The 110,598-nt window shown below is 58.1% G+C and carries 112 protein-coding genes, 3 tRNA genes and 1 other RNA gene (2 of these 116 cut by a window edge); 48 read left to right on the top strand and 68 right to left on the bottom strand.

Going from position 1 to position 110,598, the window contains the following annotated elements; all coding sequences use genetic code 11:
- The 4 genes from ACR0KW_RS01105 to ACR0KW_RS01120 form a co-directional block, all read left to right on the top strand.
- Positions 1–1,030, top strand: partial view of an AMP-dependent synthetase/ligase gene (locus tag ACR0KW_RS01105; protein WP_480803365.1) — the 3' portion only. It extends 857 nt beyond the left edge of the window; 1,030 of the gene's 1,887 nt are visible here — the last part of the coding sequence; the start codon falls outside the window, past its left edge; it ends in the stop codon at positions 1,028–1,030.
- A gap of 26 nt (positions 1,031–1,056) precedes the next feature.
- Positions 1,057–2,217 (top strand): ABC transporter substrate-binding protein, encoded by a 1,161-nt coding sequence (locus ACR0KW_RS01110; protein ID WP_480803366.1) that lies wholly within the window; start codon positions 1,057–1,059, stop codon positions 2,215–2,217.
- A 287-nt stretch (positions 2,218–2,504) separates the two neighbouring features.
- On the top strand, positions 2,505–3,215 hold the full coding sequence (locus ACR0KW_RS01115; RefSeq protein WP_480803367.1) for a hypothetical protein: 711 nt from the start codon (positions 2,505–2,507) through the stop codon (positions 3,213–3,215).
- Positions 3,216–3,568: 353 nt separating this feature from the next.
- Positions 3,569–4,402, top strand: coding sequence for a heparin lyase I family protein (locus ACR0KW_RS01120; protein WP_480803368.1), 834 nt, complete (start codon positions 3,569–3,571; stop codon positions 4,400–4,402).
- Positions 4,403–4,624: 222 nt separating this feature from the next.
- On the opposite strand, the gene rpsI is transcribed toward ACR0KW_RS01120, so the two are convergent.
- The 3 genes from rpsI to ACR0KW_RS01135 all read right to left on the bottom strand — a co-directional run bounded on the left by rpsI (position 4,625) and on the right by ACR0KW_RS01135 (position 7,142).
- Positions 4,625–5,110: a 30S ribosomal protein S9 gene (gene rpsI / locus ACR0KW_RS01125; RefSeq protein WP_039535473.1), complete on the bottom strand. Its 486-nt coding sequence runs from the start codon at positions 5,108–5,110 to the stop codon at positions 4,625–4,627.
- A gap of 6 nt (positions 5,111–5,116) precedes the next feature.
- Complete coding sequence (gene rplM / locus ACR0KW_RS01130) at positions 5,117–5,575, bottom strand: 50S ribosomal protein L13 (protein WP_170324880.1); 459 nt, start codon at positions 5,573–5,575, stop codon at positions 5,117–5,119.
- 163 nt (positions 5,576–5,738) lie between these two features.
- Positions 5,739–7,142, bottom strand: coding sequence for an aminotransferase-like domain-containing protein (locus tag ACR0KW_RS01135; RefSeq protein WP_480803369.1), 1,404 nt, complete (start codon positions 7,140–7,142; stop codon positions 5,739–5,741).
- Positions 7,143–7,241: 99 nt separating this feature from the next.
- On the opposite strand from ACR0KW_RS01135, the gene ACR0KW_RS01140 reads away from it, so the two are divergent.
- A complete protein-coding gene (locus ACR0KW_RS01140) occupies positions 7,242–7,469 on the top strand; it encodes a DUF1127 domain-containing protein (protein WP_170324878.1) in 228 nt (75 codons plus the stop codon).
- Between the two features lie 56 nt (positions 7,470–7,525).
- On the opposite strand, the gene ACR0KW_RS01145 is transcribed toward ACR0KW_RS01140, so the two are convergent.
- Positions 7,526–7,969 carry a PaaI family thioesterase gene (locus tag ACR0KW_RS01145; RefSeq protein WP_480803370.1) on the bottom strand — a complete coding sequence of 148 codons (444 nt, stop codon included), beginning with the start codon at positions 7,967–7,969 and terminating at the stop codon, positions 7,526–7,528.
- A gap of 58 nt (positions 7,970–8,027) precedes the next feature.
- On the opposite strand from ACR0KW_RS01145, the gene ACR0KW_RS01150 reads away from it, so the two are divergent.
- The 4 genes from ACR0KW_RS01150 to gluQRS all read left to right on the top strand — a co-directional run bounded on the left by ACR0KW_RS01150 (position 8,028) and on the right by gluQRS (position 11,946).
- Complete coding sequence (locus tag ACR0KW_RS01150; protein ID WP_480803371.1) at positions 8,028–8,813, top strand: enoyl-CoA hydratase; 786 nt, start codon at positions 8,028–8,030, stop codon at positions 8,811–8,813.
- A 251-nt stretch (positions 8,814–9,064) separates the two neighbouring features.
- Positions 9,065–10,405: a methylenetetrahydrofolate--tRNA-(uracil(54)-C(5))-methyltransferase (FADH(2)-oxidizing) TrmFO gene (gene trmFO, locus ACR0KW_RS01155; RefSeq protein WP_480803372.1), complete on the top strand. Its 1,341-nt coding sequence runs from the start codon at positions 9,065–9,067 to the stop codon at positions 10,403–10,405.
- A 36-nt stretch (positions 10,406–10,441) separates the two neighbouring features.
- Entirely contained in the window at positions 10,442–11,056 is a 615-nt protein-coding gene (locus ACR0KW_RS01160) for a class I SAM-dependent DNA methyltransferase (protein WP_480803373.1), read from the top strand.
- A complete protein-coding gene (gluQRS, locus tag ACR0KW_RS01165) occupies positions 11,053–11,946 on the top strand; it encodes a tRNA glutamyl-Q(34) synthetase GluQRS (RefSeq protein ID WP_480803374.1) in 894 nt (297 codons plus the stop codon). Before ACR0KW_RS01160 ends, gluQRS begins: the two co-directional genes overlap by 4 nt.
- A gap of 5 nt (positions 11,947–11,951) precedes the next feature.
- Here the strand turns inward: gluQRS and hisI are convergent, their stop codons facing one another.
- Positions 11,952–12,341, bottom strand: coding sequence for a phosphoribosyl-AMP cyclohydrolase (hisI, locus tag ACR0KW_RS01170; RefSeq protein ID WP_480803375.1), 390 nt, complete (start codon positions 12,339–12,341; stop codon positions 11,952–11,954).
- Between the two features lie 48 nt (positions 12,342–12,389).
- On the opposite strand from hisI, the gene ACR0KW_RS01175 reads away from it, so the two are divergent.
- On the top strand, positions 12,390–12,842 hold the full coding sequence (locus ACR0KW_RS01175) for an iron-sulfur cluster assembly scaffold protein (RefSeq protein ID WP_480803376.1): 453 nt from the start codon (positions 12,390–12,392) through the stop codon (positions 12,840–12,842).
- A gap of 58 nt (positions 12,843–12,900) precedes the next feature.
- The gene (locus ACR0KW_RS01180; protein WP_480803377.1) at positions 12,901–13,539 is read left to right on the top strand and encodes a MarC family protein; all 639 of its coding nucleotides are present in this window, start codon (positions 12,901–12,903) and stop codon (positions 13,537–13,539) included.
- Between the two features lie 183 nt (positions 13,540–13,722).
- On the opposite strand, the gene ACR0KW_RS01185 is transcribed toward ACR0KW_RS01180, so the two are convergent.
- The 5 genes from ACR0KW_RS01185 to sciP all read right to left on the bottom strand — a co-directional run bounded on the left by ACR0KW_RS01185 (position 13,723) and on the right by sciP (position 19,383).
- Positions 13,723–13,845, bottom strand: a complete 123-nt coding sequence (locus ACR0KW_RS01185; protein ID WP_302478167.1) for a hypothetical protein — start codon at positions 13,843–13,845, stop codon at positions 13,723–13,725.
- Positions 13,846–13,956: 111 nt separating this feature from the next.
- Positions 13,957–16,047 (bottom strand): ATP-dependent DNA helicase RecG, encoded by a 2,091-nt coding sequence (gene recG / locus ACR0KW_RS01190; protein ID WP_480803378.1) that lies wholly within the window; start codon positions 16,045–16,047, stop codon positions 13,957–13,959.
- Complete coding sequence (ligA, locus tag ACR0KW_RS01195) at positions 16,044–18,170, bottom strand: NAD-dependent DNA ligase LigA (protein WP_480803379.1); 2,127 nt, start codon at positions 18,168–18,170, stop codon at positions 16,044–16,046. Before ligA ends, recG begins: the two co-directional genes overlap by 4 nt.
- 119 nt (positions 18,171–18,289) lie before the next feature.
- A complete protein-coding gene (gene ctrA, locus ACR0KW_RS01200) occupies positions 18,290–19,006 on the bottom strand; it encodes a response regulator transcription factor CtrA (RefSeq protein WP_170324867.1) in 717 nt (238 codons plus the stop codon).
- A gap of 83 nt (positions 19,007–19,089) precedes the next feature.
- Entirely contained in the window at positions 19,090–19,383 is a 294-nt protein-coding gene (gene sciP / locus ACR0KW_RS01205; RefSeq protein ID WP_480803380.1) for a CtrA inhibitor SciP, read from the bottom strand.
- Positions 19,384–19,512: 129 nt separating this feature from the next.
- Between sciP and mnmA the strand changes: the two genes are divergently transcribed.
- Entirely contained in the window at positions 19,513–20,658 is a 1,146-nt protein-coding gene (gene mnmA, locus ACR0KW_RS01210) for a tRNA 2-thiouridine(34) synthase MnmA (RefSeq protein WP_480803381.1), read from the top strand.
- Here the strand turns inward: mnmA and ACR0KW_RS01215 are convergent.
- From ACR0KW_RS01215 to ACR0KW_RS01300, 18 genes are all read right to left on the bottom strand, one after another.
- On the bottom strand, positions 20,655–21,239 hold the full coding sequence (locus ACR0KW_RS01215; RefSeq protein WP_480803382.1) for a cadmium resistance transporter: 585 nt from the start codon (positions 21,237–21,239) through the stop codon (positions 20,655–20,657). The genes mnmA and ACR0KW_RS01215 overlap by 4 nt on opposite strands.
- Positions 21,236–22,393 carry a lipid-A-disaccharide synthase gene (lpxB, locus tag ACR0KW_RS01220; RefSeq protein WP_480803383.1) on the bottom strand — a complete coding sequence of 386 codons (1,158 nt, stop codon included), beginning with the start codon at positions 22,391–22,393 and terminating at the stop codon, positions 21,236–21,238. The genes ACR0KW_RS01215 and lpxB overlap by 4 nt, the downstream gene beginning before the upstream one ends.
- The gene (locus tag ACR0KW_RS01225; protein ID WP_480803384.1) at positions 22,393–23,187 is read right to left on the bottom strand and encodes an LpxI family protein; all 795 of its coding nucleotides are present in this window, start codon (positions 23,185–23,187) and stop codon (positions 22,393–22,395) included. Before ACR0KW_RS01225 ends, lpxB begins: the two co-directional genes overlap by 1 nt.
- A gap of 4 nt (positions 23,188–23,191) precedes the next feature.
- Positions 23,192–23,977 carry an acyl-ACP--UDP-N-acetylglucosamine O-acyltransferase gene (gene lpxA, locus ACR0KW_RS01230; protein WP_480803385.1) on the bottom strand — a complete coding sequence of 262 codons (786 nt, stop codon included), beginning with the start codon at positions 23,975–23,977 and terminating at the stop codon, positions 23,192–23,194.
- Positions 23,974–24,447, bottom strand: a complete 474-nt coding sequence (fabZ, locus tag ACR0KW_RS01235) for a 3-hydroxyacyl-ACP dehydratase FabZ (protein ID WP_170324861.1) — start codon at positions 24,445–24,447, stop codon at positions 23,974–23,976. Before fabZ ends, lpxA begins: the two co-directional genes overlap by 4 nt.
- Positions 24,448–24,518: 71 nt before the next feature.
- Positions 24,519–25,103, bottom strand: a complete 585-nt coding sequence (locus ACR0KW_RS01240; RefSeq protein WP_480803386.1) for an OmpH/Skp family outer membrane protein — start codon at positions 25,101–25,103, stop codon at positions 24,519–24,521.
- Between the two features lie 6 nt (positions 25,104–25,109).
- A complete protein-coding gene (gene bamA / locus ACR0KW_RS01245) occupies positions 25,110–27,470 on the bottom strand; it encodes an outer membrane protein assembly factor BamA (RefSeq protein WP_480803387.1) in 2,361 nt (786 codons plus the stop codon).
- A 128-nt stretch (positions 27,471–27,598) separates the two neighbouring features.
- Positions 27,599–27,727 carry a hypothetical protein gene (locus tag ACR0KW_RS01250; RefSeq protein WP_480803388.1) on the bottom strand — a complete coding sequence of 43 codons (129 nt, stop codon included), beginning with the start codon at positions 27,725–27,727 and terminating at the stop codon, positions 27,599–27,601.
- A 90-nt stretch (positions 27,728–27,817) separates the two neighbouring features.
- Positions 27,818–29,170, bottom strand: coding sequence for an RIP metalloprotease RseP (gene rseP, locus ACR0KW_RS01255; RefSeq protein WP_480803389.1), 1,353 nt, complete (start codon positions 29,168–29,170; stop codon positions 27,818–27,820).
- Positions 29,171–29,174: 4 nt separating this feature from the next.
- The gene (gene dxr / locus ACR0KW_RS01260) at positions 29,175–30,347 is read right to left on the bottom strand and encodes a 1-deoxy-D-xylulose-5-phosphate reductoisomerase (RefSeq protein WP_480803390.1); all 1,173 of its coding nucleotides are present in this window, start codon (positions 30,345–30,347) and stop codon (positions 29,175–29,177) included.
- Positions 30,347–31,129: a phosphatidate cytidylyltransferase gene (locus tag ACR0KW_RS01265; protein ID WP_480803391.1), complete on the bottom strand. Its 783-nt coding sequence runs from the start codon at positions 31,127–31,129 to the stop codon at positions 30,347–30,349. The genes dxr and ACR0KW_RS01265 overlap by 1 nt, the downstream gene beginning before the upstream one ends.
- The gene (locus tag ACR0KW_RS01270) at positions 31,126–31,857 is read right to left on the bottom strand and encodes an isoprenyl transferase (RefSeq protein WP_480803392.1); all 732 of its coding nucleotides are present in this window, start codon (positions 31,855–31,857) and stop codon (positions 31,126–31,128) included. Before ACR0KW_RS01270 ends, ACR0KW_RS01265 begins: the two co-directional genes overlap by 4 nt.
- Positions 31,858–31,866: 9 nt before the next feature.
- On the bottom strand, positions 31,867–32,430 hold the full coding sequence (gene frr / locus ACR0KW_RS01275) for a ribosome recycling factor (RefSeq protein ID WP_480803393.1): 564 nt from the start codon (positions 32,428–32,430) through the stop codon (positions 31,867–31,869).
- A 186-nt stretch (positions 32,431–32,616) separates the two neighbouring features.
- Entirely contained in the window at positions 32,617–33,612 is a 996-nt protein-coding gene (acuI, locus tag ACR0KW_RS01280) for an acryloyl-CoA reductase (RefSeq protein WP_480803394.1), read from the bottom strand.
- A gap of 83 nt (positions 33,613–33,695) precedes the next feature.
- Entirely contained in the window at positions 33,696–34,799 is a 1,104-nt protein-coding gene (locus ACR0KW_RS01285) for a dimethylsulfoniopropionate demethylase (protein ID WP_480803395.1), read from the bottom strand.
- Positions 34,800–35,309 (bottom strand): DinB family protein, encoded by a 510-nt coding sequence (locus ACR0KW_RS01290; RefSeq protein ID WP_480803396.1) that lies wholly within the window; start codon positions 35,307–35,309, stop codon positions 34,800–34,802.
- Positions 35,306–36,010 (bottom strand): DUF1326 domain-containing protein, encoded by a 705-nt coding sequence (locus ACR0KW_RS01295; protein ID WP_170324851.1) that lies wholly within the window; start codon positions 36,008–36,010, stop codon positions 35,306–35,308. The genes ACR0KW_RS01290 and ACR0KW_RS01295 overlap by 4 nt, the downstream gene beginning before the upstream one ends.
- Positions 36,011–36,014: 4 nt before the next feature.
- Positions 36,015–36,806: a DUF2182 domain-containing protein gene (locus ACR0KW_RS01300; RefSeq protein ID WP_480803397.1), complete on the bottom strand. Its 792-nt coding sequence runs from the start codon at positions 36,804–36,806 to the stop codon at positions 36,015–36,017.
- Positions 36,807–36,893: 87 nt separating this feature from the next.
- Here ACR0KW_RS01300 and ACR0KW_RS01305 point away from each other — a divergent pair, with 87 nt between their 5' ends.
- From ACR0KW_RS01305 to ACR0KW_RS01335, 7 genes are all read left to right on the top strand, one after another.
- Entirely contained in the window at positions 36,894–37,625 is a 732-nt protein-coding gene (locus tag ACR0KW_RS01305; protein WP_480803398.1) for a FadR/GntR family transcriptional regulator, read from the top strand.
- A gap of 10 nt (positions 37,626–37,635) precedes the next feature.
- A complete protein-coding gene (locus ACR0KW_RS01310) occupies positions 37,636–37,998 on the top strand; it encodes a DUF4345 family protein (protein ID WP_480803399.1) in 363 nt (120 codons plus the stop codon).
- Between the two features lie 36 nt (positions 37,999–38,034).
- Positions 38,035–38,382: a transfer-messenger RNA gene (ssrA, locus tag ACR0KW_RS01315) on the top strand.
- 99 nt (positions 38,383–38,481) lie between these two features.
- Positions 38,482–38,913 carry an ester cyclase gene (locus tag ACR0KW_RS01320; RefSeq protein ID WP_480556112.1) on the top strand — a complete coding sequence of 144 codons (432 nt, stop codon included), beginning with the start codon at positions 38,482–38,484 and terminating at the stop codon, positions 38,911–38,913.
- A gap of 128 nt (positions 38,914–39,041) precedes the next feature.
- On the top strand, positions 39,042–39,857 hold the full coding sequence (locus tag ACR0KW_RS01325) for a chromate resistance protein ChrB domain-containing protein (RefSeq protein ID WP_480803400.1): 816 nt from the start codon (positions 39,042–39,044) through the stop codon (positions 39,855–39,857).
- Positions 39,854–41,107: a chromate efflux transporter gene (gene chrA / locus ACR0KW_RS01330; protein WP_480803401.1), complete on the top strand. Its 1,254-nt coding sequence runs from the start codon at positions 39,854–39,856 to the stop codon at positions 41,105–41,107. Before ACR0KW_RS01325 ends, chrA begins: the two co-directional genes overlap by 4 nt.
- A gap of 76 nt (positions 41,108–41,183) precedes the next feature.
- Positions 41,184–41,642 carry an SspB family protein gene (locus tag ACR0KW_RS01335; RefSeq protein WP_480803402.1) on the top strand — a complete coding sequence of 153 codons (459 nt, stop codon included), beginning with the start codon at positions 41,184–41,186 and terminating at the stop codon, positions 41,640–41,642.
- Positions 41,643–41,655: 13 nt separating this feature from the next.
- Here ACR0KW_RS01335 and ACR0KW_RS01340 read toward each other — a convergent pair whose 3' ends face one another.
- Positions 41,656–42,186, bottom strand: a complete 531-nt coding sequence (locus ACR0KW_RS01340; protein ID WP_480804184.1) for a hypothetical protein — start codon at positions 42,184–42,186, stop codon at positions 41,656–41,658.
- A gap of 228 nt (positions 42,187–42,414) precedes the next feature.
- Here ACR0KW_RS01340 and fumC point away from each other — a divergent pair, with 228 nt between their 5' ends.
- The 4 genes from fumC to ACR0KW_RS01360 are packed head-to-tail and all read left to right on the top strand — an operon-like array spanning position 42,415 to position 44,858.
- Positions 42,415–43,809, top strand: a complete 1,395-nt coding sequence (fumC, locus tag ACR0KW_RS01345; protein WP_480803403.1) for a class II fumarate hydratase — start codon at positions 42,415–42,417, stop codon at positions 43,807–43,809.
- Positions 43,809–43,985, top strand: a complete 177-nt coding sequence (locus ACR0KW_RS01350) for a DUF4169 family protein (protein WP_480803404.1) — start codon at positions 43,809–43,811, stop codon at positions 43,983–43,985. Before fumC ends, ACR0KW_RS01350 begins: the two co-directional genes overlap by 1 nt.
- Positions 43,982–44,197: a ribbon-helix-helix domain-containing protein gene (locus tag ACR0KW_RS01355; RefSeq protein WP_480803405.1), complete on the top strand. Its 216-nt coding sequence runs from the start codon at positions 43,982–43,984 to the stop codon at positions 44,195–44,197. The genes ACR0KW_RS01350 and ACR0KW_RS01355 overlap by 4 nt, the downstream gene beginning before the upstream one ends.
- A 58-nt stretch (positions 44,198–44,255) precedes the next feature.
- Positions 44,256–44,858, top strand: coding sequence for a DNA-3-methyladenine glycosylase I (locus ACR0KW_RS01360; protein ID WP_480803406.1), 603 nt, complete (start codon positions 44,256–44,258; stop codon positions 44,856–44,858).
- A gap of 6 nt (positions 44,859–44,864) precedes the next feature.
- Here ACR0KW_RS01360 and ACR0KW_RS01365 read toward each other — a convergent pair whose 3' ends face one another.
- The 4 genes from ACR0KW_RS01365 to ACR0KW_RS01380 form a co-directional block, all read right to left on the bottom strand.
- Entirely contained in the window at positions 44,865–45,746 is an 882-nt protein-coding gene (locus tag ACR0KW_RS01365) for a fructose bisphosphate aldolase (protein ID WP_480803407.1), read from the bottom strand.
- 73 nt (positions 45,747–45,819) lie between these two features.
- Positions 45,820–47,169 carry a cytochrome P450 gene (locus tag ACR0KW_RS01370; RefSeq protein WP_480803408.1) on the bottom strand — a complete coding sequence of 450 codons (1,350 nt, stop codon included), beginning with the start codon at positions 47,167–47,169 and terminating at the stop codon, positions 45,820–45,822.
- The gene (locus tag ACR0KW_RS01375; protein WP_480803409.1) at positions 47,166–48,374 is read right to left on the bottom strand and encodes a hypothetical protein; all 1,209 of its coding nucleotides are present in this window, start codon (positions 48,372–48,374) and stop codon (positions 47,166–47,168) included. Before ACR0KW_RS01375 ends, ACR0KW_RS01370 begins: the two co-directional genes overlap by 4 nt.
- Before the next feature lie 63 nt (positions 48,375–48,437).
- Complete coding sequence (locus ACR0KW_RS01380; RefSeq protein ID WP_170398641.1) at positions 48,438–49,190, bottom strand: cytochrome c biogenesis CcdA family protein; 753 nt, start codon at positions 49,188–49,190, stop codon at positions 48,438–48,440.
- 105 nt (positions 49,191–49,295) lie between these two features.
- Here ACR0KW_RS01380 and ACR0KW_RS01385 point away from each other — a divergent pair, with 105 nt between their 5' ends.
- Positions 49,296–49,529, top strand: a complete 234-nt coding sequence (locus tag ACR0KW_RS01385) for a sulfurtransferase TusA family protein (RefSeq protein WP_480803410.1) — start codon at positions 49,296–49,298, stop codon at positions 49,527–49,529.
- Positions 49,530–49,576: 47 nt separating this feature from the next.
- On the opposite strand, the gene ACR0KW_RS01390 is transcribed toward ACR0KW_RS01385, so the two are convergent.
- The 9 genes from ACR0KW_RS01390 to purC form a co-directional block, all read right to left on the bottom strand.
- On the bottom strand, positions 49,577–50,005 hold the full coding sequence (locus ACR0KW_RS01390) for a hypothetical protein (protein WP_480803411.1): 429 nt from the start codon (positions 50,003–50,005) through the stop codon (positions 49,577–49,579).
- A gap of 130 nt (positions 50,006–50,135) precedes the next feature.
- Positions 50,136–53,027: an Rne/Rng family ribonuclease gene (locus tag ACR0KW_RS01395; protein ID WP_480803412.1), complete on the bottom strand. Its 2,892-nt coding sequence runs from the start codon at positions 53,025–53,027 to the stop codon at positions 50,136–50,138.
- Between the two features lie 504 nt (positions 53,028–53,531).
- A complete protein-coding gene (locus tag ACR0KW_RS01400; protein ID WP_170324832.1) occupies positions 53,532–54,866 on the bottom strand; it encodes a sigma-54-dependent transcriptional regulator in 1,335 nt (444 codons plus the stop codon).
- Between the two features lie 13 nt (positions 54,867–54,879).
- Positions 54,880–56,646, bottom strand: coding sequence for a sensor histidine kinase (locus ACR0KW_RS01405; RefSeq protein ID WP_480803413.1), 1,767 nt, complete (start codon positions 56,644–56,646; stop codon positions 54,880–54,882).
- Positions 56,647–56,682: 36 nt separating this feature from the next.
- Entirely contained in the window at positions 56,683–57,351 is a 669-nt protein-coding gene (gene purQ / locus ACR0KW_RS01410) for a phosphoribosylformylglycinamidine synthase subunit PurQ (protein ID WP_170324830.1), read from the bottom strand.
- 11 nt (positions 57,352–57,362) lie between these two features.
- The gene (locus ACR0KW_RS01415; protein WP_480803414.1) at positions 57,363–58,406 is read right to left on the bottom strand and encodes a zinc-dependent alcohol dehydrogenase family protein; all 1,044 of its coding nucleotides are present in this window, start codon (positions 58,404–58,406) and stop codon (positions 57,363–57,365) included.
- A gap of 4 nt (positions 58,407–58,410) precedes the next feature.
- The gene (purS, locus tag ACR0KW_RS01420) at positions 58,411–58,641 is read right to left on the bottom strand and encodes a phosphoribosylformylglycinamidine synthase subunit PurS (protein ID WP_109311572.1); all 231 of its coding nucleotides are present in this window, start codon (positions 58,639–58,641) and stop codon (positions 58,411–58,413) included.
- A gap of 116 nt (positions 58,642–58,757) precedes the next feature.
- Positions 58,758–59,420, bottom strand: a complete 663-nt coding sequence (locus tag ACR0KW_RS01425) for a MarC family protein (RefSeq protein WP_480803415.1) — start codon at positions 59,418–59,420, stop codon at positions 58,758–58,760.
- A gap of 132 nt (positions 59,421–59,552) precedes the next feature.
- On the bottom strand, positions 59,553–60,308 hold the full coding sequence (gene purC / locus ACR0KW_RS01430) for a phosphoribosylaminoimidazolesuccinocarboxamide synthase (protein WP_170324827.1): 756 nt from the start codon (positions 60,306–60,308) through the stop codon (positions 59,553–59,555).
- A gap of 187 nt (positions 60,309–60,495) precedes the next feature.
- Between purC and ACR0KW_RS01435 the strand changes: the two genes are divergently transcribed.
- Positions 60,496–60,816 (top strand): DUF1476 domain-containing protein, encoded by a 321-nt coding sequence (locus ACR0KW_RS01435; protein WP_480803416.1) that lies wholly within the window; start codon positions 60,496–60,498, stop codon positions 60,814–60,816.
- Positions 60,817–60,939: 123 nt separating this feature from the next.
- Positions 60,940–61,953 carry a betaine--homocysteine S-methyltransferase gene (gene bmt, locus ACR0KW_RS01440; protein WP_480803417.1) on the top strand — a complete coding sequence of 338 codons (1,014 nt, stop codon included), beginning with the start codon at positions 60,940–60,942 and terminating at the stop codon, positions 61,951–61,953.
- Between the two features lie 3 nt (positions 61,954–61,956).
- Here bmt and ACR0KW_RS01445 read toward each other — a convergent pair whose 3' ends face one another.
- From ACR0KW_RS01445 to ACR0KW_RS01490, 10 genes are all read right to left on the bottom strand, one after another.
- Positions 61,957–62,733 (bottom strand): enoyl-CoA hydratase-related protein, encoded by a 777-nt coding sequence (locus tag ACR0KW_RS01445; RefSeq protein WP_480803418.1) that lies wholly within the window; start codon positions 62,731–62,733, stop codon positions 61,957–61,959.
- Between the two features lie 74 nt (positions 62,734–62,807).
- Positions 62,808–63,263 carry a cytochrome c-type biogenesis protein gene (locus ACR0KW_RS01450; protein ID WP_480803419.1) on the bottom strand — a complete coding sequence of 152 codons (456 nt, stop codon included), beginning with the start codon at positions 63,261–63,263 and terminating at the stop codon, positions 62,808–62,810.
- On the bottom strand, positions 63,260–65,224 hold the full coding sequence (locus ACR0KW_RS01455) for a heme lyase CcmF/NrfE family subunit (protein ID WP_170324822.1): 1,965 nt from the start codon (positions 65,222–65,224) through the stop codon (positions 63,260–63,262). The genes ACR0KW_RS01450 and ACR0KW_RS01455 overlap by 4 nt, the downstream gene beginning before the upstream one ends.
- Positions 65,225–65,299: 75 nt before the next feature.
- On the bottom strand, positions 65,300–65,878 hold the full coding sequence (locus tag ACR0KW_RS01460; protein WP_480803420.1) for a holin family protein: 579 nt from the start codon (positions 65,876–65,878) through the stop codon (positions 65,300–65,302).
- Positions 65,869–66,480: a holin-associated N-acetylmuramidase gene (locus tag ACR0KW_RS01465; protein WP_480803421.1), complete on the bottom strand. Its 612-nt coding sequence runs from the start codon at positions 66,478–66,480 to the stop codon at positions 65,869–65,871. The genes ACR0KW_RS01460 and ACR0KW_RS01465 overlap by 10 nt, the downstream gene beginning before the upstream one ends.
- Positions 66,481–66,627: 147 nt before the next feature.
- A complete protein-coding gene (gene ccmE / locus ACR0KW_RS01470) occupies positions 66,628–67,074 on the bottom strand; it encodes a cytochrome c maturation protein CcmE (protein ID WP_170324819.1) in 447 nt (148 codons plus the stop codon).
- A gap of 7 nt (positions 67,075–67,081) precedes the next feature.
- Positions 67,082–68,110: an N-acetyl-gamma-glutamyl-phosphate reductase gene (argC, locus tag ACR0KW_RS01475; protein WP_480803422.1), complete on the bottom strand. Its 1,029-nt coding sequence runs from the start codon at positions 68,108–68,110 to the stop codon at positions 67,082–67,084.
- A 94-nt stretch (positions 68,111–68,204) separates the two neighbouring features.
- Positions 68,205–69,014 (bottom strand): glutamate racemase, encoded by an 810-nt coding sequence (locus ACR0KW_RS01480; RefSeq protein WP_480803423.1) that lies wholly within the window; start codon positions 69,012–69,014, stop codon positions 68,205–68,207.
- An 8-nt stretch (positions 69,015–69,022) separates the two neighbouring features.
- Positions 69,023–69,901 (bottom strand): lysophospholipid acyltransferase family protein, encoded by an 879-nt coding sequence (locus tag ACR0KW_RS01485; protein ID WP_480803424.1) that lies wholly within the window; start codon positions 69,899–69,901, stop codon positions 69,023–69,025.
- An 86-nt stretch (positions 69,902–69,987) separates the two neighbouring features.
- Positions 69,988–73,407 (bottom strand): indolepyruvate ferredoxin oxidoreductase family protein, encoded by a 3,420-nt coding sequence (locus ACR0KW_RS01490; RefSeq protein ID WP_480803425.1) that lies wholly within the window; start codon positions 73,405–73,407, stop codon positions 69,988–69,990.
- 169 nt (positions 73,408–73,576) lie between these two features.
- Here ACR0KW_RS01490 and ACR0KW_RS01495 point away from each other — a divergent pair, with 169 nt between their 5' ends.
- From ACR0KW_RS01495 to grxD, 7 genes are all read left to right on the top strand, one after another.
- The gene (locus ACR0KW_RS01495) at positions 73,577–74,485 is read left to right on the top strand and encodes a LysR family transcriptional regulator (protein ID WP_170324814.1); all 909 of its coding nucleotides are present in this window, start codon (positions 73,577–73,579) and stop codon (positions 74,483–74,485) included.
- A 278-nt stretch (positions 74,486–74,763) separates the two neighbouring features.
- Complete coding sequence (locus tag ACR0KW_RS01500; RefSeq protein WP_480803426.1) at positions 74,764–77,049, top strand: mechanosensitive ion channel family protein; 2,286 nt, start codon at positions 74,764–74,766, stop codon at positions 77,047–77,049.
- Between the two features lie 170 nt (positions 77,050–77,219).
- Positions 77,220–79,379 (top strand): phosphoribosylformylglycinamidine synthase subunit PurL, encoded by a 2,160-nt coding sequence (gene purL / locus ACR0KW_RS01505; protein ID WP_480803427.1) that lies wholly within the window; start codon positions 77,220–77,222, stop codon positions 79,377–79,379.
- 136 nt (positions 79,380–79,515) lie between these two features.
- Positions 79,516–79,752, top strand: a complete 237-nt coding sequence (locus ACR0KW_RS01510; protein ID WP_170398586.1) for a BolA/IbaG family iron-sulfur metabolism protein — start codon at positions 79,516–79,518, stop codon at positions 79,750–79,752.
- Complete coding sequence (locus tag ACR0KW_RS01515; protein WP_480803428.1) at positions 79,752–79,988, top strand: hypothetical protein; 237 nt, start codon at positions 79,752–79,754, stop codon at positions 79,986–79,988. Before ACR0KW_RS01510 ends, ACR0KW_RS01515 begins: the two co-directional genes overlap by 1 nt.
- Positions 79,985–80,275, top strand: coding sequence for a hypothetical protein (locus tag ACR0KW_RS01520; protein ID WP_480803429.1), 291 nt, complete (start codon positions 79,985–79,987; stop codon positions 80,273–80,275). Before ACR0KW_RS01515 ends, ACR0KW_RS01520 begins: the two co-directional genes overlap by 4 nt.
- A complete protein-coding gene (grxD, locus tag ACR0KW_RS01525) occupies positions 80,262–80,624 on the top strand; it encodes a Grx4 family monothiol glutaredoxin (protein WP_170324809.1) in 363 nt (120 codons plus the stop codon). The genes ACR0KW_RS01520 and grxD overlap by 14 nt, the downstream gene beginning before the upstream one ends.
- Here grxD and ACR0KW_RS01530 read toward each other — a convergent pair whose 3' ends face one another.
- The 3 genes from ACR0KW_RS01530 to ACR0KW_RS01540 are packed head-to-tail and all read right to left on the bottom strand — an operon-like array spanning position 80,625 to position 82,167.
- Positions 80,625–80,978 (bottom strand): MliC family protein, encoded by a 354-nt coding sequence (locus ACR0KW_RS01530; RefSeq protein ID WP_480803430.1) that lies wholly within the window; start codon positions 80,976–80,978, stop codon positions 80,625–80,627. It abuts the gene before it with no gap.
- A complete protein-coding gene (locus ACR0KW_RS01535; protein ID WP_480803431.1) occupies positions 80,975–81,370 on the bottom strand; it encodes a cell division protein ZapA in 396 nt (131 codons plus the stop codon). Before ACR0KW_RS01535 ends, ACR0KW_RS01530 begins: the two co-directional genes overlap by 4 nt.
- Complete coding sequence (locus ACR0KW_RS01540) at positions 81,370–82,167, bottom strand: hypothetical protein (RefSeq protein ID WP_480803432.1); 798 nt, start codon at positions 82,165–82,167, stop codon at positions 81,370–81,372. The genes ACR0KW_RS01535 and ACR0KW_RS01540 overlap by 1 nt, the downstream gene beginning before the upstream one ends.
- Positions 82,168–82,401: 234 nt before the next feature.
- Here ACR0KW_RS01540 and tkt point away from each other — a divergent pair, with 234 nt between their 5' ends.
- Entirely contained in the window at positions 82,402–84,426 is a 2,025-nt protein-coding gene (tkt, locus tag ACR0KW_RS01545) for a transketolase (RefSeq protein WP_480803433.1), read from the top strand.
- 45 nt (positions 84,427–84,471) lie between these two features.
- Here tkt and ACR0KW_RS01550 read toward each other — a convergent pair whose 3' ends face one another.
- Both ACR0KW_RS01550 and ACR0KW_RS01555 read right to left on the bottom strand, forming a co-directional pair.
- The gene (locus tag ACR0KW_RS01550; RefSeq protein WP_480803434.1) at positions 84,472–84,867 is read right to left on the bottom strand and encodes a hypothetical protein; all 396 of its coding nucleotides are present in this window, start codon (positions 84,865–84,867) and stop codon (positions 84,472–84,474) included.
- Positions 84,868–84,871: 4 nt separating this feature from the next.
- Positions 84,872–85,831 carry a DUF808 domain-containing protein gene (locus ACR0KW_RS01555; RefSeq protein WP_480803435.1) on the bottom strand — a complete coding sequence of 320 codons (960 nt, stop codon included), beginning with the start codon at positions 85,829–85,831 and terminating at the stop codon, positions 84,872–84,874.
- Between the two features lie 182 nt (positions 85,832–86,013).
- Here ACR0KW_RS01555 and gap (ACR0KW_RS01560) point away from each other — a divergent pair, with 182 nt between their 5' ends.
- The 3 genes from gap (ACR0KW_RS01560) to gap (ACR0KW_RS01570) all read left to right on the top strand — a co-directional run bounded on the left by gap (ACR0KW_RS01560) (position 86,014) and on the right by gap (ACR0KW_RS01570) (position 88,316).
- Positions 86,014–87,015 (top strand): type I glyceraldehyde-3-phosphate dehydrogenase, encoded by a 1,002-nt coding sequence (gene gap, locus ACR0KW_RS01560; protein ID WP_170324802.1) that lies wholly within the window; start codon positions 86,014–86,016, stop codon positions 87,013–87,015.
- A 71-nt stretch (positions 87,016–87,086) separates the two neighbouring features.
- A complete protein-coding gene (locus ACR0KW_RS01565) occupies positions 87,087–87,230 on the top strand; it encodes a hypothetical protein (protein WP_170324801.1) in 144 nt (47 codons plus the stop codon).
- 81 nt (positions 87,231–87,311) lie between these two features.
- Positions 87,312–88,316: a type I glyceraldehyde-3-phosphate dehydrogenase gene (gene gap, locus ACR0KW_RS01570; protein ID WP_480803436.1), complete on the top strand. Its 1,005-nt coding sequence runs from the start codon at positions 87,312–87,314 to the stop codon at positions 88,314–88,316.
- Here gap (ACR0KW_RS01570) and coaD read toward each other — a convergent pair.
- The 3 genes from coaD to ACR0KW_RS01585 form a co-directional block, all read right to left on the bottom strand.
- Positions 88,308–88,799, bottom strand: a complete 492-nt coding sequence (gene coaD / locus ACR0KW_RS01575) for a pantetheine-phosphate adenylyltransferase (RefSeq protein ID WP_480803437.1) — start codon at positions 88,797–88,799, stop codon at positions 88,308–88,310. The genes gap (ACR0KW_RS01570) and coaD overlap by 9 nt on opposite strands.
- Before the next feature lie 85 nt (positions 88,800–88,884).
- Entirely contained in the window at positions 88,885–89,322 is a 438-nt protein-coding gene (locus ACR0KW_RS01580) for a CBS domain-containing protein (protein WP_480803438.1), read from the bottom strand.
- Between the two features lie 59 nt (positions 89,323–89,381).
- Positions 89,382–90,284: a LysR family transcriptional regulator gene (locus tag ACR0KW_RS01585; protein ID WP_480803439.1), complete on the bottom strand. Its 903-nt coding sequence runs from the start codon at positions 90,282–90,284 to the stop codon at positions 89,382–89,384.
- A 103-nt stretch (positions 90,285–90,387) separates the two neighbouring features.
- Between ACR0KW_RS01585 and ACR0KW_RS01590 the strand changes: the two genes are divergently transcribed.
- The gene (locus ACR0KW_RS01590; RefSeq protein ID WP_480803440.1) at positions 90,388–91,887 is read left to right on the top strand and encodes a CoA-acylating methylmalonate-semialdehyde dehydrogenase; all 1,500 of its coding nucleotides are present in this window, start codon (positions 90,388–90,390) and stop codon (positions 91,885–91,887) included.
- A gap of 197 nt (positions 91,888–92,084) precedes the next feature.
- Entirely contained in the window at positions 92,085–92,669 is a 585-nt protein-coding gene (locus ACR0KW_RS01595) for a L,D-transpeptidase (protein WP_170325516.1), read from the top strand.
- Positions 92,670–92,731: 62 nt separating this feature from the next.
- Here ACR0KW_RS01595 and ACR0KW_RS01600 read toward each other — a convergent pair whose 3' ends face one another.
- The gene (locus tag ACR0KW_RS01600) at positions 92,732–93,208 is read right to left on the bottom strand and encodes a fasciclin domain-containing protein (protein WP_480803441.1); all 477 of its coding nucleotides are present in this window, start codon (positions 93,206–93,208) and stop codon (positions 92,732–92,734) included.
- Between the two features lie 60 nt (positions 93,209–93,268).
- Positions 93,269–94,120, bottom strand: coding sequence for a class I SAM-dependent methyltransferase (locus ACR0KW_RS01605; RefSeq protein ID WP_480803442.1), 852 nt, complete (start codon positions 94,118–94,120; stop codon positions 93,269–93,271).
- A 131-nt stretch (positions 94,121–94,251) separates the two neighbouring features.
- Between ACR0KW_RS01605 and ACR0KW_RS01610 the strand changes: the two genes are divergently transcribed.
- From ACR0KW_RS01610 to ACR0KW_RS01630, 5 genes are all read left to right on the top strand, one after another.
- Entirely contained in the window at positions 94,252–95,367 is a 1,116-nt protein-coding gene (locus tag ACR0KW_RS01610; RefSeq protein WP_480803443.1) for a carboxylate-amine ligase, read from the top strand.
- Between the two features lie 105 nt (positions 95,368–95,472).
- Positions 95,473–96,615, top strand: coding sequence for an acyl-CoA dehydrogenase family protein (locus ACR0KW_RS01615; protein WP_480803444.1), 1,143 nt, complete (start codon positions 95,473–95,475; stop codon positions 96,613–96,615).
- A 7-nt stretch (positions 96,616–96,622) separates the two neighbouring features.
- A complete protein-coding gene (locus ACR0KW_RS01620; protein WP_480803445.1) occupies positions 96,623–97,663 on the top strand; it encodes an enoyl-CoA hydratase/isomerase family protein in 1,041 nt (346 codons plus the stop codon).
- A gap of 3 nt (positions 97,664–97,666) precedes the next feature.
- Positions 97,667–98,539, top strand: a complete 873-nt coding sequence (gene mmsB / locus ACR0KW_RS01625; protein ID WP_480803446.1) for a 3-hydroxyisobutyrate dehydrogenase — start codon at positions 97,667–97,669, stop codon at positions 98,537–98,539.
- A 99-nt stretch (positions 98,540–98,638) separates the two neighbouring features.
- Positions 98,639–98,968, top strand: a complete 330-nt coding sequence (locus ACR0KW_RS01630; protein ID WP_480803447.1) for a hypothetical protein — start codon at positions 98,639–98,641, stop codon at positions 98,966–98,968.
- 11 nt (positions 98,969–98,979) lie between these two features.
- Here ACR0KW_RS01630 and uvrA read toward each other — a convergent pair whose 3' ends face one another.
- The 3 genes from uvrA to ACR0KW_RS01645 all read right to left on the bottom strand — a co-directional run bounded on the left by uvrA (position 98,980) and on the right by ACR0KW_RS01645 (position 102,211).
- Positions 98,980–101,838, bottom strand: a complete 2,859-nt coding sequence (uvrA, locus tag ACR0KW_RS01635) for an excinuclease ABC subunit UvrA (protein ID WP_480803448.1) — start codon at positions 101,836–101,838, stop codon at positions 98,980–98,982.
- Between the two features lie 175 nt (positions 101,839–102,013).
- Positions 102,014–102,090: transfer RNA gene (locus ACR0KW_RS01640), tRNA-Asp, on the bottom strand.
- 44 nt (positions 102,091–102,134) lie between these two features.
- Positions 102,135–102,211: transfer RNA gene (locus ACR0KW_RS01645), tRNA-Asp, on the bottom strand.
- A 181-nt stretch (positions 102,212–102,392) separates the two neighbouring features.
- On the opposite strand from ACR0KW_RS01645, the gene ACR0KW_RS01650 reads away from it, so the two are divergent.
- Together ACR0KW_RS01650 and ACR0KW_RS01655 are read left to right on the top strand one after the other, a co-directional pair.
- A tRNA-Val gene (locus ACR0KW_RS01650) sits at positions 102,393–102,467 on the top strand.
- A gap of 111 nt (positions 102,468–102,578) precedes the next feature.
- Positions 102,579–104,165, top strand: a complete 1,587-nt coding sequence (locus ACR0KW_RS01655; protein WP_480803449.1) for an APC family permease — start codon at positions 102,579–102,581, stop codon at positions 104,163–104,165.
- A 51-nt stretch (positions 104,166–104,216) separates the two neighbouring features.
- On the opposite strand, the gene lon is transcribed toward ACR0KW_RS01655, so the two are convergent.
- Positions 104,217–106,625, bottom strand: coding sequence for an endopeptidase La (gene lon / locus ACR0KW_RS01660; RefSeq protein WP_480803450.1), 2,409 nt, complete (start codon positions 106,623–106,625; stop codon positions 104,217–104,219).
- A gap of 340 nt (positions 106,626–106,965) precedes the next feature.
- On the opposite strand from lon, the gene ACR0KW_RS01665 reads away from it, so the two are divergent.
- The gene (locus ACR0KW_RS01665) at positions 106,966–107,832 is read left to right on the top strand and encodes a hypothetical protein (RefSeq protein WP_480803451.1); all 867 of its coding nucleotides are present in this window, start codon (positions 106,966–106,968) and stop codon (positions 107,830–107,832) included.
- Here ACR0KW_RS01665 and tgt read toward each other — a convergent pair.
- Together tgt and ACR0KW_RS01675 are read right to left on the bottom strand one after the other, a co-directional pair.
- Positions 107,829–108,959 carry a tRNA guanosine(34) transglycosylase Tgt gene (tgt, locus tag ACR0KW_RS01670; protein WP_480803452.1) on the bottom strand — a complete coding sequence of 377 codons (1,131 nt, stop codon included), beginning with the start codon at positions 108,957–108,959 and terminating at the stop codon, positions 107,829–107,831. The genes ACR0KW_RS01665 and tgt overlap by 4 nt on opposite strands.
- Before the next feature lie 64 nt (positions 108,960–109,023).
- Positions 109,024–109,935, bottom strand: a complete 912-nt coding sequence (locus ACR0KW_RS01675) for a nucleoside hydrolase (protein ID WP_480803453.1) — start codon at positions 109,933–109,935, stop codon at positions 109,024–109,026.
- Positions 109,936–110,119: 184 nt separating this feature from the next.
- Between ACR0KW_RS01675 and ACR0KW_RS01680 the strand changes: the two genes are divergently transcribed.
- On the top strand, positions 110,120–110,598 hold the 5' portion of the coding sequence (locus ACR0KW_RS01680; RefSeq protein ID WP_170325515.1) for an SPFH domain-containing protein. It continues 412 nt past the right edge of the window; 479 of the gene's 891 nt are visible here — the first part of the coding sequence; it begins with the start codon at positions 110,120–110,122; the stop codon falls past the right edge of the window.

Raw genomic sequence — 110,598 nt, forward strand, 5'->3', positions numbered from 1 at the left:
GGTTTTCGCTAACCTGCAAGAGGTCTCTCCCACCACCTTCGTCGCCGTGCCACGTGTATGGGAGAAGATTTATTCTCATGTCCAGATCATGACGCAGGACGCTACCCCGACGGGCCGGGCTGCGTTTCGGATGGCACTGAAGGCCGGGATTGCTCGGGCCGAGTATATATGTGCAGGCCAGCCTGTACCGGCCAGTGTTTCAGCTCGGTTCTGGCTGTGGGATCGTCTGGTGTTGCGCAACCTGCGGCGGATGTTGGGAATGGACAAATTGCGCCGCGGTGGCAGCGGGGCGGCGCCAATCTCGCCCGAATTGTTGCGATGGTATTGGGCCATCGGTGTGCCGCTGGTCGAGGGGTTCGGGATGACCGAAACCTCGGGGTTGGCGACCCTAAACAGCGTTGAGGCCAACAAGATCGGCACCGTTGGTCAGGCCATCGCCAGCAATGATATTCGCATTTCCGACGAAGGTGAAATCCAACTGAAAGGCCTGAACATCTTTCAGGGCTATTGGCGCAACAATGCCAAAACGGCGGAAAGCTTCACTGCTGATGGCTGGCTGAGGACCGGTGATCTGGGCCACATCGATGATGAGGGGTTTGTCACCATCACCGGACGGCTGAAGGACATCATCATCACCGCAGGTGGCAAGAACATCACCCCAGCCGAGATCGAAAGCCGGTTGAAGTTCAGCCCTTATATCTCGGACGCAGTGATCATAGGAGATGCGCGGAAATACCTGACCGCCCTGATCATGATTGATCAGGAAAACGTCGAGAAATACGCGCAGGATCAGAAAATCCCGTTTTCGAACTTCGCCTCGCTCTGCGCGGCACCCGAAGTCAGGGATCAGATTGGGTTCGAAGTCGCCGCGGTTAATGAGGAGTTCGCACGCGTGGAGCAGATCAAGGATTTTCGTCTGATCGACGTGTTGCTGACCGCTGATGACGACGAACTGACCGCGACAATGAAGCTGAAACGCAGCTTTGTGGAACAGAAACACGCGCATCTTATCGAAGACATGTACAAATAAGGGAATTTGAACAGGGAGGAGAAGCTATGAACAAGGAGATCAAAGGCCTGGCCACAGCAGCCGCTTTGACAGTGTCCGCGACCTTGGCCTCGGCGCAGACGCAAGGCGTCACTGATGACGAGGTTGTCATCGGCTCGGTCAACGACCTGAGCGGTATTTTCGCTGCCGTTGGCGTTCCGGCCACAAAGGGTGCGAACGTGGTGTTTGATCGGGTTAACGCGGCAGGTGGCGTGCATGGCCGAACCATCCGCTACGTGGTCGAAGACAACGGCTATCAGATGCCGCGCGCGATGCAGGGCTATAACAAGCTGCTGAACCGCGACAAGGTGTTTGCCATGCTGCAATCGCTGGGCACCCCTATGAACTTGGCCGGGTTCAAGCTGCTGGATCCCAAGGGCATTCCAAACGTTGCCCCACTGACGGCATCAACCCAGATGTTGCAGGAGCCGATTGAGAACAAGTTCACCTCCTTCTCCACCTATTTTGACCAAAGCCGTATCGGCGTGAAATATCTGGCAGACCAATTCGGGTCGCAGAACGTTTGCACCATGTATTTGCCCACAGACTTCGGCGAAGAGATTCTGGAAGGCAGTAAGGCTGGTGCTGAAGAGGCTGGTATCGCCTTCGTCGCAGAGACGACGCACAAGCCGGATGAAACCGACTTTGTTGGCTCACTCAGCAAGCTCAAGGAAGAAGGCTGCGATATCGTCACAATTGCCCTAGGTGTGCGTCAGGCGATCACGGTTGTGGGCACGGCCAAAAAGATGGGCCTGACCGATATGAAGTTCCTGGGCACCGCGGCAAGTTTTCTGACCGTTGTTGCGCAGGTTCCGGGCGGAGTGACGGATGGGTTCTACGCCGCCGCCTCATGGCAGGATCTGTGGGCGCGCGCCGATGACCCTGCCCCCGCCGCGTTTATCGAGGAATACAAGGCCGCAACCGGCGAAGACCCCGTCGGGTTCTCAATGCTGGGTTATTCCGCCGCCGAAATGATGGTCAAAGCGTTGGAGGCCGCGGGCCCCGACTTGACTCATGAAAACTTTATCGCGGCCATGGAAAGTCTGGACTATCAAGACGATCTGGTTGGAAACCGTCTGACCTATGGACCGGACGATCATCAGGGCGCCGATACTGTCTTTGTCAATGTTGTCGAGAACGGGGCTTGGAAATTGGTTTACGAGGAATAGTAAGCGCGCGCTGTGGGCCCATTCCGGTAAAAACGCCCAGCTCAGACAGGATTGCTCGTGTGTTCAAGATGTCTGGGCAGGTTCCAGCTTGCAGCGCCGAATACGCTTCTAAAGAAGGCCCTGCCCGACGATTTATCGGTTCAGAATAGAATGACGGTGGATTGCCCGCCAAACAGGCAAACGACAATAAAGACTGTACCGGTTGAGTTTTCGACAAACGGTTGAACTCAAGACGTTGCGAAGCATACCCTGACGGATACGATAACAATTCAAGAGATTACAAACAGATGACAGACCCTAAATTGCAATCGATGGAGTTGTCGGAACGTGCCCATGAGGCCTGCGATAATCTGGATTTCCCTGAGAACTTTGAGGCGGCAGAACTGTTGTTCAAACAAGCTTTCGAACTGGATCTGTTACAGCCGCTCGATGAGTTGCATGTCAAGCGCGCGAGTGACTATGCATGGGTGCTCACTGAACAATCAAAATTTGATGAAGCAAGAAGCGTACTAAATCGGACCCTGAGCAGAATTTCACGCTCTTCAGATGTTAAAAAACTTATGGTTGTCGAATTGCTGGCAGTGCTCTCTAGCTTGGAAATGCAAGAAGGCAATCTGGAAGAGGCGGAAGCCAATCTGAATGAAGCTGTTACACTCCGGCGCCAGATCGGCACCACGCTTAAGACGGTGGACCAAACCAGAGAGAAAAATCTGGCGGAGGTTAGAGCTCTGTTGGGGCGCCCGAAAGATCTGGAAGCACAACTGCAACGCAAATTAGAATCGTATCGCGCCAATCCCCTGGAAGCACCAGGTGGCTACAACACCGTGCTGGAAGAACTTTCTGCCATATTGATCTCCCAACACAGATACGATGAAGCAAGACAGCTGATCGGAGAGGGACGCGAGCTTCGTATCAAATGTCGGCAATCGATCTTGGCACCAGATCAATGGAACCGAATGGAAGAGACTATTAGGTCTCGAACCAGCCGCAGCTATTAGGCTGAGGAACGTTGCCAACCAAACTCCCCGCAAGGCTTTGCAGCTCTGCGATATTTGAGATCTCCGGGCTGCAAAGCCTTGCTCCCGTCGGACCCTGTGGTGACTTTCCTGCTTTGCAGATCAGATGACATTTCTACTTGGTTGCAACACTCGTCAACGGCTTCTTGGGCATGCGCTTAGTGCGAATGTTGCAGTTTTGTACGGAATCGAACGCCTCAACTTGTTCCGCAACATTGCGGAAGGTCGTTGTTTCACGGTTAACTCCCGCCGATCTTCGGCCGTATTTTCAACTAACCGGTTTTCCGTATCAGATTTCTCAGCTAGCTTAAGTTTACACAATATCAGGTTGTTACATGTATATTCGAGCAATTCTCTTTTCTGCCGCCCTTGTCTTCTCCAACCCAATTCCTGTCATCGCAGACGTAGACTTCGACGGCTTCAAGCAGATACACATAAATCTGCCCAAATCATACAAAAAACTCAAAAAGGTCGAAGGTATCGACGCAAAGTACGTGCACTCGTTTTCGATTTATGGCGGCGAGTGCAAGTCCAAAAAGTACTCAGATAATAGCGGTAAGGGTGATTGCGACTATGGCAGCGTGAGAAGCGAGCTTAGGGAAAAGAAAAATGGAAAATCGTTTACCAGCGCTTTTCCTCAACCCAGCCCAGTCTGGTACGGCTTTGATATTTTGATTCCTCAAAGTTACCCAACGCAGGGACAACAGAAACCAGCGTGGAATATCTTTGCACAATGGAAATCTGAACGCTGCCCACATGCCGCAGTGGGGCACTGGACGCGCCCTGGCCATGGAAACGCCCTGTATCTTGTTACATTCAAGAATGTCGGCGCGTTGGAAGACCACGAATGTGATGGGGTCGCGGTTAAGAAAATCGTTGAAATGCCGACTATTAAAGGTAAATGGACCCGAGTCGAAATGTTTGTGAACTGGAGCGAAGGCGGGAATGGTGTTTTTGACATATATATCAATGGCACCAAAAAACTGAGCCATCGCGGCCCAAACTTAGACCGAAATAATATAAACCATAACGGTAAGAAATCTAACAAAAACTACTTCAGCTTTGGCACATACCTATCCCAAAGCAGAGGGCCCGGCGCAATACGCTCAGGTACTGTGTACTACGCGAATATTCACAGGTCGAAAAAACGGGATGACCTGTTTCGATAGAAAATGATGGTAGAAAGATCGGTTGTTGCGCTGATGTATCGTTGGACTCGCTACAGGAAGCATTGAAGCGCCCTGTTCTTTTCTGCAATGCCTAAAGCGCTGAAAATAAGCTGAAATCACGAAGCCAAGACCTCAGCGCCAGCAGCGTGATGCCAATGATCTGCCTACAAAAAAACGGCCGCAATTTCTTGCGACCGTTTGAAATTCGTAATTCCGCAGCGATTAACGCTTCGAGAACTGGAACGAACGACGCGCTTTGCGCTTACCGTATTTCTTACGTTCCACAACGCGGCTGTCGCGGGTCAGGAAGCCAGCAGCTTTCAGAGCGCCACGCAGCGACGGATCGTACAGCTGCAGCGCTTTCGAGATGCCGTGCTTGACCGCACCAGCCTGACCGGTCAGGCCGCCGCCTTTGACGGTTGCGACAACGTCGAACTCGCCTTCAACACCAGCAACCTGGAACGGCTGGCGCAGGATCAGCTGCAGAACCGGACGAGCGAAGTACTTGTCCTGGTCTTTGCCGTTTACGGTGACCTTGCCGGAACCCGGCTTGATCCAAACGCGGGCAACAGCGTCTTTACGCTTGCCGGTGGCGTAGGAACGGCCCAGCTCGTCACGTACGGGTTCACGCACGATGACTTCTTCGGCCACGGTTTCAACGCCTGCGACGGCGCTCAGCTCTTCGAGAGTATTGATCTGATCAGCCATCGGTCATTAGCTCCGGGTGTTTTTCTTGTTCATGGACTTGACGTCCAGAACTTCGGGGGCCTGGGCTTCGTGCGGGTGCTCGGCACCGGCGTAAACGCGCAGGTTGGTCATTTGCTGACGCGACAAACGGTTGCCCGGCAGCATACGCTTGACCGCTTGGGTCACGACGCGCTCGGGGTGTGCACCCTCGAGGATCTGCTGCTTGGTGCGCGACTTGATGCCGCCCGGGTGGCCAGTGTGCCAGTAGAAGTTCTCTTCGCGCTTCTTGCCGGTCATCTGGATTTTGTCAGCGTTGATCACGATGACGTTGTCGCCCATGTCCATGTTCGGGGTGAACGACGCTTTGTGCTTGCCACGCAGGCGCATGGCGACGATCGAGGCAAGACGGCCCAGAACAACGCCCTCGGCGTCGATCAGGATCCATTTCTTGTCGATGTCTGCAGGTGTTGCAGAAAAGGTTTTCATGGCAGGATAGTCCTGTTTGATGTGAAAGACCGCCCCAAGACAGAGCGGCCCGAATTCGATGGAGCGTATTTAGAGGGGAGTGTTGCGCAGGTCAACAACAGCAATCGCTTTTAAATTGCGTAATTTCAATAAGTTAAAAAATAGGTATTATTTTACCCCATGATTAGACGCTGATTTGCTCGGGTGGATTGTCCAACAGCCTGCGCAACCGTTGCATCGCGTCCTCAAACCGCTCCAGCGACACATGTCCATTCATCGCAATGCGCACCGCATTTGGAGCCCGCCCGTCGCGCAAGGCAAATTCATCGGCGGACCGCAGTTGTATCCCTTCCCGCTCGGCCGCGCGCGTGAAGGAACCGGCACGCCAGCCAGACGGCAGGTTGAGCCAGACAAACGGAACATCCGGCGCCCAATTGAGGTCAAATCCACCCAGCGCGTTCACTGCCACACGAACATAGTCGCCCATCCGAACGCGCACATCCTTGGCGATCTGACGGGTCCGGGGGTCGGACAGCAACAACCGGGTCAGCTCTGCCAAAGGCTGGGCCAAACCGAAATACCCGTACTCCGCAGACCGCCGCAGATCGACGCTCCTTTCACGGGGGGCAATGGCAAACCCCACTCGCAGCGATGGCGTCAGGATTTTCGAGATCGAGGACACATGCCACCCCCGTTCGGGGGCCAAGGCCCGATAGCTGGGTTCGCGCGCGTCGCCCATGCGATAGCAATCGTCCTCGATGATCTGCAGATCATAACGCCGGGCGACCTCAACAACTTCTTTCCTACGTTCCAGCGGCGTGTGTGAGCCGGTCGGGTTCTGAACTTCGGGTGAAACGCAGACAGCCTGGGCCGCAGTTTGACGCAGCACATGTTCCATCGCCGTGGGATCGACCCCCCATTGGTCCATCTTCACGCCGACCACATCGGCACGCATCAGCTCTCCGGCACGGCGGAACCCGGCATAGGACAGGTCCTCAACCAGAACCACAGGTTTCGGTCCGCGCAGAATTGTCTGAAACACCAGGCACAGGCCATTCTGACCCCCATGTGTCAGTACAATGTCATCATGAGTCACCGCACCCAGCGGCAGATCCGACAGCCACTCGACCACCGCCTGCCGCATGGGTTGATAAGCGTCTCGGGTCGGATAGTTCAAAAACAGCCCCGGATCGGCTTGCGAAACTTTCTGCAGACACTCACGGATCAGAGACACCTGCCCCATATCCGCCAATCGCGGGCTGAACAGGCTGACATTGGCGTTGTATTTGTCATCTCTCAGATGCAGTTGCCTGGCCCAAACATCGTCCAGAATGGGTGATTTTGGAGGGGCCACGAATGTACCACGCCCGACCTCCGCTTGTAACAATCCCTCATCGGTCAGAATCGTATAAGCCCGCGCCACAGTTCCTGGAGTGATTTGTAACCGATACGCAAGTTCTCGCACAGGAGGCAGCTTGGTTCCGACTTCCAGTAATTTGTTATCAATAGCTTTTCGGATTGTTTCTGCGACCAAAGTGTACTTCGGCCCCTTGGATTTCGGTAGTGACTCTGGCCAAATTGTATCCATTACAATTCTTCCTTTGATTTTGACACAATCCTGAATGTATCAATCGATCATACCGAACATACATGCTTTGTGTCAATACAATTTGAAAGGATACCCACTATGACACGCGCAATGCACAACCCCGCCCTCATGCTGCTGAACGACAGTCCCCGGCTGCCGCTGATCGCCGCGCTGGCCGTGCGGTTTGCGGCAACTGTCACACAGTGGGAACGCCAACGCCGTAGCCGAGTCAATTTGTCCAATCTGGACGACAGGCTTCTGAAAGATGTCGGCCTGACCAGATTTCAGGCCCGCAATGAATACACCCGCTACTTCTGGCAGGATTAAAAGTTCCCCAGTCCCTTGACGGGACCTCTTCCTGGCCGGGCTCTGCCCGGCCTTTTTTATCCGAATGCCGCGGCAGCGGACCCCTCAGGCGGCAGTGAGTAAGTCATTGTAGCTCGGGCAACGGGTTTGTCGGACCCTTCCGAGAACATCAGAACATCGCCAACCGCCAGATTGCGCCCCAGTTTCAGCAAGCGGCACCGCGCGATCATGTCCGTTCCACCCTCGGGTTTGCGCAGAAAATCCAAGGAACTGTTGGTGGTCACCGCCAGTGACTGACGCCCTTTGCGGGCCAGAATCAACGCATAGACGCACACGTCCGCCAAGCCGAACATCGACGGCCCTGAAACGGTCCCACCGGGGCGCAGATGCCTGTCTTCGACCACCAGCCGCATGACAATCGAGTCTTCGTCCAATTCCTCGACGACAAAATCCCGGTGCACCTGCGGAAAGATCTGCTTCATGTATTCCATCAGATCTTCTCGGCCCATTTCCAACGCCATACTTCCCCTCCTCGATTTGCCGACCTAGAGTTGGCCCGACATCAGATCGGAGGGCAAGATGGCAATTCTGGAACGTAACGACACAGGCGCAATAGCATCCCTAAAAATGAACGCGCCCAAGAGCCTGAATGCCCTGAGCGATGAGATGCTGGCCGCCCTGCAATCCGAGTTTGATGCCCTGCGGGAGGACAGCTCGATTCGCGCCGTGATCCTTTCTGGCGAAGGTAAGGCGTTTTGTGCTGGCCATGACCTGAAGCAGATGACCGCCGGGCGTCAGTCCGAAGATGGTGGCAAGGCCTATTTCCAGGACCTGTTCGCCAGATGCGCGCAGATGATGCTGTCGATCCAAGCCCTGCCCCAGCCCGTCATCGCACAGGTTCACGGAATTGCCACTGCGGCGGGGTGCCAACTGGTCGCCACCTGCGATCTGGCCGTCGCCGCCGAAGGAACCCGGTTTGGTGTCAATGGCGTGAATATCGGCCTGTTCTGCTCGACGCCGATGGTTGCGCTCAGCCGGAACATCCCGCGCAAACGCGCGTTCGAGATGCTGACGACCGGGGATTTCATCTCGGCCGAAAAAGCGGTCGAGCTTGGGTTGGTCAACCGCGTGGTGCCCGAAATGTTGCTGCAACACGAGACGGCAACCCTTGCAGAACAGCTTGCGGACAAGCTGGGATCAGCCGTGAAGATCGGCAAACAGGCCTTCTACAAGCAGTTGGATATGTCGATTGAAGAGGCCTACGCCTATACCGGCGAGGTAATGGCACAGAATATGTTGCACCGGGACACCGAAGAAGGGATATCCGCATTTATCGAAAAAAGACCGCCAAATTGGCATCAATAAGACGATTGTTGCGAACATTTTTAAGGACTGTCCACATTTTTGCACTTTTCAAAAAGGCGACACTGTGGCAAAGCTGGGTCAGAGCGTATGCTCTGGAGACACTTTTGGGTCGCCGTGGGCGGAAGGTCCCTCCAAGCTGGTTTCTCTCACCAGCGTCGACATTCCCGCAGCGGTGACCCCAAAATCCCCCCAATTCATAAACGATGCGCCTTATGTTGCGTTGCGCGGTGCTGTGCCCTATGTGGCAGCGCATGACACAGAAATTGCATATCGTGGGCGGCGGCATGGCCGGGTCCGAGGCCGCGTGGCAGGCGGCGGAAATGGGCGTGGATGTTGTGATCCACGAAATGCGGCCCAAAGTGGGCACCTTTGCGCACCAGACCGGCAACCTGGCCGAGATGGTGTGTTCGAACTCGTTCCGGTCAGACGATGACGAACAAAACGCGGTGGGTCTGCTGCATTGGGAAATGCGCCAGGCCAACGGGCTGATCATGACAACTGCGGACGCACACCGACTGCCCGCCGGTGGCGCGCTGGCCGTGGACCGCGATCCCTTTGCCGAAGCGGTCACCGAAAAACTGCGCGCCCATCCGCGGGTTGAGGTCACCGGCGAAGAGGTTACCTCTCTACCCGACGACGGCCACTGGATCTTTGCCACCGGTCCCCTGACCTCGGCCGCGCTGGGTGAGGCCATTCGGACCGAAACCGGCGCCGAGTCGCTGGCGTTCTTCGACGCCATCGCCCCGATCGTCTACGCCGACAGCATCGACATGAGCAAAGCGTGGATGCAGTCGCGCTATGACAAGGGCGAGACCGAGGAAGAACGTACCGCCTATCTGAACTGTCCGATGGACCGTGATCAGTATGAGGCGTTCATCGATGCCCTACTGTCCGCCGATAAGACCGAGTTCCACGAAGGCGAAACAGCGGGTTACTTCGACGGATGCCTGCCGATTGAGGTGATGTCGGAACGTGGCCGCGAAACCTTGCGTCACGGCCCGATGAAACCGGTTGGTCTGACCAACCCGCATCAGCCGGACGTGAAACCTCATGCGGTGGTGCAGCTGCGCCGAGACAATGCCTTGGGCACTCTGTTCAACATCGTGGGCTTTCAGACCAAGATGAAATACGGCGCACAAACCGAGGTGTTTCGCATGATCCCGGGCCTTGAAAACGCAAGTTTCGCGCGTCTGGGCGGTATTCATCGCAATACGTTCATCAACTCGCCCACACTGCTGGATGCGCAGATGCGGCTGAAATCCAAGCCGAATATCCGTTTCGCCGGGCAGATCACCGGGGTCGAGGGGTATGTAGAAAGCGCAGCCATGGGGCTGCTGGCTGGCCGTCTGGCCGCGGCCGAAATTCTGGGCCATTCGTTGCCCGAAGTGCCGCAAGACAGCGCCATGGGTGCGATGATCCACCACATCACCGGCGGGGCCGAGGCCAAGACCTTCCAACCAATGAACGTCAATTTCGGCCTGTTCCGCCCTGTGGACGGTCTGAAGGGAGGGCGCCGAGGCCGCAAGGATCGTTACAAGGCCTATACGGATCGCGCCAAAGCCGAATGGACAAACTGGCTCGCGCATTGCTGACTGGACGCACCCCGACCTGCGTCCTAACATCAGTGTATGAGCAACAATAAAATAAAAGAAAGCTACGGCTTGGAAACGCCCGAGGCCTCACGGGCGCACTATCAGAAATGGGCTTCTTCTTATGACGCCGAAGTCGGCGCACATGGTTACGCGACACCCGCTCGCGTGGCCGAGGCGCTATGGTCTAAAATGCCTGAACCCCAGACACCTGTTCTGGACTATGGATGTGGCACCGGCCTGTCAGGTGAGGCCTTGCACGCCGCTGGTTTTCAGGTGATTGACGGTATCGATCCGACCCCCAAAATGCTTGAAGGGGCCATGGCAAAGGGTGTCTACCGTAAACTCTCCACTTTTGAGATCACGGACCCGCACCCGTTGGAGGAAGGTGCCTACAAGGCCATCGCCGCCATCGGTGTAATCAGTGTGGGTACAGCGCCGCCCGAGGTATTTGATATTCTAATGCGCGCCCTGCCCCAAAACGGCCTGCTGGCTTTTTCCTTTAACGATCATACGCTTGCGGATAAATCTTACACTGTTCGGCTGAATGATTGGCTGGATATGGGGGCTGCGCGGCTTTTGTTCCGGGAATATGGCCCGCATCTGCCGGGTATGGACTTGAAATCTGACGTATATATTGTTGAAAAAGCGTGATATTTAAGACCCGTTTCGCACCGTCGCCCACTGGCCCTTTGCACTTGGGCCACGCCTTTTCGGCGATGCTGGCCCATGATCTTGCTGCAGTTGAGGACGGTCAGTTCCTGCTGAGGATTGAGGATATCGACCGCTCGCGGTCGCGGTCCCATTGGGAGGATCAAATCTATGACGATCTGCGGTGGCTGGGCCTTCACTGGCCCGACCCCGTGATGCGACAGTCTGATCGCTTGGCCGCCTATGACAAGGCGCTGGATGATCTATGGGCGCGCGGGTTGCTGTACCCCTGCACATGCAACCGCAAGGATATCGCTGCCGCCGCCAGTGCGCCGCAGGAAGGCGCGCCATTGCATGGGCCGGACGGGATCATTTATCCCGGAACGTGCCGAGCGAAATGGCAACCGAGTTCAGCAATTGGTCCACGCCCTAAGGACGTGCCACTGCGGCTGGATATGACCGCTGCTGGCAGGTTGCTTTTGAACGCCACGCAAACCGACACCTCCGTTGGATCGTTTCAGGAAGACGGTGCTGGACCCGATGGCGAGACGGGCACCATCACGTTCACTCTGGATGACCTGACGAAAACCATTGGCGACGTCGTGTTGTCCCGGCGCGATATGGGCACGTCCTACCACCTGTCAGTGGTTTTGGATGACGCCGCGCAAGGCATCACCCATGTCATCCGCGGTCAGGATCTGTTCGAAGCCACACGCATACACGTGGTACTGCAGGGTCTGCTTGGCTTACCGAAACCGCAATATCTCCATCACCGGCTGATCCGGGATGAGGCAGGTAAACGCCTGGCAAAACGCGACGACGCGCGGGCAATCTCGAAATACCGGGCCGACGGGGTCTCAGCTGCGGAAATCCGGGCAATGGTTGGTCTGTGACCGGATCACTCCATCGGTGACATCAGTTCGACTTCGGCCCCATCACGAACGGCAGTGTAGAAGCAGGTGCGGCGGTTCGTATGACACGCGGCACCGGTCTGGCGCACCAGAACCAGCAGACAATCGCGGTCGCAATCAAAGCGGAAATCCACCAATTCCTGCACATGCCCCGAGGTTTCGCCCTTGATCCAGAACGACTGACGAGATCGCGACCAATAGGTCACGCGCCCGGTTTCCAATGTTTTCTCAACGGCTTGGACATTCATCCAGGCCATCATCAACACCTCGCCGGAGCTTTCGTCCTGAGCAATTGCCGGGATCAGACCGGCCTCGTTATATTTTAGTTCGGTCGGGTCAAATGTGACTGTAACGGACATGAGAAAAACCTTTTGCATCCCGGTGGATGCTCACTATGTATGGGGAACAGACAACGAGGGAAAGCCATGTCCGGCGATAACGATCTGATAAAGCTCTATTCCGGCCGCATTCTGGCGCTGGCCGCGGATATTCCGCATCTGGACCGGCTTGAAAATCCCGATGCCACGGTGAAGAAACGCTCGCCCCTGTGCGGGTCGACCGTGACCGTGGATGTGAAGATGCAGGATGGCAAGGTCTCGGATTACGGGCAGGACGTGAAAGCCTGCGCGCTGGGTCAGGCCTCGGCCGCGGTTGTTGGCGGTGCCATTGTCGGCGCAACACGGGCTCAGGTTGAAACCGCGCGTGATCAGCTGTCCGCCATGCTGAAAAAAAACGGACCGGCGCCCGATGCGCCCTTTGACGGGCTCGAAGTGCTGATGCCTGCGCGGGATTACAAGAACCGCCACGCGTCGATCCTGCTGGCGTTAGAGGCCGCATCCGAGGCCATGGAGCAGGCCGAACAGGCCAATTGCGCCTGAACGTGGCTTTCTGCCGCAAACCCGTCTAACCTCGGCCAAAATTTGGGGAGTGACTGGTTTGAACAATCTGCTTGAGCATTTCGTTACCCTTTGGGTCGTTATCGATCCCATTGGCACGATCCCCGTTTTCATCGCTGTCACCGCCACCCTGACCGCCTCGGCCCGTCGTAAAACGGCCCTTCTTGCCGCCCTGGTCAGCGCCGGGGTTCTGCTGTTCTTTCTGGTGTTTGGCCAGTTGCTGATCGAAGCACTGGATATCGGCCTGAACTCGTTTCAGGTCGCGGGCGGGATCATTCTGTTTCTTTTCGCGCTGACGATGATCTTTGGGGAAAGCAAACAGGTCGTCGAACAACACGAGGCCGAGGAAGAGTTGGAAAGGCCGACGCACCGTCCCAACCCGGCGATCTTTCCTCTGGCAGTTCCCTCACTTGCATCCCCAGGGGCGATGCTGGCCATTGTGATCCTGACCGACAACCATCGCTACAGTGCCGCAGATCAGGGCATTACGGCGTTGGTGATGCTGTCGGTCATTCTGATTTCGTTTGTTTTGATGCTGCTGGCCGATCCGATCATCCGACTAATACGCTATTCGGGCGCCGCTATCATCAGCCGTGTGATGGGGATGATCCTGGCCTCGGTCGCAGTGAATTCCGTGTTGTCGGCCATGCTTGAAATCATCAAAACTGGTGAGCTTTAAGAAAAAACCGCCGCGCCTTCCGGGCGGAAAGGGCGGCGGTAGGTTGTGCGTCTCTCGTGTGGGGTCCGGATAGCCGCGCAGGGCCGAGGCAGGCCCTTCAAGGGAAATGGGACAGGCAGGTCCCTTGACTGAAATGGGGATGACAGCACGGTATGATCGGCACGAGATCGCAGGCAGAAAGGGTCAGAACGTTCCGGGCAGGTGAAGGGCCACCATCAGCATGACCACCAGAGACACGGCCCCCACAGCATCCTGCAACAAAGTCGATTGCGAACGGCTAATTGCGGTCTTGATCTGGGTCAGCATGGTCTCACCTCCGGTCGAGATTTAATCCTTTGTTGACCTTTTGTTCTCATATTTCGCCGAGTCGGTAAAGAACTTTTTAAGAACATTTGTGAACTTACGAGAACACAATCCCTAACCCACTGAAATCAAACGGATAGCCTGATCCTGTTTCATCAACCACAAAAGAACGCGTGCCGCCTGCCCTCGGTCCGATTTCAGTTGTGGGTCTGCCGCTAGCAGCGCCCGGGCGTCTGTTTGGGCTGTGGCCATCAATCCGGCCTGCCGTTCAAGGTCCGCGATCCGGAACTTCGGCAGACCGGACTGTGCCGTGCCGATCAGGTCACCAGCGCCACGCATTTGCAGATCAGTTTCCGAGATTCTGAACCCGTCCTCGGTTTCGCGCAGAACCTCAAGCCGTTTCCGCCCACCTTCGCTGAGTGGAGGTTGATACATCAGCAGACAGGTCGAGTCAGCTTCACCGCGCCCAACACGGCCACGGAGCTGGTGCAGTTGCGCCAGCCCGAAAATCTCGGCCCGTTCGATCACCATGATCGAGGCATTGGGAACGTTGACGCCGACCTCGATCACGGTTGTGGCGACCAGAACCTTTGTCTGCCCCTCCTGAAACGCCTTCATCGCGGTATCTTTGTCAGACGGGGGCATCTGACCGTGCACCAACCCGACCGTTCCCTCGCCCAGAATTGCGCGCAGGCGTTTGAACCTTTCCTCAGCCGCCGTCAGGTCCGAAACCTCAGACTCATCGACCAGAGGACAGACCCAATAGCACTGGCGCCCTTCGGCGATGGCGCGGCGCAAATGGGACACGACCTCTTCCATACGTTCGGTGCTGACAATGGCCGTTTTGATCGGCTTCCGACCCGGGGGCTTTTCATCCAGCACCGAGACATCCATATCGCCATACTGCGCCAGCGCCAGGCTGCGCGGGATCGGCGTGGCCGTCATGACCAGAACATCCGCGCCCCGCCCCTTTTCGGACAATTCCATCCTCTGCCGGACGCCAAACCGGTGCTGTTCATCAACGATGGCAAGGCGAAGCGCCCTGAACTCAACGTCGTTTTGGAAAACGGCGTGTGTGCCGACCAGTATGTGAATATCGCCGTTCTTCAATGCCGCCAGTTTGGCGCGTCGCTCGGCTCCCTTGTCGCGGCCTGTGAGGATGTCCAGAACAACGCCGGCGTCCTCGGCCAAGGGCCGCAACCCTTCCTGATGTTGCCGGGCCAAAATCTCGGTCGGAGCCATCATGACACCCTGCCCGCCTGCTTCGACCGCGACAAGCAGCGCCATGAACGCCACCAGAGTTTTTCCCGCGCCCACGTCACCCTGCAGCAACCGGTTCATCCGCGCATCCGAGGCCATGTCGGCCGCTATGTCATCAATCGCCCGCATCTGCGCGCCGGTGGGTTTATACGGAAGGCTGGCCAGAACCTTGGCCTGCAAAGCTCCGGTCCCGACGCTGACAATGCCCCGCGCCTTCCGTTCACGCTGCCGCGCCAGAGCCAACGTCAGTTGATGCGCAAAAAGTTCATCGTAAGCCAGCCGCTCGCGCGTGGGCGCATGAGCAGCAACATCATCCGCCCCTTGCGGATTATGCGCAGCCGCAATTGCAGCCAACCAACCTGACCACCCCTGTTTCGAGACCAGAGCCGGGTCAATCCACTCCTTCAGGTCCGGAGCACGCGCCAGGGCACTGCGCGCGGCCTTGTAGGCTGTTTTCTGCGTGATCCCCTGCGTCAGATGATACACCGGTTCAAAATCAGGAATGTCCTGCGCCTCTTCCACCGGCAGCATGTGATCCGGGTGAACCATCTGCGCCATGCCGTCGAACAGCTCAAGCTTGCCCGAGATTACACGACAAGAACCCTGCGGCAGAACCCGTTTCAAATAGTCGCCGCGCGCATGAAAGAACACCAGTTGGAAATCCGCTTGGCTATCCTCGACATGTATCCTGTACGCGCCGCCCTTGTTGCGCGGCGGCCTGTGTGCGCCAACGGTCACCTCAACCGTCAGTGTAGTCGGTAGATCAGCACCCTGAATGGTGACGCGACGCCTGCGATCGATTACGGCATAAGGCAGGCTGAACAAAATATCACGCGGCGAGTCAGTGCCCGCCTGGGTCAGAACCTGCGCCGTCTTCGGCCCCACGCCATCCAGCGTTTCAAGACCCGCGAACAAAGGGAATAACTGTTCCGGACGTCCGCTCATGCGGTTCCGATCAGCTGCAGCCAGCCATCCTCATCCAGCGTTTCAATCCCCAATTCAGCAGCTTTTTTCGCTTTGGACCCCGCCCCGGGGCCCGCCACTAGAATATCGGTCTTTTTGCTGACCGAGCCCGAGACTTTGGCGCCCAACGCCTCGGCTCGAGCCTTGGCTTCGGCGCGGGTCATCTTTTCCAATGTGCCTGTGAAAACAACAGTCTTTCCTGCGACCGGGCTGCCGGTTGTATCCGGGCGTTTTGCCTCTTGCACGTCCAGTTGCGCAACAAGCGCGTCGATACTGGCGCGTTCAGCTTCTTGCGCAAAGGCGGACACGAGGGCGCGGGCCATGATTTCGCCAACGCCGTCGACGCTCAGCAGATCGTCCCACTCGGGGCCTTCGAAATTGGCCGCGGCCGTTACGGCACTTTCGAAGTCGGACCATGCGCCATAATGGGTGGCGATAAGGTTCGAGGCTGCCTCACCCATGTGCCGGATCCCCAGCGCGAAAAGTAGACGCCCAAAGGGTATGTTGCGTTTTTCGTCAATCGCGGCCCACAAGTTACCGGCACTTTGCGCGCCCCACCCTTTGCGGTTGGCCAGCTTGTTCAGGTTCGCGGCATCGCGCACCTGCAAGGTGAAGATATCGACCGGCGCTCTGACCGGAAGGTCGGGATCGTCATAGAACATCTCGATCTGTTTGGAGCCCAACCCTTCGATGTCGAAAGCCTTGCGTGAGACAAAATGTTTCAGCTTTTCAACGGCCTGCGCCGGGCAGATCACACCTCCGGTACAACGCCGAACGGCATCGCCTTCCTCACGCACAGCGTCGCTGTTGCATTCAGGGCAGGTCGTTGGAAAGTCGAATGGCTCGGCGCCCTCGGGGCGTTTTGAGATGTCTACATCGGCCAGTTTGGGGATCACGTCACCAGCACGATAGACCTGCACCCAGTCGCCAACACGAATGTCCTTGCCGTCGCGGATCGTACCACCTTTGGCATCCCGGCCTGCAATATAGTCCTCGTTGTGCAGTGTAGCGTTTGAGACTACCACGCCGCCCACGGTCACCGGATGTAGCCGGGCAACCGGGCTGAGCGCGCCGGTCCGCCCCACCTGAATGTCGATGGCTTCAAGCCGGGTCCAGGCCAGCTCGGCCGGGAACTTATGAGCGATCGCCCACCGAGGGGTCGTGGACCGGAACCCTAGTCGCCCCTGCAGGGAAAGATCGTTCACCTTGTAAACGACACCGTCAATATCATAGCCCAGCGTAGACCTCTGAGCCTCGATATCCCGATAGTGGTCTAGCATCTGACCAGTCGTTTCGCATAGTCGGGTTAGCGGGTTGGTTGCAAATCCTAAGGCATGCAATCGGTCAATCGCGCCCATCTGTGTATCCGACAATGGCTCGGACAATTCACCCCACGCATAGGCGAAGAACCGCAGCGGCCGTGACCGCGTAACGGCCGAATCCAGCTGCCGCAAAGACCCCGCGGCCGCGTTTCGAGGGTTGGCAAAGGGCTTTTCTCCGGCCTCTTCCTGCCGGGCGTTCAGCTTTTCGAAGTCGTCATGCGACATGTAGACTTCACCACGCACCTCCAGCACTGCTGGCGCATCCGCTATGGCTTGCGGAATGTCCGAAATAGTACGGGCATTCGCAGTGACGTTTTCTCCGACCTCGCCATCACCGCGGGTAGCGGCCTGAATTAGTTTTCCATTTTCATATCGCAATGAAAGCGACAAACCGTCGATCTTGGGTTCGGCGGTGAAGGCCAACGGCTCTGCACCGTCCAACCCAAGGTATTTCCGGATCGAGCGATCAAAGTCCTGGACGTCTTCGTCATCGAAGGCATTACCCAGCGACATCATACGCACGGCGTGGGTGATTTTGGAGAACCCGTCAGCTGGGCGTGCGCCCACCTGATCCGAGGGGCTGTCAGCCCGTTTCAGATGAGGGAATCGTGCTTCGATTTCGGCATTGCGGAGTTTGAGCGCATCGTAGTCGGCATCGGAAATCTCTGGCGCGTCTTCTGCGTGATACAGCGTATTTGCCCGCGCAAGCTGTTCCGCAAGCTGCGCCAATTCTGTCCGCGCGGCGTCCTCTGTGAGGTCAGATACCGGAATCAATTTGCTCATGGCCTCGCCCTGTCACGTATTCTTGGACCTCAGTGATAGGGCGAGGCCATGGCTAGGTCCAGTCGTGCTGTTCAGTGAGTGAGAAAGGTCGCCCCGGACCACAGGCGACCATGTCCAAATCAGGCGCCGACGGCCATCCGCGTTTCGTCGACACTGTTGCTTTGCGGATCGCGCAGGACATAGCCCCTGCCCCAAACGGTTTCGATGTAGTTGTCGCCACCGGTCGCATTGCTGAGTTTTTTGCGCAGTTTGCAGATGAACACATCGATGATCTTCAGCTCGGGCTCGTCCATTCCGCCATAGAGGTGGTTGAGGAACATTTCCTTGGTCAGCGTAGTGCCCTTGCGCAGGCTCAACAGTTCCAGCATCTGGTATTCCTTGCCGGTCAGATGCACGGCCTTGCCTTCCACCTCGACCGTTTTGGCATCCAGGTTCACCGCGACCTGGCCCGTACGAATAATGGATTGCGAATGCCCTTTCGACCGGCGGATGATGGCGTGGATACGGGCCACCAGTTCCTCGCGATGGAACGGTTTGGTCATGTAGTCATCGGCGCCGAAACCGAAACCCTTGATCTTGCTTTCCGTATCATCTGCGCCCGAAAGGATCAGGATCGGCGTTTCCACCCGCGCAATGCGTAGCTGTCGCAGCACTTCGTGCCCGTTCATGTCCGGCAAATTTAAGTCCAGAAGGATCAGATCGTAATCATAGAGCTTCGCCAGATCGATACCTTCCTCGCCGAGGTCCGTTGCATAGACGTTGAGGTTGGCGTGCGTCAGCATTAGTTCGATGCTTTTCGACGTGGTCGGATCATCCTCGACAAGAAGTATACGCATTTACTGCTCCAATTCGGGTCAATTTACCAATTTCAAATTGAGCCTGCTCAAAAATGGTTAATCTGACGTTACCGTTGAATCATTTATTCACTTTCGCCTATAGGTTGTCGATATTTTTTTAGCGCGGTGACTTTCAGAGCGTCCGTTCCATGTTCCGCAACCGCCGAAACCCACGCATTGAACTCCTCATCACTCAGCCCATAACGCTTTTTGGCATCCGAAAGCGTGATCAGGCCGTAAATCACGCCCCGAACGACAATCGCCTTGCGCGAGGCGACCCAGCGGGTCGTGTCCTTGGGCGGCAAGTCTGCGCGCGATAAAACCGTTCCATCCGGCAGGGTTACCGACCTTGGTCCTTCTACTTTGTGCAAATACATCTCTCGGTCCTCTTCGTGCTGCGACAAAGCTGACACCAGCCTACTTAATGCAGAGTGAAACCGCCCCTTGAGAGTGTGTAGAATTTTCCTATATTCTGCCGGTCTTTCTTAACCCGCACTGGAATCGTCATGGCACTCGATACCGAGACACCGCTGAACTCGCTTGGCTTTGCCAAACCCCCGTCGGAAACGAGGGTGGTTGTGGCCATGTCCGGTGGCGTTGACAGTTCTGTTGTCGCTGCCCATCTGGCCGATGAAGGCTATGACGTGGTAGGCGTGACGCTGCAGCTGTACGATCACGGTGCGGCACTGGCCAAGAAAGGTGCCTGCTGCGCTGGGATCGACATTCACGACGCGCGTCGCGTGGCCGAGGAACGCGGGTTCCCGCACTACGTTCTGGACTATGAGAACATCTTCAAGGACGCGGTGATCGACGAGTTTGCCGACAGCTATCTGGCGGGTGCGACCCCGGTTCCCTGCATTCGCTGTAACGAACGGGTGAAATTCAAGGACCTACTGGAGACCGCCAAGGATCTCGAGGCCGACTGCATGGCCACCGGTCACTATATCCAGCGCAAGATGGGTCCCAATGGCCCGGAACTGCACAGCGCCGAGGATGCGAACCGGGATCAGTCCTATTTCCTGTTCTCGACCACTCCTGAACAGCTGGACTTCCTGCGTTTCCCTCTGGGGCACCTGCCCTCGAAGGACGCAACCCGCGAGATGGCGGCGCAGTATGGGCTAGCCGTGGCGGACAAGCCGGACAGTCAGGACATCTGTTTCGTTCCCGACGGCAACTATGCCAGCGTGATCGAGAAGCTGCGCCCCGGAGCCGCTGAACCGGGTGAGATCGTGCACTCCGATGGCCGCGTACTGGCGCAGCACAACGGCGTCATCCACTACACGATTGGACAGCGACGCGGTCTGGGCATCGGCGGACTGAGTGAGCCGCTTTATGTGGTCAAGCTGGACGTAGACAATAAGCAGGTGGTCGTCGGTCCAAAGGAGATGCTGGCCACCCGCACCATTCCCGTGCGCGAGATCAACTGGTTGGGCGATGAACCGTTTACGTCTCAAAAGGAATGGCACGTCTCGGTCAAAGTCCGCTCAACCCGACCGCCGCGCGAGGCGATCATTCGCCCTCTGTCCGACACCACTGCCGAGGTCGAACTGCTGACGCCCGAGGAAGGCGTTTCCCCGGGTCAGGCCTGCGTGTTCTATGCCTCGGAAGCCAGTCGCATCTTTGGCGGTGGCTGGATCTGGCGCGGTTACTAAACCGCGTCGGTCCACGAGTTGCTGAGGATGTAAAGCCCGGCGCAGATCATCACATAAGGCACCAAACGCTCCAACCGCCACGCCAAAGCGCCGCTCATGAACGGCGCTTTTGATCCCATCAAAGCGACCGTAGCCAAGCTGGCCGCAGCAAGTGCTGCACCGATTACGCCAGCGGTTCGGAAACTGGGGGCCGAATCCGCCAAAAGCGGCGCCAGAACCGCGAACGTGTCCATCGACAGACTGATGAACAGCAGCGTGACCATGATGACCGACGCGCCGGTTTCCAGATTGGGATTTGACCTGGCATCTTTTCCGCTTTTCCTCCGGATCAGAGCCAGAATGCCAAGGCTCAGCGGGATCACCCCCAGATAGCCGGCCCAGTGCGGCACCACATCTTCGACCCCCAACGCCAACAACAGCGCCGCACCGATCACGATCGCCTGCGCCATCAGAAAGCCAAAGATCGAACGCTTTGCCCCCGAAACCAGCGTCAGCGCCAGCAGCGCCGCAAGATTGTCCAGATTGGTCAGGATCTGGGCCAAAAAGGCGGACAGACCAAAAAGCGCTAAGTCAAGCATCATGCGTCCATCCGGGACAGAACTGCCTTGGCGGCTCTCAAGCCGGGTGCTTCGCCACCACGTCCAAGCCGCTCCATCGTTGTTAACATGGCTTCGCGTTGCACATCCGGCGCGTCCGAAACCTGTTTCAACGCGGCTGCAATATTCTCGGGCTGGCAATCATCCAGAAGGCATTCAGGAACTGTTCGAGTTTCCGACACGAGATTGACCAGCGTTACGGTATCCAGATTGACCATGCGCTTAGCGATCAGGGTCGTCAGCCAGTTGAGGTTATAGGCAATCACCATCGGCGTCGCCTGCGCGGCCAGTTCCAGCGAAACAGTACCCGAAGCCGCCAGCGCCAGTTCAGATGCTGCAAAGGCGGCCCGCTTCCGAGCGACCGCCTGATCTGAGGGCATATTGCGTGGATCGACAACCACCGGATCTCCGGACCAGCTTTGCACGTGCTGCGCAACGGTATCCACCATATGCGCCACAGCCGGCACCACAACCCGCACGTCCGGCCGATCTAGCAGGTAGAGTTTCAACGCCTCACCAAAAACCGGGGCCAAACGCTCGATTTCTCCTCCGCGCGATCCCGGCAGCGCCAGCAGGATCGGCGCGTCGCCGAGGCCATATGCGGCTCGGAATTCCCGGATATCGTCGTCATTCGCCACCGGCTCGCTGGCTACCGGATGGCCAACGAAGTCGCATTCCATGCCCACGCGCTCCATATAGGGTGGCTCGAAGGGCAGCAGCGCCAGAACGTGATCAATCACCTTGGCCATCTTGTCCGCCCGGCCGGGGCGCCACGCCCAAACACTGGGGGCGACGTAATGGACAGTCCGGATATCGCTCTGGGCCTTGACGATCTTGGCTACACGCAGCGAGAAATCGGGGCTGTCGATGGTGATCAACACATCGGGCTGCGTGTCCAGAACCGCCTGTGCAGTCTCGGCAATCCGGCGTTTGAGATGGAAGAACTTGGGCAGAACCTCGACTAGCCCCATCACCGAAAGCTCGGCCATCGGGAAGCGGCTTTCCAGGCCCTGCGCCTGCATCAAGGGGCCGCCAACGCCGTCGAACTGTACGTCGGGGACCAGACTGCGCAGCCCCTCCATCAGCGCACCGCCCAAACGGTCGCCCGAAGGTTCTCCGGCGACCACAAACACCCGCATTAGCTGGCCCGCTCGCGCACGTAGAGGAACAGGCCAAGGCGGTTGCACTCGTCGATGACACGGTCCTGCTGCAGGACGATCACACCACCCTTTTCGATGACGATCCCGGTCAGTCCTGCCGCAACGGCAGAAGACACCGTGCCCGGACCAATCGTTGGCAAATCGGCGCGACGATCCTGATCGGGTTTCGGGGCTTTGAACAGAACTCCGCCTCCCGCATCGGGTCGTTGGGTCAAAGACTGCAACATCCAGTCTGTGCCAAAGATGCTTTCGACCGCCAGTGCCTGCCCTTTGGACACAGCGCAGGCCTGCCCGATATCCGCCGCCCCCATGGCCCGAAGGATACCCGCAGCCCGATCGGCATCGGCCAGATCAGACTCCGAAGGTTGAACTTCGGTCAGACACCCAAGCTGCGGCAGCAATGTGGGTGCAATCTCATGCGCCGCACGAACGGTCAGCCCGGATTCTTCGAAAATGCCGATCACAGCGCGCAGGGCGCTGTCATCGCCGGACATGAGCGCCTTTTGCAGCACCGGCACCAGCGGCATCGTCGCCGCGTCGATGCGGGATGGATCAATAGGCGGGCGCCGAACGGCACCTGCCATGCAGATCTCGGTGACGTCACGCGCCTTCAGATCCGCGATGAAACTGCCAAGCTGTTCCAGCGGAAACACGATTTCCGCAGTCAGGGTGTCGGGTGTGAACCCCTCCATCGCACAGATCACCGGACGATCTGAAAGATGCTCTACGACTTCGCCTGGCAACGCGCCCGTTCCAGCAATCAGCGCCAGCATCGGTTTACTTCCTCGGTGTCAGGAAAGAGCGATCCGATTGTCCGGTCACGAAATCCACGATCCGCTGAACGTATTCGCTCTCGTTGTCGGTGCCGACACGGTGAGCCCGCTCCATGAACGTACCATCGCCTTCGGACAGTTCCCGGAACGCCGCGCGCAAAGCCGAAATATCCTCGCGGGAAACGCCCTTGCGTTTCAGACCAACCAGGTTCAGACCATCCAATTCGCCACGCGGAGCCTGCACCAGGCCATAAGGGATCACGTCATTCGGAACCATGGTCAGCGCACCGATGATTGCGCCGCGACCCACACGAACCCATTGGTGCAGGCCCGAAATACCACCGACGATCACGTCGTCTTCAATGACGCAATGCCCTGCGGCACCGGCATGGTTCACCATGATGACCCGATTGCCGATCTGCACATCATGCGCCACATGAACACCGGCCATCAGCAGACAATCGTCGCCGATCCGGGTGACACCACCACCACCTTCGGTGCCGGTATTGACTGTCACATGCTCGCGAATGCGGTTGCGCTTGCCGATCTCCAGCCGCGTATCTTCACCGCCGAATTTCAGGTCCTGCGGAATCTCTCCGATCACCGAGAAATTGAAGATCACGGTTTCGTCGCCGATCGCCGTGTCTCCGGTCACTACAACGTGGGATTTCAGCTCAACCCGGTCGCCCAGCTTGACTTGCGCGCCGACGTAGCAAAACGGCCCGACGATACAACCCTCACCGATCTGCGCGCCGTCTTCGATAATTGCGCTTGGGTGGATGCCGCTCATGTTGTTTTTTCCATGTCCCAATCGACATAGGCCGAGAATTCGGCCTCGGCCGCAACCTCGCCTTCAACGGTCGCTTTGCCGCTGAACTTGAAGATCTTGCCACCTTTCTTGCCGCGCACGGTTTCCACGTGCATCTCAAGCACGTCACCCGGGATCACTTTGCGGCGGAATTTGCACTTGTCGATATTCATGAAGTAGATCAGCAACTCGCTGTCGATTACATCCATGCCCACACCCAGCATCACGCCCGCAGTTTGCGCCATCGCCTCGACAATGGTCACGCCCGGCATGATCGGAGTGCCCGGGAAATGGCCCTGAAAATGGGGTTCGTTCATGGTGACGTTCTTGATACCAACGGCCGATTGATAGCCCGAGATATCAACCACCTTGTCGACCAGCAGAAACGGATAGCGATGCGGCAATATCCGCTGAATCAGCTGAATGTCGGCGCTTTTGGTTTCCGTGCTCATAGTGTCGTTGTCCCGTTCTGGATATCTGTTTGCGGCGTGGTAGCAATACCGCGCCGTAAGGGCAAGCAAACCTATTCGCTGGCCTCGTTTTCAAGGGTGCTGCCATCGCCGATCACCGCGTCGATCCGTGCAATCGCCGCTTCGGTGATGTCGGTGCGGTCCGAACTGAGGAAGACACTGGATCGTTCAATAATGATCGACGCCCCGGATTCGCGCAGCAGATCTATCAGAACCGGTTGCACCAGCTCAAAGAACCTCTGCCGGGCCTCTTCGCTGCGGCGCGCCAATGCGTCCAGCTTGGCGCGCTGTCCTTCGCGGTGGGATTGGACCTTTTCATCAAACGCGTCGGCCAGCGGGCGGAATTCATCCGCTGTCATGGTCGTGCGCTGTTCTGTCAAAAGCTTTTCTTCCCGGCTCAGTTCGGCCACGATCCGTTCGTTTTCCTCGCCCAGCAGGATACCTTCGGCCTCGATCTCACGCAGGATACGCTGACCAAAGGCCGAGTCAGAAAACAACCGCTCGCTGGACAGGGTAACAACGCTGCTCTGGGGTACGCCCAGTTGCTGCGCCACGGCCGGGGCTACGCAGGCAAAGGTCAGAAAAACACACAGGGCCCGTAAAGGGCCCTGCAGTTTGATGAACACACGTATCAACATGCAGGATCAGAACCGAGCCTGAACCGTCAGGTCAAAATTCTGTTCCTTGTCGAAATCCTCTTTCTTCAACGCCTGCGAGAAGTTGAAACGCAGCGGGCCGAATGGCGTTTCCCACAGAACCGAGACACCGATCACGTGACGGATCGAACCATCTGCGCCAACAATACTCGCGCCGGTCGTGTTGACATCGTCGATATTGTAGAGGTTGCCGAAATCATAGAACACGCCGCCGCGCAGACCCAGTTCCTCGGGAAGCCCAAGCGGGAAGTCTGATTCCAGGCGCGCAACCCAATAATAGTTGCCCCCGATTGCGTCATCCTGACCGTTCGACAGGTCACGTGGGCCGATACCGGCCGGTTCGAACCCGCGGAAGGTGCTCGGGCCAAGGACAAAGCGATCCAGGGTACGGCTGAAGTCATTGCCGCGCCAGTGCAGAGCTCCCACTTCGACGGATGCGCGCAGAACGACCTCTTCGTTCCAAACACGGGTTTGGGCGATACCACGGGCGGTGGTTTTGTAGAACTCATTGTCCCCGCCAAGTCCGGCCGCATCAATACCGGCTTCGAACAGAACACCCGCGTTCGGGTTCAGGCCGCCCAGACGGCTGTCGTACACATAGGACACGCCCAACGAGCTGGTCGTACGCTCGCCTTGAGCGATTTCCGACGAAATGACTGCGCCGTTGATCTCGTCATCCTGCTGGGTCATCTCGCTGTTTTCCCAGCCATAGCGCAACCGCAGCGAGGACAGCTCACCAATGGCGTAGCTCAGCTGAGGACGGAAGAACAAAGTCTCGGTGTCATAGCTGGCAAAGCTCGAGTTGGTCGACGAAAGGCCCAGCCCCAGATCGAAGCGCAATTTGCGTCCCAGAAGATAGGGTTCCGTGAAGTCCAGCGTGTACTGTTCGGCATCCTGTGCGGTCGACAAGGTCAGACCAACCGTTTGCCCACGTCCCAGGAAGTTGGTTTCCCGCAGACCGATCGCGATCCCGAAACCATCAGAGACCGAGTAGCTACCACCCAGGCTCAGCGAGCCAGTCGGTTGCTCTTCGACGTCAACGTCCACGATTACCTGGCTGGGTGAGGACCCTTCACGCGGCTCGACATCGGCCACTGCGAAGAACCCCAGCGCACGAATGCGCTCGGCAGCCTGGCGAATCTCACGCGGATTGAAGGGGTCGCCTTCAACCGTATCGAACTGACGACGGATCACTCGGTCCAGCGTCGTTGTGTTGCCTTCGATATCGATCCGCTCAACAAAGATACGCGGTCCGCGAGTGAGGACGAACTGAACATCAAGCGTCAGATCACGCGCGTTCCGGGTCACGCGGGGTTCCACCCGCAGGAAATCGACACCCTGCCGGATCCCCAAACGCTCCATCCGGGCAATCGAGTTTTCGACCAAAGACGGCGTATAGGTCACACCCGGCTTGATCTTGAGTGCAGCCTGATACGGAGCCGGGTCCACACCCGGAATCTCGCTGACCGTGCTGATTTGTCCGAACGAGAATTTCTGACCTTCGGTGATGTTCATCACCAGGAAAAAGGCGTCCCGTTCACGGGTAAATTCAACATTCGCGCTGTTGATACGGAAGTCTACATAGCCCCGGGACAGGTAGAAATCCCGAATGACCTGTTTATCGAACTCGATCCGGTCGGCGATAAAGGTATCTCCGCTCAGGAAAGTCCGAAGAACCGTCGCCTGCTTGGTTTCCAGAACCCGGCGCAGCCGGCGATCGGAAAAGGCGCGGTTGCCGACAAAGCTGACGCGTTCAACTTCGATCGTGGTGCCTTCGGCGACTTCGAAAACCAGGTCGACCCGGTTGTCGCTGCGGCGAATGATGCGCGGAATGACCGTGGCGGATACACGCCCCTGGGCCGAGTAGATCTCGGCAATCAGATCCGCATCGGATTCCGCAACCTGAGGTGTGAAGACGCGACGCGGCTGCGAGGTGATCGCCTCGAGCAAAACATCGTCTTTGACCCGCTGGTTGCCCTCGATGCTGATCTGGTTGATCGTCGGATATTCCTCAACTTCGATCACTAGCGTGCTACCGCGCGGTGTTAGTTCGACCGTCTCAAAAACACCACTGTCAAGCAAACGCTGATAGGCATCGTTTAATTCACCGGCGGTCACAGACTGGCCCGGTTCAATGCCCGTGCGCGCGATGATGGTCGAGGTTTCGATGCGCCGGTTGCCCTCGACATCGAACGAATTGATGACAAAGTTCTGCGCCCATGCGGCCTTCGGAAACGGCCCAAAACCCATCAATGTTATAAGGAAAATAACCGCTAGGGACCGCCACAAAATCTTGTTTTCTGGCTTTTGCCCCCCGCAGGATGTGCCCACGCGTCGCCAATCAGTCATACTTTCACTACCCGATTTTTTTTGGACTTTATAGCTGAGTAGCGAGATTATTAATTCTTGTCAAAAGACCAAAAAAGAAAGCGGCCGCTTGGGCCGCCTCGTGTGGTTTTCACAACAGGTTCCGAGAATCACATCGTGATCAGATAGGCCCATCCGCCCATCGCTACAGCGGTGGCACCGAAAAACAGCAGCATGTCCCAGTTCAACACGAACAGGTACCCAACACTTTCAGCGGATTTAAGCAGAGCCTTTGACATCACAACCTCTGACACGGTTTCTATTTCGTCAGAAAGCTTACGCCTGAATTGGGGCTTAATTGCGGCATTTCCATGTAGTGTGCGCCACAATCAGCAGAACAGATCGTTCGTTACTGAAAAGATCATCAATCCAAGGATCAGGGATACCCCGACCCCCATCAGAACCCGCAGAACGCCATCGCTGGGCGGTTTGCCTGCAACGGCCTCGTAGGCGTAGAAAACCAGGTGGCCGCCATCCAGCGCGGGTATCGGAAACAGGTTCAGCAATCCCACCGCGGTCGACAGAACCGCGATAAAGAATATGAAGTTCTGCGCCCCCTGGCTGGCCATTGCACCCGAGGTTTCGGCAATTCCGATGGGGCCGGACATGTTGCAGGTGCTGATCGCACCGGTGATCATGTGCCAGACGCCCGAAAGCGACCCGTCGATGATGCGCCAGGTTTGCTGCACACCTCCGGACAGCGATGCCAAAAGACCTGCCGGTTCCGTCGCAGGCTCCAGAGCCATGCCGCCGACAATTCCGATACGCCAATGGGTCACAAATCCGCCTTCGGGTTGCGGCTCGTCAGTGCGACGTGGGGCCAGCGCGAATTCAAGTTCAGCCCCATCGCGCCAGACATTCAGCAGTAGAACTTTTCCGTCCGAACCTTCCACATGTTCCTTGAGCTGCTCGAACGCAAAGACCGACTCTCCGTTGATCGCCGTGATGACGTCGCCGGATTTCAGGTCGATATCCATGGCGGCACTGCGCGGGGCAACCTGCTGAATAAGTGGCGGGAACAGCCAGGGGCCGGACACATCCATCGTCTGCCCGTCGCGGATCACCGTGTAATCCAGTGCGGGCTCAACCGGCAGAGCATCGGTGAAATCGGACCAGGCCCCCTGCTCATCGAAATCCGGCACCGGAACGCCTGCAATGGCGACGATTTCATCACCATCCTGCAATTGTTGTTCCGTCCCCGGCAGAGGGTACAGCTTGCCAACGGTCAAAGGTTCCCGGGTCACACCCTGAGAAAAGAAGATCAGGCCAAACACCAGGATGGACATCACAAAGTTGAAAGCCGGACCAGCAGCAACCGTAGCCGCCCGCGCCCATAACGGCGCGCCATGCATGGTGCGGCGCAGCTCTTCAGGGCTTTGCTCGGTGATCTCCTGCATCGCCTCTTCGTCCTTGCCGGAAGCGGCGTTTGAATCACCCAAAAACTTCACATATCCGCCAAATGGCAGCGCGGCGATCTGCCAGCGAGTGCCGCGCTTGTCGACACGGCTCCACAACACCGGACCGAAACCGATCGAAAACACCTCGGCATGGATACCGGACCACCGACCGACGATATAATGGCCGTATTCATGCACCGCGACGATGACGGACAGCGCGATGACAAAGGCAAAGATGGTATACAGCAGGTTGCCGAATTGAGGGATCAGAGAGAGTAGGTCCAAGTTTTTATCCTGCTGACTGGATGGCGGCCTCATCGGCCCACTTACGTGCCAGATGGTCCGTTTCCAGCACGTTATCAAGGTCTAATGCGGCATCAAGAAGGCCGTCTGCAGCCTCGAATCTGTTCAGAACGGTTTCAACAATATCAGCCATCTCAAGAAAGCCGACACGACGCGCGATAAAGTGATCCAGCGCGCGTTCCTTGGCGGCGTTGAAAACCGCACCGGACAGGCCGCCCCGTTGCATCACGTTTCGGGCAAGGCGCAAGGCCGGATAACGCGCCTCATCCGGTTCCTGAAAGCGCAACTGTCCCAGTTTGGCGAGGTTCAGACGTTCAACCGGAAGATCGCGCCGTTCAGGCCAATGCAAGGCATAACCGATCGCGTGGCGCATGTCGGGCGCGCCCATATGGGCCATGACTGCCCCGTCGTTGAACCCGACCAGCGAATGTACGATGGATTCAGGATGAACAAGCACTTCGATCTGATTGGGCGTGACTCCAAAGAATTCTTTGGTTTCAATCAACTCCAGCGCCTTGTTGAACATCGACGCGCTGTCGATGGTGATGCGCTGCCCCATATTCCAATTCGGATGGTTCGAAGCCTGTTCGACCGTGGCGCTGGCCAGATCGCTCAGCGGCCAGTCGCGGAATGCGCCACCGCTGGCGGTGATGATGATCCGCTCGACGGCGTCCATGTCCTCACCGACCAGAGCCTGAAACACCGCCGAATGTTCACTGTCCACCGGCAAAAGGCGCGCATTGTGCGTTTTCGCGGTTTCCAGCACCAGCGCCCCGGCGCAGACCAGCGTTTCCTTGTTGGCCAGCGCCAGCGTCGCGCCTTGTTTCAAAGCCTCAAGCCCCGGAGGCAAGCCGGCTGCCCCAACAATGGCGGACATGACCCAATCGACCGGCCGCGCCGCGGCCTCGGTCAAGGCCTCCTGCCCCGCCGCAGCCTCGACACCGCTGCCGGACAATGCGACGCGCAAATCCTCGAGCCGATCCTCATGCGCGGTCACGGCCACATCGGCCTTCAGTCGGCGCGCATCTTCGGCCAGCTTTTCGATATTCGCCCCACCGGTCAGCGTCACAACATCATAGGCTGATGGGTTCCGGTCGATCAGATCAATGGTGTTCTGCCCGATTGAGCCGGTCGCGCCAAAAATCGAGACTTTCCGCATCACATGCCCCCGGGGGAATAAATCAGGCCTGCAATCAGAACAAACAGGGCCGCGCCCATCATGCCATCGAAACGGTCCAAAAAGCCCCCATGGCCCGGGATCAGATTCGAGCTGTCCTTCACGCCAAACTTCCGCTTGGTCGCGCTTTCGACGATGTCCCCGGCCTGACTGGCCATCGACGCCAGTACCGAGATCACGACAAACATGAAACCGAACCCGGCATGGATGGCGAAAATACCACCAACGATAGCCGCTGCTGTCCAACCACCCGCAGTGCCAGACCATGTTTTCTTGGGGCTGACCTTGGGCCAGAATTTCGGTCCACCAATTGTTTTACCGACGAAATACCCGGCCACATCCGTTGCAACCACGACCGAGATCAGCCAGACCATCCAGCCGAACCCCATATTCTCGCGGATCGAGATGAAGCCTAGCCCGGATGCTGCAATCCAGATGGCAAACAGCGCATAAGTTGTCTTGGACTTACTGATCTGCCCTGCCCCAACCAAGGCCGGAGCAATCAGAACCGGCAGTTTGTAAAGCGGTGGCAGATGATAGCTGAGCAGAACCGCAACCCCGGTCAGAATGCCAAGCTGCACGGCTGTCCCGGTTTTGTCCGGATCGATCATCCGCACCAGTTCCCAGGTCATCAGACCACAGGCAATACCGATGAAGGCTTCAAACCACAGACCGCCAAGCCAGACCTCGATCGAGCCGACAAGGACCAGCACAGCGGCCGAAAGAACCCGCGCGGTCAGGTCAGACCATCGGCCGTCACTCATGCCGGAACTGCCCCGAAACGACGTTCTCGGGACCCAAAGTTGCGGCACAGCCGCTCCAACTCGGCAGCTGTGAAATCGGGCCACAGCGTGTCGATGAATTCATATTCGGAATAGGCCGACTGCCACAGCAGAAAGTTTGAAATCCGCGCCTCTCCACTGGTTCGGATGACCAGATCCGGATCGGGAAGAACGCGCGTATCCAGATACTTGGGCAGGGTTTCCTCATCCACATCTTCCGGGCGCAGACGCCCCTCGGCCACATCCCGCGCCAGACGTTTGGTGGCGCGTGCGACCTCATCTCGCCCGCCATAGTTCAGGGCAACCGTCAGATGAACCAGATCGTTGTTCTTGGTTTCCTCTTCCAGCGTATCCATCAATTCGGTCAGCTTCTTATCGAGCCGCACTCGGTCCCCGATAAAGCGGACCCGAATCCCGTTTTTCTTCAGGGTTCGGGTCTCTTTGATGATGTAGCGCCGGAACAGGCTCATCAGCCCGGCCACCTCGGCCTGCGTGCGCTTCCAGTTCTCGGTCGAAAAGGCAAAGACCGTCAGGTATTTGATCCCAAGCCCCGGGCAGGCCTCGACCACTTCGCGCACCCGCCGTGCCCCGGCGTGGTGCCCGAACAGCCGTGGCCGACCACGCGCCTGCGCCCAGCGACCGTTTCCGTCCATGATAATAGCGACATGGCGCGGCCCGTGCGCGGGCTCAGTATGTGGGGCGTTGAGCATATCCCGGTCTCAGACCTGCATGATCTCGGCCTGCTTGGTCTCAAGCGCGGCATCAACAGATTTGATCATCTCGTCGGTCAGATCCTGCACTTCGGCTTCCCAGAACTTTTGATCGTCCTCGGACATGCCGTCCGCCTTGGCCTTCTTGATTTGATCCATCCCATCGCGGCGGACGTTGCGGATCGAAACCCGGGCGTGCTCGGCGTATTGACCGGCGACCTTGCCCAGCTCGCGGCGGCGTTCTTCGTTCAGCTCCGGAATCGGCAGCATGATGATGGTGCCGTTTAGCTGAGGGTTGATCCCCAAGCCACTTTCTCGAATGGCTTTTTCGACCTTGCCGACCAAACCTTTGTCCCAGACGTTGACGGTAACCATGCGCGGCTCGGGCACGTTGACCGTTCCCACCTGATTGATCGGCGTCATCGAGCCATAGGCATCGACCATGACCGGTTCCAGCATCGAGGCCGAAGCCCGCCCGGTCCGAAGTGACGCGAATTCGGTTCTGAGGTTGGACATGGCGCCTTCCATGCGCCGTTTCAGATCATCGGTATCCAGTACAAAATCGTCAGACATGCTGCTCACTCCCCGTCTTCAGGTGCTGTTTGCATGGCTCATAAGCCATCGCAGGTGGGATGTATAGCAATGATGATGTGGAAATGCGCCAATGACCAGAGGTGTTTCCGGCATTTTTGGGGAGTTTCAAAGACAAAAAGACCGATCGGCACGCGGGTCGACCGGTCTTGATGTTAGTCTTGCCGATCAGGCGTTTACGTCTACGACGACGCGACCCTGGACCTGACCTTTCAGGATATCTGCGCCCAATTGCGGCAGATCGCCCAAGGTTGCGGGGTGCACCATCGCTTCCAGCTTGTCCATGGGCAGGTCCGTTGCAACGCGCTGCCAGGCACGCACACGGTTTTCATAGGGCTGCATCACGCTGTCGATACCCAACAGATTGACCCCGCGCAGCAGGAACGGAATCACCGTTGCTGGCAAAGCAGCGCCGCCAGCCAAACCGACTGCGGCGACCGAGGCACCATATTTCATCTGACCCAGCACGCGCGCCAGCATCTCGCCGCCGACCGCATCGACACAACCGGCCCAGGTCTCGCTTTCCAGCGGGCGTTTGGTGGTCTCGTTCAGCTCCTCACGCGGAACAATGGTGGTCGCGCCCAAAGATTTCAGGTAATCGCTGGTTTCTGGGCGCCCGGTGACGGCTGCAACGTCGAAACCCAGATTGGCCAGAATGGCTGTTGCCACCGAGCCCACTCCGCCTGCGGCTCCGGTCACCAGAACCGGGCCGTGGCCGGTTTTCATGCCATGATCTTCCAGCGCCATCACCGCCAGCATCGCCGTAAAACCGGCCGTGCCCACGGCCATTGCCTGCCGCGCATCCAAACCTTCCGGCAAAGGCACCAGCCAATCCGCCAGAGCGTTTGCTTTTTGTGAATAACCGCCCCAGTGGGCCTCACCCACCCGCCAGCCGGTCAGAACCACCTTGTCGCCGGGCTTATAGCGGTCGTCCGAAGATGCCTCGACAGTACCGGCATAGTCGACCCCCGGCACATGCGGGTAAGAACGTACCAATCCGCCGCCTTTGGGCGACGTGCACAAACCATCCTTGTAATTCACTGTCGAGTACTCGACGGCGACCGTGACCTCACCATTAGGCAGGTCATCCATCGAAAGCTGTTTCACCGACGGGCTGGCCAGTCCGCTTTCCTCGTCCTTTTCCATGACCAATGCGTTGAACATCTTATTTCCTTTCGTTTTTCCTAGGCCAGATCGCAATCTTCACCTGACCCAAAATACCTCGGCGGCAGCGCCCCCTGCCGCCGTCAAATCCAGAACTTCTCCTGCACTGTTGCCCGACGCATACCGTCGGGTGTTTCGACCTCGACAACTGTCCCGGCGTCCCAATGGCTCAGCCGCAACATTCCAATCGATACAATGGTCGAAAAGTCCGGAGACCACGCGGCCGACGTCACCTGACCGACCCGTTTTCCATCTGCAAAAATGGACCACGGACGATCACAGGGCGGCACGGCGTCGCCCTCGATGGCAATCGGGCGAATCTGTTGTACCGGGCCTTCCTTGGCCACGCGCAGCAAGGCGTCGCGACCGATACACCCGATAGCTGTATGCGTGTTGCAGAACTTGCCCAGACCACATTCATGCGGCGTGTTGTCGTCGGTCATGTCATTGCCATAAGACAGCAACCCGCCCTCGATCCGTTCGATCAGGTTGGGGCAGCCTGCGCGCACCTGCAGGTCTTCGCCAGCGGCAAACAGAGCGTTCCACAGTGGCATCCCGATATCCGAGCCCTCGACGTAAATCTCGAACCCGCCCTGCTTGGAATAGCCTGACCGCGCCACCGCCAGATCGCGGCCCTGGAACTCGAACATGTCGAACTTAAAGAACCGGATGTCGCGCACGCGATCACCAAAGACCCGTGCCATCAGTTCATCCGCCTTTGGCCCCTGTACGGCCAGCGGCGACACGTCCGGCTCATCCACCAGAACATCCAGCCGGTACCCGTTGGCGATGCCCTTGACCCACAGCAACAAGTCACTGTCCGCAATGGAAATCCACCAACGATCATCGGAGAGTTTCACCGCCACCGGATCGTTCAACATCCCACCGGTTTCATCGACGATGGGCACATAAAAACACTGCCCCGGAAGCATTCCCCGCAGATCGCGCGGTGTCAGCATCTGCATTAGCCTGGCAGCATCCGGGCCGCGCAATTCGACCTGCCGCTCGCACGAGACATCCCACACCTGAACATGGGATTTCAGGTGGCGATAATCCGCTTCGACGCTTTCGAAAACCGTGGGCAACAACATACGGTTGTAGACCGTGTATCCCTTGACGCCGGCGGCCTCGACCCCATCGGAAAACGGGGTGCGCCGCAACCGGCGAGATATGGAAATCTGCGGCATTCAAGCCTCCTTGGGCATAAAGACCAGATCACTGACAGGCGCGACCGATCCGGTTTCGGTCAGCATCTGGTGCAACTGTCCACGATGATGGGTCTGGTGATTGAACATGTGGATGACACACTGCGCGTAAGGCAATGTAACATCAGCTTCTTTTGCGGCCGAGAACCAGGTGAAGTCACCGGTTAGTGGCACATCGCCCAGCGATCCCGCCCATTCAGCAATTCGCGCATCGACTGTTTCACAAAAGGGCAGCCATTCGGCCAGATCGGCGCATAACGAAACACTCTCGGGGATACCGCCCCCCGGTCCTTCGCCCTTGTCAAAGCGAGAGATCCAAATCCAATTGCCCCACAGCAGATGGTTCGCCGTTCCCATGATGGACCCAAAGAACGCCCCCCGTTCTTTGGTCAGATCATCAAGAGTCAGCGCTTGCAGAAAGCCGGATAACTGGCTGTTTTGCCACCGGTTATATCGCGCCATCTCTTGCGCATAGGCGCCGGTGATCATCATTTCGGACCATGCCAGTCAATCGGGCAAATCTCGGCCGACTTGCCACCGAAATCCCAGACACGGCCATAGTCCCGCACCTTGGATTTGGTGCCGCGCGCCACGATGATGTCTGGCCCCATCCAGTATTTCGAGTTCGAAACCATCACCGGATGCTCGGGGTCTTTGCCCGCCAGCATCTCGATCTCGCCCTGAATCTTGCGACCGATCACGATGCGACGTTTGTTGCCGTCGCGCTCGATCTGGACCGGAGCGCGTTCGGCCCCGATGATCTCGCTCACCAACATGGTGAACAGACCAGTGGTGCCGCCAGCCTGACCGCTGAAGATTTGCAGCAGCCCGTTATAGGCTTTACCGCTGGCGCGCTCGTCTACGTAGGCCGCGACTTTCCATTGGCCCTCTCCCATGCGGCCGGGAATATCGACCAGCAGGCCTACGTTCAGACCGGACAGGTCTTCGCCCTCGTAATGGCCTTCGTCGATGATGACACCCATCCACGCGTGGCAATGCCCTTCGGTCGGAGGATGCGCGCCCAGAGACACCACGCACGGGCAGAACACATCGCACGAGCAGTTCAGGATCAGCTCGCCCTTGATCGCCCAGTCCGTCGGGCTCATCTCGCGCCGTTTGGGGTTGGGCATACGGCTGTCGATGCGTTGGCTGATCGGCAGCCTGTCAGCCTCGGGTTTTCGGTTTTTAGCCATATACTTATCCTCCGTAAGCAAAGGGATAGATCAGCAGGACAATCCCCCCTGCGATCAGTGCAAACCCCATCGGCCGCGTTATCGCGTGGCCAATCTGAGGCAATTTTTCAAGAACCATGAACAGTGTCGCCAGGCCCATCCACAGCAGGCTCATGACGCCACCAACAAACCCAAGCGCCATGAAGCCCCAGCAGCATCCGACGCAGAACGCGCCAAGGCCCAGCCCCATACGCAGGCCACCTGAAAAACCGGTTTTCCAGTGGCCCAGGAAATAGGTCATGGGGGCGTGGCATACGCCGTGGCAGACCTCTTTCGCACGGGTGAACTGGAACGCGCCGACCGCGATCATCAGGCCGCCGGCAAACCAGCCGGATTTGGCAATGCCCAGCATGTCGACGACGCCGCCGTACAACAGAGCCAGCTGAACGCCGGTGATCAGCGCAGCAAAACCGACCCAGACGATGAAATACCCGGCCAAAACGCCGATCCACCCCGCACGCGTGCCATTGGCGCTGCGGATCAGGTCCTCGTAACTGCGCAGGGTTGGCACCAGCGTCGGCAGCATCATGGCGGCCATCATGATCGCCCACATCCAGAACAGCGGCCCGAATTCGGCCATGGGCATATACATGTCCATACGGGGATCCATTGCGGCCATCGCTTGCCCCATCGGGCCAGGCCGACCGATCCAGTCCAGATCCATGTCGCGGCTCATTGTGAACATCATCCACCACGCCCACAGGATCAGAATATAAAATCCCAGCCACAATCCGCTGCGTAGAACTGCGCGACTCACGTGTCCCTCCCGACTCAGCCCTTGCTTTTCAAATGTCAGACTTTTAAATGTCAGACAAATAAAAATTTCACCGACGGGCTCCGGAAAATGAAAATCGAACCTCAGAAACCTTCTGATTTATCCGCCCAAATCGCTCAGGCCATACGCGATGCTATCATTTCGGGCGAGTTGATCGTGGACGAACGATTGCCGTCCGAGGCGGAATTGTCCGAACAGTTTCAGGTGTCACGCCCGACCGTACGCGAGGCGCTCAAACGGTTGGCGGCGCAATCACTGATCCGAACCCAGCGCGGTGCCAGTGGCGGCGCTTTCGTGAACCGGATCAGCTTTGAGGACGCCTATTCGCAGCAAGTCACCACTTCGACCCTGCTGCTATCGATGAACGCGATTAGTTTCGACACTGCGTGCGAGGCCCGTTTTGCTCTGGAGCGCGCCTGCGCCCCCCTATCGGCGCAACGCCGCACGGCTGATCAACTGGCCACCATGCGGGCCGAGATTTTCCGTCAGTCGCAACCCGGCCTGACGGATGAAGCGTTTTGTTCTTCGGATGTCTCCTTTCACCGCGCTCTGGTGGATGGGGCTGGAAATCCGGTTCTGTCATACCAACTGGCCGGGGCCGTTGAGGCGATGCAGCCCTTGATGAACATGATCACCTTTACCGCCCGATCCCGCGAAGAGATCATCGGCCTGCACAACCGCATCGCCGACGCGCTGGAGGCCCGTGACGAAGCAAAAGTTGACGCAGCGCTGGTTGAACTTGAAAACTACACGCGCAAACTGGCGCAGGACGTGGCCCAGAAACACCGCAAGCCCGCGTGACGGAGGAATGATGGTAACAGCGCTGAATGTAATCGCCGCACTATTGACGATTGGCTTTGGCCTGTTCGGATTTCTGGCTCCGGCGTTCACCGCCGCATCGCTAGATTTGGCACCGACCGACAGCAACATGGGGCTTAGCGAGATGCGCGCCTCGGTCGGCGGGCTGTTCGTAGTAACTGGTGTGGCGGTGCTGTGGCTGAACAACCCGATGGCCTATGCCATGCTTGGGGTCGTCTACGCCGGGGCAGCGCTGGGTCGGTTCGTCTCGGTCATTCTGGACAATCCCCCCTTGGTCAAAGCGGTGACATTCGGTGGAATCGAACTGGTCCTGGCGCTGTGGCTGATCCTGGCGAACTTCAACAGGCCCGCCTAAGCGTTTGTTTTTACTTCTACCGTTCTTCGCAATTCCCGGTTTGCATCCGAACGTCCGCTCACCTATATAGGGTATGTCCTTCGGGACTATGGACATAAACGCGCTCGTAATAAGCGGATCGGACCCGGGGGCGGTACCCGGCGGCTCCACCAACCATCCTTCGTTTGAGGATTTTGGGGCCGAAACAGGATCGACGAACGTCTAAAGGGGTTAGCTTTGTCTCGGCTGTCTGCCACCGTTATCGGCGAAAATAGTACAATTGCAAACGACAATCGTGCTCCGGTTGCAGTTGCTGCGTAAGCAGTAACAAGACCGAAACTTAAGTCCTTGCGCCTAGCCGCGTAAGGCGGGGTTCGCAGGTACCTGGCAACAGAAACCTGCATTTCCCCTTAATGTCTGCGGTTTATCCCTGATCTTGTTCACGTTCAGGGTTTCTTCACCCTTACGTTTCATTCTCAGCCCAACAGGAAAAGGAGAGCTGGGATGTCACACGCCGATATACTCAGAAACTGGTATGCCGAGGTTTGGGAAAACGGAAACGTTGATGCCATCGACCAGTTCTTTGCCCCCGATACCATGGCCGAGGGGCTGATCCCCGAAATGCAGGTCGGCGCGGATGACTTCCGCGATCTGGTCATGGCCTTTCGGCATGTGCTGGGGGATATCAAGGTCGATCTTCCGAAGATCATCGAAGACGGTGATTGGGTGTCCGGAATTCTCCACGTCAGCACCACACGGGCAGATAACGGGGCGCCGTTACAGGCTACCGGCAGCGTCATCGCGCGCTTCAAAGATGGCCGGATGGTCGAGGCGTATAACCAGTTCGACTTTATCTCTCTGTTCGAACAGCTCGGCCAATTTCCGCAAGACACCCTGCCCGTCTGCATGACCGGACAAAGGTTGGATTGGGCCTGACGCAAGCAACGCAATCTTGACCCCTTTGGCGCTTGATCGTAAGCAAGGGTCATGGGGTAAGATTGCGAACGCCCCGTGAGGCGCCAGCCCAAGTTTCGCATGTATCCGTTTGCATCAGGAGACATGCCATGCCCGCGCCCAACGCGATCACACCGAAACAGTTGCTACGCCTGATCGGAACTCCGCAGGCGCCGGTCTTGATCGACATTTGCCTTGACCCGGATTTTGAGGCCGATCCCTTTCTGATCCCCGGTTCCGTTCGCCGTCCCGCCATGGATATCGACGGCATTGCCGACAGAGTTGGTGATAGGAACGCCGTCATCATTTGCCAAAAGGGCAAGAAGCTCAGCCAAGGGGTTGTGTCCTGGTTGCGTAGTAAGGGATTTGAGGCCGAATTTCTGGAAGGCGGGATGTATGGCTGGCGCGATTTGGCGGATGCGCCCCGGGTTCCGGCCTCGGCCCTACCCACGCGCGAGGATGGCCGATCGGTCTGGGTCACACGCCACCGGCCCAAGATCGACCGGATCGCTTGCCCGTGGCTGATCCGTCGTTTCGTGGACCCCGTTGCGCAATTCTTGTTAGTGGCCCCGTCCGAGGTTGAAGCCACAGCCAAAGCCTTCGACGCGACGCCATTCGATATCGAGGATACGTTCTGGTCCCACCGAGGTGACCGCTGCACCTTTGATACGATGCTGGACGAGTTTCAGTTGCACACCCCTGCCCTTGACCGGCTTGCCACTGTGATCCGCGCTGCGGATACCAACCGTCACGATCTTTCGCCAGAGGCCGCCGGTCTGCTGGCGATATCGGTAGGCCTGTCGCGGCAATACCGGGACGACCATCAGAACCTTGAGGCAGGTCTGCACCTGTATGACGCTCTGTATCGCTGGGCCAGAGACGGGTTTGACGAACACCACGATTGGCCGACGGATCGTAGATCATGACCCCATCTATTGCGGAGCTTGTCCGCGTGTTCGGCCGCATCGGCCTGCTGTCCTTCGGCGGCCCGGCGGCTCAGATTTCGCTGATGCATCAGGAACTAGTCGAAAACCGCCCCTGGCTGGATGAGCAGACCTATCTGCGGGCCTTGTCGCTGTGCATGTTGTTGCCCGGCCCCGAGGCGATGCAGTTGGCAACTTATGCCGGCTGGCGTCTGCGCGGAGTGACCGGCGGTTTGATCGCCGGAGCCTTGTTCGTGCTGCCCGGAGCCTGTGTTATCGCAATTCTGGTCGGGCTGTACGCCGCCTTTGGTGATCTGCCGGTGGTTCAGGCCGGGTTTCTGGGGGTGAAGGCGACGGTCATCGTGATCGTATTGCAGGCGCTTCGGAACCTGTCGCGCAAGGCGCTGACCGATACACAGCACCGCGCCATCGCAGGGCTTGGATTCCTCGCCATCTTTGCGCTTAACCTACCCTTTCCGCTGATCATTCTGGCCGCGGCGATATGGGGATACGTTACCTTTGACGGTCAAGCGCGGGCCGACGACATTCCCATTGCGCCCAAAGTTACCGGTACGTTTCGCACCGCCGCTTTTTGGCTGGCAATGTGGCTTGGGCCGCTGCTAGCACTGACCCTTACGGGGCAAAAACTGCTGAGTGATCTGGGCTGGTTTTTCGCCCGCCTCGCCGTTGTCACCTTTGGCGGAGCCTATGCCGTGCTCGCCTATATGACCCAGACCGTCGTGGACAAATACCACTGGGTCAGCACGGATCAGATGATCGACGCACTGGGATTGGCCGAAACAACTCCAGGGCCATTGATTCTGGTGACCCAATTCGTCGCCATGCTGACCGGCCAGATGACAGGTGGCGCCTCTCTGGCGATCGCGGCCGGCGCGGTTGCTCTTTGGGCCACGTTCGTTCCCTGTTTTCTCTGGATTTTTCTTGCGGCGCCCTATCTGGATCAACTGGCGGCACGTCCTAGATTATCGGCTGCACTTCATAGCATCACCGCCGCAGTCGTGGGTGTGATTCTCAACCTGTCCCTATGGTTCAGTCTGAACGTTCTGTTTCAGAAAATCCCCGAAGTATCATGGGGACCTGTGACACTGCCCTGGCCCGAGCTGACCAGCCTCAACCCAGCCGCGCTGATCCTAACAATGCTCGCTGGACTGTTGATTTTTAAGTTTAAATTTGGAATGGCGACCACATTGGTAATCATGGCCGCAATCGGAACCGGACTGCATTACGTTTAAACAATCCTCACACAGGCGGTCTTTCGTTTCCGATGAAATCCCCTATGCTGAGGGTAACCACTTTTGAGGATGACACATGTCGCAAGACATCGACTATGGGAACCTGATGCACACCGCCATGCGCGGGCTCATCAAAACCGTTCTGACCAGCGTTTCCGACAATGGCCTGCCCGGGGCACATCATTTCTTCATCACCTTCGACACCCGCCAGGACGGCGTCGAACTGGCGGATTGGCTGCGCGAGCGGTACCCGGAGGAAATGACCATCGTCATGCAGCACTGGTTCGAAAACCTTGAGGTCGGCGACGACGGGTTTGCGATCACGCTGAATTTTGGCGATGCGCCGGAACCTCTGTATATCCCTTATTCTTCGATCAAGACGTTCGTTGACCCCTCGGTCGAATTTGGGCTGCGCTTTGAGAGCCCCGAGGACGAGGATGAGATTGAGCATCACATCGAAGAATCGATTGAGGTTGAAGAAGACGACAACCACCACGACGCCGAGGTCGTCTCACTCGACAGTTTCCGTAAGTAAGCGCCCGGCGTTCCTATTGCTTTTTCAGGAACGTATTGACCGAGCGTGATTTCACCCCGTTGCGAAATCGTGAAAACGACAGGTCCAGACCGCCCTCTGCCAGAGTGCGGTCGAACTGCTGCAACTCATAATCTCCGGTCTCGCCGATGAACAGCGAGAACACGGTCAGCGTGTCGCCTTCGATGCGCCCCCAGACAAACGGTTCGCCCTGCATCGGGTCCAGTGGGACCTCATGCCCGAATACGTTGCGCTTCATGGCAGCGGAATACACGTCAGATCGGTCGGACTGCTTGAAATCTATCGAAAATTTCTGATCTTTGACCCGACCATCCGCCTTGTAGGTAATGGTCGTCCAACTGACATTGAAACCATCTTTCAATTCTTGAATCGACACGCTCATGTCACGTGGCGTTTCACTGCCATCTTCATCTACAAGATTGGCAGATCCGACGTAGCTACCGACGAACGGAGCAATATCCCCCGCATGAGCCTGTAGCCCGGTAATTGCGGACCAAATGAGTACACCCAATGAAAAGGCAATAATTTTCAGGGGATAAGTTCGAACCAATATGCTCACCTTAGCCTCCAACTAGTTGATCCACCTATTGTAGCCGACCCGATAGCGCGCACAATGCGTTTCAGTGCGATTTTCCCGATCCCTTCCGGCTATACCTCTGGCGCCCCTGGGTTTATGGTGCGCGCAACTGGCCGATTGCACGATGACAGAGTTACGGGTAAACGGCATACGACTGCATACACGACGGAGTGACCGATGTCTCAGACCCGCACCGAATCCGACAGCTTTGGCCCGTTGGAAGTCCCTGCTGACAAATATTGGGGTGCCCAAACGCAGCGTTCGATCATAAACTTCCCTATTGGCTGGGAAAAGCAGCCCGTCGCCATCGTGCGCGCGCTGGGTGTGATCAAGAAAGCCTGCGCGATGGAAAACAAAGCCATCGGTAAGCTGGACGCAACGATTGCGGACGCCGTCATTCAGGCCGCCGGTGAGGTGATTGAGGGCAAGTTTGACGACAACTTCCCACTGGTCGTTTGGCAGACTGGGTCGGGCACCCAGTCGAACATGAACTCGAACGAGGTGATCGCCAACCGCGCGATTGAGATTCTGGGCGGCGTGATCGGTTCGAAAGACCCGGTGCACCCGAATGACCACTGCAACATGGGTCAATCCTCGAACGACACTTTCCCGACTGCAATGCACATCGCCACGGCGATGAGCGTGCGTGACGTGCTGCTGCCGGGTCTTGAGAAATTCGCTTCAGCGCTGGAAACCAAAGCGAAAGAGTTCACGGGCATCATCAAGATCGGCCGGACTCACACGCAGGATGCAACGCCGCTGACGCTGGAGCAGGAGTTCGGTGGCTACGCGCACCAAATCCGTCAGGGTATTGCCCGCGTCCATGCCTCAATGCCCGGAATTTACGAGCTGGCCCAAGGCGGTACGGCCGTTGGCACCGGTCTGAACACCCACAACGGCTGGGATGAGGCCGTGGCCAGGAACATGGCAGACATCACCGGCCTGCCCTTCGTAACCGCGCCGAACAAGTTCGAGGCCCTGGCAGCCCATGACGCCATGGTCTTCCTGTCGGGCGCCTTGGCGACCATCGCGGGCTCTTGCTACAAGATCGCGAACGACATCCGTCTGTTGGGCTCTGGCCCCCGCTCGGGCCTGGGTGAACTGATCCTGCCGGAAAACGAGCCCGGCTCGTCGATCATGCCCGGTAAGGTGAACCCGACTCAGGCCGAGGCGCTGACACAGGTCGCCGCGCATGTGATGGGCAACGACGCAGCGATGAAGTTCGCCGGCTCGCAGGGGCATTTCCAACTGAACGTCTACAACCCGATGATGTCTTACAACCTGCTGCAGTCGATCCAACTGCTGGGCGACGCCACCGACAGCTTTACCGAGCGAATGCTGTTGGGCATCAAGGCCAATGAACCGCGTATCGACAAGCTGATGAAGGAATCGCTGATGCTGGTGACCGCGCTGGCGCCGACCATCGGATATGACAATGCCACCACCGTCGCCAAGACGGCGCACAAGAACGGCACGACCCTCAAGGAAGAAGCCATCGCATTGGGCTTTGTCGATGAAGAGACTTTCGACGCCGTTGTTCGCCCCGAACATATGATTGGTCCGAAAGACTGATGGGTAAGCCGGTCAATCTGAACCGGTATCGAAAAGAAAAAGCGCGGGCCGAGAAAAAGGCCCGCGCGGATCAGAACGCTGTCAAATTCGGCCGCAGCAAGGTCGAAAAGATCGAAGCCAAGTTCGAGCAGAACAAGCAGCGCCGCGACATCGACAATCACGAGTTGGATGAATGAGCGGGCGTCCAGTCAAACGATCACTGACCCTGAAAGGGCATCGCACTTCGGTGTCTCTGGAAGACGAATTCTGGCAGGCCTTTCGCGACATTGCCAAAGAAAAAGATATGCCAATCAACGCACTGGCCGCTGAAATTGATGTAAATCGCGACCCCGAGATTGGTCTGGCCTCTGCCATCCGTGTTTTTATCCTGCATTGGTATCGCTACTGACCCTTGCGTCCATTACGGCGATGCGCTTAGAGTGATCGAGAACAAAAAGGGTACATTTATGAGCCAGACTGTCCTCGGCCCGGATGGCCAGCCACGCTGCGCTTGGTGTCAGGCAGCACCGGAGTTTTTTGAATACCACGACAATGAATGGGGCTACCCGGTGGCTGACGACCTGCGTCTGTTCGAAAAGTTGTGTCTCGAGAGTTTTCAATCGGGCCTAAGTTGGCGCACAATCCTGGCCAAACGTGAAAACTTCCGCAAGGCGTTTAATCAATTCGATTTCAACGCGGTAGCCAAGTTTGATGAAGCGTATGTCGAACGCCTGCTAGAGGACGCAGGCATTATCCGCCATCGCGGCAAGATCGAAGCCGTCATCAACAACGCCCGCCGCGCGCAAGAGCTGGTGGCAGCAGAAGGGTCTATCGCCGCATATGTCTGGCGGTACGAGGCCGACAACCCACCCGAACCCCAAACAGCGTCGACCTCACCCGAGTCCATCGCAATGTCGAAGGACTTGAAGAAACGTGGCTGGAAGTTCGTCGGGCCGACCACGGTTTTTGCATTCATGCAGGCAATGGGGTTGGTGAACGACCACGCCATTGGGTGTTCCATGCGTGAAAAAGCGGCGCAAATGCGCCGCGAATTCACCAAACCGGAATAGAGCCTCTTAGACCGAGGCGCGGAAGATCTTGTCGATATTGCCACCCAATGCGGCGTTGAACTCGGTATCCGATTGCTGCTTCGACAGCCCCTCGGTCAGTGCGCGCGAGAACGAAGCGATCATCTTGCCGTTCTGATCCAGCAGATCACAGGCCTGCTCGGTCGAATAGCCGCCCGACAGTGCCACAACGCGCACAACGCGCGGATGATCGGCCAGTTCGTCATACAGGTTCGCCTGGCTGGGGATGGTCAGCTTCAGCATGATGTCTTGACCGTCGGCCAGTTGGTCGAGGTTTTTCAGGATTTCGGCCTTCAGGATATCCTCGGCCTCGGCTTTGGTGGCGGAATTGATATTCACCTCGGGTTCGACAATCGGGACCATGCCGGCGGCAACAACTTCGCGGGCCACATCAAACTGCTGTGCTACAACGGCAGCGATGCCTTCGGCGTTAGCTTCGTGGATCACCGAACGCTCCTTGGTGCCAAAGACGCCATTTGCCTTGGCCAGAGTTTCAGCCAGGCCCGGGATCGGTTTCATCATCTGAACGCCGTTGGCCTGGTCCTCCAGACCCTTGTCGATTTTCAGGAACGGAACGATACCCTTCTGCGACCACAGATAGTCTGCAACCTTACGGCCTTCGATCTCTTCGCCCAGAGTGCGTTCGAACAGGATGGCACCGATCACTTTGTCCTTGGTGAAGTCCTCGGCCAGAATGATCCGCGCGCGCATTTTCTGGATCTCGCCGAACATCTCTTCGTCCGAACTGTATTCCGAGGCATCAACCCCATAAAGCGCCAGCGCCTTGGGCGTCGAGCCGCCACTTTGATCCAGGGCTGCAATGAAGCCCGCGCCGTTAGACATCTGCTCGCGCTGTTCTGCTTTGGACATAAGACTTTCCCGTTCAATGATGATTCCGCGTTTTTCCATCGCATACAGCAAGGCGCAGGGCGATGGTAGTTTGTTAGCGCTCAACCACGCGCAACCAAATCCCTTCTTTGGACCGAACTGTCAGATGTGCTTCGGGAACGGGCGTGTGCCCTTCCACCAACTCAAACCGGAAGTGCCGCAGCAACATCGACAATAACAATGGCCCCTCGACCATGGCGAATCCTGCCCCGGTGCAGACGCGCGGACCTGCTGAAAACGGGATGAAGGCCTGCCGCTGACAGGTCTTGCCGTTTTCCGTGTGCCAGCGAGTGGGATCAAACTCATCGGGGCGGTCCCACAGGCGTTCCTGCCGGTGAAGGTGCCAAGGACTGATGACGATCTGCGATCCTTTGGCGACCTCTCGGCCCCGGAAATCTTCCGGACAGGTCGCCTCACGCACCATCATCGGCACAGGCGGGTACAGGCGCAGCGACTCGCGGAAAACATCCCGGCTGCGGCGTAGTTTTGACACGGTGGCAAAGCTGGGGTCATCCAGAACGCTTGCCTCGACGCTCAGCTTTTCCTGCCATTCGGGGTAAAGCGCCATCAGGTACAGAGTCCAGGCTAGCGCCGAAGCGCTGGTTTCATGCCCCGCTAGAAAGAAAATGGCGACCTGATCGACCATCTCTTGCGTATCAAAGCAGCGCCCGGTTTCGGGGTCGTGCGTCGTCATGATCTTGGTGGCAAGATCGTCGGGCGCCTGCCCTGCAGCGATCAGCTTGGCCCGCTCGGTCGTCAGACGCTTGATCAATGCGCGGATGGCCTTGGCGTTCCGGCGCGTGTTTCGCGCGTGAAACCGCGGCACCCAGCGCGGCACCGGAATAAACGCCGCCAGGTTCAACAACGGTTGCTGCCGCTGATAAGCCCGGAACTTATCAAACACCTGCGCGGCCACTTCATGTTCGATCGGGACCGAAAACAAGGTTCGAAAGATCACATCCGCCGCGGCATGGCTGGTGAGCTCCTCACATTCGATCACCTCACCCGCCTGCCCCTTGAGCCGCGCAACGCAGGCTTCGGCGGCCTGCAGCATCGCCGGAAAGGTGTCCTTTAGCCGTCCGCCCTCAAAGGCCGGATCGATGATCCGTCGCTGCCGTTTCCAGGTCTCTCCGTTTGTCAGAAAGACCGAGTCCCCCAGCAGCGGGCGCAACCCCTCGCTGATGCGACCGGATTTCGGGAAGTCATCGGGGCGTTTTTTTAAGACCGTATCAACAAGTTCTGGCTGATTGATCATGTAAGATCGAAAGAACGGCGTGCGAAACTCGGCCATCCACGCACGGTACAGACGATGCGGCTGCGCCGACAGCAGATCCTTTCGGAACAGTTTCAGGTAGCGCCACAACGAGACCTTGTCCGGACGGGGCATTGGCTTTGGTGGCTTCATGTTCGTACTGACCTGTATTTTGAAACCGATTGTTCGATCCGTGACTGCGACGGCGCACGCCCCTCGAACCGTTGACCCAGGGTCAAAGGGCCAGCGGTGATACGGAAGTAATCATAATCTCTGGGGCGATCAAACGCGCAGAGATACTGGAAATGCAGCCGAAAAAAGCGCCAGCGCAGCTCTTGCCAGCGATCCGGTGACAGCGTTTGCGTGAAGGCCGCCGACAGGACCAGTGGCCAGCGTTTCCGGTCGGTGGCTACACCGCTGACACCTACCGGGTCACACAGAGCAAACGCACACCCGTCGCCCGGCGCGGACACGTCAACCCAAGTGAGGTCTGATTGCTCGGACAGGAATTGCAAATCGGTGCGCAACTCCTTGGCCTTGGGCAGAAACGAAACCATCGGCACCACCTGCCCCAATGTCAGGAAGGACAGCTTTGATCCGGTTTTTGCCTCCGAACGGATCAGATCAGCCAGCACTGTCACCGCCAGATGCGCGCCCGAAGAATGGCCGACCACCAGAACCTCATCCACATCCTGCGTCAGCGCTTCCCGGATCAAAGCGGTAAACTCGGTCAGACGCGCGCGTAGCTCTGCCGGGGTGGCCCCCATCAAGGCAGCGGAATAGGCGTAGTCGTGCATCAGATAATATACAAACAGGCGGTTGTCGATTTTGCGGAACCAATGCAGCAAAGCAAACCCGGCACCAATCGCTGGCACCAAAGACAGCCGCCCGGCGATGGGCCAAAGCAGCGCGGCCACGGCCCATGCCACCGAAAGCGCTGCAACCAACTGCACGATCAGCATCCCAACGGGATAGAGCGCGGCGATTACCGGCCCCTTGCGCAGCCGCATCAGGCGCCACAGTGCTCCTGACCCTATGTATATCCACGCCGTCCGTACAAGCTGCAGATAAGTCGCAGGAATCGAGTTGGACATGCTGTCGCGAACGATATCCGACCAGACCAGAACGTCGAAATCCGCCTCGATGTCGGTGCCGTCCTGATGCGAACGGACGTGCCAGCCATAAGGACCGTCCCCCGTTTTCGGTGAAATCGAGATGTCATATCCGGATATATCGGCCTGCGCCCGGCTTTCCTTGCGGTACAGCTCGCGGTATCGGCGCGGGTGAATCGGGTCATAGCCGGGAATATAAAACACCCGACGCCTGCGCACCCAACGCTGATTTGTGTGACTGCTCATGCCCTTACCTTCTGCGGCGCAGGTTAGCGCAGCCTTACCGCCAAGGTAAGTCGGATCGGCGCGTCACCCGAAATTGGCCAGTGCCGGGAAGGTCTCCAGCAGCCACCAGCTGAACTCGGTGAAAAGGCCTGTGATAAGCATGATACCCACGAACAACAGAAGGCCCCCCATAACCTTCTCGATCGTGCCCATATGGGGCTTGATCCGGTTCATCACCGTCATCGACCGGTTCAGGAACATTGCCGCCAGCAGGAACGGAATCCCCAGCCCCGCAGCATAAACACCCAGCAGCAGTGTGCCGCGCGCGACCGAGGCTTCGGACGCCGCCAGAGACAGGATCGCGCCAAGCTGCGGACCGATGCACGGCGTCCAGCCAAATGCAAAGGCAAGACCCAGGATATAGGCCCCGAAAACAGAACCACCAGAATCACCCGCGTCGATCCGTGCCTCACGATCCAAGAAAGGAATACGGAACACGTTGAGGAAATGCAGGCCAAAGACGATCACGACCGCACCCGAGAGTTTGGCAAACAGTACCTGATTCTGCAGCACAAATGCCCCAAAGGCCGAGGCCGTGAAGCCCAGCAACAGGAACACCGTCGACAGGCCTAGCACAAAGAACAGCGCAGACAGAGTCGCCTTGCGCCGCGCCGCTGCCTCGTCCTGCATCTCATTGATCGTAACGCCGCTCATATATGCCAGATAAGGCGGAACAATGGGCAGCACGCAGGGCGAAAGAAAACTGATCAGCCCGCCCAGCATTGCGATGAACATGGCAGGCAGCAGGCCCGCGTCGATGATTTCAATTCCGAACATGGTTCAGCACATAGGGTATCCAAGCGGCGGCGTCACGGGGCCATTCGGTCACATCCCCGTGCACGGGTGCTGGACAGTCAGGCAAAGTGGAAATATCTGACCCTCATGTCAAATCCCACCGAAACGCTCGACGCGCTGGGTCTGCTGTGTCCCTTGCCCGTCCTGAAAGCCAGAAAACGCCTTAAATCCATGCCCTCAGGAGCGATTTTGCGTGTCTTGGCCGATGACCCTGCCGCCGTCATCGACGTTCCGCATTTCTGCGCCGAAAGCGGCCATCAACTGTTGTCGCAAGAAGACGCTGACGGGCATCAGATCTACCTCATTCAAAAAACAGGCTGAGACACGCGTTCCAGAGAAACCTACACTCCAAAGCATCAATCTAGCGCTTAGATCGAAATCTTTTCGTGCAGGAACTCGCCCCAGTTCTTCGCATATTCCTTCCATTTCGAAGCGAATTTCTCATTAAAAACTTCAGCGTATTTCGCCAGGTAAACATGGTCGGCTTGCGTGACGACCTCACCTTTCCGATCTCCAATCGGGATTCTGAAGTCCTCATCGTCGGCGTAAGCTGACTGTCGGGCCGGATTTTCATCTTTTCCGTAAACTTCATCCAGCAAGGACATCAGGAAATCCTCGCGTGCCATACGTGCCTCCAGATCGCACTGGCGGGAATCCAAGGAAATCTCAGCGTGTTCTAGCTCTTCCTGAAGTTCATTCCGCTCATGCGACAATTTATTTATGTGGGCGTAAGCATCCTGGAGGCTCCGCTGGTTCTGCTTGAGCTTTTGCGTTGTGTAACCCTGCAAAAATCCCATTTTCTGCTCGCCTCTCTACCAATTCCGATTCTTATGTAAGTCGCAGAACAATAAAAAGAAAACGCGCTGACCAAAGTCAACGCGTTCTCTAAATTTGTTGTATGGGCGAACCCACTGGCAGTCTTTGTCTTTACTGCCCCAAAGACCACCAGCCGCGCCGTTTCGGTTTGGCGGTTTCACTGGGCTGTTCAGGTTCTTCCGCGACAGACTCAAGCACGGGTTCGGGGGTCTCTTCGACCACCTCTTCCACCGTGGTTTCGACCTCTACAGTTTCCGCAGTTTCAGCAACGGGCTCGGCAACCTCTTCGGCTTCCGGTTCGCTTTCCTCCTGCGGCTCAGGCTCCGGTGCTTCATCTGCAACCGCTTCCGCAGCCTCAACAGGTTCGGGCTGTTCGTTTTCCGGTTCCGCCTCGGGCTCTGTCACGGCATCGCCTTCAGGCGCAGGCGCCTCCTCAGCCGCTTCAGCCTCAGCCTCAGCCTCAGACGGGCTTTCTACAGCTGCTGCTTCTGCTGGGCTTTCCTCAACCGCTTCAACAGGTTCCACGTCTTTCTTCTTGCGACGCGGGGCCCGGCGACGCTTGGGCTTTTCAGTTTTCTCTTCCTGAGCAGCCTCTTCCACCTCAGGTTCGGATACGGGCTCATCACCCGCCTCGGTCGAGGCGTCTTCGTCAGTCCCGGTTTCCGTCTCGGACACTTCACCACCTGCATTGCTCTTCTTGCGGCGGCGGCGACGGCGCTTGCGCTTGGGTTTGGACTCTTCTTCGGCCTGAACCGTTTCTTCGACCTCGGCCTCTTCTTCGTCCGCGTCCACCAAATCCATCAGCGAGGCGTCCACCGAAACGACCGGCGCGCTGGCTTCGGGCACGACGCGGCTGGCGGTCTTGAATTTCTCCATCGAGAAATCAGGGCTGACCAGATGCACATCACCCTCAACCCGAACCGACAAGCCGTAACGCGCTTCGATCTGCGCGATATGCTCGCGTTTCTGGTTCATCAGGAAGTTAGCAATGCTGACCGGACAGCGCACCAGAACCTCGCGCGAGCGGCGGCGGGTGCCTTCCTCTTCGATCTGACGCAGGATGGTCAGCGCCATGTTGTCGTCGGACCGGATCAGACCGGTGCCGTGGCAGGATGGGCAAGGCTGCGTTGTCGCCTCAAGCATACCGGGGCGCAGTCGCTGACGGCTCATCTCCATCAGGCCAAAGCCGGAAATCCGTCCAACCTGAATGCGCGCGCGGTCGGTCTTCAGCTTTTCCTTAAGACGCTTTTCAACGGCCGCGTTGTTCTTGCGCTCGTCCATATCGATGAAGTCGATGACGATCAGACCGGCCAGATCTCGCAGACGCAGTTGACGTGCAACTTCCTCGGCCGCCTCAAGGTTGGTCTTGAGCGCGGTTTCCTCGATCGAACCCTCTTTGGTCGCCCGACCCGAGTTCACGTCGATCGCCACCAGTGCCTCGGTCACGCCGATCACAATATAGCCGCCGGATTTCAACTGCACCGTCGGATTGAACATGCCGGTCAGGTAGCTTTCCACCTGATAACGCGCGAACAGAGGCAGCGCGTCTTCATACCGTTTCACGTTCTTGGCGTGGGACGGCATGATCATCTTCATGAAGTCCTTGGCGATGCGGTAGCCGCCCTCGCCTTCGACCAGCACCTCGTCGATCTCGCGATTATAGAGATCGCGGATCGACCGTTTGATCAGGTCGCCTTCTTCATAGATTTTCGCGGGTGCAATGGATTTCAGCGTCAGTTCGCGGATTTGCTCCCACATGCGCTGCAGGTATTCATAGTCGCGCTTGATCTCGGATTTCGTACGCTTGGCACCCGCTGTCCGGATGATCAGGCCCGCACCGGTCGGAACATCGATTTCCGACGCTATTTCCTTCAATTTCTTACGATCCGGCGCGTTGGTGATCTTGCGGCTGATCCCGCCGCCACGCGCTGTGTTGGGCATCAGAACGCAGTAACGTCCTGCAAGCGACAGGTAGGTTGTCAGCGCTGCACCCTTGTTGCCGCGCTCTTCTTTGACGACCTGAACCAACAGGACCTGGCGGACCTTGATAACTTCCTGAATCTTGTAGCGACGTGGACGCGGTTTGCGCGGCGGACGAATGTCCTCGCTGTCATCCTCATCGGCCACCGACTCGATGCTGTCATCCTTGGCGGTCGCATCCGGGCGGGTTTCTTCTTCCGTCTCGTCGTCGTCAGACTCAGCTTTGCTTTCGTCCGCTGCGGCCTCTTCTGCCGGTGCTTCCTCCGCAACGTCCCCATCATCTGCGGCACTCTCGGCGTCAGCGTCGGCAGATGCCTCAACCGCTTCACTTTCAGGCTCTTCAGCTTCCGCAGGCGTTTCTTCCGACGCGTCAGCCACGTCTTCCTCAGACTCGGCAGTGGGTTCTTCCGCAACATCGGCAGAGGATTCTTCCGCATCCTCAGCTTCTGCAGTGGGAGCTTCGGCGTCCTCCGACACCTCCGCTTCATCATCGGGCTCTTCGACAGGGGTCTCAGCGACATGATCCATCGGAGAGGTGCCTTCGGGAACTGTCAAATCAGCACCCTCTTCACCTTCATCCAGATCGATTGTTTCCATGCCTGTAGGCTCGGAGGAAACTTCAATCGTTTCGACCGGATCGTCTGATTTCACATCCGCCGCTTTTGTACGCGACCGCGAGCGACGCTTCCTGGGCTTGCTCTCTTCGGCCTCGTCCCGCGCCTTCATCGCCTCGGCATAGGCGCGCTCTTCTTCCATAAGCGCTTCGCGGTCGGCGACCGGAATCTGGTAGTAATCCGGATGAATTTCCGAGAAGGCGAGGAAGCCGTGCCGGTTTCCGCCATAATCAACAAAAGCCGCCTGCAGCGACGGTTCGACCCGTGTTACTTTTGCGAGATAGATGTTGCCGGCAAGCTGGCGTTTGTTTTCGGATTCAAAGTCGAACTCCTCAACCTTGTTTCCGTCGACCACCACAACGCGGGTTTCCTCCGCGTGGGTGGCATCGATAAGCATTTTCTTAGCCATGTGTCCTTGGTGCACCGCGCCAAACGCGTTGTCCTTACCCGTCCGGGGGGACAGGCGCTTTTGGGGTGGTGTCTTGTCAGGGCGATATCAGACGGCGCGCGGCAGGGTCTGGCGCTGTGGCCCCCTGCCCGTACTCTCGATCGTTGCGCGCGCGTCATCGCGGTTCTTCTCCGACAGGCGCGGTTCGCCGCGACCTGCCCATTTGTTCCTTTCGCCCGCGTAGACGGGCTCAGGCGTTCACCTGCCCCAATCTGGGGCACAATCGGTCTGCTTTGCCTCGTGGGATTATCACCATCCGCGGCAGAGCAGCGAAACTCAAAGATTCGGGGCTTAGGGGCACAAAAAAGCCCGGCCCGTTCCGACACAATAAAAGCAGTCCTGTGGAAAAGACAATGGGCAAACTGCATCAAGGGCCCTGAACACCGCTCAGGATCTCATCATCTGGCCAAAAATACCTCGGGGGGAGTCGCCTGAAAGGCGGCGGGGGCAGAGCCCCCTTACCGATCACAAGTAATCCGAACGCTGCAGACCGTACTTGGCCATTTTCTCGTTCAGCGTCCGCCGCGGCAGGCACAGTTCTTCCATCACGGACGCAATCGAGCCCTTGTGGCGGCGCATCGTATTGTCGATCAACATCCGCTCGAACGCTTCGACATATTCCTTGAGCGGTTTACCCTCGGTCGTCATCACGGGCTGCATTTCCTCGTGATCCGACATCAGCAGCGACGCAATCGTACCCGATCCGCGGCGCGACTGCAGCACAGCACGCTCGGCAATGTTTATCAGCTGGCGCACGTTGCCCGGCCACGGAGCCTGTAGCAGTTGCGCAGCTTCCTGAGCACTAACCTGCGGAGCATCACAGCCGTATTCCTCTGCGAATTGCTCGCTGAGGCGCGTGAACAGCGTCAGGATATCCTCGCCTCGCTGGCGCAGGGGCGGCATGGTGATCCGCAGCGCTGCAAGACGATAGAACAGGTCCGGGCGCAGCACGTCTTCGCTGGTCTTTCCGGCCTCTTGCAGGTTGGAAATCGCCACAATCCGGGTTTCCGCCGGCGTGCCCTGATCGTTCATGACACTCAGCAGACGGGCCTGAAGCGTGTCGCTCAGCGCTTCGACATCCTCAAGAACCAAAGTGCCTCCGCGCGCCTCTTCAATGGCGGGCAACTGCGTATCCTCGGGCATCATCGGGCCAAAGAGGCGTTTCGACAGAACATCTTCCTCAAGCGCCGCGCAGGACACCAGAACGAATTTCTTGCCAGCCCGGCTGCCAACCGCGTGCAGCGCGTGCGCGACCAGAGTTTTACCCGTGCCCGTCTCGCCATCGATCAGGACATGACCATCCGCCTGCCCCAGGTCCAAAATGTCTTCGCGCAGACGTTCCATCACCGGGCTGGCACCGATCAGCTTGTTCATGATCTGGGTGCCACCCGACAGTTCGCGCCGCAGGGCCCGGTTATCCAGCGTCAGACGGCGGGCATTGCTGGCGCGCTTGGCCAGTTCCGACATCCGGTCCGGGTTGAAGGGTTTTTCAAGGAAATCGAACGCACCGACACGCATTGCCTCGACTGCCATCGGCACGTCACCATGACCGGTGATCATGATGACCGGCAGAGTGCTGTCGGCCCCCATCAGCTTTTTCAGCAGCTGAATGCCGTCCATACCCGGCATCTTGATGTCTGAGATGACAATCCCCGGATAATCCGGTCCCAGCACCTTCAGCGCGTCCTCGGCGCTGGAGAAGGTTTCGGTGTCATAGCCCGACAGTGCCAGCCACTGGCTGATCGACTGGCGCATGTCCTGTTCGTCATCCACAATGGCAATTTTCATGGCCTGTGCCATAGTACTTCCTTTGTTATTCAGCGGCCTCGAGGCCGTCGCTTCCCAGTATCGGCAGCTGCATCTCAAACACCGCGCCACCGTGCTGGCTGTTGCGGGCGGTCAGCCGCCCCCCATGGTCGTTTACGATACCCGAAGAGATGGCAAGTCCCAAACCGACGCCGTCTCCGGGCTGCTTGGTGGTGTAGAACGGTTCAAACAGGTTCTCGATATCCTCGATCCCATAGCCGTTGTCGCGGACGGTCAGCACCGCCATATCGCCTGCGGCCAGAATGATTTCCACGTCCGGCTCTGATACAGATTTGGTGGCGTCCAACGCATTGCGCAAGAGGTTCACCATCACCTGTTCGATCCGCATCCGGTCTCCCATCACTATAACAGATTCTTCGGGCAAAATCTGAGTGATCTTCACGTGCCGCTGACGCAGCTGCGGTTCCATCATCGACAGGGATGAGGCCAGCGCTTCGCCAAGGTTTACAGGGGAAAACGCATCCGCGCCCTTGCGCGCATAGGATTTGAGCTGCCGGGTGATCGCGCCCATCCGTTCGATCAGTCCGTCGATGCGGCCAAAGCTGGCCAGCGCCTCTTCGGGGCGGTTTCGGCGCAGCAGCAGACGCGCGCCGGCCAGATAGGTCTTCATTGCAGCCAGCGGTTGATTAAGCTCGTGACTGACGGCGGCGGACATCTCGCCCAAAGCGGCCAGTTTCGAGCTTTGCGCCAGCGTTTGTTCGGCAACTTCCAGCGTCTTTTCAACCCGTTCCCGCTCAGCAATTTCCCGCTGTAGCCTTGCGTTCAATGCGCGAAGCTCTGCCGACTCGCGCTGAAACAACGCCATCCGCAACGTCGCCCTGCGGCTGAGTGCGTAGAAGGCCAGTGCCAGAAGAATCGCAAACCCCATGATTTCGAGCGCGAGTACGCTGTTCACCTTTTCACGGATCGAGGCATAGGTCGTGAACGAGGTCATCTGCCAGCCGCGGAACGGGATGCGTGTTTCCATCCGCATCACGGCTTCACCCTGCAGGTAGGCATCGGGTGGCAGCGCGGTCCAATCCGCCGTCGCCCGGATCGCACGCTGGATCGCGCCTTCCGGAGGTTGCCGCAGCAGGGCCGAATTTTCGTCGAGCCCACGCCACTGTGGTTCCGTCGACAGGATGATCGTGCCGGTACTGTCAGTGACCATCACCGCGTCGGAAATACCGGCCCAGGCCAGTTCGAACTTGTGCAGATCGACCTCGACAACGATCACACCAAGGATATCGGCATTGGAATCGATACGGCGCGAATAGACAAAGCTGTAGCCACCGGATTCCTTCGGGATAACCGTAAAGATCGTGGCGTTCGAACGTACCGCATCAATAAAATAAGGCGAACTGCGATGTGCCTCACCCAGCCGGTTGCGGTCGGTGGAGGCAACCAGACGCCCATCCCCATCCAACAGCATCAGGGACGCGGCCCCGATCTCTTCGACAAACGAGATCAGGCGTTGGGTAGACAGCGAAAAGTCACCGGATTGCAGCGCCGAGATCAGCGTGGGGTCGCGGGACAGCAGCTGCGGCACAATCGCGTTTCTTCGCAGCTCGCTCAGCAGGTTGCCGGAATACAGCGCCAGGCGCACCTCGGCCCGGTTGCGGGTCGACTCGGTGAATCTGTCGGTCAGAAGACGATTCGTGATCCAGATCGTCGCTGCAGCAGCGATCAGCAACGCGATCACAGCAAACCGCAGGCGCCACCCAAGGGGCGCGCCGCGGAAAGGTATTGTCAGTTTGGACCAGCCGAAACTCATCCCGGGAAATTACGCGGGCTTCAGCGCAACCTCAAGTCACGCAGGCGCGAGGACACCGGACAATGCGCGGAACAATGCCGTACCGTCGGTGCCGCCATGCCCATCATCCGCCGCACGTTCCGGGTGCGGCATCATCCCAAGTACCCTTCGGTTTTCCGACAGGATCCCGGCGATGTCCCCGACCGAGCCGTTTGGATTCTCGGTATAGGTGAATGCGATCCGGTCCTGATCCCGAAGCGCGGACAATGTGGCGTCATCGGCGAAATAGTTTCCGTCGTGGTGTGCAATCGGAATTCCGATCACATCGCCTGCGTTATAGCCTTGGGTAAAGGCGCTGTCGCTGGTCTCTACCTTCAGGCCAACGGTCTTGCAGATGTATTTCAGACCCGCGTTGCGCAGCAGCGCGCCCGGCAGAATGCCGGTTTCAGTCAGAATCTGGAAGCCGTTGCAAATCCCTACAGCGTAACCGCCCCGGTTGGTGTGATCGACCACGGCCTTGCAGATTGGCGACTGCGCCGCGATGGCACCGCAGCGCAGGTAGTCGCCGTACGAGAACCCGCCGGGCACGCCCACGATGTCGATCCCCTCGGGCAGCGCGGCATCCTTGTGCCAGACCATATCGACCTGAAAACCAGCCTGTTCAAAGGCCACTGCAAGGTCCCGATCACAATTCGAACCGGGGAAAACGATGACGGCTGCGCGCATTGCGGACCCTCCTAACAGACAAAATCGGTGACCACGGCAACACCCGGCGGTGTTGGATGGTCAAAGGCGGCAAGTTCATCACTCACCTGGTTCAGAGATATTTTTCGCGTCACCAGTGGGCTGAGATCAACGCTGCCCCCGGAAATCAGCGACAACAGCGATGGATAGCGCCAGCTTGGCATCCCGCGGGTGCCATAAACGGCCAACTGGCCGGAATACAGCACGTCCATTGGCAAAGACATAGTCGAGTGCTGCCCGGCTGGCATTCCGATCTGCACCATGCGGCCCAGCTTGCGCAGGGATTTCACGGCAGCAACGGTGGTGGTTTCGATCCCCAACGCCTCAATCGCGACATGCGCGCCGCCGCCGGTGATCTCTTTCACGGCCTCCGACGCATCGCTGCTGGCGGCATTAACCACCGCATCAGCGCCAAGGCTTTTGGCATAGGCCAGCTTGTCATCGGCGATATCGACAACGACGACACGCGCGCCCAGTGCCTTGCCCAGCAAAAGAGTCGATACGCCGACGCCGCCGCCACCAAAGATGGCCAGCCACTCGCCGCCCTGTATCTGCGCCCGACCGACCAGTGCCTGCCAGGCGGTCGTCACCCGGCAGCCTAGGGCAGCTGCGATTTCGGGTGCCAGCGTGTCCGGCAAAGCCGTCAGGTTGGCATCGGCATGAGCCACGGCAATGTATTCGGCAAAGGCCCCGTCACATGTGAAGCCGGGCACCACCTGATCCGAGCAGATCGTTTGGTGGCCCTGCGCACAATCCGGGCAATGACCGCAGGCCAGAATGAACGGTGCGATCACCCGATCCCCGACTTTCCATCGGGTCACCTGCGCACCAACCGCAACGACTTCGCCGCAATATTCGTGCCCGGGGGTCATCGGTAGGATCACATCCGGGTCAGACCCCGACCACGCATGCCAATCCGAGCGGCAAACACCGCAAGCCAGCACCCGGACGACAACGCCGTCCTCGGCCGGTTCAGGATCGGGAATGGTCATCAGCTCCAATGGCTGACGATACGTGATCAGACGGGCGGCCCGCATCAAGTCAGACCAGTTCGATCTCGTAACGCTCGATGACGGTGTTCGCCAACAGCTTTTCGCACATCTCGGTGATGTCGGCCTCGGTCGCGCCTTCGGCCAGTTCAAGGTCGATCACCTTGCCCTGACGCACGCCTTCGACCTGATCAAAGCCCATGGCGCCCAAAGCGTGCCGGACGGCCTCACCCTGCGGGTCGAGGACCCCGTTCTTCAGCATCACATGCACCCGTGCTTTCATTCCTGCAACTCCAGCTGAGGGCCGTGTTTCCGGGCCCGTTCCGTTGCGCGGGGGATAGCGTGCGAAACGGCGTTCGACAACCCTTGTCCGCATACAGTTTGACGCAGGTTGGCCGATCAGCCTCCGCCTGTCAGCCCTGGGTAACGCGCATCAATGGCATTAAACGTGCCGGTAAGAACCATCTCGACCGCCACAGCGACAAGGATAATCGCCATGACACGGGTTATCACATTAATCATGGTCGGCCCGAAAAACCGCGATATCGGGTCCGCAAACAGCAATCCCAGCCCCACAATCGCGCAGGCGATCAACACTGCAGATCCCAAGGTTACAATCTCGGCCCCGTCCGACAGCGTGTGGGCAAAGACAATCGTGGTCGCAATGGTTCCCGGCCCGATGGTCAGAGGAATCGCCAGCGGCACAACGGCGATATTGCTTTTCTTCTTGGCGCCCTCTTCCACCGCCTGCTGATCGCCCTGTGGCCGGTCAGACGCGTTCAGCATCGACATCCCGACCCCAAGAATGATCAGCCCGCCGGCAATGCGGAACGAGGGGATGTCGATGCCAAAAATGGCAAGTATCTCTTCACCCACCAGCACGGCGATCAAGGCGACGACCACAACAGTGCCCGTCACGATCAGCGCCACGCGTTTACGCTCAGCAGCCGAATAGCCTTCAGTCATGCTCAGGAAGATCGGGATGCCGTAAAGCGGGTTGAAGATCGCCAGCAGTGCGGCGAGGAACTTCAGAAAGACTGCCTGATCGAACAATTCACCCATGTCGGAACCACCGTGGTTGCACCTGCCCCGACAATGCGAAGGACCAGGCGCGCTGTCAAACCACCAGAGCAAAAAGAAAAAAGCGCTGTCATTGCAGACAGCGCTTTTGAATTTTCCGAGCAAAAAGACCGATCAGTTGATCAGAGTCGGCTTGGTCACATTGCTTTTCGGCAAGACGCCAAGACGGCGCGCAACCTCGGAATAAGCGTCGGTCAGGCTGCCCAGGTCGCGGCGGAACACGTCCTTGTCCAGCTTTTGGCCGGTTTCGATATCCCACAGGCGGCAGCTGTCAGGGCTGATCTCATCCGCGATAATCAGACGCTGATAGTCGCCATCATAGACACGCCCGATCTCGATCTTGAAGTCGACCAGACGAATGCCCACGGCCAGCATCACACCGCTCATGAAATCGTTCACCCGCAGTGCGAGGCTGAGGATGTCTTCCATGTCCTGCTGGCTGGCCCAGCCAAAGGCAGCGATGTGCTCTTCGGTGACCAGAGGATCACCCAGCGCATCATCCTTGTAGCAGTATTCCACGATCGGACGCGGCAACTGCGTGCCCTCGGCAATGCCCAAACGTTTCGACATCGAACCGGCGGCATAGTTGCGCACGATCACTTCCAGCGGCACGATCTCGCAGCTGCGCACCAGCTGTTCGCGCATGTTCAGACGGCGGATAAAGTGGGTCGGCACGCCAATCTGCGCCAGACCATTCATGAAGAACTCGCTCAGGCGGTTGTTCAGAACACCCTTGCCGTCGATCACATCCTTCTTCTCGGCGTTGAACGCGGTGGCGTCATCCTTGAAATACTGAACGATGGTGCCCGGTTCGGGTCCTTCGTACAGAATCTTGGCCTTACCTTCATAAATTTTCTTGCGACGCGCCATAAGCGACCTTTCCACTCTGAACAGAGGGAATGAGTCCCCTCACGTTGGCGTTCTCATAGTGCAAGCCCCCCATTCCCGCAAGTTTACTGACCCGAGGGGCTTTGACGCAGCGCAAATCCCTTGCGAACAGGCGCACGTATAGTCATATCATCAGGAAAGAAGTTGTAATCCAAGAGGTCCCCAACCAATGACCACATTTGACGAGCGTGAAGTCGCGTTTGAAAACATGTTCGCGCATGACGAAAAGATGCAATTTATTGCCCGGATGCGCCGAAACCGGTTTATGGCCGTTTGGGCCTCGACCCTTAAAGGCGAGGCCGTTGAAAAAGCCCGCGCTTACGGTCAGGAACTGGTTCGCACCGATTTGCAGAACGTCAGCGAAGATGACGTCGTGGAGGCTGTGAAGGGGTACCTGGGCGATTTGGCTGATGAGGCAAAAATCCGAGAGAAGATGGCAGAATTGCTGGTCGAAGCCAAAGAACAGGTCATGGCAGAGGCCGAAATCTAATCGCTGAAGCGCAAGGCTCATGATCTTCATGAGATTTATGAGTTTGATTTGACGCCCCGGTCATGAGACACGGGGCGTCTCTAATAGTTGTCAGGCCGATTGCGCCTTTTTTGGAACACCCCGATGACAAATGCACTGAGCAAGCTTCTCGAAACCACCGATGCCATTCTGGCAGACGGTGCAACAGGCACCAACCTGTTCAACATGGGTCTGCAATCGGGTGACGCGCCCGAGATGTGGAACGTGGACGCGCCGGACAAGATCCGCGCGCTGTATCAGGGCTCGGTTGATGCGGGCAGCGATCTGTTTCTGACCAATACGTTCGGCGGAACTTCGGCGCGTTTGAAACTGCATGATGCGCAAAACCGTGTGGCCGAGCTGAACCGCATTGGCGCCGAATTGGGCCGCGAGGTCGCCGACAAGGCTGGACGTCCGGTTGTCGTGGCCGGTTCGGTCGGCCCGACGGGTGAGATCATGGAACCGGTCGGCAGCCTGTCTCATGCCGCTGCGGTCGAAATGTTCCACGAACAGGCAGACGCGCTCAAGGCCGGTGGTGCGGACGTTCTGTGGCTGGAAACCATCAGCGCGCCGGAAGAATTCCGCGCAGCAGCCGAAGCTTTTGCCCTGGCCGACATGCCCTGGTGCGGCACCATGAGCTTTGATACCGCGGGGCGCACAATGATGGGCGTTACCTCGGCCGATTTGGCGCAGCTGGTCGAAACCCTGCCCAACCCGCCGATTGCTTTCGGCGCCAACTGCGGCACCGGTGCCTCGGACATCCTGCGCACCGTGCTGGGAATTGCGGCGCAGGGAACCGAGCGTCCGGTCATCTCGAAAGGCAATGCCGGTATTCCGAAATATGTCGACGGCCATATCCACTATGACGGCACGCCCGAACTGATGGGTGACTATGCGGCTATGGCGCGCGATGCCGGGGCCACCATCATTGGCGGTTGCTGTGGCACCATGCCTGAGCATCTGCGCAAAATGCGCGAAGCACTGGATACCAGGCCGCGCGGGGCTCGCCCGACGCTGGACCAGATCACTGATGCTCTGGGACCGTTTTCCTCGGCGTCGGATGGCACCGGCGACGATGCCGCGCCCGAGCGGCGGTCACGCCGCCGCCGCCGCGCCTAAGCTTCAGCGCCCTTCGAATTTCGGGGGGCGTTTTTCCATGAAGGCCACGACGCCTTCGGCAAAATCCCGGCTGCGACCGCAATCACCCTGCAAATGCGCTTCGATCGCCAGTTGCTGCGGCAGCGTTTTCTCATAAGTTCCGCGGATCGCCTTTTTGATCGCTCCAAATCCGGCTGTGGGGCCACTGGCCAGATAAGCTGCACGCTTGCGCCAATGAGCGTCGAACGCGTCGTCGGGCACAGCCTCCCAGATCAGGCCCCAGTCATCCGCCTGCCGCGCGCTAATCTTATCGGCAAACAAGGCAGCACCCATGGCCTTGGCAAACCCCATCTGACGCGGCATGAACCACGTTCCACCGGCGTCCGGCAACAGACCAATCCGAGCAAATGCTTGCAGGAAATAGGCGCTTTCCGTTGCGATCACCACATCGGCACAAAGCGCAAGGTTTGCCCCTGCCCCGGCAGCCGGGCCGTTGACGGCCGCGATTGTGGGAACCGGACAATCGTGGATCGTCTCGAGCATCGGCTCGTACTCATCGCGCAGCGTCTGCTCCAGATCAATCTTGCCAGTGCTGGACGCATCGCCCAAATCCTGGCCCGAGCAAAACGCGTCACCTGATCCGGTCAGAACAATCGCCCGCGCATGACGGGCGGCGTGCTTCATCGCGTGCGTGATCTCGGCCCGCATCTGCGCCGTCATCGCATTCATCTTGTCGGGACGGTTCAGGGTCACAACCGCCAAATCGTCCGTGATGTCCAACAGGATCGTTTCGTATTCCATGAACCCCTCCCCAAAATTCCGGTCTTTTCGGAACCCTGACTTAAATGCAGGGGAAGGAAAAGCGGAACCCTGGGTCAGTCATCAAGAATTTGGCGCAATCGCTCTTTCTCGGCGTCGGTCAGCTTGTCCTTTTCGCCGGTGGCCTGAACTTGGGATCGCTTGCGCAGAAAGCTCCACCCCATCGCCGCAGCGATCAGCAACATGATCGGACCGGCCAGCCATAGCATCAGGTTCGAACCCGAAGTGGTCGGTTTCAACAACACATATTCGCCGTAACGATCCACGATGAAGGCAATCGCCTCCTGATCCGTATCCCCGGCCACAAGACGTTCCCGCAGCAGCAGGCGTAGATCCCGCGCCAGTTCCGCGTTACTTTCATCGATGCTCTCGTTGCGGCAGACCAGACAGCGAAGCCCGGTGCTAAGGTCCCGGGCCCGTTGTTCCAGCACCGGATCATCTAGAACTTCGTCAGGCTGTACGGCGAAAAGTGGCGACGCAATCAACGTCAAAATCAGGATCAGACGTTTCATTCAGCAGGTACTCCGCCCGTTGGGGCCTTGCGTGCGCCAGCTGCAACCCGGAACCGACGGTCCGACAGGCTGATCAAGCCACCCAGAGACATCAGGATACACCCGCCCCAGATCCAGTTCGCCAGCGGTTTGATATAGGTCCGCATGACCCAACCGCCGTCGGCCTGCTGATCGCCGATCACCACATAGAGGTCACCGAGGAACCGATAGTCAATCGCTGCCTCTGTTGTTGGCATCCGAGCGACCGGATAGTCCCGTTTTTCAGGGTGAAGCGTGCCCATTGGACGCCCGTTCTTTTCGACCCGGACATCTGCCATGGTCGAGAAATAGTTCGGCCCCTCTACGCGCCGCACATCTTCCAGCATCAGGGTAAACTGCCCGACCTCAAACGGCTGACCGGGCTGCGCGACACGGATGTCTTCGACCTCCCACGCGGTCAGGCCCGCTATGGCGAACATGGTTACACCAAGACCGGTATGCGCCACGGCCTTACCCCAGTCTGCACCCGGCAGACGGAACAGGCGCTTGAGGCTTCCTTTGCGGCCGGTGCGGCTCCACAAATCGACGGCCGCGCCGAAGGTGATCCATGCACCCAAGAACAGACCAACCGGCCCCAGCGCACTGCGCCCGGTCTGCATTGCCCAGACCAACAAGGCCAGAGCCAGCGCCAGAAGAAAAGCATAGCGCAGCGAATAGGCAGTTTTGCCAAGCTTGCCGCGTTTCCACGGCAGCATCGCGCCCACCGGCAGCGCAATGCCCAATGCAACCATGAACGGCGTGAAGGCCGAGTTGAAGAACGGCGCCCCAACCGAGAGTTTGCGATCGAACGCCATCTCAGCCACCATCGGCCACATCGTCCCTACGAACACGACGAAACAGCTGACGGCCAGCAGGATATTGTTCAGAATCAGCGCGCTTTCGCGGCTGACCATGCCAAAGACGCCCTTGGCCTCCATCGCCTGCGCGCGGGCAGCAAATAGGGTCAAAGACCCGCCGATGAAGATCACCAGAATGAACAGGATGAACACGCCGCGTTCGGGGTCATTGGCGAAGGCGTGCACCGACGTCAGCAGCCCCGAGCGCACAATGAACGTGCCGATCAGAGAGAAGCCAAAGGCAATGATCGCCAGCAGAATGGTCCAGCTTTTCAACGCTTCGCGCTTCTCAACCACGATGGCCGAGTGCAGCAGCGCGGCAGCCAGAAGCCACGGCATGAACGAGGCATTCTCAACCGGGTCCCAGAACCAGAAACCGCCCCAGCCAAGCTCGTAATACGCCCACCACGACCCCAGCGCGATGCCGATGGTCAAAAACACCCAAGCCGCCAGCGTCCACGGACGCACCCAGCGGCCCCATGCGGCGTCCACACGCCCCTCGATCAGGGCGGCGACGGCAAAGCTGAAGGCCATGCTCAGGCCCACGTAGCCCAGGTACAGGAACGGCGGATGGAAGGCCAATCCGGGGTCCTGCAACAGGGGGTTCAGATCGCGCCCGTCAAAAGGTGCCACAATCAACCGGTCAAACGGGTTCGAGGTGAACAAGATGAAGGCAAAAAACGCCACCGCAATCGCAGCCTGAACCGCCAGAACCCGTGCTTTCAGCGTGGGCGGCAGGCCGCCTCCGAAAAACGCGGCCATAGCGCCGAACAATGACACGATCAGCACCCACAGCAGCATCGAGCCTTCGTGGTTGCCCCATGTTCCGCTGATCTTGTACAGCATTGGCTTGGCCGAATGGCTGTTCTCAACCACCACCCGCAGCGAGAAATCCGAGGTCACAAACGCCCAGACCAGCGCCCAGAACGAGAAACCAACCAGCAGGAACTGCAGGATCGCCGCAGGTTCGGCAAAGGACATCCATCCGGGCCACCGTTTGGCGGCACCTATCAGCGGAACAACTGACTGCACGATGGCAACCAGAAAGGCGAGGATCAGGGCAAAGTGGCCTAGTTCTGTAATCATGGCCCCGGATATAGTCCTGTTGCCCGGCAAGCACCAATCACTTTCGCCCCTTTGGGGCGAGCATAGTGTCGCGGGTCAGGCCACGCGTTTGCGCCGCCAGTCCTCCAGCGCCGGGTTGTCGCCGGGATGGCTGGCACTTTTGGCCAGTGCAACGTCAGCCCCCGGATCGGCAACCCCGATTCCATCGCTGCGCAGGGCTTTCAGCGCTTGCAGGTTTTCCAGCACCTGGGGGGTGCGATGCATCGTGGCCGTGATCTCTCGTTGCATATCCTGAACCTTGGCCTGATGACGCGCACCAAAATAGAAGGACACGATCACCCCAAGCAGCCACCACAACGGCTCGGGCACCAAGGCGATTCCCTGCATCCGCGCTGCGAACCAAAGCGGATCGACCATGGCCGCGACGAACAGGCCTAACGTCCCCAGCGCCATCGCCGGGCGCGGCAACCGGTTGAGCCCGTCCATGACCCGATCGAACGCCCCCTTGCGTGGCGCCTGAAACTCCTGACCGAACTGAACCATCGCCTGTTGCTGCAACGTAAGGCTGCGCGCAGCCCCGTTTTCTGCATTTTCCCGAAAGATTTCAGCAGTTTCGCGCACGACGTTGCGACCGCCACCGAACAGAAACGTCAAGACGTTCGAGATTAGTCCCATCCCGCAACCCTCCTTTGAAAATCTGCATCGCTTAAGTGATAGGCCGGAGAGACGAACTCCTCGGCCCGGCGAATCCACCCGCCTTTGCTACCTGCCCGGCTTCGGGCGTATTTGCGGGATGCGGGCCTGTTGTCGGCAAGCCGGAAGTAAAAGTTGCGCCGCGCGACCCCATAGGCATCCCGCAAAGCCACTGGATCGGGGTCCGCCGCGTTCTCACAGGCCCGCGCAGTCTTTGGCCCAACGATTCCGTCAACAGTGACCCCGAACCCCATTTCACGTAACAGACGTTGAAGGATCTTGACGGCCTGCCCACCCGCGTTGACGTACATGTCAAACACCGAAGGGTGCAAAATCGTCGGGAGCAGGCTCAGCCGGGGCAGTTCAAAGTAATGCTGCACAAAAATATCGACGGCCTGGGATTTGCTGAGCAAACGAACGTCAGCGCTGTTGATTGCCCCATCGCCCGACAAGTCCAGCCCCAGTCGACGCATGGTGTGAATGGTCACACCGTGCTTGGTCGCCCCGCCGGGATCGTCCGGATCATCCACAAATCCGCCTTCACGCGCCACGATCTCAGTTGCAATCTGTCGCACCGTCTGCATCGCACCCTCCGTCTTTGGTGCGACACACGGTTTCCCAACCCAGTTAAATTCTCCCAACGAAACAGGGCGCTGCCCGCCTGTTGCGCGCAACGCCCTGTTTCATCATTTCCCAATCATCGCCGCCGAAGGCGCGCAGGACAGCTGCATTCAGCTTTCGTCAGCTTCCTGATAAACGCCTTGCTCTTTCAGAGCGTCCACAACCTCTTTCGGCATGTAGGTCTCGTCGTGTTTTGCAAGGATTTCAGTGGCTTCGAATACACCATTCACATAAGAACCCGTACCCACCATGCCCTGGTTTTCGGCAAACAGATCAGGCAACACACCGGTGAAAGCCACCGGCACGCTCTCACCCCCATCTGTCACAACAAAATGCACGGTCTCGCCCTGCCCACGAATGATCGAACCCTCTTCGACCAGACCACCAATGCGGAACACCTCGGTCGGTTTCGGGGGTTCGGCGATCACCTGGCTGGGTGAACGGAAGAAGTTGATACCATCCTGCAACGCATACCCAATCAACCCCGTGGCCATAGCGAGAGCCACGACAGCCAACAGAATGACTTGTACACGACGGCGTTTCTTGAGCGTTTTCATTTCGTCCTCACGGGAACAACGGGGCCATCATCAGGCCCGCGGTTTCATCTTCACCTAACATCAGGTTGGCGTTCTGCAAGGCTTGGCCACTACTACCTTTTGTCAGGTTATCCAATGCGCCGATCACGATGGCGCGACGTTCAATCCGGTCGCCTACCACACCGATATGGCAGAAGTTCGAGCCCCGAACATGGTGGGTCGAGGGTGTCTCGCCAAACGGCAGCATCCGGATAAACGGTTCATTTTCATAGGCTTTAGCCAACGCTTCATACACGCTGGCCGGATCGCCCTTGACGTAAGTGGTTGCCAGAATACCCCGGTTGGCCGGGATCAGGTGTGGCGTGAACTGCACATGCACCTTGCGACCGGCCAAAGCCGAGAATTCCTGATCGAACTCGCCCAGATGCCGGTGGGTACCGCCTACGGCATAGGCATTATACCCCTCGCTAAGCTCGGCGTGCAGCAGGTTTTCTTTCAGCGACCGGCCTGCCCCCGACACGGCGCATTTCAGGTCCAGCACGATATCGTCCAGATCAATTACACCGGCCGTGATCAGCGGCCGCAGCACATACTGACCCGTCGCGGCGTTACAGCCCGTGCCAGCCACCAGCCGAGCATTGCGGATGTCGTCGCGGTAGAACTCGGTCAGGCCATAGACAGCCTCTTCCTGCTGTTCCAACGCCACGTGTGGGTTACCGTACCACTTTTCATACTCTTCCGCGTCCCGCAGACGGAAATCCGCAGACAGGTCGATGATCTTAAGGTCTTTCGGCAGGTCGCGAATGATCTCCTGGCTGGTTTTATGCGGCAGGGCGCAGAAACACAGGTCGATCTGCGAAAAATCGATCTCAGAGATTTTGCACAGATCCGGCAGGTCCATGTGGCGCAGATGCGGGAAGACCTGTGCCATCGACATCCCAGCTTTACGTTCGGCGGCCAGAGCGGTGATTTCCATATTCGGGTGCTCGGCGATCAGCCGCACCAGCTCGGCGCCGGTATAGCCGGAAGCACCCAGAATTGCGATTTTATGGGTCATGTCAGACCTCTTGTTCCAAAGTGTCACATATCACGACCGCCGATGCGACGGCCTTCGAATAAAGGAGAATGCGTAAAGCCGTCCTTGACCTAAGTCAGGCGGCCTCGAACGTGATTTGTCGTCGGAGGAACTGCGTAGCACGGTCGCTGACGGTGCCGGGCTTACCGGTGGTCAGATATCCGCCTGTGCCCTCACCCTGCATCTTCGGGTGGCGTTGCAGGTAGTCCGCAAGACTTTCGGCCACCAAAGCACCTTGGCTGAACACCTGCACATCCGACCCCAAGGCCGCCTGAAAGGTTTCGGCCATCAGCGGATAGTGGGTGCAGCCCAAAATCGCGGCCTGCGGTTCCGGCATTTTCCGTTTCAGCGCGTCCACATGGCTGCGCACCAGTGCCTCGGCAAGGATCATGTCACCGTCTTCGATTGCATCGACCACACCGCCGCAAGCCTGCGCCTCTACGTCCACACCAATCGCGCGGAACGCCAGTTCCCTCTGGAAAGCGCGACTGGACACCGTCGCAGGCGTGGCAAACAACGCCACGTGCTTCACGGCAACTTCGCGCGGCGGGCTGTTGTCGCCCCATTGACGCTCGGTCAGAGCTTCGATCAGCGGCACAAAGACGCCCAGAACTCGCTTGCCCTCAGGCACGCCCTCTTCCTGCATCCGGCGCAACGCAGCGGCGCTGGCGGTGTTGCAGGCCAGAATCACCAGATCACAGCCGCGGTTCCAAAGGTCGTATACGGCGCGGCGCGTCAGCTCATAGATATTCTCGGCATCGCGCACGCCATAGGGCGCATGAGCGCTGTCCGCAAAATACAGGAAATCCACGTCCGGCAGACGTTTCTGCGCGGCGTCCAGAACGGTCAGACCGCCCAATCCAGAATCAAAGATGCCTACTGCCATTTGCCCCTTTAGGCGCGATGCCGTTCCTCAAACTCGTAGCCGTAGTCGTAAGACTTCAGCGGTGTTGGGGAAAGCTCATACGTGGCTTTGCGCAAGAAATCCATCATCTTGCGTGTGTCCTTTGCCAAAGGGTCCAGAACGTCGCGCCCAATGGGGTCTCCGATCACAACTTTGACCGGAGTATCGACGCGCTTTTTGAACTCTTTGATCAACAGACCCATGCGCAGAGTGTTGTGCAAATGGCTGGCGATCTGGAACAGGCGCGAGGTATGGCCGTCAAAGAAAACTGGCACCACCGTGGCGTTCGACTTGGCCACCATCCGGGCTGTAAATCCGCGCCAGCCCGGGTCCATCGGGTGCGAGAACGGTTTGACCCCGGTGCTGACCGTGCCGCCCGGGAAAATCCCGATCGCGCCGCCCTCACCCAGATAATTTAGCGCTGTTTTTCGGGTCTCGAGGTTCAGCTTCATCGCCTCTTTGGTCTCGTCAAACGAGATCGGCAAGATGATGCGGTTGATATCCTCGGCCTTGCGGAACACGCGATGCGCCAGGATCCGAAAGTCGCCACGTGTCTCGGACAGCATGTGCCCCATCATAAGCCCATCCAGAATGCCGTAAGGATGGTTGGCGATCAGGATCAGCGGCCCGGATTTCGGAATATTCGACAGCGAGCCCCCAACGACATCCAGCGACAGCCCGTATCGGTCCACCATCACCGACCAGAAATCACGTCCGTTAGCCACCTCTTTCTCATACCCATCCGCGCGTTTGATCAGACGCAAGCGGCCCGTGGTGTTCTCCATCAGCTTGATCACCATCTTCCCGCCCTTGGTTTCGGCGGAATGGGCATAAGAAATGTCACGAGCGACGTGGCGGCGCGAAGGCATTCGAATCTCCGAGGTTTGCTGCCTGCAAGATAGGTTTAAGCAACAATTTTGCCTAGGTTTCGTGACAAGACCGTGACGATTTACTCTTACTCGGCAGCTGCGCGCAGCTCCTGCCCTCCGTCGCGGATTACGGTTAGTAGTTCTTCGCGCCGCTTGGCGGCTTTGGCCTCATTGACGCGCAGCACCGGCCCGAATCCGCGAATATCCAGCGGAAGTCGCGCAAGGGCGACAACTGCATCCCGTGTCTGCGGTGTAAAAAGCGGCGCTACCTCTTTGATATCCCGCTCATATTGCTTGATCAGACTCCGCTCCATCCGCCGTTCGGCGTTATATCCGAAAATGTCCAGCGGTGTCCCGCGCAGGACTTTCAGCTTGGCCAGAACTTTCATCGGCTTCAGCAACCATTCCCCATAAGCCCGTTTCTTCGGCCGGCCGTCCGGCCCGGTGCCACCCAGAATGGGCGGAGCCAGATGGAAGGTCATTTTGAAACCCCCGTCGAACTCGGTGGCGGCCTTTTCGCGACTGTCCAGCATCAATCGGGCGACCTCGTATTCATCCTTATAGGACAACAGCTTGTGATAACCTTCTGCCACGGCCTTGCGAGCACCTTCATCATCAAACGCATTGACCAGTTTGAGATACCGCTTGGCCAGACGACCACTTTGATAGGCGGTCAGGTGCTGCACACGGAAATTGATGATCTGATCCAGAGTTTTCGGTAACTCGGCCGTATTAGGCTCGAGAATCCCTGCAACCTCCTGCGGATGCAGGACGGCCCAGCGACCGATGTCGAAGGCGCGTTTGTTGCGCTCGACCGCCGTACCGTTCAGTTCAATGGCTGACACGACAGCCTCATGGCTGACCGGCAACAGACCACGCTGCCACGCCGCGCCAAAGATCATCATGTTGGAATAGATCGAGTCCCCCATCACAGCGCGCGCCAGCTCGGTGGCGTCGAACAGGGAAACATCTTCTTTTAGCCGCGCCTGTAAGGACAGTTTAAGCCTGTCGCCCGGAATGTGGAAATCCGTATCGCGGGTAAAGTCACCGGTGACGGTTTCATGAGAGTTGACGACAGCGCCGGTTTGACCCGCCCGCGTCAGACCCAAGGTTTTCGCCCCCGCGGACACCACCAAATCGCCACCAATCAAGGCGTGCGCCTCACCCGTGGCGACACGAATGGCGCTGATATCCTCGGGGCGATTGGCGAGGCGGCAGTTGATATGCACGGCTCCGCCCTTTTGGGCCAGGCCTGCCATTTCCATCATGCCCGCACCTTTGCCGTCGATTTGTGCCGCTTGGGCCAGAATTGCACCCAAGGTCACAACGCCCGTGCCCCCAACCCCAGTAATGACCACGTTATGCGTGCCCTTGATTTCCGGCAGCACGGGGTCCGGTAAATCTGGCAGGTCGATCTCGGTCGTTGCCTCCTTACGGATTTCCGCACCTTCCAAGGTTACAAACGACGGACAAAACCCGTTGAGGCAAGAGAAATCCTTGTTGCAGCTGGATTGATCGATGGCCCGTTTGCGACCCAGTTCGGTCTCTTTCGGCACGATCGAGACACAGTTCGACTGCACCCCGCAATCGCCGCAGCCCTCGCAGATATCGGTGTTGATAAAGACACGTTTATCCAGGTCCGGGAATGCGCCCTTTTTGCGCCGGCGCCGTTTCTCGGCCGCGCAGGTCTGGACGTAGACGATGACGGAAACACCCTCAATCTCGCGGAAACGCTCCTGCACCTGCATCAGTTCGGCACGTTCGAAGGTATCAACTCCGGCAGGCAGAGCCTTGAAATTCAAGTCTTCTTTTTCGTCATAGACGACTGCGACATGCTGAACGCCCATGGCCTTGACCTCGGCCACGATCCGTTCTGCGGTCAGACCGCCTTCGTTCTCCTGCCCGCCAGTCATGGCGACGGCATCGTTGTACAGGATCTTGAAGGTGATATTCGTCCCCGCCGCCAAAGCCGCCCGGATCGCCTGCACGCCCGAGTGATTGTACGTTCCATCGCCAAGGTTCTGGAACACATGATTGGTCGCCGAAAACGGAGCCTCACCAATCCAGTTCGCACCCTCACCGCCCATCTGGGTGAAGCCGGTGGTTTCCCGGTCCATCCACTGCACCATGTAGTGACACCCGATACCTGCATACGCACGGCTGCCTTCAGGCAAACGGGTCGAGCTGTTATGCGGGCAACCCGAACAGAAATACGGCAGGCGCGTCGCGATTTCCTCGGCGTTGTCGGCGCGACGGGCCTCGGACAGGCTGGCCAGACCGGCACGAACACCATCGGTCTCGCGGCCCTCTTCGATCAGAATTTCACCGAGTTTCTCAGCGATCATGATCGGATTCAGCGCGCCGCGCGTGGGGAACAGCTCCTCCCGGTGCAGTGCCCCGGCCCCGCCCTTGTACCAGCCATACACACGGCGGCCCCGGCGGTCGTCGAAGATGGCTTCTTTGACCTGCACCTCGATCAGTTTGCGTTTTTCTTCGACGATAACAATCAGGTCAAGCCCTTCAGCCCAGTCCTGGAACCCGGCCATGTCCAGCGGAAAGGTCTGTCCGATCTTGTAGGTGGTGATCCCCAAACGTTCAGCCTCAGCCTCATCGATGTTCAAAAGAGACATCGCGTGGGACAGGTCCAGCCAGTTCTTCCCCGCCGCAACAAAGCCGATCTTGGCCCCCGGCTTGCCCCAGACCCGTCTGTCCATCTTGTTGGCACGGGAAAACGTTTCGGCCGCGAAACGTTTGAAATCGATGATCCGCCCTTCCTGCAGGTGCGGCGTGTCGCCCAGACGGATGTTCAACCCGCCTTCGGGCATGTCGAAATTGGGCACTGCCAATTTCATCCGGTCAACGCTGCCGTCCACGACCGAGGTCACCTCAATCGTGTCTTTCATTGTCTTCAGCCCGACCCAGACACCGGCAAATCGGCTGAGTGCGAACCCGTAGACGCCGTAATCCAGAACCTCCTGCACACCTGCCGGGCTGACGATCGGCATGTACATATCAACCAGCGACCACTCTGATTGGTGCAAAACGGTCGAGCTTTCGCCGGTGTGGTCATCGCCCATCGCCATCAGCACACCGCCATGTTTGGCCGTGCCCGCCATGTTCGCGTGCCGCATCACATCGCCGGACCGGTCCACCCCAGGCCCTTTGCCGTACCACAGGCCGAACACGCCATCGAACCGTCCGTCCCCGCGCAGCCCGGCCTGCTGGCTGCCCCACAGAGCCGTGGCGGCCAGATCCTCGTTCAACCCGTACTGAAAGGTGATGTCGCTTTCGGCTAATTGCTTTTGCGCCCGCATCATCTGCTGGTCCACAGCCCCCAACGGCGACCCACGATATCCTGTCACCAGACCGGCGGTATTCAACCCCGCCTGCATGTCCCGCGCCTTTTGGATCAGCATCAGACGCACAAGCGCTTGCGTGCCATTCAAAAGGATGGGGTTCTTTTCCAGATCGAACCGGTCATTCAGCGATATTTGTGGCTGACTCATCGGACGCCTCCCCTCGTCAGATCAGTGTGCTACTTTTTCATCCATTTTAGGTCACAATTCCTGACCTGCATAGGGTTTATCCACTGAATCACAAGGATTTCAGCCTTTGAATGTGGAAGTTGTAACCTATTTCATATAGGCGTTCCGAAAGATAACGAAAGTTGCGGCGATGGATTGGGACAAGCTTAGGATATTTCACGCGGTCGCGGATGCAGGCAGCCTTACTCATGCGGGTGATAAGCTGAATCTGTCGCAATCGGCGGTTAGTCGGCAGATCAGAGCGTTGGAAGAGTCGCTTGATTCGACCCTGTTTCACCGCCATGCGCGCGGGCTGATCCTGACCGAACAGGGTGAGTTGCTGTTCGATGCGACCTCGGCCATGTCCAAACGTCTGGACGCCGCCGCCGCGCGTATCCGTGACAGCGAAGAAGAAGTCTTTGGCGTGTTGCGCGTCACCACCACTTTCGGCTTCGGTACGCTCTGGCTGGCCCCGCGCCTGCCGAAACTGTACGAGCAATACCCCGACCTAAACATCGATTTGATGCTGGAAGAGCGCGTTCTGGATCTGCCCATGCGCGAGGCCGACGTGGCCATCCGCATGAAAGAGCCCAGCCAGGCCGATCTGGTTCGCAAACGCCTGATGACCGTGCAGATGACGCTCTATGCAACTCAGGAGTATATCGAGACGCACGGCGGGATGCTTGAATCGTTGGATGAGATCAAGGATCACCGGCTGATCTGTCAGACACCGTCGGCGCCTCAGGTCGGCGCAAGCGCTGCAATGGTGCGGCACCTGATGACGTATAACCCCGGATCGCTGCTGACAGTGAACAACTATTTCGGCGTCCTGCAGGGTGTTCTGCACAATCTGGGCATCGGCGTATTGCCGGATTATGTCACGCAGGATTTCCCGCATCTTGTTCCGATCCTGTCGGACATCGAAACGGCCGACGTTCCCGTCTACCTCGCCTATCCCGAGGAACTGCGCCATTCCAAGCGCGTCGCCGCCTTCCGCGACTTTGTTCAGGACGAGATCACTGCTCAACGCAAACAGTTGAAGCAGATGGGAAAATTGTAGCTATGCACATGCAGCATAGCGGGCATGATCAGCATTCAGTGTGAAACATCTTGATCGTTCACAAACTGATCCCTAAATGAGCACTCGAAGGCGATGATGCTGCAACGCTCATCATCTTCATACCTCCCTGTTGGACTACGGCCGAGCTTAGCGCTCGGCCTTTTTTTTGCTTTCGGGCAACGCACGTTGGTTCGATAGGCAAAACATCTGTGAAATTCGGGCACTTAGACCTATGATCTTGAAAAAATCATGAAGACTTGCGTTCGAGGACAGATTCGATGTTTCACCCCCTTCGCCTATTGTTGGCGATAATCTCCGTCATTTGCCTGACCAGCCCCGTTTTGGCACAAAGCAGCGGCACGACCGGTTCCACAGCCCCTGTCAGCATTCCCGAAGATCTGACGCCTGAACAGGTGGACGATCTGGTCGCGCGCATGTCCGACGATCAGGTTCGCGCCATTCTGCTGGAGCGTCTGGATGCTGTCGCCGAACAAAAGGCCGCTGAAGCCGCTGATCGCGAAGATCCGATCACGGAAATTAACGAGATCTGGGCCGAGATGGTGGCGTCATGGACCCATGTCGCAGTCACCGTGCCCAACCTTTTCAGCGCTCAGGTCCACGCGGTCGACAATTTCGTCGGCACCTTCGGGACCAATGGTGTTTTTGTCCTCATGGGTCTGGTGCTGAGCGTACTGATTATCGGGTTTGTTGCGGAAAAGTTGTTCGGCTTTCTCACCCGCAAATGGCACAGTCAGACAGAAGTTGCGGATGAGAATGATCTGTGGGGGGCTGTCAGCTATTTGTTCCGCCGCTTCTGTCACGAGATCGCCGGATTGGTGGTATTCTATGTCGTCATACGTGCCCTTGGGCGCGGCCTGCTGACGCCGGAACAAGTAACCTATGCCGCGCCTTTCGTGTTCTATCTGATCTGGATTCCGCGCCTGGGTGCTGCCGCCTCGCGGTTTGTCCTGGCGCCGAACAAACCTCATTTCCGCCTTGTGAATATCGATGACCACTGGGCGAAATATCTGCACCGCAATCTGATCGGCCTGTTGTTGCTGATCGGGTTCACACTGTTCATCATCCATTTCAATGAACTGAACGGGGTCACCGGTGGCGAAACGCGTATCGGGTTCTGGCTGAACGCGGCAATCCACATCTATATTGGCGTCATTGCCTGGAAGGCCCGTGAAGGCCTGTCGCAGATGATGCTGGGCACCGACCCCGATCACACCAAGTTCGACGAGGAAGTGGCGCACTACTACCCCTACTTCGCGATCGGTGTGTCTGCGGCGATCTGGCTGCTGGTCGAGTTTCTGGTGGCACAACGCAACCCCACATCGCTTGCCCTTCTGGTGCAGGGGGCACATTTTACCACTATGTTCTGGCTGCTGATCGCACCGGCGTTGGATACGTTGATCCGTGGTTTGGTACGCCATCTTCAGCCACCGATGCAGGGCGAGGGCCCGGTCGCTGAAAAAGCCTATAAATCCACCAAGCGCAGTTACATCCGCATCGGTCGGGTTTTGGCTGGCATCTTGGTCATCCTGATGATTGCAAGGGCCTGGGATCTCGACCTTCGGGAAATCGCTGGTGGTGGTGCCGAATCCGGCAGCAAGGTGATCCAGTTCTTCATCATCATCGCAGTCGGTTACATCCTGAACGAGGTCGTCTCGCTCTGGATCAACCGTCGCTTGGCGAAAGAGCAAACCGCCGCCGAACAAAGCCCGGACGAAGAGGCCGGCGAAGGCGGTGGCTCGGGCGGGTCGCGGCTGGCAACGGTTCTGCCCCTGTTGCGCGTGACCGCGCAGGCCGCCATCGCGGTGATCTTTGTCCTGCTCGCTTTGGGTGCGTTGGGCATCAATATCACCCCGCTTCTGGCCGGTGCCGGTGTTCTGGGTCTGGCCATTGGTTTTGGTGCGCAAAAACTGGTGGCGGATATCGTCGGCGGCATCTTCTTCCTTGTCGATGACGCATTCCGTGTCGGCGAATATGTCGATGTGGGCGGCACCACCGGCACGGTCGAGAAAATCTCGATCCGGTCGATGCAGCTGCGCCACCATCGTGGGCCGGTTCACACCATTCCTTATGGTGAAATTCAGAAGCTGACCAATTACAGCCGCGACTGGGTCATCATGAAGCTGAAATTCACCGTGCCCTTCGACACCGACCCGAACAAGGTGAAGAAGATCTTCAAGAAGATTGGTGCCGAGATGATGGAGGACGAGACCCACAAGGACGGCTTCTTGCAGCCCTTCAAATCTCAGGGCGTGTTCGACTTTGACGATGTGGGCATGATTATCCGGGGCAAGTTCATGGCCAAACCGGGTAAGCAGTTCACCCTGCGCAAGGAGATCTTCAACCGGGTCAAAGCCGCGTTCAAGGATAACGGCATCGACTTTGCCCGCCGCGAGGTGCGCGTTGCGATCCCCGGTCTGGATGACGCTGATCACCTGACCGAGGAACAAAAGGCCGCTATCGGCGCCGCTGCCGGTGAAGCTGCCAACCAGCAAGCCGAGCAACAGGCCCAAAAACCCGGGTCTGCGCACGGCGCGCCGGAATAAATCAGAGCCCTTTGAACGCTACAATGACCGCCCCGCCAAGCCAGCCGGGCGGTCATTTTTTTGCCCCCAGGCCGCGTCAAACTATGCCTTGCGGGTCTTAACCCTTTCCACGGGCGCGCCCTTGCCCTAAAAGGCGCGCAATCTCGGCCCACTTGGACACAGGACAGAAGATGCAAGAGCCCGCAATCACACCCGATCTGATCGCCGCACATGGGCTCAAGCCCGACGAATACGACATGATCCTCGAGATCATCGGGCGCGAGCCGACATTCACCGAACTGGGCATCTTTTCGGCCATGTGGAACGAGCACTGTTCCTACAAATCCTCGAAGAAGTGGCTCCGCACGCTGCCCACCTCGGGCCCTCAGGTGATCTGCGGACCGGGTGAGAACGCGGGTGTGGTCGATATCGGTGACGGCCAGGCCGTGGTCTTCAAGATGGAAAGCCACAACCACCCGTCCTACATCGAACCCTATCAGGGCGCCGCAACCGGCGTAGGGGGCATCCTGCGCGACGTTTTCACCATGGGCGCGCGTCCGATTGCCTCGATGAATGCTCTGTCGTTCGGTGAGCCCGGACACCACAAGACCCGCCAACTGGTCAACGGCGTGGTCGAAGGCATTGGCGGTTATGGCAACTGCTTTGGCGTTCCCTGCGTCGGCGGCGAAGTTCGCTTTCACCCAGCCTATAATGGCAACTGTCTTGTGAACGCATTCGCCGCCGGTCTGGCCGACAGTGACAAGATTTTCTACTCCGCGGCCTCGGGCGTCGGGATGCCGGTCGTTTACTTGGGCGCAAAAACCGGCCGTGATGGCGTTGGCGGTGCGACCATGGCATCGGCCGAGTTCGACGACACGATCGAAGAAAAACGTCCCACCGTTCAGGTCGGCGACCCCTTCACCGAAAAGCGCCTGATGGAAGCGACGCTGGAGCTGATGCAGACCGGCGCCGTGATCTCGATCCAGGACATGGGTGCTGCTGGCCTGACCTGTTCCGCCGTTGAGATGGGCGACAAGGGTGGTCTGGGCGTGCGTCTGGACCTTGAGAACGTTCCCCAGCGCGAAGAGAACATGACCGCATACGAGATGATGCTGTCTGAATCTCAGGAACGCATGCTGATGGTCCTCAAGCCCGAGCTTGAGGCCGAAGCCCGCGCCGTATTCGAGAAATGGGACCTGGACTTTGCCATCGTCGGAGAAACGATTACCGAAGACCGTTTCCTAATCGTTCACAATGGCGAAGTCAAAGCCGACCTCGTTCTGTCGAAACTGTCTTCGACCGCACCGGAATATGACCGCCCGTGGGTGGCGACACCCGAGGCAGAAGAACTGGCCGAAGTGCCTCAGATCGACCCGATTGACGGTCTGCGCGCCCTGCTCGCCTCGCCCAACTATGCGGGCAAGCAGTGGGTTTACGAACAATATGACACGATGGTCATGGCCGACACCGCCCGCACGCCGGGTCTGGGTGCGGGCATGGTCCGCGTGCACGGCACTGACAAGGCGCTGGCCTTCACCAGCGACGTGACCCCGCGCTATGTGCGCGCCAACCCGGTTGAGGGCGGCAAACAGGCTGTGGCCGAAGCCTATCGCAACCTGACAGCTGTGGGTGCGAAACCGCTGGCGACCACCGACAACCTGAACTTCGGCAACCCCGAAAAGCCCGAGATCATGGGCCAGTTCGTCGGTGCCATTCAGGGTATTGGTGAGGCTGTCGCCGCGCTGAATATGCCGATCGTTTCGGGCAACGTCTCGCTGTACAACGAAACCGATGGTCAGGCGATCCTACCGACCCCGACCATTGGTGCGGTCGGCCTGCTGTCCCACACAGATGAGATCATTGGTAACGAAGTCCGCGAGGGCCACGTCGCACTGGTCATCGGTGAAACCAACGGTCATCTGGGTCAATCCGCTCTGCTGGCCGAAGTGTTCAACCGTGAAGACGGTGACGCGCCGCATGTCGATCTGGATGCCGAAAAACGCAACGGTGAGTTCATCCGCGCCAACCGCGAGATGATCAAGGCCTGCACCGATCTGGGCGATGGTGGTTTGGCGCTGGCGGCCTTCGAACTGGCCGAGGCCGCAAGCGTGGGTGTCCACCTTGATGAGGCCTCGACCGAGTTCCTGTTCGGCGAAGATCAGGCCCGCTATCTGGTCGCCTGCAATTTCGATCAGGCCGAGGCGCTGATGATCGCAGCCGGTCAGGCCGGTGTTCCTTTGGTTTCTGTTGGCCGCTTTACCGGTGACAGCGTGCGCATCGGCAACTCCGAGGCTGCGCTTGAGGAACTGACCGCCACATTCCGCAACAGCTTTGCCGAGGCCGTGGCCTGAACACGGATCACGATTTGATTGCAAAACCTGCGTCCCCGACGGGCGCAGGTTTTGTCGTTTTCAGACCGCTTTCACACCCTTGCGCGCCCCGCCTTGGCGCTCTACATCTTGGGAAAGACCTTCAGGAGTTACCTACATGCCGATGAGCGCCCACGAAATCGAACACCTGCTGCGCGAAGCCTTTCCGGATGCGGAAATTCAGGTTGGCGGGCATGACGGCATGCATATGTCCGCCATGGTCGTGGACGAAAGCTTTCGCGGGAAAAACCGGGTCCAGCAACAGCGCGCCGTTTATGCTGCGCTGAAGGGCAAGATGGACGGTCCGGACGGAGAATTGCACGCGCTGGCGTTGACGACGAAAGTGCCTGAGTAATGGATCTTGCAATTGGCATTGCTGGCATTTTGGCAGTAGTAATGCTTGTTGCTTTTCTGGCGCGTAGTCGCGAGAAGCTCGACCAAAAGCCGAAACGCGGTATTCATCCGGGTAGAGGCGATCAGATGATCAATGCCAGCTACGATTCAGGTGGACCCGGTGGTGGCCATGGAACAATCGTTCGTGTGCCCAGGGACCCTCAAGAATACACCAAAGCAATGGCTCCGAAAAAATGAACGGCTGGCTGTTCTGGATAGGTGTGATCGCAACATTGATAGTTGCCGCCGCTCTGATCGAAGCCTATGTGAAGCGGAACAGAAAACGTAACCTTGCCGACATGCGCCCGGACCCGGACAAAATCAGCAAGGTAGGCGGCATTGAAAGATACGGGCTGGACCCACTGGCCCTGGCGCAAGCCGAACACCGACGGTTGGAGGAAGAAGGATGGACCTCTGACCCGTCACAGAATGAAACGACCGCCCCGGATGCGGGTGAAAAGGACAAGCGAGATGAGCGACGTTAAAACCCAGATCGACGAAACCGTCAAAGCCAACGACGTGGTGCTGTACATGAAGGGCACCAAGGAAATGCCGCAGTGTGGGTTCTCGTCCCGCGTGGCTGGTGTTCTGAATTACATGGGTGTGGACTACACCGACGTGAATGTTCTGGCCGACGAAGAGGTACGTCAGGGCATCAAGGATTACTCCGACTGGCCGACCGTTCCCCAGCTCTTTGTCAAAGGCGAATTTGTCGGCGGTTGCGACATCATCACCGAGATGACCCTGTCGGGTGAGCTGGACACGCTGTTCGACGAAAACGGTGTCGGCTACAACAAGGAAGCCGCAGACAAGATCCGCGAAGCGAACGCCTGATCAGCGGCTGCTACAATTCTGAAGAACGACTTGCTCGCTGGCGGCATCCGAACCTGCCGCCAGAAAGCTTACCGTGGCGTCCCAACCTTTGGAACGCAGGATGTAAGTCCCTACCCCTCCCGCAGACTCGTAGCGGATGCCGGACCCGCTTTGGGCCTGCCGCAGCGTGACCAGTTGATTGTCGACCACCATCGCCGCCGCACTGGACCCGTCTGGCGCGTTGAAATAGGCGACCTCCAGCGGAACCCCATTGTCACAGGTAAATGTCACCGGCAGAATGTCGATTTCAGCCACAGCCAATCCGGCCGGCAGCGTCATCATTGCAGCAAGAGTCAGAGTCCTGACGGTGTTCATTCGGAAGACCTTTCTTCGATCACGGATGCAAGGGCCTCTGCCCGCGCGGCCAATTCCGCCAGGGTATCTGTAACCGAAGGCGGCACCACGGCCACTTCGATCCGTTCGGGTTCCGGTTGCGGCATATTTCTCAGCGCGAGAAGTTCTTCTTCAACGGCGGCCAGTTTCGCCTGGAGCGCATTTATCTTTTCATCCGTCCCGGCGGCCTTGTCGGCAAGCATCAGACCGGCCATCAGCAACATCCGCGATTCCGGCATACGACCGATCTGATCGGACAGGACCTGCGCCTCGTCATCCAGCATCTTGGCGGCAGAATGCAGAAACGCCTCTTCACCTTCCTGGCACGAGACTTCAAAGCCGCGCCCACCGATTTGAATGGTCACTTCGGGCATTACTCAACCTCTCCTTCCGCCAGTTTCGCCTGCGACAGCAGCGGCTCCAACCGGGCCAATACCGCGTGTGCCTCAGCCGCATCGGTTGCCTGCGCGGCACGCGTCGCCTCAAGCTCGGCCACAGTGGCGCGATTAAGAAGATCGGCGTCGGGAAGTCCATCTTCAGCTGCCGCTCGCAATTCGTCCACCGATTGGCGCAATTGCTCATTCGCCTTTCGCATCCGCTGCAGATCGTCATCCAGACGCGACATCGCCGCCCCGTGGCTGGCCCGTTCCGCACGCAGCATGTCCAACTCGGCGCTCAAGTCGGCCACCCGTTCGCTGTCAGCCAGTTCCGACCGGAGGCGCGCATTTTCGGCCTCAATCTGCTGCGCCTTACTGACAGCGCCTGCCAGCTGCGCGTTTTCAGCTTTCAAAGCCTCTAGCTCATCCTGATTTTCCAGCGCCGCTTTGGCCGCTGCCAATTCGGCACGCGCGGCCTCGACCGAGGCCAGCTTTGCAGTCGCCGCGGCCAGTTGCTCTCGCAAGGCTCCGTTTTCGGGATCTTCCACTGGTGCGGTTCGCAGGCTTTCCATGTCGGCGCGCATGGCGTCGACTTCCTGCTCGTGGCGTTCCTTCAGTGTTTTGAGACGCTGTTCCAATTGTGCATTTGCAACGCGTTCGTCATCCAATTCCGCGCGCAGGGCGTCATCCGCGCCACCGCTGGCCGGAGCCACGTCCCGCAGCGTCTCGACGCCGGTTCCGATCCGATCCATTGCGGCAATGATACGGCGCTGTAGTTCTTCGATCTGGCTCATGCCCCTGCCACCTCTTTACCAAGGTTCCTTATAACGCGGGATTGTCCGAATCAACTTACTCCGCTTCTTGCTCTAGTCTAACCCAACGCGGCGGAAAATACCCACTGTTTGCTTTCAACAACTTGGGCTGCTTTCTTGAACTACACCCCGGTCGGAACGCCCGGTTCTGCTTGCACTTTGGGGGGCGGATGGTATTGAGCGCGCATCTGCCTGTAATCCAAAGGAACAACGCCCGTGGACCTGACTGCGCTGCGCAATGCAAACCCCGAACACTGGGACAAAGCTGCGGCCATCCGCACCCTGACCCTTGACGCCGTCGCCGCCGCCAATTCCGGCCATTCCGGTATGCCGATGGGCATGGCCGATGTCGCGACCGTGCTGTTCGAAAAGCACCTGAAATTTGACGCCTCGGCCCCGAACTGGCCGGACCGCGACCGGTTCATCCTGTCGGCAGGTCATGGCTCGATGCTGATCTATTCGCTGCTCTATCTTACGGGTCATGGCGACGTCACGCTGGACGAGATCAAGAACTTCCGCCAGTTGGGCGCCAAAACCGCAGGCCACCCCGAGAACTTCCTGGTTGACGGGATCGAGACCACGACCGGTCCGCTGGGTCAGGGTATCTCGAACGCTGTCGGCTTTGCCATGGCCGAGGAAATTCAGCGCGCGCACTACGGCAAGAAGGTCGTCGATCACTATACCTATGTGATCGCGGGCGACGGCTGCCTGATGGAAGGCGTCAGCCAGGAGGCAATCACGCTGGCCGGTCGTCACGAGCTGAGCAAGCTGATCGTCTTCTGGGACAACAACAACATCACCATTGACGGCACTGTCGATATGGCCGACCGCACTGATCAGGTGCGCCGTTTCGCGGCCTCGGGCTGGCATGTGATCGAAATCGACGGCCATGATCCCAAGGCGATCGACGCGGCCATTGTTCAGGCGAAAAAGTCGAACAAGCCGACCATGATCGCCTGTGAAAGCCACATCGCTCTGGGTCACGCCGCGCAGGACACCTCGAAAGGCCACGGCGCACTAACGGATCAGGAGCAGCTGAAGGCTGCGAAAGACGGCTATGGCTGGCCGCACGACGCGTTCCAAGTCCCGGCCAACGTGAAATCCGCATGGGAAGCCATCGGTGCCCGCGGTGCCGCCGAGCGCGCCGCATGGGAAGAACGTTTCGCGCAGTTGTCCGAGCGCAAGCAAGCCGAGTTCAACCGCGCCTACGCGTTCGAAGCGCCGAAGAAACTGGCCGGTGCCATTCGCGCGTTCAAGAAGCAGATGTCGGAAGATCAGCCGAAACTGGCCACCCGCGCTTCGTCCGAGAAGGTTCTGAACGTCGTGAACCCGATCATGACCGAGACCGTTGGCGGCTCGGCCGACCTGACCGGTTCGAACAACACCAAATCAGCTGATATGGGCGTGTTCCTGCCGGAAAACCGTAAGGGCCGTTACATCCACTACGGTATCCGTGAACACGGCATGGCCGCAGCGATGAACGGCATGGCACTGCATGGTGGCATTCGCCCCTATGGCGGCACGTTCATGGCCTTCACCGACTATGCCCGCCCGTCCATGCGTCTGGCCGCACTGATGAAAGTACCGTCGGTCTTCGTGATGACCCACGACTCGATCGGTCTGGGCGAAGACGGCCCGACCCACCAGCCGGTCGAGCATCTGGCCATCTCGCGCGCAACGCCGAACACCTATGTGTTCCGCCCTGCGGACACCGTTGAGACTGCCGAGGCCTGGGAACTGGCGCTGACCTTCAAGGACAGCCCCTCGGTCCTGTCGCTGACCCGTCAGGGCGTGCCGACAATGCGGAATGATCACAAGACTAAGAACCTTGTTGCACAAGGCGCTTATGTACTGGCCGAAGCCGAGGGCAAGCGTCAGGCCATCCTGATTGCGACCGGTTCGGAAGTTTCGCTGGCGATGGAAGCCAAGACCATGCTCGAGGCCGAAGGCATTGGTACCCGCGTCGTCTCGATGCCCTGCATGGAACTGTTCGCCGAGCAGGACGAAGCCTACCGCAAGCGCGTTCTGCCTGCAGGTGCCGTTCGTGTCGGTATCGAGGCCGCCGTCCGCGCCGGCGGCTGGGACCGCTGGCTGCTGGGCGAGCGTGGCCGCGAAGCCAAAGCCGGTTTCATCGGCATGTCGGGCTTTGGCGCGTCCGCTCCGGCAGGTGAGCTCTATAAGCATTTCGGCATCACTGCCGAGGCAACAGTTGCCAAGGTCAAGGAACTGCTGGGGCTGTAAGCCATTCACATAGAATACAGTAAGGGGCGGCTTTGGCCGCCCTCTTCATTTGACTTCAGTTTCAACCTTCAGCTTCAACGCATCATAGATTTTCAAAGCGTAATCCAATCTCAACTCATACCGTCCTTGCACCACCACCTGATCAGGTGCTTGTAAACGGATGCAAGACAGCGCTTGACGCAAATGCGTACCAGATAGAGGTACGTAGGTTGCCGATTGGCCAGTCAATGCGTTGTAGAAGCGCCCCCCAAGCCAATGGCTGCGTTTTTGCGCTCTTGACGCAGTATCAAGGCGAAAATGCAAGAATCCATAGAGTTCCTTTCGGTCGAAAGGCACTTCATCTGCGGCAATGCTCAGCGCAGAAAAGACTGAGGATGACCCACGCGACCCGATTTTTCGGATGATAGGCCCGTCGATCAGGGTATCTAAGCTGAAAGGCACGATCTTAGTGGTCAGCTTTCCTGTTGAACAACGGCCCGATGACCTTGGTTGCAACCGGGATCAAAACAAGCCCCCATGCTAAACCAAACACACCGTCCATCGCGGCTTTGGAAATCCATTCCACAGCGCCCACCCACTGTTCTGAAACTGAATGCCCAATCGCATAGGCCCAGTCGTGGATGTTATGGCCCAGCCAGCCAAAACCCAGAACTTCCATCCCGTGAATGACAATCGATCCGCCGACCCATAGCATCGCGGCAGTCCCGACAATCGACAGAGTCTTCAACACGCCAGGCATCGCCTTGACCAGACCGCGCCCCAATCCGCGCCCTACCGGCGTCGGCGCGTTCTGCGCCAGGTACAGGCCCACGTCATCCATCTTTACGATCAGCGCCACCGACCCATAAACCGCCACAGTCACACCGATCCCCACAACCGCCAGCGTCGCCGCCTGCATCCATAGGTTTGGCGCCTCGATTGCAGCCAACGCAATGGTCATGATCTCGGCCGACAGGATAAAATCGGTTTTGATGGCTCCCCTGACCTTCTGTTCCTCCAGATGACCTGGGTCGCGCACGTTCATGTCTTCTTCGATGGCGTGGCTGCCATGCGGAAACAAGACGTGAAAAATCTTCTCGGCCCCCTCAAAACATAAGTAAGACCCGCCCAACATCAGCAGCGGCGTGATCAGCCAAGGCGCAAAATTGGCCAGCAGCAAAGCGACCGGCAGCAAAAGCACGATCTTATTGAAAATCGACCCCCGCGCGATGCGCCAGATGATCGGCAACTCGCGCGCAGGCGCAAAGCCCTGAACGTATTTCGGAGTAACCGCCGCATCGTCAATGATCACACCCGCCGTCTTGGCCCCAGCCTTGCCCGCCGCTGCCACCACGTCATCCACCGAAGACGCCGCGACCTTGGCGATCCCCGCCACATCATCCAAAAGGGCCAACAGACCGCTCATCGCGCATCCTTTCCTGTATCCTGCCGCACCCGGACCCTACCCGATCCCACAGCTAGCGCAAGCGTTAGCGCAATCGCGTGAGGTTTGCGCTAACACCTTAAAAATATGCCGCTTTTACTCTTTTGAGATTCAGTAATCGCCGTTATATGGCCTGCAAAGCAAGCGCATTTTGGAGACGTCACATGACCATCAAGGTCGGTATCAATGGTTTTGGCCGCATCGGCCGCTGCACCCTGTCGCACATCGCCGCGTCGGGCCGTAACGACATCGAAGTGATCAAGGTCAACGCGACCGGCCCGCTGGAAACAACTGCGCATCTGCTGAAATATGACAGCGTTCATGGCCGTTTTCCCCGCGACATCGCGATCAATGGCAACACCATGGATCTGGGCCGCGGCCCGATGGAGATGTTCTCGACCTACGACATGAACGAGCTGGACTGGGAAGGCTGCGACGTCGTTCTGGAATGCACCGGCAAATTCAACGACGGTCTGAAAGCCAAGACTCACCTTGAGCGTGGCGCCAGCAAGGTTCTGCTGTCTGCGCCCGGCAAGAATGTCGACAAGACCATCGTGTTCGGGGTGAACCACAACACTCTGACCGCAAACGACAACATGGTTTCGAACGGCTCCTGCACCACGAACTGCCTTGCTCCGCTTGCCAAGGTTCTGGACGAAGGTGTCGGCATCGAAAACGGAATCATGACCACGATCCACGCCTATACCGGCGATCAGCCGACGCTGGACCGTCGTCACAGCGACCTGTACCGCGCCCGCGCTGCGGCGATGTCGATGATCCCGACTTCCACCGGTGCCGCCAAGGCTCTGGGTGAAGTTCTGCCGAACCTGAAAGGCCGTCTGGACGGCTCGGCGATCCGCGTTCCCACCCCGAACGTCTCGGCCGTTGACCTGACCTTCCGTGCCTCGCGCGAAGTGACCGTCGAAGAGGTTAACGAGATCGTGCGCGAAGCCGCACAAGGCCCGATGCAGCGCGTTCTGGGCTACGAGCCCGCGCCCCTAGTCTCGACCGATTTCAACCACACCGAGGAAAGCTCGATCTTCGCACCGGATCAAACCCGCGTTGTTGATGGCCGTCTGGTTCGCGTTCTGGCTTGGTACGACAACGAATGGGGCTTCTCGGTCCGCATGGCAGACGTGGCCGTTGCCATGGGTCACCTCAACTAAGACCGGTTCGAAATCTTGAACCTTTTTGCCCGCTCAGGTTATCTGGGCGGGCATTTTCGTTTGGGGCCGCAATGACCAATCAAATCGCTATCTGGCTCGGCCTCATGATCCTTGGTGCGATCATTGTCGACTATGCTGTCTATGGTCCCGAGCATTTGATCTTCCTGGGAAAAAAACTCTACGCCTTTCTGGATTGGGTCGCCATCTGGCGCTGACTGAGGTTTTGCTTGACATTTCCGCTTATCTGGAGATGTTAGCGCTAACCATATTTAGCCGACATTCGGACGGAGCAGAAAATGACACTCAAGCTGGCAATCAACGGATTCGGGCGGATCGGACGCGGCGTTTTGCGCGCGGTGATGGAGACCGGGCGCACGGACGTGGAAATCGTTGCGATCAATGACTTGGCCAAGCCGGAAATGAACGCGCATCTGTTTGAGTTCGACAGCGTGCATGGCCGCTATCCCAACAAGGTTACACTGACCGAAGAAGGCCTGGATGTTGGCGCCGGCCCGATCCGGCTGACCAGCGAACGCGACCCAGAGGCGCTGAACTGGTCGGATGTCGACGTGGTTCTGGAATGCACCGGGGTGTTCCGCACACGCGAAGCCGCTGAACGGCATCTGAGAAACGGCTCGAAGAAAGTGCTGATCTCGGCGCCTGCGCGCGGTGACGGCGCAGTTAAGACGGTTGTGTTTGGCGTAAATGACCAAGAGTTGACCGCCGAGGACACCGTGGTTTCAAACGCTTCCTGCACCACCAACTGCTTGTCACCGGTTGCAGCCGCGCTGGACGCAGGGCTGGGCATTGTGCACGGCAACATGACCACCGTTCACGCCTATACCGCCAGCCAGCCGGTTCACGATACCGCAGGCAAGGACCCTTACCTGTCGCGTGCTGCGGCCCTGTCAATGATCCCCACCACAACCGGGGCCGCTGCGGCTGTGGGGCTGGTTCTGCCGCAACTGGCTGGGAAACTGACCGGTCAGGCAATCCGCGTCCCCACTCCGAACGTATCGGTGGTGGATCTGGTGGTCGAGGTCTCGCGCCCGACCACCGAGGAAGAGGTCAACGCGCTGTTTGTTGACGCCGCTGCCAAAATCCCCGGCGTTCTGGCTGCCGAAAGCCGCCCGCTGGTGTCAATGGACTTCAACCACGATGCCCACAGCTCGACCGTGTCACTGGCCGAAACCAAAGTCACTGACGGCACGCTGGTCCGCGTGCTGGCTTGGTACGACAACGAATGGGGTTTCTCGAACCGGATGCTGGACACAGCCGCCGCAATGGGTGCCTTAACCTAACTTCTGGCGCAGTGCATCATTGACCCGGGGCGTGACGAATTTCGACACGTCCCCGTTCAGCCGCGCAATCTCTTTCACCAGTTTCGATGCGATGGCCTGATGCCGGGCCTCGGCCATCAGGAACACGGTCTCAATCGAGTTGTCCAGCACGCGGTTCATGCCAACCATCTGAAATTCATACTCGAAATCCGCGACGGCCCGCAGCCCGCGCACGATGATCTGTGCCCCCACATCGCGTGCGCAATCGATCAGCAGGTTTTCAAACGGATGGGCAACAATCTCGGTCCCTGTCTGTTCGGATAGGTGTGCGCATTCCGCTTCGATCATGGCAACGCGCTCTTCCAGATTAAACATCGGTCCCTTGTCGCGGTTGATGGCGACGCCGATGACCAATCTATCCACCAACGCTGCGGCGCGGCGAATGATGTCGATATGACCCAACGTGATAGGATCAAAGGTTCCGGGATATAATCCGACCCGCATCGCGCCCTCCTGCGCAACAATATTTCTGCGCAAGCAAACATAAACTTGATGCAGGTGCAAGCGATCAGTTCGGATGTTTGGGCCGTCAGTGGCCCATAATCATCCCTTCCAGCGCATCTTTTTCCATCGCCAGTTCAGACAACTGTGCCTTGACCACATCGCCCAGCGTCACAATTCCAACCAGCTTACCATCTTCGACCACGGGCATGTGGCGAAAGCGACCTTCGGTCATCTGGGCCATAATATCCTGAACGGTTGCCTGCCGTGTCGTCGTGACCAGGTCTTGCGTCATGTACGCGCTGACCGGCTGGTTCAGACATCCGCTGCCACTTGCGGCCAGTTCGCGGACGATATCCCGTTCGGACAGGATGCCGGATGCCGTTTGCCCGCCGTCTTCGGACACGACAACAGTACCGATGCGTTTATCCGCCAGTATCTTCGAAGCTTCTGAGACCGTCGCCGAAGGCTCGATCGTCACCACGCCTTCTGTTGCCTTCGATTTCAGAATGGCCTGTACGAGCATGAAGAACACCTCCGAAATAGTAATCTTATTCCAAAGCGTTGCGCGATTGGGACGACCTGTCAAGCGTCGGCATCGGCTTCAAGCCGCGCAACTTCGTCACGGATGCCCTGCGTCAGGGCGTCGGCAAAGCGGTTCAAGCGTTCGTTGCGCTGGTCGCCCTGATGCCGGACGAGATAGAAACTTCGGGTCAAACTCACTTGTTCCGTCAGTATTTTCCGCAGGTTCCGGTGGAACGGCAACGTAAAGTCGTGGGCCACACACACACCTGTGCCAAGCGTCACCTGACGCAGTTGAACCGAGACGGAATTCGATGCAAGCGCGACACGGTCAACACCGATATCGTTGAGGTAATCAAGCTCGCGGTCGAAAATCATGTCCGGAATATAGCCAATCAACCGATGCCCTTTCAGATCGGTTACCGAATGTATGGGGTCGTGGCGATCTAGATAGTCCTGCGTCGCCACCATATGCAGCTTGTAGTCGCTGATACGTTTGACCAGCAGCTTTCCCGCGGTTGGCGCGCTTACCGTTATGGCCATATCCGCCTCACGCCGGGACAGGTTGATGATCCGCGGCAAGGCCAGAATCTGGATATCCAGGTCTGGGTTGGCATCGCTGATTTTCGCACAGACCTGCGGCAGCAGATAATTCGCGCTGCCATCGGGTGCCCCAATCCGAATCTGACCGCTGAGAGATTTGGTCGAGCCCACTACAACACCCGCCGCCGCACGCATCGCTTCTTCGGCCTGCAGGCCGTGATCCAACAGGCGCTCCCCGGCCGCGGTCAGCAGGTAACCCTGCTGGGACTTCGTGAACAGGGTCGCATCCAATGCTACCTCAAGCCGGGCAATGCGCCGCCCGACCGTGGCAGGGTCAATCTTAAGTATTCGCCCGGCCGAAGACAGACTTTCCTCACGCGCGACGGCCAGAAAAACCCGCATGTCATCCCAGTTCGGATTCATGTGTCACCTTTTGCATTTTTGCAAAGCTCTTTTGAGACATTGCCTCTGTTCGCGCGATTTCTGCAAGCCTATTCTGCGCACAAATCTATCGGAGGAGTTTTCGATGCAAGACCTGACCCACTTCCTCAACGGCGAAATGAGCCCCGGAACATCCGGCCGTTATGACGACGTGTTCAACCCAGCCACCGGCGAAGTTCAGTATCGCTGCCCGATGGCCAGCGCCGCCGAAACCACCGCTGCCATCGAGGCCGCCGCTGCCGCGCAACCTGCTTGGGGCGCAACCAACCCGCAGAAGCGCGCGCGTGTAATGATGGCCATGGTCGGCCTGATGAACCGCGACATGGATAAGCTGGCCGAGGCTCTGAGCCGCGAGCACGGCAAAACCATCCCAGACGCCAAAGGCGACCTACAGCGTGGTCTGGAAGTGATCGAATACTGCATCGGTGCACCGCAGATGCTGAAAGGTGAATTCACTGACAGCGCTGGCCCCGGAATCGACATGTATTCGATGCGACAGCCTCTGGGTGTGGTCGGCTCTATCATGCCGTTCAACTTCCCCGCGATGATGCCACTGTGGCACGTCGGTCCGGCTCTGGCCTGCGGTAATGCCGTGGTTCTGAAACCGTCCGAGCGTGACCCCTCGGTGCCGCTGATGCTGGCCGAACTATTCGTCGAGGCCGGTCTGCCCAAGGGCGTGTTCCAAGTTGTGAACGGCGACAAAGAGGCCGTGGACACCATTCTCGACAGCGAGATCATTCAGGGCGTCAGCTTTGTGGGTTCGACCCCGATCGCGCAGTACATCTACAGCCGCGCAACCGCCAACGGCAAACGCGCGCAGTGCTTCGGCGGCGCCAAGAACCACATGATCGTCATGCCCGACGCCGATCTGGATCAGGCGGCTGACGCGCTGGTCGGTGCAGGTTTCGGCGCGGCTGGCGAGCGCTGCATGGCGATCTCGGTCGCTGTACCTGTCGGCGAAGAAACCGCGGATCGCCTTATCGAGAAACTGATCCCGCGCGTTGAAAAGCTGAAAGTCGGCCCCTACACCGCAGGCGACGACGTGGACATGGGCCCCGTTGTGACCGCCGCCGCGAAAGAGCGAATCCTCGGCCTGATCAACTCGGGCGTTGAGCAAGGCGCCAAGCTGGTTGTCGACAACCGCGACTTCAGCCTGCAAGGATATGAGGACGGCTTCTTTGTCGGCCCGCACCTGTTCGACAACGTCACGCCCGAGATGGACATCTACAAGCAGGAAATCTTTGGCCCTGTTCTGTCGACCGTCCGCGCAGGGTCGTATGAAGAAGCGATTGGTCTGGCGATGGATCACGAATACGGCAACGGTACCGCGATCTTCACCCGTGACGGTGACACTGCGCGCGATTTCGCCAGCCGGATCAATATCGGCATGGTCGGCATCAACGTTCCGATCCCGGTTCCGCTGGCCTACCACACCTTTGGCGGTTGGAAGAAGTCCATGTTCGGCGACCTGAACCAGCATGGTCCCGACAGCTTCAAGTTCTACACCCGCACCAAGACCGTCACCGCGCGCTGGCCCTCGGGCATCAAGGAAGGTGGCGAGTTCAACTTCAAGGCAATGGACTAAACCACTGCTGAACTCCGAAACTCCCAAACCCGGCCTTTTACAGGCCGGTTTTTTTTCGGCAAAGCGCCGCGAAAACAGTCGTTTTCACGATAAATTCAGCTTGCACACCCTAGAAAAACGGGACGATGGTCAATATTTTACGGCAGATTATTGCTCGAGCAGTTCCTGAACCGGAGGCCAATTTGTCAAATCCCCGTATGACTCGCCGCTCTGCATTGTTGGGCGCAGCGTCTCTTTTGGCGACGCCCGCCATCGTGCGTGCGCAAAGCAGCGATGCGTTCCCGACCAGTGAGGAAGCGATCAGCACGCAACTGCCGGTCCGCCGCAATGTGTCTTCGTTCTCGCAACAGAATTGGCAGGATCATTTCGACGAGCTGGGCGTTGGCTGCCTGCTGGCCGACATCACCAGCCGCGCGGTCCACTATTGGAGCCCGGACGGGACATACAAACTGTACCCGAGCTCCGTGCCGATGAGCGAGGAACTGACCAAACGCGGTTATACCAAGATCGTCCGCAAAACCGAATTCCCAAGCTGGACGCCAACCGCATCAATGCGCGAACGCGATCCCTCTCTGCCTGTTCGGATGGAAGGCGGCGATCCAGGCAACCCGCTGGGCACACGCGCCATGTATTTGGACTGGCCGGCCTATCTGGTGCACGGCACCCACGATACGCGCAAGATCGGTCGACAAAGCTCATCCGGCTGCATCGGCCTCTACAACCAGCATGTCGAGGAACTGTATCCTCTGGTCCAGATTGGAACTCAGGTCCGACTGGTCTGACACACAAAGCCCCGGCCGTCAGGACCGGGGCTTTTTCTTGTCAGGGGCTTAGCGTACCTTCGTTATTCCGGCAGGATCACCGCATCGACAACGTGAATAACGCCGTTGCTCGCTTCGATATCCGCTTGGATGACCTCAGCATCATTGACCTTAACACCGTTCTTCGCATTCACGCTCAGACGATCCCCTTGAACAGTCAGAACCTTGGCACGCTTACCTGCGATGTCACCCGACATCACTTTGGCCGGCACCACGTGATAGGTCAGGATTTCGACCAGCTGATCCTTGTTCTCCGGTAGCAACAGCGTTTCTACCGTGCCTTCAGGCAGCGCGGCAAAAGCTTCATCGGTCGGTGCGAACACGGTGAACGGTCCGTCACCTTTCAACGTATCGACCAGTCCTGCGGCCTGGACCGCAGCGACCAGAGTGTTGAATGATCCGGCCGAAACGGCAGTGTCCACGATATCAGCGGCCTGCGCTTTTACAGGCAGGGCAAGTGCAAGTGCGGCGGCGGCGCCCATGAATGTGCGGCGAAACATGGCTGTTGTCTCCTCTCCAGCTTGTTATGGAAAGGACTACGGAGGCTCAGCCAGCCCGGATCACTTTTCTTTAGTCTGCACCCATATGCTCTGCGCGCGTCCATCCTCCAGAAACGGCAAGGCTTCGACCGCATCCGGGCGGTCCTGTTGCAGGTAATACCCGGGCCAAAGCATTGAAAAGGCACCAGATTGCAGCAAGGTGTGCAGCATGTACTGCTCGCCCCAACCCGGGCAGTCGTAGAAAAACCGCTTGGGATATTCGTAGGGCAGAAAAACATCGTGGACATGGATCACCACGCCCGGTTTCAGCGCCGGAATGATGCGGCAGAACAGATGCGCCACGTCGTTGCTCATCCGAACCACATGGCTGGAGTCGATGAACAGAACATCGCCCGCCTCAAGCTGGTCGAACAGCGCCGGGTCAACCTCCTCAAGCCGTTTTTGTTCGAAGTGGTCCACAACATGCGCGATATCCGCACGGGGATACGGGTCAATCGCTGTGATCTGCGTGTCCAGCCCACCGTCGATGATCGCCTGACGGGTCACGCGGGTCGAGTTGCCGCAGCCGACCTCAATCACTCGCTTGGGCTGAAACCGGCGGATCATCAGATACAGCGCATCGGCATCGGGGCTGTCATAGTAGCCGTTGCCGATCCGATAACCGGTCTGATTGCGTGCCGGGTCTTTCAGGGCCTCCAACGTCTCGGCATGTTCGCCATACTCGGCGACCAATTGGCCGATATCGAACCCTTCCATCCCCGGTGACAAGGCATAGGCCGGGCGGTTCAGCCCGCCTGCCCGTTCAAACGCCTCAAGCCGGGCGCGCTCATCGTTTTCAGCGGCCTTGTCGATCAGCTTTACCCCCAACTCATCCAGGGCCTCGTTGATCTTGGGGAATTTTCTGGGTTTCACGGGTGGCTCCACTTTCCTGTTGCCTGTTCCTTACCGCTGCTTGCGGGGCCTCTGCAAGACGGGTGCGTCAAACGCTTGGCAAAACAGGAATTTCCGTATTCACTGGTCAGAATAGTTATACGAGGTCCGCCATGCAGCAAGAATACACGCTGGGCATCGAAGAAGAGTATCTGCTGGTCGATCGCGACAGCCTTGAGCTTGCCGAAGCGCCCGCCGCCCTGATGGAGGCCTGCCAGGCGGACTTCGAAGGACAGGTCAGCCCCGAATTCCTGCAGTGCCAGATCGAGGTCGGCACCCGGCCCCACACAACGGTCAAGTCCGCCCGCGAGGATCTGAAACGCCTGCGCTCCTGCGTGGCCGAGCGCGCCGCCGAATACAATCTCGCCCCGATTGCGGTATCCTGCCACCCGTTTGCCGACTGGAAGAAACAGCACCATACCCGCAAGGATCGCTATGACGCGCTGCAACACGCGCTGGGCGGGGTCGCGCGACGTATGCTGATCTGCGGGATGCACGTGCATGTCGGGGTCGAGGACCCTGCCCTGCGCGCTGACCTGATGCCGCAGTTGTCGTATTTCCTGCCGCATCTTTTGGCGCTGTCTACGTCCTCGCCTTACTGGAACGGAGAGGATACGGGCCTGTCCTCTTATCGCCTGACCGTGTTCGACAACCTACCACGCACGGGGCTTCCTCCGGTTCTGGCAAGCTGGGCCGACTATGAACGCACGACCGGCATTCTGGTGGAACTCGGCGTGATCGAGGACACGACAAAGATCTGGTGGGACCTGCGCCCGTCACACCGGTTCCCGACGCTTGAAACCCGGATCATGGACGTGCAACCGCGGCTGGAACATACGCTGTCGCTGGCCGCTCTGGTCCAGGCCCTGACCCGCATGTTGTGCCGCCTGAAAGACCGGAACCTGCGTTGGCGGCATTACGACCAGTTCCTGATCGGTGAAAACCGCTGGCGCGCGCAAAGGTACGGTGTCGGCGAAGGGCTGATCGACTTCGGCGATCGCTCGATCAAACCGATGCCGGAACTGATGGGCGAACTGATGGGCCTGCTGGCCGAAGACGCCGAGGCGCTGGGCACCATGACGGAACTTGCCCGTTTGCAGCAGATCGCACAAACCGGCACCTCGGCCACGCGACAACGCCGTGCCTATGCCGAGGCCGCGGCAAAGGGCGAAGATCCCGGCAAGGCTGTGGTCCGGCATCTGATCGAAGAATTCCACCTCGACCTTTGACATCCCGAATTGCCCCATGCCGGTGATTGCTGACCGTGCAAAATTTCTGTAAGAATTCAGAAATAAACACTCGTTCAATTCATTCGGCAGCGTGGGAGGCAAGCCTTGGATTTTGCACTGACAGAAGAGCAGACCGCGATCTTCGATATGGCCTATGATTTCGGGCAGGACAACATCGCACCAAATGCCCGCCAATGGGAGTCTGATGGAACCATTCCCAAAGACCTCTGGCCTCAGATCGGAGAGCTGGGATTCGGCGGGCTTTATGTCTCGGAAGACAGCGGCGGGTCTGGCCTGACCCGTCTGGACGCAACGCTGGTGTTCGAGGCACTTTCGATGGCCTGTCCCTCGGTCGCGGCGTTCCTGTCGATTCACAACATGTGCGCCAAGATGCTGGACAGTTTCGCCAGCGATGACCTGAAATACCGCATCATGCCCGAAGTGCTGAGCCTGAACACCGTGCTCAGCTATTGTCTGACCGAACCCGGATCGGGCTCGGACGCCGCCGCACTGAAAACCCGCGCGGATCGAACGAATGAAGGCTATACGCTGAACGGTACCAAGGCCTTTATCTCGGGCGGCGGCTATTCCGACGCCTATGTCTGCATGGTTCGCACCGGTCAGGACGGCCCCAAGGGCATCTCGACCGTCTATGTCGAGGACGGCACGCCCGGCCTCAGCTTTGGTGCGCTGGAACAGAAGATGGGCTGGAAAAGCCAACCCACGGCGCAGGTGCAGTTCGACGATTGCAAAATCCCGGCAGGCAACCTTGTGGGCACTGAAGGCGATGGCTTCAAATACGCGATGAAGGGGCTGGACGGCGGGCGGTTGAACATCGCCTCCTGCTCACTAGGGGCCGCGCAGGCCGGTCTGAACATGACCTTGCAATACATGTCGGAACGCAAGGCTTTTGGCCAATCAATCGACCAGTTTCAGGCGCTGCAATTCCGGCTGGCCGATATGGAGATCGAACTGCAGGCCGCCCGCACTTTCCTGCGGCAGGCGGCGTGGAAACTGGACCAAGGCGCGCCCGATGCGACCAAGTTCTGCGCCATGGCCAAGAAATTCGTGACCGAGACTGGGTCCAAGGTTGTGGACCAGTGCCTGCAACTGCATGGTGGCTACGGGTATCTGGCGGATTATGGAATCGAGAAACTGGTCCGCGATCTCCGCGTGCATCAGATTCTGGAAGGCACGAACGAAATCATGCGGGTTATCGTGGCCCGACAAATGCTTGCAGACCGCTGAGGGGCCCATGCCTGACATCGACATCCGCATCACGGGCCGCGCCGGGCGCATCACCCTGACCCGCCCCAAAGCACTGAACGCGCTAACCTATGACATGTGCATGGCGATCGACACGACGCTGCGGAACTGGCGCGAAGATGACGCCGTGGATCTGGTCATTCTGGATGCCGAGGGCGACAAGGCCTTTTGCGCGGGCGGAGACATTGCCGACCTCTACGCAACCGGCATTAAAGGTGATTACGATTACGGCCGCACCTTCTGGCGGGACGAATATCGTCTGAACGCGCTGATCTTCGAATACCCCAAACCAGTCGTCAGTTTCCTGCAAGGCTTCACGATGGGTGGCGGCGTCGGCATCGGCTGCCACGGCAGTCACCGCATCGTTGGCGAAAGCTCGAGAATTGCTCTGCCGGAGTGTTCCATTGGACTGGTGCCGGATGTCGGCAGCACCCTAATGCTGGCGTTGGCCCCCGGTCGGCTGGGCGAGTATCTGGGCACCACCGGCCACCGCATGGGGCCAGCAGACGCCATCTATGCCGGTTTCGCCGATCACTACATCCCCCTCGCCGATTGGTCTGATCTGATCGAGATGCTCGAGGCATCGGGTGACACCGAAATGCTGCAGAAACACGCGGCGGAGCCACCAGCCAGCGAACTGGAGCGCCAACAGCCTGAAATCGACGCCTGTTTTGACGGAGAGAGCCTAGGGGACATCCTGAACACCCTGGCCCACTCCAAACACAATATGGCGGCAGATGCGCGCAAACTCATAGACCGCAATTCACCGCTTTCGATGGCGTGTACGGTTGAGATGCTGCACCGGTTGCGCACCCCCAGCCTGACCCAGCGCAAAGCGCTGGAATTGGAATACCGCTATACCTTCCGCGCAATGGAGCACGGAGATTTTCTGGAAGGCATCCGCGCCCAGATCATCGACAAGGACCGCTCACCCCGCTGGCAGTATGCCGATCAGGCCGTGCCTACGGTCGCGGTATCCAAGATGCTGCAACCGCTGGGCGCAGACATGCTGACTTTTGAGGAGACATAAGAGATGAAAATCGGGTTTATTGGCTTGGGCAACATGGGCAATCCGATGGCCGCCAATCTAGCTAAAGCCGGGCATGAGGTAACGGGTTTTGACATGGCCGATGTTGAGGTTGCGGGCGTCACCATGACCGAATCGGGTGCCAATGCCGCCGCCGATGCCGAAATCGTCATCACGATGCTTCCGAACGGTCAGATTCTGCGCGCAGTTGCCAAAGAGATCATACCCGTGATGCAGTCTGGATCTGTGTGGATTGATTGCTCGACCGTTGATGTCGACAGCGCCCGCGCCGTTGCGGATCAGGCGAAAAAGGCTGGTGTCCTCTCAGTTGATGCTCCGGTCTCGGGCGGGATTGGCGGAGCAGCCGCTGGCACGCTGACTTTCATGGCCGGCGGCAGCGACGACGCTTTTGCCAAGGCTGAGCCCCTGTTCGACATCATGGGCCAAAAAGCCGTGCATTGCGGCGAATCCGGCGCCGGTCAGGCCGCGAAAATCTGCAATAACATGATCCTCGGCGTCACCATGATCGCCACCTGCGAGGCCTTTGCGCTGGCTGACAAACTTGGACTGGACCGGCAAAAGATGTTTGACGTGGTCAGCACCTCGTCGGGCTATAGCTGGACGATGAACGCCTATTGCCCTGCCCCCGGTGTCGGCCCGACCAGCCCGGCGGACAACGAGTACCAGCCCGGCTTTGCCTCCGAATTGATGCTGAAGGACCTGCGACTCAGCCAACAGGCCGCCGAAAGCGCCGATGCCGACACGCCAATGGGGCAAGCAGCGACCGCACTTTATGAGAAATTCGTCGAGGCTGAAGACGGTCTGGGCATGGACTTCTCGGCCATGCTGCCACGGTTCGAAAAACGCGGGCGAAGCTAAGAGCGCCCCCCATGGGCAGCTTCCTGCCCATGGGGTTGACCCACAGACCGGCAACGGCCATCTATCCTTGGCCACAGTTTTCACGCGAAAGGATGTAAGATGTCGCGCGTTTTGACCATTTCGACGGCAATTCTGGCAGTTGCACTCAGCTCTGGCATCGCCATGGCCGGGAATGGCAAAGGCAAGGCCGGTCACTGCCCGCCGGGTCTGGCGAAGAAAGCCGTGCCTTGCGTGCCGCCGGGACAGGTCAAAAACCTGTATCGCACGGGTGACTACATCAACAGCGACTATCGCTGGATCAATGATCCGTACCGCTATGGGCTGAATCGCGGCAGCTATATCCGTGCCGGTGACTATGTCTATCGCGTCGATCCGGACACGCGAAAAGTGCTGAACCTGATCGGCGCGGTGGCTGATATCCTTAACTGAGGATCAACCCCCTATTCCGCCGCGACCCGCGTTCCATCCAGCATCTGTTTCAGATACCGGCCTGTATGGCTGCGCTCGACCGTAGCCACGACCTCGGGCGTTCCAGTGGCCACAATCTCACCTCCGCCATCACCGCCCTCGGGGCCGATGTCGATGATATGATCGGCGGTTTTCACGACGTCTAGATTGTGTTCGATCACAACAACAGTGTTTCCCTGATCCACCAATTCGTGCAGCACTTCCAACAGCTTACGCACGTCTTCGAAATGCAGACCGGTGGTCGGCTCGTCCAGTATATAAAGTGTCCGCCCGGTTGAGCGTTTGGACAGTTCCTTGGACAGCTTGACCCGTTGCGCCTCCCCCCCAGACAGAGTGGTCGCCTGCTGACCGACTTTGATATAGCCAAGCCCAACCCGCGCCAGCGCATCCATCTTGTCGCGGATCGAGGGGACGGCCTTAAAGAACTCCTGCGCATCTTCCACAGTCATATCAAGCACATCGGCGATGGACCTGCCCTTGAACTTGATCTCAAGCGTCTCGCGATTATAGCGCGCGCCCTTGCATGTTTCGCAGGTGACGTAGACGTCGGGCAGAAAGTGCATCTCGATCTTGATGACACCGTCACCCTGACAGGCCTCACACCGGCCACCTTTGACGTTAAAGCTGAACCGCCCGGGCTTGTAGCCACGCGCCTTGGCCTCGGGCAGACCGGCGAACCAGTCGCGGATCGGGGTGAAGGCCCCGGTGTAAGTCGCTGGATTAGAACGCGGAGTCCGTCCGATCGGGCGCTGGTCAATATCGATAACCTTGTCCAGATGCTCCAACCCTTTGATCGTCTCACACGGCGCCGGGGTCTGTCGCGCACCGTTCAACCGCATTGAGGCTGTCTTGAACAGCGTTTCAATCGTCAGGGTCGACTTACCGCCTCCCGATACACCAGTCACGCAAACAAATTTTCCCAACGGAAAGTCGGCAGTGACCTTCTTCAGGTTGTTCCCGGTCGCTTTGACCACCGAGACCTTCTTCTTGTTCCCCTTACGTCGATTCGATGGGACCGGAATCTCTCGCGTACCGGCCAGATACTGACCCGTCATAGAGGCCGCGTCGGCCGCGATCTGTTCAGGCGTGCCTTTGCTGACCACCTGCCCGCCATGCACGCCGGCTCCGGGACCGATATCGAAGACGTAATCCGCCTCGCGGATGGCTTCCTCATCATGTTCGACCACAATCACGGTATTGCCCTGATCGCGTAGGTTCTTGAGGGTACCCAGAAGGCGGTCATTGTCCCGCTGGTGCAAGCCAATCGAAGGTTCGTCCAGCACATACAGAACCCCTGTCAGACCCGAACCGATCTGGCTGGCCAGACGGATACGCTGGCTTTCGCCACCGGACAGTGTGCCACTTGAACGGGACAGCGTAAGGTATTCCAAACCCACGTTATTCAGGAAACCCAACCGCTCGCGAATCTCTTTTAGAATCGCCCGGGCGATTTCGTTCTTCTGAACACTCAGGTGGTTCGGCGCGTCTTCGACCCAGGCCAGAGCCTGTTTGATCGACATCTGGACCAGCTGCCCCACATGCAGCCCGGCGATCTTGACCGCCAGAGCCTCGGGGCGCAAGCGATACCCTTCGCAGGAACCACACGGGCGGTTGTTCTGGTAGCGCTCGAACTCTTCCCGAATCCAGGCGCTATCAGTTTCGCGATAGCGCCGTTCCATATTGGGAATCACGCCCTCAAAGCTGCGGGTGACCTGATACACCCGGCCACCTTCGTCATAGCGGAACTGGATTTCCTCATCGCCGGATCCACGCAGAAAGACTTGTTGCACCTTTGGCGGCAGGTCTTTCCACGGCGTGTTCTTGTCAAACTCGTAATGGCGCGCGATGGCCTCGATGGTTTGCAGGAAATAGGGCGACTTGCCCTTGCGCCACGGGGCCAAGGCACCGTCATAGAGTTTCAATGTCTGGTCCGGCACCACCAGCCGTTCGTCAAAGAACAGCTCAACGCCCAGCCCATCGCAGTCCGGACAGGCCCCGAACGGCGCGTTGAACGAAAACAGGCGCGGTTCGATCTCGGGGATGGTGAAACCGCTGACCGGGCAGGCAAAATTCTCGCTGAAGGTAATCCGCTCAGGATCACCCTCGCGCGGTGCGGTCTCCAGAATCGCGATTCCGTCTGCCAGATCCAGAGCGGTCCGCAGGCTATCTGCCAGACGCGTTTCCATCCCCTCGCGCACAACCAGTCGGTCGACCACGACATCGATATCGTGGCGGAACTTCTTGTCCAGCGTGGGCGGCTCATCGAGCTCGTAGAACTCGCCATCCACTTTCACACGCTGAAAGCCCTGTTTACGCAGTTCGAGGAATTCCTTTTTGTATTCCCCCTTCCGGTCGCGCACGATGGGCGCCAGAAGATAGCCGCGCGTGCCTTCCTCCATCGTCATGATACGGTCGACCATGTCCTGCACCTGCTGCGCCTCAATCGGCTGACCAGTGGCAGGGCTGTAAGGCGTACCGGCACGGGCAAACAGCAGGCGCAGATAGTCATAGATCTCGGTGACAGTGCCGACGGTCGAGCGGGGATTCTTCGAGGTGGTTTTCTGTTCGATCGAAATCGCCGGGGACAAGCCGCTGATGTGATCCACATCGGGCTTTTCCATCATATCAAGAAACTGACGCGCATAGGCCGACAAGCTTTCGACATACCGGCGCTGGCCTTCGGCATATATCGTATCGAACGCCAACGAGGACTTGCCCGAGCCAGACAGCCCGGTGATCACCACCAGCTGATCCCGCGGGATATCGACGTCGATGCCTTTGAGGTTATGCTCGCGCGCGCCGCGCACCTCGATATTCTTCAGCTCAGCCATTTTGGCCCCCAACACACAAGTGTCCTAGAAATAGGCGAGCCACACCGAGTCTCCAACAAAAAAGTTAGAACAAAGTGTGAACTATCGGATTACTGCCGACATCTCCTGACATCAAAACCCTGAAACAAATTATCCCCCGTGAAGGGGTGGAAATTTTATCGGTAACGGAAGGAAATGGCGCGGTTGACGGGGCTCGAACCCGCGACCCCCGGCGTGACAGGCCGGTACTCTAACCAACTGAGCTACAACCGCGCATCTATTTCGTGGCCTTTATCCTGGACCAAGGTTGGCAGCGATGGCGCGGTTGACGGGGCTCGAACCCGCGACCCCCGGCGTGACAGGCCGGTACTCTAACCAACTGAGCTACAACCGCCCGCTACCCGTTCGTTACTGAACGTTGGGGTGTATTATGGCTACGCTCGGGCAGCGTCAAGCGGCGTTTTCAAGTTTTTTGCCAGATTCCAGAATTTTGTTCGCAAGCCGGATTTTCGACCCCGCGACCGGGTCAATTTCCCTTGCAGCCGTTGATCAGGCGCGATATCACCCCGCCTCATGGGTGATTAGCTCAGTGGTAGAGCGCTTCGTTCACATCGAAGATGTCAGGAGTTCAAATCTCTTATCACCCACCATTCACATTTGCAGATTACGCTTGAAATTGAGGGGCTTGCCAGCGCGAGATCCCGGTGACTATCGTACTTTATCGGCCAAACCGTGAGCCGAATGCAAAGTCTGAGGTCATCATGGCAGAGCTAAGGCGGGATATCGGGTTGATCGGGCTGACCTTCATTTCGGTTGGAGGAATCATCGGCTCAGGCTGGTTGTTCGGCCCACTTCTGGCGGTTCAGCACGCCGGGCCTGCGGCCATCGTCTCGTGGCTGATCGGCGCAGGTGCGATGTTCATCTTGGCTTTCACATTCGCGGAAATTTCGGCTATGCTGCCCATTCCCGGCGGAATCGCTCGAGTTCCGCAATTTTCGCATGGCAATATCGTATCGATGGCCATGGGTTGGACAGCTTGGATCGGTTACAATACCACCGCCCCCATCGAAGTGGAGGCGATGCTGAAGTATCTGGCCCCCTACGCCCCCTGGCTGCACGCTGCAGATACCGGCGACCTGACCGGAGCCGGCGTCTTTGTTGCACTCGTGTTCATGCTGCTATTCGTTGCCGTCAATGCGCTTGGCGTCAAATTTTTTACACAGGTCAATGCCGCGCTGACATGGGCCAAGATTGCCATTCCGGTGGTTCTGTCTGTTTTGCTGATCGCCAATCGCTTTAAAGCTGACAATTTTACACATCCGGATGGGTTTGCCCCTTATGGATTGCAGGGAATCATGGCTGCCGTTTCGACCGGAGGCGTCATTTTCTCGTTCATAGGTTTCCGCCATGTGGTTGATATGGCAGGCGAAGTGCGAAATCCGAAATTCGCGATTCCCGCAGCTCTGGTCTTGTCGATCATCCTCTGCGCCGCAATTTACCTGGGCCTACAGGTGGCCTTCATCGGCGCGCTAGACCCCGCCTTGCTGGCCAATGGCTGGTCGCAATTGAGTTTTGGCGGCGAAGGTCCCCTGGACGCGGTAATCATGTCTGTTGGATTGGTCTGGTTTCTCAGCTTGCTGAATGTTGGTTCTGTCGTCGGCCCCTTTGGCAACGGTTTGGTCGCGACGGGATCGAATGCCCGGATTTCCCTCGCCCTGTCTCAGAACGGTTTTCTGCCGAAGCGACTGCAAATCTTGTCTTCGTTCGGGGTTCCGGTCTGGGCCCTGGCTTTGAATTTTCTGGTCGGAACACTTTTCTTGCTGACTGTCCCCTTTACCACCGTCATTGCACTGAACGGGGCGGCCATCGTCTTGTCCTTCGCCGTAGGGCCAATTGCCGTGGTCTGCCTAAGAGATCTGTTGCCGGACCAGCCCCGGTCGATCCGCATTCCAGCGGTGCGTCTTGTGGCACTGACGGCCTTCGCCATTGCAACGTTGATCGTCTATTGGAGCGGATGGGACACCGTCTGGCGCCTTGGTATCGCTCTGATCGTTGGGAAGATTCTTCTACTCATCCGGTTCCGCGGGCGATTGGACGAAATGGATCTGACCGAAGCCGTTTGGCTGATGCCTTATTTTGCGGGACTTGGATTGATCTCATTTCTGGGGCAATTCGGCACGGGGTCTTTGAAACAGATCCCATTTGGGTGGGACATTCTACTGTGCATTTTATTTTCCGCGATCATCTTCGTGCTGGCAATACGCTCGGCGCTGTCGGACGAAAAATTCATGAAATACATCGCGGAAGAAGAAATACTTGATCCCAGACGACCCGTCATAGGGCTATGAAAAAAGGCAGAGCAATGCTCTGCCTCTTCCCGGTTTCATTTTGCGCAACTTCTAGTGTGCAGTAGCTGACGCGTCCGCAGATTTGGCCGAAGCGGCAGCCGCTGCTGCGGCTTCTTCTGCTGCTTCATCCCATTCGATCGGTTCGGGCTTGCGCACCAGCGCTTGCTCCAGAACTTCCGAAACGTGCTTGACCGGGATGATTTTCAACCCTTCCTTCACATTGTCCGGAATCTCAGCCAGATCCTTTTCGTTCTCTTCCGGGATCAGGACGGTTTTAATGCCACCACGCAGGGCCGCCAGCAGTTTCTCTTTCAAACCGCCGATCGGCATCGCGTTGCCGCGCAGCGAAACCTCACCGGTCATCGCGATATCCTTGCGCACTGGAATACCGGTCAGCACCGACACGATCGAGGTAACCATCGCCAGACCGGCACTCGGGCCGTCCTTGGGCGTCGCCCCATCCGGAACGTGGACGTGGATATCCAACGTGTCGAACTTCGGCGGCTTCACCCCGATCTGAGGCGAAATCGACCGCACATAGGACGAGGCGGCGTCGATGGATTCCTTCATCACGTCGCCCAGCTTACCGGTGGTCTTCATCCGCCCTTTACCGGGCAGTTTCAGCGCCTCGATGTGCAGAAGGTCGCCACCCACGGAAGTCCACGCCAGACCGGTGACAACACCTACCTGATCGTCCTGTTCAGCCAGACCGTAACGGAATTTGGGCACGCCCAAGAAGTCATCCAGATTGTCCGGCGTCACAGTGACCTCTTCAGCCTCTTTCTTGATGATCTTGGTCAGCGATTTCCGCGCAACCTTGGCGATCTCGCGCTCCAGATTCCGAACACCCGCCTCCCGGGTATATGTGCGGATGATCTTCTGCAGCGCTTCATCGGTCAGTTCAAATTCCTTGGCTTTCAGACCATGATTTTTGACCTGCTTGCTGATCAGGTGCTGTTTGGCGATCTCGCTCTTTTCCTCTTCGGTGTACCCGGCCAGCGGGATGATCTCCATCCGGTCCAGCAGAGGCCCAGGCATGTTGTAGCTGTTCGACGTGGTCAGGAACATCACGTTGGACAGGTCATATTCGACCTCAAGATAGTGATCCATGAACGTGCTGTTTTGCTCCGGGTCCAACACTTCCAGCATCGCCGAAGCCGGATCACCACGGAAATCCTGCCCCATCTTGTCGATCTCGTCCAACAGGATGAGCGGGTTCGTAGTTTTCGCCTTTTTCAGCGCCTGGATGATCTTGCCGGGCATCGAACCGATATAGGTCCGACGGTGGCCCCTGATCTCGGATTCGTCGCGCACACCACCCAGCGAGATGCGAATGAACTCCCGCCCCGTGGCCTTAGCAACGGATTTACCCAGCGAGGTCTTACCCACACCCGGCGGGCCAACAAGGCACAGGATCGGGCCTTTCAGCTTTTTCGAACGCTGCTGAACCGCCAGATATTCAACGATCCGTTCCTTGACCTTCTCAAGGCCATAGTGATCGGCATCCAGAATGTCTTGTGCTCGGCCGAGATCCTTTTTGACGCGGGATTTTGTGCCCCACGGCAGAGACAGGATCCAGTCCAGATAGTTGCGCACGACGGTGGCCTCAGCCGACATTGGGCTCATGTTGCGCAGCTTTTTCAGCTCGCCCTCGGCCTTTTCACGAGCCTCATTCGACAGCTTGGTTTCATTGATCTTGGCTTCCAGCTCGGCGACTTCATTGCTGCCGTCCTCACCATCGCCCAGCTCCTTCTGAATGGCCTTCATCTGCTCATTCAGGTAGTACTCGCGCTGGGTCTTCTCCATCTGGGTTTTGACGCGAGTCTTGATCTTTTTCTCGACCTGCAGAACCGACATTTCGCCCTGCATCAGGCCATAGACCTTCTCAAGCCGTTCACTGACGCTGAGTGTCTCCAGCAGTTCCTGCTTTTGCTCGACCTCAATGCCCAGATGGCCGGACACAAGGTCAGCCAACTTTGCGGGCTCGGCGGTTTCACCCACAGCGGTCAGCGCTTCTTCGGGGATGTTCTTGCGCACTTTGGCGTAACGCTCGAACTCATCCGCGACGGTGCGCAGCAGCGCTTCGGTCGTGGTGACATCGCCCGGGATTTCGGTCAGATATTCGGCACGGGCTTCGAAAAATTCTTCGTTTTCAAGAAATTCGGTGATCTGCACGCGCGCCTGACCTTCGACCAGCACCTTAACGGTGCCATCGGGCAGCTTCAGCAATTGCAAAACGTTGGCCAGAACGCCCGAGCGGTAAATTCCGTCTTGGACCGGGTCGTCATCGCCCGGATCAATCTGGCTGGACAGCAAAATCTGCTTGTCGTCCTGCATCACTTCTTCCAGTGCGCGGACGGATTTTTCCCGACCCACGAACAGCGGCACGATCATATGCGGGAACACCACAATATCGCGCAGCGGAAGTACGGGGTATGAGGAATTAAGGGGCTCTTGCATGCTCAATCCTTATCGTTGGCAAGATGGCTCCGGTCCCTGAATAAGGCAACGCTCGGCCATCTCCTGTCTTGGACGATATAGGTGGGGCCTCATCGCCCTTTTTCAACCTTACCGTCGTGTATCACGGTTCAGAATGACTGTTGTGTTGGACGAGGGCAAGGCGACAATCAGCATGCCTTTGCAAATTTCACGAAAATCAATTCGAGATCACTTCTCATACCCAAAAGTTTCACGTCAAATCAGCAGACTGCCAAAATCTGAACACAAAACCGCCATGCCCGATCCTCGATCAACCTTTAGTTGCTGGCCTTGCCGATCCCACATTCCAAACGAGTTCATTATGCTGACCCGAGTAATACTCCAATACCGCCGTTTCGTTCTGTGCAGCATCCTGTTTACCGTTTTCTTCTGCCTTGCCATCTTACTTGGATACGGTGAGTGGCCGGAGGATGTTCGAGGCCCTCTGGCTCCGGTTGCTTACTTCATTGCGGTGGTCATCTGTGTTGGCACTCCAATCGTTCTGTTCTCCGTCCTCGCGACTTTTATGCTTCCGTTGGTGGAGATTTGGCTGGTGTCATTGATTGTGTTGATGCTGGTCTTCACCCCAATGCGCGCCTTTTTACCAACAAATACTATTCCCGGATGGGTAGATTGCATAGCGTTGGGCGCTCTTAGCATTCTAACTTATCTCGCAGTGTATGGTTCATGGTTCGGTGGAATTATGAAAAAGGACATGAAAAAGTACACAAAGACTTTCTACTTAACTGGAGAACCCGAGGATATCTGGAACGCATTCTTCCCGAACCCCGAAAATCCAGACCGATACTATTGGCCGAACACACAGTTTCTTCCGCCGCCTACTGGCAGCAAAGCCAGTTTTGTCATGACACTCCCTCGACGCGGGGACCTTGAGAACATGACGCAGGAAGTTTTTGTCGAATGCGCACAACCCTTTTCAGAGTTTCGCTTCAGTACCCTGTCTCTGCCAGGCTGTTCGGACCCAAATCAGAAAGTTGAGGTCAAGATCACGCCGAATGGGAAAAAGTGCCAAGTAGAATACTCACGCCAACTGGTTGATGTGCCAATTGGAAAGCGGCTTTTTCTGTATTTGACCAACGACTTTCGAGACACTGTACACAGTATGAAACGCCGCTTTGCCGGAAGACGCGACGGCTCGCTTCAAGGGCGACAAATGTTACGCAACTAGATTGGTTCGATATCGCCCTGCGCCCGCTGCGCGTGGAACTCGGCCTGCCAAGCCGCGAACGTACCCGCCGCGATAGCGTCGCGCATACCCTGCATAATTTCCTGAAAATAATGCAGATTGTGCCATGTCAGCAGCATCCCCGAAATCATCTCATTGGACCGGAACACATGGTGCAGATACGCGCGGGAATAGTTTGAACAGGCCGGACATGTGCAGTGCTTGTCCAGCGGGCGCGGATCATCGGCATGGCGGGCATTTTTGATGTTCACGACTCCATACCGGGTGAACACCTGCCCGGTGCGACCCGAGCGTGAGGGCAGCACGCAATCCATCATGTCGATACCGCGCGCGACGGCGCCAACGATGTCGTCGGGCTTACCCACCCCCATCAGATATCGCGGCCTGTCGACCGGCAGGAAATCGGGGGCGTAGTCGAGGCAGTCGAACATGGCCTCCTGCCCCTCGCCCACGGCCAGACCACCGACCGCATAGCCTTCGAATCCGATCTGCTTAAGCGCCTCTGCGCTTTCCTCCCGCAGATCCTTCTCCAGCCCGCCCTGCATGATGCCGAACAGCGCGTGGCCTGGACGGTCCCCGAATGCCTCACGCGACCGCTCGGCCCACCGCATCGACAGGCGCATCGACTCGGCGATGCGATCCCGCTCCGCAGGCAAGGCCGGGCATTCGTCGAAACACATGACAATGTCAGAGCCTAACAGCCGTTGAATCTCCATCGACCGTTCCGGCGTCAGTTCATGCTTGGAGCCGTCCACATGAGATTTGAACGTCACACCCTTTTCGGTCAGCTTACGCAGTCCGGCCAGCGACATGACCTGAAACCCACCCGAGTCCGTGAGGATCGGTCGCTCCCAATTCATAAACTTGTGCAAGCCACCTAACCGGTCAATGCGTTCAGCCGTGGGGCGCAGCATCAGGTGATAGGTGTTGCCCAGCAGGATATCTGCTCCGGTTGCACGCACGCTTTCGGGCATCATCGCCTTGACCGTCGCCGCCGTGCCTACTGGCATGAAGGCTGGTGTCCGCACCTCGCCGCGCGGCGTGTTGATCACACCGGTTCTGGCCTTGCCATCGGTGGCTTTCAGGTCAAAAGAAAAACGCTCGGTCATGGGGTTGCCTCGGGGTCGCTGAACCGGGTGGGATGTGCCCGATCTGTCAGGCCATTGCAACCCGTCAGGGCAGTGACGCGACGCGTTCGGTAAACAGGTGCACGACCCCTGCCCCGTCCACATCCCGGCACACGCGGACCGCAGGCCGCGACGGATCGGGACGGGTGGCGCCAATCTCTGGCCCTTCGGTCACCACACTCAGGCCGGTTTCGACCATTTCGAACATCGGCTCATGCGTACAGGCAATCACTGCAGTCGAATCGTGCAGGCCGCACCCTTCCAGCCCGCCGACCTCTTTGTAGAAATTCAGATAGAACCTGGAGATATCGCGCAGAAACCCGCCCATATCCCTGGATCGTTCAGCCAGCGCTTCGAAATCGGCAGTTTCGTAGAGAGTTTTTAGCGTCACATCCAACCCCACCAGAACGGTTTCCGGCGGTGTGGCAAAGACGATATCTGCGGCCCGGGCGTCGTGATAGATGTTGGCTTCGGCATGAGGGTTCACATTGCCGGAGCAAAAGACAGCGCCACCCATGACAACCAACCGGCTGATATTGAGCGAAAACTCCGGGTCCAGCTGCATCGCCAAAGCGATATTAGTCAGCGGGCCAACCGCACAGACGACCAATTCGCCCTTATGGCGACGCGCTGTATCAACCAGAAACTCGGCCGCCGACATATCGTGGTTTGCACCGATATCGGGAATTTCAGTAATATCTCCAAAGCCTTCCGGGCCATGCACGTGCTCGGACGGCGCGTGATGGTTCTGACCTAGCGCGAATGAGGCACCCTCAGCCACCGGTGCGTCCAGCCTAAGTTTATTCAGCAAAAACCGGGCATTGCGGCTGGACTGATGCACATGAGTATTGCCGAACACCGTGGTCAGGCCAATTAGGTCAATTTCGGGCGCGGCAGCGGCATAGGCAATCGCCATCGCATCGTCGATGCCGGGGTCAGTGTCGATGATCAGTTTCATCCCTGCCCGATACCGCAATCACGGTGGGATGCAAAGCGGTCACAATTGGAAAATTCCACGCTGCAAGCACAACTTCATAGATTTGAATCCACGCCTGTTCACCCCATACCAGAGTTGAAATCGGGCGATTCAATCCCTACATGTATACTATAGTACACAATAAAAGAGGACAGATATGATAGGCATGAACGAAGACCAGATCGTTGGTCTGTTGACGTCGAACATCATTTACGTGCTGGCGGCGGTCCTGATCGTCGTTGTCATTTTCAAAGGCATCAAAATTGTTCCGCAATCCGAGAAATACGTGGTTGAACGGTTCGGACGTCTGCACTCGGTTCTTGGCCCGGGCATCAACTTTATTGTGCCTTTTCTCGACGTTGCCCGCCACAAGATATCCATTCTTGAACGCCAGTTGCCGAATGCAACGCAGGACGCGATCACTAAGGACAACGTTCTGGTTCAAATCGACACCTCGGTGTTTTACCGCATTCTCGAACCGGAAAAGACGGTGTATCGTATTCGTGACGTAGACGGCGCGATTGCAACAACCGTGGCTGGTATCGTTCGTGCAGAAATCGGTAAAATGGACTTGGATGAGGTCCAGTCGAACCGTGCGCAGCTGATCACCCGCATTCAGGAAAGCGTCGAAACCGCCGTGGATGA

Source organism: Ruegeria sp. CG11 (assembly GCF_056537245.1).

What these genes read in the sequence shown, in the direction of transcription:
- ACR0KW_RS01215 (WP_480803382.1), bottom strand. Translation starts at nt 21,239, where the DNA reads ATGATGCTTGACTTAGCGCTTTTTGGTCTGTCCGCCTTTTTGGCCCAG.
- ACR0KW_RS01250 (WP_480803388.1), bottom strand. Translation starts at nt 27,727, where the DNA reads ATGTCAAAGGCTCTGCTTAAATCCGCTGAAAGTGTTGGGTACCTGTTC.
- mnmA (WP_480803381.1), top strand. Translation starts at nt 19,513, where the DNA reads ATGGCACTCGATACCGAGACACCGCTGAACTCGCTTGGCTTTGCCAAA.
- ACR0KW_RS01500 (WP_480803426.1), top strand. Translation starts at nt 74,764, where the DNA reads ATGTTTCACCCCCTTCGCCTATTGTTGGCGATAATCTCCGTCATTTGC.
- ACR0KW_RS01145 (WP_480803370.1), bottom strand. Translation starts at nt 7,969, where the DNA reads ATGGCGTTGGAAATGGGCCGAGAAGATCTGATGGAATACATGAAGCAG.
- ACR0KW_RS01285 (WP_480803395.1), bottom strand. Translation starts at nt 34,799, where the DNA reads ATGCCGCAGATTTCCATATCTCGCCGGTTGCGGCGCACCCCGTTTTCC.
- ctrA (WP_170324867.1), bottom strand. Translation starts at nt 19,006, where the DNA reads ATGCGTATACTTCTTGTCGAGGATGATCCGACCACGTCGAAAAGCATC.
- ACR0KW_RS01620 (WP_480803445.1), top strand. Translation starts at nt 96,623, where the DNA reads ATGCCTGACATCGACATCCGCATCACGGGCCGCGCCGGGCGCATCACC.
- ACR0KW_RS01325 (WP_480803400.1), top strand. Translation starts at nt 39,042, where the DNA reads ATGCCCGCGCCCAACGCGATCACACCGAAACAGTTGCTACGCCTGATC.
- ACR0KW_RS01600 (WP_480803441.1), bottom strand. Translation starts at nt 93,208, where the DNA reads ATGTTTCGCCGCACATTCATGGGCGCCGCCGCCGCACTTGCACTTGCC.
- ACR0KW_RS01320 (WP_480556112.1), top strand. Translation starts at nt 38,482, where the DNA reads ATGTCACACGCCGATATACTCAGAAACTGGTATGCCGAGGTTTGGGAA.
- bmt (WP_480803417.1), top strand. Translation starts at nt 60,940, where the DNA reads ATGACAAATGCACTGAGCAAGCTTCTCGAAACCACCGATGCCATTCTG.
- bamA (WP_480803387.1), bottom strand. Translation starts at nt 27,470, where the DNA reads ATGACTGATTGGCGACGCGTGGGCACATCCTGCGGGGGGCAAAAGCCA.
- ACR0KW_RS01655 (WP_480803449.1), top strand. Translation starts at nt 102,579, where the DNA reads ATGGCAGAGCTAAGGCGGGATATCGGGTTGATCGGGCTGACCTTCATT.
- ACR0KW_RS01360 (WP_480803406.1), top strand. Translation starts at nt 44,256, where the DNA reads ATGAGCCAGACTGTCCTCGGCCCGGATGGCCAGCCACGCTGCGCTTGG.
- ACR0KW_RS01630 (WP_480803447.1), top strand. Translation starts at nt 98,639, where the DNA reads ATGTCGCGCGTTTTGACCATTTCGACGGCAATTCTGGCAGTTGCACTC.
- mmsB (WP_480803446.1), top strand. Translation starts at nt 97,667, where the DNA reads ATGAAAATCGGGTTTATTGGCTTGGGCAACATGGGCAATCCGATGGCC.
- purS (WP_109311572.1), bottom strand. Translation starts at nt 58,641, where the DNA reads ATGAAAGCACGGGTGCATGTGATGCTGAAGAACGGGGTCCTCGACCCG.
- ACR0KW_RS01495 (WP_170324814.1), top strand. Translation starts at nt 73,577, where the DNA reads ATGGATTGGGACAAGCTTAGGATATTTCACGCGGTCGCGGATGCAGGC.
- ACR0KW_RS01290 (WP_480803396.1), bottom strand. Translation starts at nt 35,309, where the DNA reads ATGATGATCACCGGCGCCTATGCGCAAGAGATGGCGCGATATAACCGG.
- ACR0KW_RS01380 (WP_170398641.1), bottom strand. Translation starts at nt 49,190, where the DNA reads ATGTTCGGAATTGAAATCATCGACGCGGGCCTGCTGCCTGCCATGTTC.
- purC (WP_170324827.1), bottom strand. Translation starts at nt 60,308, where the DNA reads ATGGCGCGTCGCAAGAAAATTTATGAAGGTAAGGCCAAGATTCTGTAC.
- recG (WP_480803378.1), bottom strand. Translation starts at nt 16,047, where the DNA reads ATGAGCGGACGTCCGGAACAGTTATTCCCTTTGTTCGCGGGTCTTGAA.
- ACR0KW_RS01520 (WP_480803429.1), top strand. Translation starts at nt 79,985, where the DNA reads ATGAACGGCTGGCTGTTCTGGATAGGTGTGATCGCAACATTGATAGTT.
- ACR0KW_RS01370 (WP_480803408.1), bottom strand. Translation starts at nt 47,169, where the DNA reads ATGAAGCCACCAAAGCCAATGCCCCGTCCGGACAAGGTCTCGTTGTGG.
- ACR0KW_RS01415 (WP_480803414.1), bottom strand. Translation starts at nt 58,406, where the DNA reads ATGCGGGCCGCCCGTCTGATCACGTATCGTCAGCCATTGGAGCTGATG.
- ACR0KW_RS01305 (WP_480803398.1), top strand. Translation starts at nt 36,894, where the DNA reads ATGAAAATCGAACCTCAGAAACCTTCTGATTTATCCGCCCAAATCGCT.
- acuI (WP_480803394.1), bottom strand. Translation starts at nt 33,612, where the DNA reads ATGTTCAACGCATTGGTCATGGAAAAGGACGAGGAAAGCGGACTGGCC.
- fumC (WP_480803403.1), top strand. Translation starts at nt 42,415, where the DNA reads ATGTCTCAGACCCGCACCGAATCCGACAGCTTTGGCCCGTTGGAAGTC.
- ACR0KW_RS01120 (WP_480803368.1), top strand. Translation starts at nt 3,569, where the DNA reads ATGTATATTCGAGCAATTCTCTTTTCTGCCGCCCTTGTCTTCTCCAAC.
- ACR0KW_RS01450 (WP_480803419.1), bottom strand. Translation starts at nt 63,263, where the DNA reads ATGAAACGTCTGATCCTGATTTTGACGTTGATTGCGTCGCCACTTTTC.
- ACR0KW_RS01510 (WP_170398586.1), top strand. Translation starts at nt 79,516, where the DNA reads ATGCCGATGAGCGCCCACGAAATCGAACACCTGCTGCGCGAAGCCTTT.
- ACR0KW_RS01400 (WP_170324832.1), bottom strand. Translation starts at nt 54,866, where the DNA reads ATGGCACAGGCCATGAAAATTGCCATTGTGGATGACGAACAGGACATG.
- ACR0KW_RS01460 (WP_480803420.1), bottom strand. Translation starts at nt 65,878, where the DNA reads ATGGGACTAATCTCGAACGTCTTGACGTTTCTGTTCGGTGGCGGTCGC.
- ACR0KW_RS01590 (WP_480803440.1), top strand. Translation starts at nt 90,388, where the DNA reads ATGCAAGACCTGACCCACTTCCTCAACGGCGAAATGAGCCCCGGAACA.
- ACR0KW_RS01530 (WP_480803430.1), bottom strand. Translation starts at nt 80,978, where the DNA reads ATGAACACCGTCAGGACTCTGACTCTTGCTGCAATGATGACGCTGCCG.
- ACR0KW_RS01375 (WP_480803409.1), bottom strand. Translation starts at nt 48,374, where the DNA reads ATGAGCAGTCACACAAATCAGCGTTGGGTGCGCAGGCGTCGGGTGTTT.
- ACR0KW_RS01565 (WP_170324801.1), top strand. Translation starts at nt 87,087, where the DNA reads ATGACCAATCAAATCGCTATCTGGCTCGGCCTCATGATCCTTGGTGCG.
- ACR0KW_RS01160 (WP_480803373.1), top strand. Translation starts at nt 10,442, where the DNA reads ATGAGCAACAATAAAATAAAAGAAAGCTACGGCTTGGAAACGCCCGAG.
- ACR0KW_RS01295 (WP_170324851.1), bottom strand. Translation starts at nt 36,010, where the DNA reads ATGGCTAAAAACCGAAAACCCGAGGCTGACAGGCTGCCGATCAGCCAA.
- uvrA (WP_480803448.1), bottom strand. Translation starts at nt 101,838, where the DNA reads ATGGCTGAGCTGAAGAATATCGAGGTGCGCGGCGCGCGCGAGCATAAC.
- ACR0KW_RS01540 (WP_480803432.1), bottom strand. Translation starts at nt 82,167, where the DNA reads ATGAGCCAGATCGAAGAACTACAGCGCCGTATCATTGCCGCAATGGAT.
- sciP (WP_480803380.1), bottom strand. Translation starts at nt 19,383, where the DNA reads ATGTATTTGCACAAAGTAGAAGGACCAAGGTCGGTAACCCTGCCGGAT.
- ACR0KW_RS01115 (WP_480803367.1), top strand. Translation starts at nt 2,505, where the DNA reads ATGACAGACCCTAAATTGCAATCGATGGAGTTGTCGGAACGTGCCCAT.
- tgt (WP_480803452.1), bottom strand. Translation starts at nt 108,959, where the DNA reads ATGACCGAGCGTTTTTCTTTTGACCTGAAAGCCACCGATGGCAAGGCC.
- lpxA (WP_480803385.1), bottom strand. Translation starts at nt 23,977, where the DNA reads ATGAGCGGCATCCACCCAAGCGCAATTATCGAAGACGGCGCGCAGATC.
- ACR0KW_RS01465 (WP_480803421.1), bottom strand. Translation starts at nt 66,480, where the DNA reads ATGCAGACGGTGCGACAGATTGCAACTGAGATCGTGGCGCGTGAAGGC.
- ACR0KW_RS01310 (WP_480803399.1), top strand. Translation starts at nt 37,636, where the DNA reads ATGGTAACAGCGCTGAATGTAATCGCCGCACTATTGACGATTGGCTTT.
- ACR0KW_RS01405 (WP_480803413.1), bottom strand. Translation starts at nt 56,646, where the DNA reads ATGAGTTTCGGCTGGTCCAAACTGACAATACCTTTCCGCGGCGCGCCC.
- lpxB (WP_480803383.1), bottom strand. Translation starts at nt 22,393, where the DNA reads ATGCGGGTGTTTGTGGTCGCCGGAGAACCTTCGGGCGACCGTTTGGGC.
- gap (WP_170324802.1), top strand. Translation starts at nt 86,014, where the DNA reads ATGACCATCAAGGTCGGTATCAATGGTTTTGGCCGCATCGGCCGCTGC.
- argC (WP_480803422.1), bottom strand. Translation starts at nt 68,110, where the DNA reads ATGACCCATAAAATCGCAATTCTGGGTGCTTCCGGCTATACCGGCGCC.
- ACR0KW_RS01265 (WP_480803391.1), bottom strand. Translation starts at nt 31,129, where the DNA reads ATGAGTGACGGCCGATGGTCTGACCTGACCGCGCGGGTTCTTTCGGCC.
- ACR0KW_RS01595 (WP_170325516.1), top strand. Translation starts at nt 92,085, where the DNA reads ATGACTCGCCGCTCTGCATTGTTGGGCGCAGCGTCTCTTTTGGCGACG.
- frr (WP_480803393.1), bottom strand. Translation starts at nt 32,430, where the DNA reads ATGTCTGACGATTTTGTACTGGATACCGATGATCTGAAACGGCGCATG.
- dxr (WP_480803390.1), bottom strand. Translation starts at nt 30,347, where the DNA reads ATGCGGAAAGTCTCGATTTTTGGCGCGACCGGCTCAATCGGGCAGAAC.
- chrA (WP_480803401.1), top strand. Translation starts at nt 39,854, where the DNA reads ATGACCCCATCTATTGCGGAGCTTGTCCGCGTGTTCGGCCGCATCGGC.
- ACR0KW_RS01385 (WP_480803410.1), top strand. Translation starts at nt 49,296, where the DNA reads ATGTCAAATCCCACCGAAACGCTCGACGCGCTGGGTCTGCTGTGTCCC.
- ACR0KW_RS01485 (WP_480803424.1), bottom strand. Translation starts at nt 69,901, where the DNA reads ATGCCTTCGCGCCGCCACGTCGCTCGTGACATTTCTTATGCCCATTCC.
- ACR0KW_RS01350 (WP_480803404.1), top strand. Translation starts at nt 43,809, where the DNA reads ATGGGTAAGCCGGTCAATCTGAACCGGTATCGAAAAGAAAAAGCGCGG.
- ACR0KW_RS01150 (WP_480803371.1), top strand. Translation starts at nt 8,028, where the DNA reads ATGGCAATTCTGGAACGTAACGACACAGGCGCAATAGCATCCCTAAAA.
- ACR0KW_RS01140 (WP_170324878.1), top strand. Translation starts at nt 7,242, where the DNA reads ATGACACGCGCAATGCACAACCCCGCCCTCATGCTGCTGAACGACAGT.
- rplM (WP_170324880.1), bottom strand. Translation starts at nt 5,575, where the DNA reads ATGAAAACCTTTTCTGCAACACCTGCAGACATCGACAAGAAATGGATC.
- grxD (WP_170324809.1), top strand. Translation starts at nt 80,262, where the DNA reads ATGAGCGACGTTAAAACCCAGATCGACGAAACCGTCAAAGCCAACGAC.
- ACR0KW_RS01490 (WP_480803425.1), bottom strand. Translation starts at nt 73,407, where the DNA reads ATGAGTCAGCCACAAATATCGCTGAATGACCGGTTCGATCTGGAAAAG.
- ACR0KW_RS01585 (WP_480803439.1), bottom strand. Translation starts at nt 90,284, where the DNA reads ATGAATCCGAACTGGGATGACATGCGGGTTTTTCTGGCCGTCGCGCGT.
- ACR0KW_RS01555 (WP_480803435.1), bottom strand. Translation starts at nt 85,831, where the DNA reads ATGAGCGGTCTGTTGGCCCTTTTGGATGATGTGGCGGGGATCGCCAAG.
- ACR0KW_RS01580 (WP_480803438.1), bottom strand. Translation starts at nt 89,322, where the DNA reads ATGCTCGTACAGGCCATTCTGAAATCGAAGGCAACAGAAGGCGTGGTG.
- purQ (WP_170324830.1), bottom strand. Translation starts at nt 57,351, where the DNA reads ATGCGCGCAGCCGTCATCGTTTTCCCCGGTTCGAATTGTGATCGGGAC.
- lon (WP_480803450.1), bottom strand. Translation starts at nt 106,625, where the DNA reads ATGCAAGAGCCCCTTAATTCCTCATACCCCGTACTTCCGCTGCGCGAT.
- ACR0KW_RS01395 (WP_480803412.1), bottom strand. Translation starts at nt 53,027, where the DNA reads ATGGCTAAGAAAATGCTTATCGATGCCACCCACGCGGAGGAAACCCGC.
- ACR0KW_RS01480 (WP_480803423.1), bottom strand. Translation starts at nt 69,014, where the DNA reads ATGGCAGTAGGCATCTTTGATTCTGGATTGGGCGGTCTGACCGTTCTG.
- ACR0KW_RS01355 (WP_480803405.1), top strand. Translation starts at nt 43,982, where the DNA reads ATGAGCGGGCGTCCAGTCAAACGATCACTGACCCTGAAAGGGCATCGC.
- ACR0KW_RS01185 (WP_302478167.1), bottom strand. Translation starts at nt 13,845, where the DNA reads ATGCTGACCCAGATCAAGACCGCAATTAGCCGTTCGCAATCGACTTTG.
- ACR0KW_RS01225 (WP_480803384.1), bottom strand. Translation starts at nt 23,187, where the DNA reads ATGCTGGCGCTGATTGCTGGAACGGGCGCGTTGCCAGGCGAAGTCGTA.
- ACR0KW_RS01425 (WP_480803415.1), bottom strand. Translation starts at nt 59,420, where the DNA reads ATGGGTGAATTGTTCGATCAGGCAGTCTTTCTGAAGTTCCTCGCCGCA.
- ACR0KW_RS01455 (WP_170324822.1), bottom strand. Translation starts at nt 65,224, where the DNA reads ATGATTACAGAACTAGGCCACTTTGCCCTGATCCTCGCCTTTCTGGTT.
- ACR0KW_RS01365 (WP_480803407.1), bottom strand. Translation starts at nt 45,746, where the DNA reads ATGTCCAAAGCAGAACAGCGCGAGCAGATGTCTAACGGCGCGGGCTTC.
- coaD (WP_480803437.1), bottom strand. Translation starts at nt 88,799, where the DNA reads ATGCGGGTCGGATTATATCCCGGAACCTTTGATCCTATCACGTTGGGT.
- ACR0KW_RS01515 (WP_480803428.1), top strand. Translation starts at nt 79,752, where the DNA reads ATGGATCTTGCAATTGGCATTGCTGGCATTTTGGCAGTAGTAATGCTT.
- ACR0KW_RS01240 (WP_480803386.1), bottom strand. Translation starts at nt 25,103, where the DNA reads ATGTTGATACGTGTGTTCATCAAACTGCAGGGCCCTTTACGGGCCCTG.
- ACR0KW_RS01675 (WP_480803453.1), bottom strand. Translation starts at nt 109,935, where the DNA reads ATGAAACTGATCATCGACACTGACCCCGGCATCGACGATGCGATGGCG.
- ACR0KW_RS01435 (WP_480803416.1), top strand. Translation starts at nt 60,496, where the DNA reads ATGACCACATTTGACGAGCGTGAAGTCGCGTTTGAAAACATGTTCGCG.
- purL (WP_480803427.1), top strand. Translation starts at nt 77,220, where the DNA reads ATGCAAGAGCCCGCAATCACACCCGATCTGATCGCCGCACATGGGCTC.
- hisI (WP_480803375.1), bottom strand. Translation starts at nt 12,341, where the DNA reads ATGCAAAAGGTTTTTCTCATGTCCGTTACAGTCACATTTGACCCGACC.
- ACR0KW_RS01270 (WP_480803392.1), bottom strand. Translation starts at nt 31,857, where the DNA reads ATGCTCAACGCCCCACATACTGAGCCCGCGCACGGGCCGCGCCATGTC.
- ACR0KW_RS01535 (WP_480803431.1), bottom strand. Translation starts at nt 81,370, where the DNA reads ATGCCCGAAGTGACCATTCAAATCGGTGGGCGCGGCTTTGAAGTCTCG.
- rpsI (WP_039535473.1), bottom strand. Translation starts at nt 5,110, where the DNA reads ATGGCTGATCAGATCAATACTCTCGAAGAGCTGAGCGCCGTCGCAGGC.
- fabZ (WP_170324861.1), bottom strand. Translation starts at nt 24,447, where the DNA reads ATGAGCACGGAAACCAAAAGCGCCGACATTCAGCTGATTCAGCGGATA.
- ACR0KW_RS01390 (WP_480803411.1), bottom strand. Translation starts at nt 50,005, where the DNA reads ATGGGATTTTTGCAGGGTTACACAACGCAAAAGCTCAAGCAGAACCAG.
- ACR0KW_RS01445 (WP_480803418.1), bottom strand. Translation starts at nt 62,733, where the DNA reads ATGGAATACGAAACGATCCTGTTGGACATCACGGACGATTTGGCGGTT.
- ACR0KW_RS01335 (WP_480803402.1), top strand. Translation starts at nt 41,184, where the DNA reads ATGTCGCAAGACATCGACTATGGGAACCTGATGCACACCGCCATGCGC.
- ccmE (WP_170324819.1), bottom strand. Translation starts at nt 67,074, where the DNA reads ATGAAAACGCTCAAGAAACGCCGTCGTGTACAAGTCATTCTGTTGGCT.
- ACR0KW_RS01175 (WP_480803376.1), top strand. Translation starts at nt 12,390, where the DNA reads ATGTCCGGCGATAACGATCTGATAAAGCTCTATTCCGGCCGCATTCTG.
- ACR0KW_RS01110 (WP_480803366.1), top strand. Translation starts at nt 1,057, where the DNA reads ATGAACAAGGAGATCAAAGGCCTGGCCACAGCAGCCGCTTTGACAGTG.
- trmFO (WP_480803372.1), top strand. Translation starts at nt 9,065, where the DNA reads ATGACACAGAAATTGCATATCGTGGGCGGCGGCATGGCCGGGTCCGAG.
- ACR0KW_RS01665 (WP_480803451.1), top strand. Translation starts at nt 106,966, where the DNA reads ATGCTGACCCGAGTAATACTCCAATACCGCCGTTTCGTTCTGTGCAGC.
- gap (WP_480803436.1), top strand. Translation starts at nt 87,312, where the DNA reads ATGACACTCAAGCTGGCAATCAACGGATTCGGGCGGATCGGACGCGGC.
- ACR0KW_RS01610 (WP_480803443.1), top strand. Translation starts at nt 94,252, where the DNA reads ATGCAGCAAGAATACACGCTGGGCATCGAAGAAGAGTATCTGCTGGTC.
- ligA (WP_480803379.1), bottom strand. Translation starts at nt 18,170, where the DNA reads ATGAGCAAATTGATTCCGGTATCTGACCTCACAGAGGACGCCGCGCGG.
- ACR0KW_RS01135 (WP_480803369.1), bottom strand. Translation starts at nt 7,142, where the DNA reads ATGGATACAATTTGGCCAGAGTCACTACCGAAATCCAAGGGGCCGAAG.